Annotated in this window: 99 protein-coding genes and 4 pseudogenes; 46 read left to right on the top strand and 57 right to left on the bottom strand. The window is 69.2% G+C overall.

From position 1 onward, the window contains the following. From ABT137_RS38925 to ABT137_RS38915, 3 genes are all read left to right on the top strand, one after another. On the top strand, positions 1–465 hold a 465-nt coding region (locus ABT137_RS38925), incomplete at its 5' end, for a dioxygenase family protein (protein WP_502984647.1). Positions 466–492: 27 nt separating this feature from the next. Continuing rightward, positions 493–1,218, top strand: a complete 726-nt coding sequence (locus ABT137_RS38920; RefSeq protein ID WP_351716260.1) for an MBL fold metallo-hydrolase — start codon at positions 493–495, stop codon at positions 1,216–1,218. A gap of 829 nt (positions 1,219–2,047) precedes the next feature. Further along, entirely contained in the window at positions 2,048–2,296 is a 249-nt protein-coding gene (locus ABT137_RS38915; RefSeq protein ID WP_351716258.1) for an MDR/zinc-dependent alcohol dehydrogenase-like family protein, read from the top strand. Positions 2,297–2,393: 97 nt separating this feature from the next. On the opposite strand, the gene ABT137_RS38910 is transcribed toward ABT137_RS38915, so the two are convergent. The 11 genes from ABT137_RS38910 to ABT137_RS38860 form a co-directional block, all read right to left on the bottom strand. Next, positions 2,394–2,783 (bottom strand): nuclear transport factor 2 family protein, encoded by a 390-nt coding sequence (locus ABT137_RS38910; RefSeq protein WP_351716256.1) that lies wholly within the window; start codon positions 2,781–2,783, stop codon positions 2,394–2,396. 185 nt (positions 2,784–2,968) lie between these two features. Next, a complete protein-coding gene (locus ABT137_RS38905; RefSeq protein WP_351716254.1) occupies positions 2,969–3,385 on the bottom strand; it encodes a nuclear transport factor 2 family protein in 417 nt (138 codons plus the stop codon). After that, positions 3,385–3,762 carry a nuclear transport factor 2 family protein gene (locus tag ABT137_RS38900; protein WP_351716252.1) on the bottom strand — a complete coding sequence of 126 codons (378 nt, stop codon included), beginning with the start codon at positions 3,760–3,762 and terminating at the stop codon, positions 3,385–3,387. The genes ABT137_RS38905 and ABT137_RS38900 overlap by 1 nt, the downstream gene beginning before the upstream one ends. Next, entirely contained in the window at positions 3,763–4,929 is a 1,167-nt protein-coding gene (locus tag ABT137_RS38895) for a sugar ABC transporter substrate-binding protein (protein WP_351716251.1), read from the bottom strand. Between the two features lie 331 nt (positions 4,930–5,260). Further along, positions 5,261–6,277, bottom strand: coding sequence for an ABC transporter permease (locus tag ABT137_RS38890; RefSeq protein ID WP_351716249.1), 1,017 nt, complete (start codon positions 6,275–6,277; stop codon positions 5,261–5,263). Continuing rightward, on the bottom strand, positions 6,277–7,860 hold the full coding sequence (locus tag ABT137_RS38885; RefSeq protein ID WP_351716247.1) for a sugar ABC transporter ATP-binding protein: 1,584 nt from the start codon (positions 7,858–7,860) through the stop codon (positions 6,277–6,279). The genes ABT137_RS38890 and ABT137_RS38885 overlap by 1 nt, the downstream gene beginning before the upstream one ends. A 909-nt stretch (positions 7,861–8,769) precedes the next feature. Beyond that, complete coding sequence (locus ABT137_RS38880; RefSeq protein ID WP_275768859.1) at positions 8,770–9,978, bottom strand: XdhC family protein; 1,209 nt, start codon at positions 9,976–9,978, stop codon at positions 8,770–8,772. A gap of 97 nt (positions 9,979–10,075) precedes the next feature. Beyond that, on the bottom strand, positions 10,076–12,262 hold the full coding sequence (locus tag ABT137_RS38875; RefSeq protein ID WP_351716245.1) for a xanthine dehydrogenase family protein molybdopterin-binding subunit: 2,187 nt from the start codon (positions 12,260–12,262) through the stop codon (positions 10,076–10,078). Continuing rightward, the gene (locus tag ABT137_RS38870) at positions 12,259–13,239 is read right to left on the bottom strand and encodes an FAD binding domain-containing protein (RefSeq protein WP_351716243.1); all 981 of its coding nucleotides are present in this window, start codon (positions 13,237–13,239) and stop codon (positions 12,259–12,261) included. Before ABT137_RS38870 ends, ABT137_RS38875 begins: the two co-directional genes overlap by 4 nt. Positions 13,240–13,251: 12 nt before the next feature. Next, complete coding sequence (locus ABT137_RS38865; protein ID WP_351716241.1) at positions 13,252–13,893, bottom strand: (2Fe-2S)-binding protein; 642 nt, start codon at positions 13,891–13,893, stop codon at positions 13,252–13,254. A gap of 207 nt (positions 13,894–14,100) precedes the next feature. Then, positions 14,101–15,165 (bottom strand): lipocalin-like domain-containing protein, encoded by a 1,065-nt coding sequence (locus ABT137_RS38860; protein ID WP_351716239.1) that lies wholly within the window; start codon positions 15,163–15,165, stop codon positions 14,101–14,103. A 383-nt stretch (positions 15,166–15,548) separates the two neighbouring features. Between ABT137_RS38860 and ABT137_RS38855 the strand changes: the two genes are divergently transcribed. Continuing rightward, the gene (locus ABT137_RS38855; protein ID WP_351716236.1) at positions 15,549–16,154 is read left to right on the top strand and encodes a TetR/AcrR family transcriptional regulator; all 606 of its coding nucleotides are present in this window, start codon (positions 15,549–15,551) and stop codon (positions 16,152–16,154) included. 280 nt (positions 16,155–16,434) lie between these two features. Here ABT137_RS38855 and ABT137_RS38850 read toward each other — a convergent pair whose 3' ends face one another. The 5 genes from ABT137_RS38850 to ABT137_RS38830 all read right to left on the bottom strand — a co-directional run bounded on the left by ABT137_RS38850 (position 16,435) and on the right by ABT137_RS38830 (position 22,045). Further along, a complete protein-coding gene (locus ABT137_RS38850; protein ID WP_351716234.1) occupies positions 16,435–16,983 on the bottom strand; it encodes a VOC family protein in 549 nt (182 codons plus the stop codon). 64 nt (positions 16,984–17,047) lie between these two features. Next, on the bottom strand, positions 17,048–17,845 hold the full coding sequence (locus ABT137_RS38845) for an SDR family NAD(P)-dependent oxidoreductase (protein ID WP_351716231.1): 798 nt from the start codon (positions 17,843–17,845) through the stop codon (positions 17,048–17,050). After that, a complete protein-coding gene (locus ABT137_RS38840; RefSeq protein WP_351716229.1) occupies positions 17,842–19,536 on the bottom strand; it encodes a thiamine pyrophosphate-binding protein in 1,695 nt (564 codons plus the stop codon). Before ABT137_RS38840 ends, ABT137_RS38845 begins: the two co-directional genes overlap by 4 nt. A 195-nt stretch (positions 19,537–19,731) precedes the next feature. Continuing rightward, positions 19,732–20,835: an NAD(P)-dependent alcohol dehydrogenase gene (locus tag ABT137_RS38835; RefSeq protein WP_351716228.1), complete on the bottom strand. Its 1,104-nt coding sequence runs from the start codon at positions 20,833–20,835 to the stop codon at positions 19,732–19,734. A gap of 13 nt (positions 20,836–20,848) precedes the next feature. Then, complete coding sequence (locus ABT137_RS38830) at positions 20,849–22,045, bottom strand: FAD-dependent monooxygenase (protein WP_351716226.1); 1,197 nt, start codon at positions 22,043–22,045, stop codon at positions 20,849–20,851. 146 nt (positions 22,046–22,191) lie between these two features. Between ABT137_RS38830 and ABT137_RS38825 the strand changes: the two genes are divergently transcribed. Further along, positions 22,192–22,971, top strand: coding sequence for an IclR family transcriptional regulator (locus tag ABT137_RS38825; protein WP_351716225.1), 780 nt, complete (start codon positions 22,192–22,194; stop codon positions 22,969–22,971). 25 nt (positions 22,972–22,996) lie between these two features. Here ABT137_RS38825 and ABT137_RS38820 read toward each other — a convergent pair whose 3' ends face one another. Next, positions 22,997–23,416, bottom strand: a complete 420-nt coding sequence (locus tag ABT137_RS38820; RefSeq protein WP_351716223.1) for a nuclear transport factor 2 family protein — start codon at positions 23,414–23,416, stop codon at positions 22,997–22,999. A 155-nt stretch (positions 23,417–23,571) separates the two neighbouring features. Continuing rightward, a complete protein-coding gene (locus tag ABT137_RS38815) occupies positions 23,572–25,371 on the bottom strand; it encodes an MFS transporter (protein WP_351716221.1) in 1,800 nt (599 codons plus the stop codon). A 248-nt stretch (positions 25,372–25,619) separates the two neighbouring features. Between ABT137_RS38815 and ABT137_RS38810 the strand changes: the two genes are divergently transcribed. Then, positions 25,620–26,366: an SDR family NAD(P)-dependent oxidoreductase gene (locus ABT137_RS38810; RefSeq protein WP_351716219.1), complete on the top strand. Its 747-nt coding sequence runs from the start codon at positions 25,620–25,622 to the stop codon at positions 26,364–26,366. Between the two features lie 213 nt (positions 26,367–26,579). Here ABT137_RS38810 and ABT137_RS38805 read toward each other — a convergent pair. From ABT137_RS38805 to ABT137_RS38795, 3 genes and pseudogenes are all read right to left on the bottom strand, one after another. Further along, positions 26,580–26,976 (bottom strand): annotated as a pseudogene (locus tag ABT137_RS38805) (MEKHLA domain-containing protein). 143 nt (positions 26,977–27,119) lie between these two features. Next, the gene (locus tag ABT137_RS38800) at positions 27,120–27,560 is read right to left on the bottom strand and encodes a DUF6069 family protein (protein ID WP_351716217.1); all 441 of its coding nucleotides are present in this window, start codon (positions 27,558–27,560) and stop codon (positions 27,120–27,122) included. Between the two features lie 49 nt (positions 27,561–27,609). Then, the gene (locus tag ABT137_RS38795; RefSeq protein ID WP_351716215.1) at positions 27,610–28,221 is read right to left on the bottom strand and encodes an NAD(P)-dependent oxidoreductase; all 612 of its coding nucleotides are present in this window, start codon (positions 28,219–28,221) and stop codon (positions 27,610–27,612) included. Positions 28,222–28,368: 147 nt separating this feature from the next. On the opposite strand from ABT137_RS38795, the gene ABT137_RS38790 reads away from it, so the two are divergent. Then, positions 28,369–28,878: a MarR family winged helix-turn-helix transcriptional regulator gene (locus ABT137_RS38790; protein ID WP_351716213.1), complete on the top strand. Its 510-nt coding sequence runs from the start codon at positions 28,369–28,371 to the stop codon at positions 28,876–28,878. 6 nt (positions 28,879–28,884) lie between these two features. Continuing rightward, positions 28,885–29,274: a MarR family winged helix-turn-helix transcriptional regulator gene (locus tag ABT137_RS38785; protein WP_351716269.1), complete on the top strand. Its 390-nt coding sequence runs from the start codon at positions 28,885–28,887 to the stop codon at positions 29,272–29,274. 23 nt (positions 29,275–29,297) lie between these two features. Here ABT137_RS38785 and ABT137_RS38780 read toward each other — a convergent pair whose 3' ends face one another. The 3 genes from ABT137_RS38780 to ABT137_RS38770 form a co-directional block, all read right to left on the bottom strand. After that, positions 29,298–29,567, bottom strand: a complete 270-nt coding sequence (locus ABT137_RS38780; RefSeq protein WP_351716211.1) for an FCD domain-containing protein — start codon at positions 29,565–29,567, stop codon at positions 29,298–29,300. A gap of 249 nt (positions 29,568–29,816) precedes the next feature. Continuing rightward, entirely contained in the window at positions 29,817–31,325 is a 1,509-nt protein-coding gene (locus ABT137_RS38775; RefSeq protein ID WP_384558328.1) for an MFS transporter, read from the bottom strand. A 173-nt stretch (positions 31,326–31,498) separates the two neighbouring features. Beyond that, on the bottom strand, positions 31,499–32,659 hold the full coding sequence (locus ABT137_RS38770; protein ID WP_351716209.1) for an oxygenase MpaB family protein: 1,161 nt from the start codon (positions 32,657–32,659) through the stop codon (positions 31,499–31,501). A gap of 325 nt (positions 32,660–32,984) precedes the next feature. Here ABT137_RS38770 and ABT137_RS38765 point away from each other — a divergent pair, with 325 nt between their 5' ends. Continuing rightward, complete coding sequence (locus ABT137_RS38765) at positions 32,985–33,596, top strand: TetR/AcrR family transcriptional regulator (RefSeq protein WP_351716207.1); 612 nt, start codon at positions 32,985–32,987, stop codon at positions 33,594–33,596. Positions 33,597–34,002: 406 nt separating this feature from the next. Here ABT137_RS38765 and ABT137_RS38760 read toward each other — a convergent pair whose 3' ends face one another. From ABT137_RS38760 to ABT137_RS38750, 3 genes are read right to left on the bottom strand one after another with little or no spacing between them, the layout of a single operon-like run. Next, positions 34,003–34,581, bottom strand: a complete 579-nt coding sequence (locus ABT137_RS38760) for a nuclear transport factor 2-like protein (RefSeq protein WP_351716205.1) — start codon at positions 34,579–34,581, stop codon at positions 34,003–34,005. 42 nt (positions 34,582–34,623) lie between these two features. After that, the gene (locus tag ABT137_RS38755; protein WP_351716203.1) at positions 34,624–36,705 is read right to left on the bottom strand and encodes a thiamine pyrophosphate-binding protein; all 2,082 of its coding nucleotides are present in this window, start codon (positions 36,703–36,705) and stop codon (positions 34,624–34,626) included. Positions 36,706–36,740: 35 nt separating this feature from the next. Further along, on the bottom strand, positions 36,741–38,414 hold the full coding sequence (locus ABT137_RS38750; RefSeq protein ID WP_351716201.1) for an acetate--CoA ligase: 1,674 nt from the start codon (positions 38,412–38,414) through the stop codon (positions 36,741–36,743). A 262-nt stretch (positions 38,415–38,676) separates the two neighbouring features. On the opposite strand from ABT137_RS38750, the gene ABT137_RS38745 reads away from it, so the two are divergent. Further along, positions 38,677–39,621 carry an SDR family NAD(P)-dependent oxidoreductase gene (locus ABT137_RS38745; protein ID WP_351716199.1) on the top strand — a complete coding sequence of 315 codons (945 nt, stop codon included), beginning with the start codon at positions 38,677–38,679 and terminating at the stop codon, positions 39,619–39,621. Between the two features lie 92 nt (positions 39,622–39,713). Here ABT137_RS38745 and ABT137_RS38740 read toward each other — a convergent pair whose 3' ends face one another. Further along, positions 39,714–41,030 (bottom strand): Rieske 2Fe-2S domain-containing protein, encoded by a 1,317-nt coding sequence (locus tag ABT137_RS38740; RefSeq protein ID WP_351716197.1) that lies wholly within the window; start codon positions 41,028–41,030, stop codon positions 39,714–39,716. Between the two features lie 532 nt (positions 41,031–41,562). Continuing rightward, entirely contained in the window at positions 41,563–42,534 is a 972-nt protein-coding gene (locus tag ABT137_RS38735) for an amidohydrolase family protein (protein ID WP_351716195.1), read from the bottom strand. A 250-nt stretch (positions 42,535–42,784) separates the two neighbouring features. Between ABT137_RS38735 and ABT137_RS38730 the strand changes: the two genes are divergently transcribed. After that, positions 42,785–43,552 (top strand): TetR/AcrR family transcriptional regulator, encoded by a 768-nt coding sequence (locus ABT137_RS38730; RefSeq protein WP_351716193.1) that lies wholly within the window; start codon positions 42,785–42,787, stop codon positions 43,550–43,552. A gap of 80 nt (positions 43,553–43,632) precedes the next feature. Here ABT137_RS38730 and ABT137_RS38725 read toward each other — a convergent pair whose 3' ends face one another. Then, positions 43,633–45,714, bottom strand: a complete 2,082-nt coding sequence (locus ABT137_RS38725; protein WP_351716191.1) for a thiamine pyrophosphate-binding protein — start codon at positions 45,712–45,714, stop codon at positions 43,633–43,635. A 558-nt stretch (positions 45,715–46,272) separates the two neighbouring features. On the opposite strand from ABT137_RS38725, the pseudogene ABT137_RS38720 reads away from it, so the two are divergent. From ABT137_RS38720 to ABT137_RS38690, 7 genes and pseudogenes are all read left to right on the top strand, one after another. Beyond that, a pseudogene (locus tag ABT137_RS38720) lies at positions 46,273–47,157 on the top strand (GMC family oxidoreductase); the annotation flags it as partial. Positions 47,158–47,410: 253 nt separating this feature from the next. Continuing rightward, positions 47,411–47,884 (top strand): GMC oxidoreductase, encoded by a 474-nt coding sequence (locus tag ABT137_RS38715; protein ID WP_351716266.1) that lies wholly within the window; start codon positions 47,411–47,413, stop codon positions 47,882–47,884. 47 nt (positions 47,885–47,931) lie between these two features. Continuing rightward, on the top strand, positions 47,932–49,350 hold the full coding sequence (locus ABT137_RS38710) for an FAD-binding oxidoreductase (protein WP_351716265.1): 1,419 nt from the start codon (positions 47,932–47,934) through the stop codon (positions 49,348–49,350). Positions 49,351–49,524: 174 nt separating this feature from the next. Then, the gene (locus ABT137_RS38705) at positions 49,525–50,751 is read left to right on the top strand and encodes an FAD-dependent monooxygenase (protein WP_351716189.1); all 1,227 of its coding nucleotides are present in this window, start codon (positions 49,525–49,527) and stop codon (positions 50,749–50,751) included. A gap of 48 nt (positions 50,752–50,799) precedes the next feature. Further along, a complete protein-coding gene (locus ABT137_RS38700; RefSeq protein ID WP_351716187.1) occupies positions 50,800–51,501 on the top strand; it encodes a TetR/AcrR family transcriptional regulator in 702 nt (233 codons plus the stop codon). Positions 51,502–51,570: 69 nt separating this feature from the next. Next, a complete protein-coding gene (locus ABT137_RS38695; RefSeq protein WP_351716185.1) occupies positions 51,571–51,975 on the top strand; it encodes a nuclear transport factor 2 family protein in 405 nt (134 codons plus the stop codon). Between the two features lie 519 nt (positions 51,976–52,494). Beyond that, on the top strand, positions 52,495–54,954 hold the full coding sequence (locus ABT137_RS38690) for a hypothetical protein (RefSeq protein WP_351716183.1): 2,460 nt from the start codon (positions 52,495–52,497) through the stop codon (positions 54,952–54,954). Between the two features lie 31 nt (positions 54,955–54,985). Here the strand turns inward: ABT137_RS38690 and ABT137_RS38685 are convergent, their stop codons facing one another. The 3 genes from ABT137_RS38685 to ABT137_RS38675 are packed head-to-tail and all read right to left on the bottom strand — an operon-like array spanning position 54,986 to position 59,288. Then, on the bottom strand, positions 54,986–55,810 hold the full coding sequence (locus tag ABT137_RS38685) for a helix-turn-helix transcriptional regulator (protein WP_351716181.1): 825 nt from the start codon (positions 55,808–55,810) through the stop codon (positions 54,986–54,988). Continuing rightward, on the bottom strand, positions 55,768–58,056 hold the full coding sequence (locus ABT137_RS38680; RefSeq protein ID WP_351716178.1) for an ATP-binding protein: 2,289 nt from the start codon (positions 58,054–58,056) through the stop codon (positions 55,768–55,770). Before ABT137_RS38680 ends, ABT137_RS38685 begins: the two co-directional genes overlap by 43 nt. 47 nt (positions 58,057–58,103) lie before the next feature. Next, positions 58,104–59,288 (bottom strand): cytochrome P450, encoded by a 1,185-nt coding sequence (locus tag ABT137_RS38675; protein WP_351716176.1) that lies wholly within the window; start codon positions 59,286–59,288, stop codon positions 58,104–58,106. Positions 59,289–59,570: 282 nt separating this feature from the next. On the opposite strand from ABT137_RS38675, the gene ABT137_RS38670 reads away from it, so the two are divergent. The 3 genes from ABT137_RS38670 to ABT137_RS38660 are packed head-to-tail and all read left to right on the top strand — an operon-like array spanning position 59,571 to position 62,141. Next, positions 59,571–60,491, top strand: a complete 921-nt coding sequence (locus ABT137_RS38670; RefSeq protein ID WP_351716173.1) for a dioxygenase family protein — start codon at positions 59,571–59,573, stop codon at positions 60,489–60,491. A gap of 19 nt (positions 60,492–60,510) precedes the next feature. Beyond that, positions 60,511–61,293, top strand: a complete 783-nt coding sequence (gene hpaH / locus ABT137_RS38665; RefSeq protein ID WP_351716171.1) for a 2-oxo-hept-4-ene-1,7-dioate hydratase — start codon at positions 60,511–60,513, stop codon at positions 61,291–61,293. Further along, on the top strand, positions 61,290–62,141 hold the full coding sequence (locus tag ABT137_RS38660) for an aldolase/citrate lyase family protein (protein WP_351716168.1): 852 nt from the start codon (positions 61,290–61,292) through the stop codon (positions 62,139–62,141). The genes hpaH and ABT137_RS38660 overlap by 4 nt, the downstream gene beginning before the upstream one ends. Before the next feature lie 165 nt (positions 62,142–62,306). Here ABT137_RS38660 and ABT137_RS38655 read toward each other — a convergent pair whose 3' ends face one another. Together ABT137_RS38655 and ABT137_RS38650 are read right to left on the bottom strand one after the other, a co-directional pair. Continuing rightward, positions 62,307–62,828, bottom strand: coding sequence for a hypothetical protein (locus ABT137_RS38655; protein ID WP_351716166.1), 522 nt, complete (start codon positions 62,826–62,828; stop codon positions 62,307–62,309). Positions 62,829–62,895: 67 nt separating this feature from the next. Next, the gene (locus tag ABT137_RS38650; protein ID WP_351716164.1) at positions 62,896–64,284 is read right to left on the bottom strand and encodes an aromatic ring-hydroxylating oxygenase subunit alpha; all 1,389 of its coding nucleotides are present in this window, start codon (positions 64,282–64,284) and stop codon (positions 62,896–62,898) included. Positions 64,285–64,549: 265 nt separating this feature from the next. Here ABT137_RS38650 and ABT137_RS38645 point away from each other — a divergent pair, with 265 nt between their 5' ends. The 8 genes from ABT137_RS38645 to ABT137_RS38610 all read left to right on the top strand — a co-directional run bounded on the left by ABT137_RS38645 (position 64,550) and on the right by ABT137_RS38610 (position 71,043). Further along, positions 64,550–64,741 (top strand): ferredoxin, encoded by a 192-nt coding sequence (locus ABT137_RS38645; RefSeq protein ID WP_351716162.1) that lies wholly within the window; start codon positions 64,550–64,552, stop codon positions 64,739–64,741. Continuing rightward, positions 64,741–65,955 (top strand): NAD(P)/FAD-dependent oxidoreductase, encoded by a 1,215-nt coding sequence (locus ABT137_RS38640; protein WP_351716160.1) that lies wholly within the window; start codon positions 64,741–64,743, stop codon positions 65,953–65,955. The genes ABT137_RS38645 and ABT137_RS38640 overlap by 1 nt, the downstream gene beginning before the upstream one ends. A gap of 21 nt (positions 65,956–65,976) precedes the next feature. Then, positions 65,977–66,510 (top strand): aromatic-ring-hydroxylating dioxygenase subunit beta, encoded by a 534-nt coding sequence (locus ABT137_RS38635; RefSeq protein ID WP_351716158.1) that lies wholly within the window; start codon positions 65,977–65,979, stop codon positions 66,508–66,510. 11 nt (positions 66,511–66,521) lie between these two features. Next, a complete protein-coding gene (locus ABT137_RS38630; RefSeq protein ID WP_351716156.1) occupies positions 66,522–66,758 on the top strand; it encodes a dihydrodiol dehydrogenase in 237 nt (78 codons plus the stop codon). Between the two features lie 65 nt (positions 66,759–66,823). Next, positions 66,824–68,014: an FAD-dependent monooxygenase gene (locus ABT137_RS38625; RefSeq protein ID WP_351716264.1), complete on the top strand. Its 1,191-nt coding sequence runs from the start codon at positions 66,824–66,826 to the stop codon at positions 68,012–68,014. A gap of 89 nt (positions 68,015–68,103) precedes the next feature. Then, positions 68,104–68,910: a Crp/Fnr family transcriptional regulator gene (locus ABT137_RS38620; protein ID WP_351716154.1), complete on the top strand. Its 807-nt coding sequence runs from the start codon at positions 68,104–68,106 to the stop codon at positions 68,908–68,910. Continuing rightward, positions 68,907–70,481: an FAD-binding oxidoreductase gene (locus ABT137_RS38615; protein ID WP_351716152.1), complete on the top strand. Its 1,575-nt coding sequence runs from the start codon at positions 68,907–68,909 to the stop codon at positions 70,479–70,481. Before ABT137_RS38620 ends, ABT137_RS38615 begins: the two co-directional genes overlap by 4 nt. Before the next feature lie 196 nt (positions 70,482–70,677). Then, positions 70,678–71,043, top strand: coding sequence for a nuclear transport factor 2 family protein (locus ABT137_RS38610; protein WP_351716151.1), 366 nt, complete (start codon positions 70,678–70,680; stop codon positions 71,041–71,043). A gap of 97 nt (positions 71,044–71,140) precedes the next feature. Here the strand turns inward: ABT137_RS38610 and ABT137_RS38605 are convergent, their stop codons facing one another. The 9 genes from ABT137_RS38605 to ABT137_RS38565 form a co-directional block, all read right to left on the bottom strand. Further along, positions 71,141–71,542: a nuclear transport factor 2 family protein gene (locus ABT137_RS38605; RefSeq protein ID WP_351716149.1), complete on the bottom strand. Its 402-nt coding sequence runs from the start codon at positions 71,540–71,542 to the stop codon at positions 71,141–71,143. 117 nt (positions 71,543–71,659) lie between these two features. After that, positions 71,660–72,307, bottom strand: coding sequence for a response regulator (locus ABT137_RS38600; RefSeq protein WP_351716147.1), 648 nt, complete (start codon positions 72,305–72,307; stop codon positions 71,660–71,662). Next, positions 72,304–73,518 carry a GAF domain-containing sensor histidine kinase gene (locus ABT137_RS38595; RefSeq protein WP_351716146.1) on the bottom strand — a complete coding sequence of 405 codons (1,215 nt, stop codon included), beginning with the start codon at positions 73,516–73,518 and terminating at the stop codon, positions 72,304–72,306. Before ABT137_RS38595 ends, ABT137_RS38600 begins: the two co-directional genes overlap by 4 nt. Positions 73,519–73,582: 64 nt before the next feature. Next, complete coding sequence (locus ABT137_RS38590; protein ID WP_351716144.1) at positions 73,583–75,397, bottom strand: family 43 glycosylhydrolase; 1,815 nt, start codon at positions 75,395–75,397, stop codon at positions 73,583–73,585. A 75-nt stretch (positions 75,398–75,472) separates the two neighbouring features. Next, complete coding sequence (locus ABT137_RS38585; RefSeq protein WP_351716142.1) at positions 75,473–75,625, bottom strand: hypothetical protein; 153 nt, start codon at positions 75,623–75,625, stop codon at positions 75,473–75,475. A gap of 64 nt (positions 75,626–75,689) precedes the next feature. Beyond that, the gene (locus tag ABT137_RS38580) at positions 75,690–76,505 is read right to left on the bottom strand and encodes an ATP-binding cassette domain-containing protein (protein ID WP_351716141.1); all 816 of its coding nucleotides are present in this window, start codon (positions 76,503–76,505) and stop codon (positions 75,690–75,692) included. Continuing rightward, positions 76,502–78,262 carry an ATP-binding cassette domain-containing protein gene (locus ABT137_RS38575; RefSeq protein WP_351716139.1) on the bottom strand — a complete coding sequence of 587 codons (1,761 nt, stop codon included), beginning with the start codon at positions 78,260–78,262 and terminating at the stop codon, positions 76,502–76,504. The genes ABT137_RS38580 and ABT137_RS38575 overlap by 4 nt, the downstream gene beginning before the upstream one ends. Beyond that, positions 78,259–79,203, bottom strand: a complete 945-nt coding sequence (locus tag ABT137_RS38570) for an ABC transporter permease (protein ID WP_351716137.1) — start codon at positions 79,201–79,203, stop codon at positions 78,259–78,261. The genes ABT137_RS38575 and ABT137_RS38570 overlap by 4 nt, the downstream gene beginning before the upstream one ends. A 10-nt stretch (positions 79,204–79,213) precedes the next feature. After that, positions 79,214–80,806, bottom strand: coding sequence for an ABC transporter substrate-binding protein (locus ABT137_RS38565; protein ID WP_351716135.1), 1,593 nt, complete (start codon positions 80,804–80,806; stop codon positions 79,214–79,216). Between the two features lie 331 nt (positions 80,807–81,137). Here ABT137_RS38565 and ABT137_RS38560 point away from each other — a divergent pair, with 331 nt between their 5' ends. The 4 genes and pseudogenes from ABT137_RS38560 to ABT137_RS38550 all read left to right on the top strand — a co-directional run bounded on the left by ABT137_RS38560 (position 81,138) and on the right by ABT137_RS38550 (position 83,618). Next, positions 81,138–81,755 (top strand): TetR/AcrR family transcriptional regulator, encoded by a 618-nt coding sequence (locus ABT137_RS38560; protein WP_351716133.1) that lies wholly within the window; start codon positions 81,138–81,140, stop codon positions 81,753–81,755. Beyond that, a complete protein-coding gene (locus ABT137_RS38555) occupies positions 81,752–82,549 on the top strand; it encodes a sugar phosphate isomerase/epimerase family protein (protein WP_351716130.1) in 798 nt (265 codons plus the stop codon). Before ABT137_RS38560 ends, ABT137_RS38555 begins: the two co-directional genes overlap by 4 nt. Positions 82,550–82,557: 8 nt before the next feature. Next, positions 82,558–82,851: pseudogene (locus ABT137_RS51120) on the top strand (glycoside hydrolase family 78 protein); the annotation flags it as partial. 140 nt (positions 82,852–82,991) lie between these two features. Next, the gene (locus ABT137_RS38550) at positions 82,992–83,618 is read left to right on the top strand and encodes an alpha/beta hydrolase (protein ID WP_351716128.1); all 627 of its coding nucleotides are present in this window, start codon (positions 82,992–82,994) and stop codon (positions 83,616–83,618) included. A gap of 49 nt (positions 83,619–83,667) precedes the next feature. Here the strand turns inward: ABT137_RS38550 and ABT137_RS38545 are convergent, their stop codons facing one another. The 5 genes from ABT137_RS38545 to ABT137_RS38525 form a co-directional block, all read right to left on the bottom strand. Further along, entirely contained in the window at positions 83,668–86,337 is a 2,670-nt protein-coding gene (locus ABT137_RS38545) for a family 78 glycoside hydrolase catalytic domain (protein ID WP_351716125.1), read from the bottom strand. 63 nt (positions 86,338–86,400) lie between these two features. Beyond that, complete coding sequence (locus ABT137_RS38540) at positions 86,401–87,753, bottom strand: MFS transporter (protein ID WP_351716123.1); 1,353 nt, start codon at positions 87,751–87,753, stop codon at positions 86,401–86,403. A 426-nt stretch (positions 87,754–88,179) separates the two neighbouring features. Continuing rightward, the gene (gene uidA / locus ABT137_RS38535) at positions 88,180–89,991 is read right to left on the bottom strand and encodes a beta-glucuronidase (protein ID WP_351716121.1); all 1,812 of its coding nucleotides are present in this window, start codon (positions 89,989–89,991) and stop codon (positions 88,180–88,182) included. Between the two features lie 53 nt (positions 89,992–90,044). Then, positions 90,045–90,860, bottom strand: coding sequence for an SDR family NAD(P)-dependent oxidoreductase (locus ABT137_RS38530; RefSeq protein ID WP_351716118.1), 816 nt, complete (start codon positions 90,858–90,860; stop codon positions 90,045–90,047). Positions 90,861–90,886: 26 nt separating this feature from the next. Next, positions 90,887–92,089: a glycoside hydrolase family 1 protein gene (locus ABT137_RS38525; protein ID WP_351716116.1), complete on the bottom strand. Its 1,203-nt coding sequence runs from the start codon at positions 92,087–92,089 to the stop codon at positions 90,887–90,889. A 606-nt stretch (positions 92,090–92,695) separates the two neighbouring features. Here ABT137_RS38525 and ABT137_RS38520 point away from each other — a divergent pair. Beyond that, positions 92,696–93,145 carry a VOC family protein gene (locus ABT137_RS38520; protein ID WP_351716114.1) on the top strand — a complete coding sequence of 150 codons (450 nt, stop codon included), beginning with the start codon at positions 92,696–92,698 and terminating at the stop codon, positions 93,143–93,145. Positions 93,146–93,862: 717 nt separating this feature from the next. On the opposite strand, the gene ABT137_RS38515 is transcribed toward ABT137_RS38520, so the two are convergent. Further along, positions 93,863–94,477: a TetR/AcrR family transcriptional regulator gene (locus ABT137_RS38515; RefSeq protein ID WP_351716112.1), complete on the bottom strand. Its 615-nt coding sequence runs from the start codon at positions 94,475–94,477 to the stop codon at positions 93,863–93,865. A gap of 73 nt (positions 94,478–94,550) precedes the next feature. Continuing rightward, positions 94,551–95,126, bottom strand: a complete 576-nt coding sequence (locus ABT137_RS38510; RefSeq protein ID WP_351716111.1) for a TetR/AcrR family transcriptional regulator — start codon at positions 95,124–95,126, stop codon at positions 94,551–94,553. 115 nt (positions 95,127–95,241) lie between these two features. On the opposite strand from ABT137_RS38510, the pseudogene ABT137_RS38505 reads away from it, so the two are divergent. Continuing rightward, a pseudogene (locus ABT137_RS38505) lies at positions 95,242–95,415 on the top strand (hypothetical protein); the annotation flags it as partial. A gap of 257 nt (positions 95,416–95,672) precedes the next feature. Here the strand turns inward: ABT137_RS38505 and ABT137_RS38500 are convergent. After that, complete coding sequence (locus ABT137_RS38500) at positions 95,673–95,819, bottom strand: hypothetical protein (protein WP_351716271.1); 147 nt, start codon at positions 95,817–95,819, stop codon at positions 95,673–95,675. Positions 95,820–95,853: 34 nt separating this feature from the next. On the opposite strand from ABT137_RS38500, the gene ABT137_RS38495 reads away from it, so the two are divergent. The 10 genes from ABT137_RS38495 (at position 95,854) to ABT137_RS38450 (ending at position 107,720) form a co-directional block, all read left to right on the top strand. Continuing rightward, positions 95,854–96,690 (top strand): mycofactocin-coupled SDR family oxidoreductase, encoded by an 837-nt coding sequence (locus ABT137_RS38495; RefSeq protein ID WP_351716109.1) that lies wholly within the window; start codon positions 95,854–95,856, stop codon positions 96,688–96,690. A gap of 25 nt (positions 96,691–96,715) precedes the next feature. Then, the gene (locus ABT137_RS38490) at positions 96,716–97,909 is read left to right on the top strand and encodes a cytochrome P450 (RefSeq protein WP_351716107.1); all 1,194 of its coding nucleotides are present in this window, start codon (positions 96,716–96,718) and stop codon (positions 97,907–97,909) included. After that, positions 97,906–98,145 (top strand): ferredoxin, encoded by a 240-nt coding sequence (locus ABT137_RS38485; RefSeq protein ID WP_351716105.1) that lies wholly within the window; start codon positions 97,906–97,908, stop codon positions 98,143–98,145. The genes ABT137_RS38490 and ABT137_RS38485 overlap by 4 nt, the downstream gene beginning before the upstream one ends. A 124-nt stretch (positions 98,146–98,269) precedes the next feature. Further along, entirely contained in the window at positions 98,270–98,941 is a 672-nt protein-coding gene (locus ABT137_RS38480) for a TetR/AcrR family transcriptional regulator (RefSeq protein ID WP_351716103.1), read from the top strand. 41 nt (positions 98,942–98,982) lie between these two features. Next, the gene (locus ABT137_RS38475) at positions 98,983–99,768 is read left to right on the top strand and encodes an SDR family oxidoreductase (RefSeq protein WP_351716101.1); all 786 of its coding nucleotides are present in this window, start codon (positions 98,983–98,985) and stop codon (positions 99,766–99,768) included. Continuing rightward, positions 99,765–100,541, top strand: coding sequence for an SDR family oxidoreductase (locus ABT137_RS38470; protein WP_351716099.1), 777 nt, complete (start codon positions 99,765–99,767; stop codon positions 100,539–100,541). The genes ABT137_RS38475 and ABT137_RS38470 overlap by 4 nt, the downstream gene beginning before the upstream one ends. Before the next feature lie 8 nt (positions 100,542–100,549). Then, the gene (locus ABT137_RS38465) at positions 100,550–101,386 is read left to right on the top strand and encodes an NAD(P)-dependent oxidoreductase (protein WP_351716097.1); all 837 of its coding nucleotides are present in this window, start codon (positions 100,550–100,552) and stop codon (positions 101,384–101,386) included. Between the two features lie 38 nt (positions 101,387–101,424). Continuing rightward, positions 101,425–102,900, top strand: coding sequence for an aldehyde dehydrogenase family protein (locus ABT137_RS38460; RefSeq protein WP_351716095.1), 1,476 nt, complete (start codon positions 101,425–101,427; stop codon positions 102,898–102,900). A 33-nt stretch (positions 102,901–102,933) separates the two neighbouring features. Continuing rightward, positions 102,934–103,701 (top strand): carboxymuconolactone decarboxylase family protein, encoded by a 768-nt coding sequence (locus tag ABT137_RS38455; RefSeq protein ID WP_351716093.1) that lies wholly within the window; start codon positions 102,934–102,936, stop codon positions 103,699–103,701. A 344-nt stretch (positions 103,702–104,045) separates the two neighbouring features. Further along, positions 104,046–107,720: a family 78 glycoside hydrolase catalytic domain gene (locus ABT137_RS38450; RefSeq protein WP_351716092.1), complete on the top strand. Its 3,675-nt coding sequence runs from the start codon at positions 104,046–104,048 to the stop codon at positions 107,718–107,720. A gap of 284 nt (positions 107,721–108,004) precedes the next feature. On the opposite strand, the gene ABT137_RS38445 is transcribed toward ABT137_RS38450, so the two are convergent. The 4 genes from ABT137_RS38445 to ABT137_RS38430 form a co-directional block, all read right to left on the bottom strand. Further along, positions 108,005–108,157 carry a hypothetical protein gene (locus ABT137_RS38445; protein ID WP_351716090.1) on the bottom strand — a complete coding sequence of 51 codons (153 nt, stop codon included), beginning with the start codon at positions 108,155–108,157 and terminating at the stop codon, positions 108,005–108,007. Positions 108,158–108,570: 413 nt separating this feature from the next. Further along, positions 108,571–110,256 carry an MFS transporter gene (locus ABT137_RS38440; protein ID WP_351716088.1) on the bottom strand — a complete coding sequence of 562 codons (1,686 nt, stop codon included), beginning with the start codon at positions 110,254–110,256 and terminating at the stop codon, positions 108,571–108,573. Between the two features lie 149 nt (positions 110,257–110,405). Beyond that, positions 110,406–110,879 carry a MarR family winged helix-turn-helix transcriptional regulator gene (locus ABT137_RS38435; RefSeq protein ID WP_351716262.1) on the bottom strand — a complete coding sequence of 158 codons (474 nt, stop codon included), beginning with the start codon at positions 110,877–110,879 and terminating at the stop codon, positions 110,406–110,408. Positions 110,880–111,209: 330 nt separating this feature from the next. Next, the gene (locus ABT137_RS38430; RefSeq protein ID WP_351716086.1) at positions 111,210–111,956 is read right to left on the bottom strand and encodes an SDR family NAD(P)-dependent oxidoreductase; all 747 of its coding nucleotides are present in this window, start codon (positions 111,954–111,956) and stop codon (positions 111,210–111,212) included. Between the two features lie 335 nt (positions 111,957–112,291). On the opposite strand from ABT137_RS38430, the gene ABT137_RS38425 reads away from it, so the two are divergent. Further along, positions 112,292–114,001 carry an MFS transporter gene (locus ABT137_RS38425; protein WP_351716084.1) on the top strand — a complete coding sequence of 570 codons (1,710 nt, stop codon included), beginning with the start codon at positions 112,292–112,294 and terminating at the stop codon, positions 113,999–114,001. 97 nt (positions 114,002–114,098) lie between these two features. Here the strand turns inward: ABT137_RS38425 and ABT137_RS38420 are convergent. Further along, a partial coding sequence (locus ABT137_RS38420) for a dioxygenase family protein (protein ID WP_502984646.1) occupies positions 114,099–114,401 on the bottom strand: 303 nt, incomplete at its 5' end.

The raw sequence follows: 114,401 nt of genomic DNA, 5'->3' as shown, positions 1-114,401 counted from the left end.
GACACCGACGGCAATCCGCTCGCCGGTGCACGGATCGAGGTCTGGGAGGCCGACGAGGACGGGCTCTACGACGTGCAGTACGACGCCGGCAAGCGGGCCGGACGGGCGCACCTGTTCTCCGCGGCCGACGGCGGCTACCGCTTCTGGGGCCTCACCCCGACGCCGTATCCCATCCCCAACGACGGCCCCGTCGGCAAAATGCTCGACGCGGTCGGCCGTTCACCGCTGCGCGCCGCCCATCTGCATTTCATGGTGTCCCACGAGGGGGCCCGTACGCTGGTGACCCACATCTTCCCCGAGGGTGACCCGATAGGCCGCAAGGACACCGTCTTCGGTGTGAAGGACTCACTGATCAAGCGGTTCGCACGGCAGCCGGCCGGCACGCCGACACCCGACGGCCGCGTCATCGACGGCGCGTGGAGCCGGGTGCGCTTCGACATCGTGCTCGCCCCCGCGGGCGTATGAGGCACTGGGACAAGGACGACACAGGCCATGGGCGATCGAGCGACGGAGATCCGCGAACTTGCTCCCGATCTCTTCATGATCCGGACGGGCTTCCCGCAGGTCTACCTCTGGCGCGACGGGTCGGAGGTCACGATGATCGACGCAGGGTTTCCCGGGGACGAGCCCGCGCTCGCCGCCGCCTTCGCCGAGCTGGGCTTCCGTACCACGGCCCTCCGGCGGCTCGTGCTCACACATCACCATGAGGACCACGCGGGCGCGGCCGCGGACGTGGCGAGCTGGGGCGATGTCGAAGTGGTCGCGCATCGCGCGGACGCTCCGATCATCCGCGGCGAGCGCCGGCCCCCGCGCCGGACGCTCACCGACGAGGAACGCGCGGTGTTCGAGCGGCTGTCCGCCGGCATCCCACCGGCCCCTCCGTGTCGCGTCGACTCCGAGGTGGAGGCGGGAGACGTCATCGCGATCGGGGGCGGGGCGGCGGTGATCAGCGGAGCAGGGCATACGGAGGGCAGCATCGGCCTCCTGGTGAGGGGGTCCCGTGTCCTGTTCACCGGCGACCTCATCGTCACCCTGTCGGGAGGGCCAACGCTGGGTCATTTCAACGACGACGCAGCCTCGGCCCGCCGCTCCGCCGCGGCGATGGCAGCCCACGACGTCGCGCTTCTGTGCCCCGGACACGGCGATCCGGTGGCGGACCCGCGGGTGCTGAGCGGGTTGGGAGCGGCGCTGGCGTCCTCCGTACCCGGCAAGCTGTAACGTCTCGCGTGGCGCTGCCCCCACAGACACGGTCTGCACCGTGTCCGTGGGGGCAGCTGTCTCGTGTCCAGGGGAGCTGGTCCCGCGGATCGAGGAGGTCGGGTTCGTGGAGCCGCGCGCCGATGAGGTCCTGGTGCGCGTTGTGGCGACAGGGATCCGCCACATCGACATCAACGCGCATGCCGGGCGCTGCATCCCCGTGGTCGTGGAGCGGGTGGGCGCCGACGGGTTCGCGGCTGGCGACCATGTCGTCCTCTTCGGCGACACGTGCGGCAGTCTGCCCCAGATGTCGCACCGGGCGATCCACCTACGGCCGCGAGGGCATGTTGGTCGCGTTCGGCGGCCGACGCGTCGACGCCGCTGAGCCGGTACGGAGGGCGGATCGGCGGTTTGTTCTTCGGGCAGTCCCTGCTCGCCACCTCTGCGGTCGCTACGGCCGGGAGGGCGGTGAAGGTCCCGATGACGTGCCGCTCTGGATACCCGGGCCGTTGGCCTGCGGGATGATCACCGGCGCCGGGTCGGTCATCAAGGCCCTGAGGCTGGGCCCCGGCGACTCCATTGTCGTCCTCGGCTCGGGGCGTCGGCCTCGCCGCGGTCATGGCGGCAGGGTGGCGGGCGTCACGTGTTTCGTGGCCGTCGACGTGGGCCCCGAGCAGCTGTCGTTGGCGCGCGAGCTCGGCGCAACCGGCACCTGTCCGGTCCGAACATCGATGACGAGCTCCGGACGATCGAGCCGCACGGCTTCGGTTCCTCTTTCGTCATCGCCGACCAGCCGTCCTCCTACCGCGCCGCGGTTGCCTGTTTGGACGTCGTGGGCACCTGCGGCTTCGTGGCCGCACCTCACGGCGAATGGACGCCCGACACCGCTCACCTGTTCGCGGGAGGCTGCTATCTCCAGGGCATCATCGGGGGCTCCGCGATCCCGGCGACGCTCATCCCGAAGCTGATCGAGCTCTGGAGACACGGCCGATTCCCCTTCGACAGCCTCGTGCGGACCTGTCCGTTCACCGACATCGCGACGGCCTGGACCGACACCACGTCCGACCGGGTGGTGAAGCCCATGCTGCCCATGCCCTGAGAACGCTCACGGTCGATCCGCGTCGCTGAGGCGGAGATGCCGGCGCCATCCGGTTCCAGCAGGGGCCGGATGGCGCCGGTGCTCAAGTCGGGTGGGGTCACTCGAGTCCGTGGATGACCTTGCCGCCGGGCGGCGGACGGAAGGCATCCCAGTGCTCGACGAGCAGCCCCTCGCGTACGCGGAAGACGTCGATCAGCATCCCGTCCTCGCGGATTGCCTGACGGGCGATGAACTCGCCGTCGGCGATGACGTTCACCTCGATCTCCTTCGCCGGGTCGAGCCGTTCCTCCGGGGGCAGCGAGAGGATGTAGGTGAAGAACTTCCGGAGCCCCTCGCGGCCCTGCTCGATGTTCGGGTTGTGCTGGATGTAGTCCTCGGCCACGTACCGGTCGAGGTGCTCCAGTCCCGCCACGGTGCCGTGGGCGATCTCGAAGAACTCGGCGACGATCTGCTTGTTGCGCTCGAGATCGTGGATCTCGTCAGCCATTCCCATTCCCTTCGCTGGATCAGAATCCCGGAAGAAGCTCGTGTCCTGGCGCAGGTGCCAGGAGTCCCACCGCTCATGGAGCATGCCGTCGCGCACCCCTGTGAAAGAACGCGAAGAACTCGCGGGCGTCCTCGCGACCGTCGAGACGGTCCAGGTTCTTGAATTGCCTTCCGGATGTCGATGTCTCATTCGAGACCGTGGATGATCGTGCCGCCGGGTGGCGGGCGGAATGCGTCCCAGTGCTCCTTGACGAGGCCGTCCTCGAGACGGAACACGTTGATGAGCAATCCGTCCTCGCGGATCTCGTGCCGGACGACGAAGTCGCCCTCCGCGATGAGGTGCACCTCCAGCTCCTTGGAGGGGTCGAGCCGTTCCTCCGGGGGCAGCGAGAGGATGTAGGTGAAGAACTTCCGGAGCCCCTCCAGTCCCTGTTCGATGTTCGGGTTGTGCTGGATGTAGTCGGCCGCCGCGAACTCGCCGAGCCGGTCCAGACCCGCGAGATCGCCGTGGGCGACCGCCAGGAAGTCCTCGACGAGCCGCTTGTTGCGTTCCAGCCGTTCGGCTTCCGATGCCGCCGCCCCACCGGGGCCGACCGCCGCCATCACGAGCCCGCCGGCGAGTCGTAGCCCGGTGCCGAACGCCAGGCGTCCCAGTGCTCCTGGAGCATGCCGTCCCGAACCCGCCAGATGTCGATGTGGAGCCCGTTGACGCGGATCTCGTGACGTACCACGAGATCCCCTTCGCCGATCAGGTGGACTTCGATGGTCCCGGAAGGATCGAGATCCTTCTCGCGTGCGCGATGGAAGCCGGCGAAGTACTCACGGACGCCCTCTCGCCCCTGCCCGGCGTGTGGGTTGTGCTGGATGTAGTCGACCGCCACGAGGTCGTCAAGACGGTCCAGTCGCTTGGCGATCGCCACGTCGTTGACGAACGCCTCGACAACCTGTTTGTTGCGCTCGATGATGTCGTCGTCAGTCATCTACTTCTTGCCCCACAGCTTGAGGAATCCGTCCACGTAGTCGGCCTTGCCGTACCACGAACCGCTCGACCACCCCTTCTGAGTGAGGTCGAGGCCGGTGACGTTGGCGGATGTGAACAGACGCTGGAACGGGAAGTCCAGCACTCCCGCGCGCGGCTGACCGACCATGAGCCGCAGCAGCGAGTCGGACAGGTACCAGGAGAGTGCCGGAAGGCTGAACGCGGCGACCGCGCCGGTCCACTGGGACTTGCCGAGCTGCTGCATCACGGCCAGGGAGCCGCCCACGGTGCCGACCTGGGTGTCCGTGGCGCTACGGCCGGCGGCCTGCGCTCCCGAGACGACGTCGGGGACGTAGTTGTTCGTACCGGCCACGATGTACTTGATGCTGGAGTCCGCCACCAGCGAGGTCGACACCTCGGTGGGGATCTTGTCCTGGTTGACCGTGTTCACGTCGATCACCTTCGACGAGCAGCCGCTGCAGTCGTCCTTCAGCACCTTGACGACGCCGTCGTTGGCCCAGGCCGGCGTGATGTCGTTCGAGGTCGTGCGCATCGCGAGCACATGGGCCGAGCCCTTGGAGTCGACGATGAACTGATCGGTCAGCCAGGAGTGAAGCTTCACGAAGTTGGGGGTTACGTAGCTGACGAGCTTCGGGTCGCCGGGGCCGGAGGACGTCGTCACGCCGTTCACCAGCGGGATACCCGCCTTCGCGACCGCGGCGATCGCGCTCGGGGCGGTGTTCTGGGTGATGCCGACGGTGACGATGCCGATGGCCTTCGCGTTGATCGCCTGCTGGAGGCAGTTGGCGACGCCGTCCGGCGAGCCGCCGGTCGTGCCGCACGCCTCCACGTCGACGCCGAAGCGCGAGAACACGCTCTTGATCTCGTTCGCGACGACCGAGAAGTCCTGCACCTCGAGCGCCGGCACGATGACGTAGACCTTGCCGCCGGTGATCTTCGACGTGTTGATGGCCGGACCCGGCGCGGCGAACGTGTCGATCGGCTGTCTCGCCGCCTTGACCGCCGCCGCGACGGTGGCCGGAACGGATCCCTTCGCGTCTCCCGACGAGCCCGAGTTCGTCTTGCTGCTGCCGCAGCCGACGAGGGTGAGTGCCAGCACCGTGCAGGCCGCGAGAAGTTCGCGCGACCGATTGCGCCCGTTCAGCATGAGATTGCCTCTCTTCATTGAGTGTGTCATCACTTGGCCCTCTCTCGAGAGCGGAGCGCTTCCCGTCCGCGGACGAGGGACATCACGGTCCCGGCCCGGGTGTGTCGCGGCAGAGCGACGGGGAAGACGCCGGACAACGGCATGTCGGCGTTCGCGGCCTCGCTGCCGTTCGGGCAGACGCGTGTCGCGCGTCCCGAACCGCACCGCGTCGTCGAGCAGAGCCGCGACAGAGGTCAGGACGATCGCGATGCCGACAAGGAGCACGCCGACCGGCCCAGGACTCCTGCGCCGCAGGCGGCGGTCAGGAGGGAGGTGCGTTGCAGGAGCCCGTTCAGGCGCGGGCGCGGCGTCGGAGAAGAAGCGACACGGTGATGGCGATGATCAGCGCCGCACCGTAGAAGACGTTCGTCACCCATCCGGACAGCCCGAGCAGCTGCAGCCCGAACATGCCCGTCAGCAGGAAGTAGGCGGCGATGAACATGCCGATCGCGTTGAAGCGCCCGGGGACCACCGCGATCGTTCCGAGGAACACCGCGGCGAGAGCCGGCATCATCTGCACCTGGGCCGTCGCGGTGCTGAACCCGCCGACACCGCACGCGAGGATGATGCCGATGACGCCGCTGAGCAGGGCGGCCATCAGGTAGCCCCCGAAGCGGATGCGGCGGACGGGGATGCCGGCGAGCCTCGCGACGTTCGGGTTGGACCCGACGAACAGCATCGATCGGCCGAGCGGGGTCGCGGTCATGACGTACGCGGTGATGATGACGAGCACGACGCCGTACCAGAACACCGCGGGGAGGCCGAGGAAGCTGCCGAGCGCGACCTGCGCGAGCCCCGGGTCGAGGCCGCTCACGTTCGACTGGTTCGACATCAGCAGCGCGATCCCCAGGGCGACGCTCCCCGTGCCGAGGGTGACGACGATCGAGCTGATCCCGACGATGACCACGAGTACCGCGTTGACGAGGCCGACGAGCAGCGCCGCGGCGAGGGCCACGAGGATCGCCAGCGAGACCGGCCAGCCGTGCAGGACGACAAGGGCCGGGAACGCGGTTCCCGCCAGGCCGTAGATGAAGGCGAACGACAGGTCGAACTCGCCGACGGCGATCGTGGTGATGACCGCGAGGCCGAGGAAGACCACCGGCGTCTGCTGGCCGAGGACCGCGCGCGAGGCGTTTCCGAGGTCGACGCCGTTCGGGAGCAGTACCAGGAAGAGCACCACCATGATGATCCAGAGCAGCACGAGGCTGTACCGCTGGAGCACGTAGGCGGCCGCCCGGGTGAGCGGGATGCCCGTCTTCTGACGTGCGGCGCCCGCAGCGATGGTGGGTTGTGACCGTGTGGTTGCCATCAGACCTCGTTTGCGGGAGTCGGTGCGGGGGCGTGAGCGTGCGCCGCGTCATCGACGGCGAAGATCGCGGCGAGAACGGCGTCCGCGTCGAACGGTCGCGTCATCTCGCGGACGATCCGGCCGTCCTGCAGGATGAGAACCCGGTCGCAGATCGCCGCGAGGTCCTCGACCTCGGCGGAGCAGACCATGACCGCGGATCCGTCGGCGGCGGCCTGCCGGCTCGCCGTGAGGATCGCGTGACGCGCGCCGACGTCGACCGCCTGGGTGGGGTCGTCGAGCACGAGCAGGTCGGGCGTCCCGAGGAGCCACTTGCCGAGCAGCACCTTCTGCTGGTTGCCGCCGGACATCGCGGCGACGGGCATCGTGGGGTTCGGCGGCCGGATGTCGAACCGCTCGATGATGCCCTCGGTCTCGGCGCGCTGCCACTTGAACCCGGTCCACCAGGGCTTTCCCCGGCGGCGCAGGTGCGGGAGGGTCGCGTTCTCCTCGACCGTCAGTTCGAGGGCGATGCCCTTGTCGTGCCGATCGGCGGGGATGAAGGCGATCCCGGCGTCGAGGAGGTCGACGACCCTGGCCCGGGCCAGATCGACGACCCGTTCGCCGAGCCTGACCTGGCCGGCGCCTCGCCGGTCGCCGCCGAGCAGCGGTCCGAGGTCCGACAGCCCGGAGTCGACCGTCCCCGTGAAGCCGACGACCTCGCCGCGGCGGATGGCGGCGCTCACGCCCTCGACCCGTCCGCCGGAGATGCCGACGACCTCGACCGTCTCGGGCCGGGGCGCGGGCGGCAGGCTCTGCATGATGTCGCCGAGCTCCGCGGCGCGCCCGAGGACGAGGCTGGTCAGCTCGGCCTCGTCCAGCCCTGCCGTCGGAACGCCCGTCTCCACGACGCGGCCGTTGCGCAGGACGGTCGCCCGGTCGGCGATCTCGAGAACCTCCTTGAGGTTGTGGCTGACGAACAGCACGGCCGTGCCCTGGCTCTTGAGCAGGCGGATCATGTCGTAGAACGCCGGCAGCGCCTCATGCGGGATGGCGCGCGAGGACTCGTCGAAGACCACGACGCCCGCGCCGGGGGTCCGGTCCTGCAGGGCGCGAGCGACCGCGACCGCGACCCGTTCGCTGGGCAGCAGGGTCGAGACCTTGGCCGACGGGTCGATGTCGGTGCGGAGGTACTTCAGCGTCTCACCGACGGCGACGGCGTCCTCGGAGGTGCGGATCCGGCGGGTGATCGGGTTGACCGCGTGCCGGCCGACCCGCACGTTGTCGCGTACCGAGAGGTCGGGCACGAGACCGAGATCCTGGTGCACGAACGACAGACCCTGTTCGTGCAGCGCCTTCGCTTTGATCGGCGGGCCGATCCGCTCGCCGTCGAGGAGGATCTCGCCGTCCGGATCCGCCGAGTAGACGCCGGAGATCAGCTTGATGAGCGTCGACTTGCCGGAGCCGTTCTGCCCGACGAGGGCGTGCACCTCTCCCGGGGCGATCGTCAGGCTCGCGTTCTCGAGGACCGCGACGCCGGCGAACGTCTTGGTGAGATTGCGGACCTCGAGCCGCGGGACCGGCGGGTTCGCGGATTCATCGGCCATGGCTACCGCCCCTGCCGTGCGACGTCGGTCTCCCCGACGCCGCCGGGGACGGAAAGGCCTGTCTGCGCAAGGCGTACAGCGACAACCGCTGCGGCCGGAGTGCCTGAGCTCAGGGCGGATCTGCCACCCTCTCCCTTTGCCTCACTGGGTGAATCGGTCTGCACCATGGACGACTCCTTGCGCACAAAGCGCTGCTGTCGGAACCGACGTCCGCTGCCGGCCCCGGATGTGGGTGCTTCTGTCGCGGCCATCCCGGCAACACTGCTGCCGAACCGCCCCATGGGCCTTCGCGGAGCTCCTCCGCGTGGCTCTTCAACCAAACCTGATTCAGAACGCTCGACACGGTGACCGGCGGGCAGCGACAAGGTAGGAAGTGACTCCCGTCACGCTCAATGGACATGTTCATTGGACGAACAAGTCACCCATATCGGTAGCTCCGATGTGCACCATCCAGGAGCGACGGACGTTGAACGCTCACTGAGGAGTGATGAGTCATGGCTGGGAAACCGGCGGGCAGGACTGCCGTCGTGACCGGGGCAGTTCCGGTATCGGGCATGAGATCGCCCGCAGGCTCGTGTCGGTATCCAATGAGCACGCGATCCAGGAGTTCGCCGCGCGGGTCCACAGGGGTCTGCTGCAGGTTTGGGTGGCAGGTTCGGTCACACGGCCTGGAGGGCCGGTGTAGTCACGACGGTTTCGAAGGACCTATCGAACTGGCATCCCGTGGCCGTCGAGGGCTCGGCCGCGGCTGACGACGAAGGCCAACCTGGACCATGTCGCCGGTCACGTGGACGACCTGCTGTGAGCCACCGCGCCCTGATCCAGCGAAAAAGAGACGCGGCTTCTAAGGAAGCCTCAATCAATCAGGGTGAGGACGGTGTCCTATGGGTGGCGGAACGGCCAGGCCTCTCAGCGGTTCACCGTCGGCATCGACAGGCACCGGTTGTCTCCGACGGCCTCCGAGTCGATCCGGCGGCCGTCGGCGTGGGCCGTGCGGTGGATGGGGCCGGTGCCTTGCGACAGGGGCAGACCGGTGTGGTGGTTGGCCTGGGCGATGATCTCCGCCGTAATGGACACCGCCGTTTCCTGGGGGGTGCGGGCGCCGAGGTCCAAGCCGATCGGGGAGTTCAGCCGGCCCAGTTGGTCCTCGGGGACGCCGGCCTCCCGCAGCAGGTCGATACGGCGCTCGTGGGTACGTCGGGAGCCCATGGCGCCGATGTAGCCGACGGGGAGCGTCAGCGCCAGGCGCAGCAGCGGGATGTCGAACTTGGCGTCGTGGGTGAGGACGCAGATGGCGGTGCGGGGGTCGACTTCGGTGGCCGCGAGGTAACGATGGGGCCAGTCGGTGACGACCTCGTCGGCGTGCGGGAAGCGGGCGGCGGTGGCGAAGACCGGGCGGGCGTCGCAGACGGTGACCCGGTAGCCGAGGAAACTGCCTGCGTGGCTGAGAGCGGAGGCGTAGTCGATGGCGCCGAAGATCAGCATGCGGGGTCGGGGCGCGTGGACGTGGACCAGGACGGTGAGCTGCCGCGGGCAGGTACCGTCCCCCGAGTTCTCTGCCTCACCCTCGGCGCGGCCCAGTTCGATCCGGGCGGTGCGGCCCGCCCGGAGGAGGGCACGGGCATGCGCCACGACCGCCCGGTCCTCGTTCTCCTCGCCGAGAGCGCCCTCGTGGGCGCCCTCGGCAGGGATATGGAGGATACGGCCGACGAGCTCATCAGGGCCGTCGACGACGTGGGCCACGGCCAGGGGGCGCCCCGCTGCCACGGCACCGAGGGCGGAGGCGAGGTGGGGCTCGACGGCGGGCACCACTCGCTGTACCAGTACGTCGATCTCTCCGCCGCAGGTCAGGCCGACGGCGAAGGCGTCGTCGTCGGAGTAGCCGAATCTCGCGCGGGTGGGTGGCCCGCCGTCCGCAAGGACCTGTTGGCACAGTTCGTAGACCGCCGCCTCGACACAGCCACCGGAGACGCCGCCGACCGCGGCGCCGTCCATGCCGACGGCGAGGGCGGTGCCGAGGGGCAGGGGGGAGCTGCCACTGACGTCGACGACGGTGGCGAGGGCGAAGGGGCGGGCCTCGCGACACCAGCGGTGCAGTGTCTCCGCGATGTTGAGCATGGCGGGCTCTCTGTTCGGTGGGTGGTCGTGGCGGGCCGACGGTACGGCGACGGCCCTGGGGCCCGGGTGACCGGTGGCGTGGCGGCCACCCGGGGGTTCAGAGCAGGACCTCGGGCTTGATCGGCAGCTCGCGGACCCGGCGGCCGGTGGCGTTGAAGACCGCGTTGGCGATGGCGGGCGCCACCCCGACGATGACGATCTCGCCGAGTCCCTTGACACCGATGGGGTCGGCTTCGTAGTCCTCGCCCTGGATGAAGATCGCCTTCATCTCGGGTATGTCGGCGTGGGTCGGCACGAGGTAGTCGGCGAAGTTGGCGTTGACGATCCGGCCGTCGCGGTGGTCGGTAATGGTGTGTTCCAGCAGGGCCTGACCGATGCCGCCGGTCATGGCGCCGATGGCCTGGCTGTCGGCCAGTGTCGGGCTGATGATCCGTGCGGCGTCGTACACGCCGACCATGCGCCGGACCCGTACCAGCCCGAGCCGGGCGTCGACGGCCACCTCGGCGAACGTCGCTGCGTACGCGTACAGCGAGAACCGCTCAGGTCCCGAGGGCCCGGCGTACGACCCGAGCACTTCCAAGTGGGTCCGGCCGTTGCGAGCCAGGAGCCGCTGGTACGTCTCCCCGCGTGCGGGCTCGTCCTTCACATACAGCCGGCCGCCTCGTACGACGATGTCGGCGGCCGCGGCGCCGTACAGCGGTGATTCCTCGTCGTTGACCGCGAGCGTGATCGCCTGCTTGCGCAGTTTGTCGCAGCCGTCCTGGACGGCGGATCCGACACTGGCCATGGTCAGTGAGCCGGCGTGGATGGGGGCCGTGGGCATGCTGGAATCGCCGAGCCTGAAGGTCACCTGGCGCATGGTCAGGCCGAGGGCGTCGGCGGCGACCTGGGTCATGGAGGTGGCCGTGCCGGGGCCCATGTCGCTGGTCGCGGACTGCACCAGGGCGGTGCCGTCGGCGGCGAGCCTGACCGAGGCCTGGGCCGGGCTGCGCAGGGTGTCGTAGACACCGGCGGCCATCCCCATGCCGATGAGCCAGTCGCCGTCACGCGTCGAGCGGGGCTCGGGGCTGCGCCGTTCCCAGCCGAACGCGCGGGCGCCCGCTCGGTAGCACTCGCGCAGGCGGCGGGTGGAGAACGGCAGCCCGCTGGACTCGTCGTCGGCCGGTTCGTTGCGCAGCCGCAGCTCGATGGGGTCCATGCCCAGTTCGTGGGCGAGTTCGTCGATCGCCGACTCGACGGGATAGGCGCCGCTGGAGTAGCCGGGGCCGCGCATGAACCACGGCGTGCTCACGTCCAGCGGAACCAGAGAATATGTCTGGTGGACGTTGGGGGTGCTGTACAGCATCCGGCCGGGGTTGAGGACCTCTTCGGTGTACGTCTCGTAGCGGGAGGTCTCGGCTCGGACCTCGTGCGCCGACGCGGTCAGGCGGCCCCGCCGGTCGCTGCCCAGCCGCAGTCCGTACTCGTACGCGGGCCGGTATCCCACGCCGAAGTACAACTGCCTGCGGGTGAGGACGAGTTTCACGGGGCGTCCGACCTCCCGGGCGGCCATGGCCGCGATGACGGAGTGCACCCAGGTGCGGCCGAGGCTGCCGAAGGAGCCGCCGACGAACGGCGAGAGGACGCGGATGTGGTCCGGCGGGATGCCGAACTCGCCGGCCAGGGTCGACACGGCGCCCTGCACCCACTGGGTCTTCTCCCAGACGGTCAGCCGGTCGCCGTCCCAGCGGGCGACGATGCCTGCCGGTTCGATCGGGTTGTGGTGATTGCGGGCCGTTTGGTACGTCATCTCCAGCCGGACGGCGGAAGAGCCCAGGGCCCCCTCGGCATCACCTCGGGCATAGGTCTGGCCGTCGCCGGCGGGGTCGGCGACGCTCATGTCGGTCGAGGGAGGCTCGGCGTCGTAGGAGACGCCGACCAGGCTCGCGGCGTGCTGTGCCGTCTCCAGCGTGGTCGCCACCACGACCGCGACGGGCTGTCCGAAGAACCGGACCCGGTCGTCCTGGAAGGCGCGCAGCGGCGCACCCGGCGGGTATCCCCCTGCGAGGGGCGGCAGCTTGGGCGCGTTGAGGTGGCTGATCACCTTCAGGACGCCGGCCTGGGCCACGGCGGCGCGGGTGTCGATGCCGGTGATACGGCCCTTGCCGACGCCGCTGTCGACGACGACCGCGTGCACGAACCCGTCGGGGCTGTTGTCGGCGGCGTACTTCGCTCTGCCGGTCACCCTCAGCCGTGCGTCGACCCGGCGCACCTCCGCGCCGACCGCTGCCTGTGGCTGGCTCATCGGGTGCCTCCTACGATGCGCAGCTGGCGTTCGACGGTGCGTTTGAGCAGCTCGGCCTTGAAGCCGTTGTACGTGAGGGGACGGGCCCCGTCGGCCGCGTACTCGGCCGCCTCGGCCCACAGCCCGTCGGAGGGACGCCCGCCGATGAGGCGACGCTCGACGGCGGGCAGCCTCCACGGCACGGTGCCCACACCGCCGGCGGCGACCTTCGCCTCACGGACGACGCCGCCGCGGATGTGCAGCGCGACCGCCGCGGAAGTGAGCGCGAACTCGTAGGACTGCCGGTCACGCACCTTCAGATAGCCCGACTTCAGTGGGCGCGGGTGGGCCGGGATCTCCACGGCGGTGATCAACTCGCCCGGTCGGACGGCCTGTTCGCGGTTCGGGGTGCTGCCCGGCCGGAGCAGGAACTCGGCGAAGGGCACGGTGCGTTCGCCCTCCCGGCCCAGCAGGTGGACGTCGGCGTCCAGGGCGGTGAGAGCGACCGCGAGATCGGAAGGGTGCGTGGCCACGCAACTGTCGGAGGTGCCGAGGATCGCATGGCTGCGGTTGAAGCCGTGCAGCGCGGCGCACCCGGAGCCGGGCTCGCGTTTGTTGCAGACGGCGGTCACGTCACGGAAGTACGTGCACCGGGTGCGCTGCATGATGTTGCCGCCGATGGTGGCCATGTTCCGCAGCTGCGCCGAGGCGCTCAGCTCCAGCGCCTGCGAGACGAGCGGGTAGCCGGACCGCACCTCGGGGTGGGCGGCGGCCTCGGCCATGCGGACCAGGGCGCCGATGCGCAGACCGCCGCGCGCGGTGACGCTGACCTCGCGCAGGGGCAGGCCGCTGATGTCGACCAGGGCTCCGGGGTGTTCGACGGTCTCCCGCATCAGGTCGACGAGCGTGGTGCCGCCGGCGATGTAACGCCCGCCGCGCCCACCGGCGGCGAGGGCCTCCCGCGTGTCCGCGGCCTTGGTGTAGGTGAAGGGATGCATGGGTATCGGACCTCACATCCGGTCGGCGGCCTGCTGGACCGCGCGGACGATCTTGACGTAGCAGCCGCAGCGGCAGAGGTTGCCGCTCATCCACTCCTGGATCTCGTCCTGCGATCCGGTGTGGCCCTCCTGGATGCAGCCGACCCCGGACACGATCTGCCCCGACGTGCAGAAGCCGCACTGGAAGGCGTCCTGGTCGATGAACGCCTGCTGCAGAGGGTGGAGTCGGCCGCCCTTTTCCAGGCCCTCGATCGTGGTGACCTCGGCGCCCTCCAGCCGCACCGCCAGCGTCAGACAGGAGGCGACCCGTCTTCCGTCGGCAAGGACCGTGCAGGCGCCACAGGCACCCGCGTTGCAGCCCTTCTTCGAACCGGTCAGGTCGAGGTGTTCGCGCAGCAGGTCCAGCAGCGAGGTGCGGTTGTCGACCGTGACGGTGTGCCGGACGCCGTTGACCGTCAGGGACACCAGGCTGTTGGGCGGTGCCTCGGTGGCCACCGCTTCATCGGTGGCGAGGGCGGGCGACGCGGTGGCCAGGCCGCCGATCACCACGGCTCCTCCGACGGCGGTGGTGGTGGCGATGAAAGTACGCCGGGTGGGCGCGGATTCGGACTCGGCGGATGAGGTCCCGACCGGGACGGGACGGTCGGTGGACATGTCCACTCTCCCTCGATGGGTGCGTGGGTTGTCAGGGCGTGGGGCGGACTCACCGGGAGGGAGTCGCGCGAAGGGGTTGCACAGGTGAGGGCATCCGGCCGCGCCGCCGGTTGAGTGCTCGCGACGCGGCCGGCCCTCCTGCCCTGGTCCGGCCGAATCCGCCGGGGGGCGTGCGGCAGGCGGGAGGGCCGACCGCCGTTCAGCCGTTCAGCCGCCGGTGACCTCGACGTAGGTGGTGCCGGTGACCGGGCGGTGGTCGTAGCTTCCGGTGACGGCGGCGCTGCCTTCGTAGCGGGGTCCGGTTTCCGGCAGTTCCTGGTTCGCGGTGTGGGAGACGACGTTCAACTTGGCGTCCTCGCCGGGGATGCTGACCTTCCAGCGCGTCGGGTAGGTCTTTCCGGTGGTCGGGCTGGTCCAGAGGGTGGATTCGTCGGGCGTGAGGGTCGCCTCGGCGACGGTCTGGGTGCCGTCGGGCTTGAGGATCGTCGCGAAGTTGTTCTTCTTCTCCAGCTTCGTGTTCCAGACGCTGATCCGGTCGCCGTTGGACAGGCTGAGGTTCATCCAGGTCCACGCGCGGTCGGCGGTGTTGCTGAGGGGCAGGGGGCCCCACTGGCGGTCCAGCCAGGACTGCCCCCGGAGCTTGTCGGTGCGGCCGTTGATCGTCAGCGTGCCGGAGGTGTCGATGGTGGGGAGGGCGTACTCGTAGTTCGGGTACTTGGCGTCGCCGAACATCGGGAAGTACCCGGTCCCCATGTTGTAGAGGACGTTTCCGCGCGGGCGGAGCGTGACGTCGATGGTCCCCTCGGGCACCTTCGCGCGCAGCTTCTGCTCGCTGGTGTCGCCGGTCCAGGTGATGTTGTCCGTGTGGATGTCCACGCCCTGCTTGTCGGACAGACCCGACCCGGCGGGGAGGCGGATCTCCGACTTGGTGTACCAGCCGGTGTCCTGGTCGATGATCGACACGGCCGACGAGCCGAACCCGTTCTTGACGTCGCCGATGTTCACGTAGTGGGCCAGGAATCCGTACCGGTGGCCCCCGGTGGTCACCTGCGCGGTCACGTACCAGGACTGGTTCTGCCGGTCGGTGGTGGCGGCGAGGTCCGCGGCGGGGTCGACGAGAACCGGAAGGTCGGTCTGTGCCAGACCCGAGGTGGTTTTGTGCGTCTCGGTGGAGTCGGCGGCTGTCGCGGTGGCCGGTCCCCCCGAGGCGAGGGTGAGCGAGGCGACGAGCGCGGATGCGATGGCGGCCGCGCCTACGGTGGTCTTGCGCATGATGGCTCCTTGCGCGGATGTCCCGCACGGATGCACAGAGCACCATCATGTACGAAACGGTTTCGTACCATGGATGGGTGCACGTAACCCGTGGGAGGAAAACCCGTGGTGCCGGAAGGGGGGCTGGTGTGTACCCCCTTGCGATAACTGACACCTGTAAGATTAGCTGGCGCTCGGCCGATGTCAACCGCTGATCCGACGAGGCCGCCGCATCTGCCCTCGTGTGAGGCGCTGATCAGGGGCGATGCGCAGATGCACCGATCAGGGTGGCTACGCTGACCCCGACTCGTGGGCACACGCGTACAACCGTCTGAGGAGGACATGTGGGAGGGAAGGCGAGTACCACTCGACGCCCGGGGCGCCCCAGCGGGGATGCCGCTACGGTGCCCGCGGAGCGGGACGTCCTGCTGCGGGGCCTGGAGGCGTTCGCGGAGCTGGGATACGACCGGGCGTCGGCACGGGAGCTGGCGCGCCGACTGGGGGTCAGCCACGTCTTCATCAACGACCGCTACGGGTCGAAGGCGGCCTTCTGGCGTGCGGTGGTGGATGCCGCCCTCGGGGCTCAGCTCACGCGCATGACGCCGCCCCCGCCGGGAAGCGAGGACGAGGCCGTGGTACGGCAGTTCGTCCTGGAGTTCTACCGGATTCACATCGACGAACCGCGGCTGGCCCTGCTGATGGAGGACGCGTTCGCACGGGACACCGAGCGGCTGGACTACCTCTACCAGCGTCACATCGAGCCGACACTGGCTCTCGTCGTGCCCAGTATCGAGCGGCTGATGGCGTCCGGGCGCATCGCACGGGTTCCGATGGACGTCCTGTTCTTCGCCATCACCGCTCCGGTGTCAGGACTGATGCATGAGGCTCTCGCCCGGCGCCTGGGGCGCCCCGAGCATCTGCCGCGGGCAGAACGTCTCGCCAGGGCGGAGGCCCTGGCCGGACTGGTGATGGACGGCCTGTTGGCCCCGGGCGGCGCGAAGCCCCGGTAGGGAAGTGTCGAACCGCCCGCGCTCCATGGCCGCAGGGCGGAGCGAGGCGGTCGTTTGCCGGCGGCCCGTCGCACTGACGCCGACCGAGCGCTGCCGGCCCGCCCGCCGCTGCCCCGGTTCCCGGACAGGTGCCCGGCGCCGACGGTGCTTGTCTCGCCGTAACTGCGGTCGCATGCGCCGGGCTGACTGGTCCCGCGGACAATCCCGGGCAGGCCGTGTCGCACCCCTCGCCCGACACCGCCGTGCCGCCTCCCGACACGGCCGTTCGCCCGCCCCACGGTCAGGCCGGCAGCAACTCCGCGAAGTCGCGCACCGACCGCGATCCGTCCCAGCCGACCGATGCCCGCCAGGCCGATGTGAAGATCTCTCGCGTGATCTCGCTGTCCTGGACGAGCTCGATCATCCCCGGGCCATCCTCACCGCCGTCGAGGAAGAAGACGTCACCGCCCGGGGTCAGATCGTGAAAACGTACCGACGCTCCGCGCGCCTCACGACGTTCGACCTCCTCCCGGACGTCGGGCACGATCTTGGCGACGTGATGGAAGCCGTAGCCATGGCGTTCGTGGGCGTCCTTGTAGATGGAAGGCTCGTCGTCGAGGGTCTGGATCAGCTCGACCATCATGTGCCCGGAGAAGGCGAGGGCGAGGGTGAACTCCGCCTTCCCCGGCTCACCGCGGTAGGTGGAGCCCTCGCCGCCGAGCCTTCCGTTCACGAACCAGGGCCCGACGCCGAGTTCGTCGGTCCACCAGCGCATCCCGGCGGTGAGGTCGGGGACCATGTACGCGACCTGGATGATGGCGTCCGTCGGCTGACCGAAGGGAAACTGCATGGTGGTCGTCCTCACTCGGGTCGGGTCCTGCGGCTCTGCGGGTGATCGACAGCGGCCTTCGCCGCTATGCCGAGGGGCGGAAGAAGCCGGTGAGGCCACCGTCCACGAGAAGGGCCGTCCCCGTGATGTAGCCGGCTTCGGACGAGGCCAGGAAGAGCACGGCGTCGGCGAGTTCCTCCGGCTCTCCCTCTCGGAGCATGGGAGTGCTGAGCCTGAGCCGCTCCCGGAAGGCGTCCGCCCCGCCGGGCGGCAGGCCCGTCGTACGTGCGGAGATATCGGTGTTCATGCCGGCCGGAATGACGATGTTGACCCGGATTCCCTCCGCGATGACCTCGGCGGCGAGGATGCGTGTCAGGTGCTCGAGCGCCGCCTTGCTGGTGCCGTAGGCGGCGGTCCCCGCGCTGGCCCTGCGACCGGCCGCCGAGCCGCAGAAGACGACCGCCGCGCCAGGGGAGAGCAGGGGCTTAAGACTCTGCATCACGAAGAACGAGCCCTTGACGTTGGTGTCGAACACCGAGTCCCAGGTGGCCTCGTCCATGTCGTCGAGGCGCTTGATGCCCGCCTGCCCGGCATTGACGTAGGCGGCGTCGATACGTTCGACCCGTGCGGCGACCTCGGTGAAGGCGGCCTTGATGTCGGCCACGGAGGAGAGGTCCGCGGATACGGCGATCGTGCCGTCGCCGATCAGATCGCTCGCCGTCTTCAGTTGGTCGGGGTCGCGCGCGATGATGACCACGCGGGCGCCCTCGCGGGCGAAGGCCCGTGCGGCTGCCAGTCCCAGTCCCCGGCTGCCGCCGGTGACGAGGCAGGTCTTCCCGCGGAAGCGCTGCCGCCGGTCCTCGACGGGCAGATCGCGACTCATGCGTCGATCTCGATGCCGCCGAACGGCGCTCCGCCGTTCAGGACGCGCTCCTCCGGAGGAATGGGCTCGAGGCTCACGCGCACGTCGATGCACGTCGGGCGGCGGGCCGCGAGGGCCGCCTCGATCGCCGGGCGGAGCTGGTCCAGCTCTGTGACGTCGACGCCGTCCGCACCGAGGGCTCGTGCCACGGCGCTGTAGGAGCCGTTCTGCAGGCGGTTGTTGGTGACGCGGTCCTGTCCGAAGAAGAACTGCTGGGTGTGCAGGGTGGCGCCCCAGGCCTGGTTGTTCAGGACGATCACGATGACCGGGAGTCCCGCGCGGACGAGGGTGTCGAACTCGGCCAGGCTGTAGCCGACGGCGCCGTCGCCGGTGACGAGGATGGTCGCCTTGTCGGGGGTCGCGTACTGCGCTCCGACGGCCACGCCGAAGGTGCTCCCCATCGAGCTGAGGTAGCCGTGCCCGAGGTAGTGGGCCAGCGGCGCGAGCGCGATCGTCTCGGAGAGCCACAGCTCGGTCAGAGCACCGTCGACGACCACGGTGGCCCGGTCGGGGACGCTCTCGGCGATCGTCCGGACAGCGAGGTACGGGTGGATCGCGCCCTCGTGTCCCTCGGTCTCGGCGGCGAGCGCGGACCGCCGGGTGGCCGAGACCTCCCGCAGGGTCTTCAGCCAGTCGTCGCGCCCGGAGGGCACGGGACCGTCGCCCAGGCGCTCGTTCAGCACGCCGACCGTGCCGACCGCGTCGGCCTGGACGCCGAGTTCGACATCCTGCAGACGGCCGAGCTCACGCCCGTCGGGGTCGATCTGGAAGATCCGCGCGCTCTTCGGAAGCAGTCGGCCCGTACCGAACTGGGTGGTCATCCCGAACCGCAGCCCGAGCAGCAGGACCAGGTCGGGTCGCTCGTCCTCGGGGACGGTGGCCAGGGTCTGCACGAGACCGACGTGCTGCTCGGAGCCGACGATCGCCCCGAGGCCCTCCCAGTCGGAGAAGAGGGGCACTCCGGTACGGGCGGCGAACTCGTGCAGCTGCGCCCGTGCCTCTGCGGTGACAAAGGACTTGCCGACCAGCGCGACCGGCCGCCGGGCGGCGCCGAGCGCCTCGACGATGCGGTCGACGGCACCGGCGGGGGAGACACCGGTGCCGTCGACCTCGACGCGGTAGTCCTCGACATCGTCGACGTCGACCGACTGGCGGAGGACGTCCCAGGGAATGTCGAGGAGTACCGGGCCCTTGGGCTCCGACTGTGCGGTGCGGATCGCCTGGGCGACCAGGCGGGGGATCAGCTCGGTGCGGGTGACGCGATGCGCGAACTTGGTCACCGGGGCGGCCATGGCGACCTGGTCGAATCCGGCCTGCTGGTCGTTGACCTGGTCCGTCTCCAGAGGACCGGAGCCCGCGATGTAGAGGACCGGGGTCCGGTCCAGATGGGCGTTGGCGATCGAGGTCAGGACGTTGGTGAAGCCGCCGCCGGCCGTGACGACGGCGACCCCCAGGTTTCCGGTGACCCGCGCGTAGCCCTCGGCCGCGTGGCCGGCGTTCATCTCGTGGCGCACGTCGACGATCCGGAGCTTGGCATCGAGGGCGTCCTGGAGGATGCCGTCGATGTGTGCTCCGGGCAGGCCGAAGGCCACGTTGACTCCGGCTCGCTGCAGCGTTCGCACGACGAGTCCACTACCGGTTGCGGTTGCCATTCGATGGTCCGCCTCTCTGGGCGTATTCAGAGTTTCAACAAAAAGCTGCGTGTGGGGCCGCATCTCGGGCGATCCGTACCGCAGTCTCGGGTGCGGTCTGGGCGAGGACAACGGCTGTGTTCGTTGGACGGTCAATGCCTTGTTCGCCTTGGAAAGATCGACATCGCATTGACGGGACTGTTCGCGGAAGTGATGTCAGGCTTCCGGCATTCTGAGCACGGCCTTGATCACCCGCCCGGAACCGGCCTCCTTCCACGCCTTGGCGAAGTCGTGGAAGGAGAACTCCTCGATCATCCGGTCGAAGGGGAACCGACCCGCCCGCCAGTACTCGACCAGCTGCGGGATCAAGGCGTGGGGGTTGGCCGAGCCGCCGATGATCCCTTGAAGCCTGCGACCGCCGGAGAGGAGGAAACCGGTGTCCGGGACCCACTCGCCCGCGGGTGCCACCACGTAGCCGAGGGTGCCTTCGACGTCCAGGCACGTCGTCGCGGTCGCGTAGACGGACGGCACGTCCGCGGTGACGAACGCGAAGTCGAATCCGTCAGGCTCGATCTGTCGCAGTGCCGCCTCCTCACCGCCGTCACCCCCCAGCACGGTGTCGGTCGCGCCCAGCTCCACGGCGAGCTCGAGTCGGGGGCGGCTGACGTCGACGGCGACGATGCGCCGGGCGCCCGCGAGACGGGCGGCCATGACGGCCGCGAGCCCCACGCCTCCGGTGCCGAACACCGCGATCGACTGACCGGGGCGCAACCTGAACGACTCCAGAACCGAGCCCGCCCCCGTGACGACGCCGCAGCCGAGCGGTCCCATCAGGTGCAGAGGGACGTCCTTCGGGAGGAGGACCGCGCTCCGTGCGGGCGCCACCGCGTACGTCGCGAAGGAGGACTGTCCGAAGAACACGGCCGCAACACGGTCTCCGGCCTGGGTGATCGGCGAGCTGCCGTCGAATCGCGCCCCGCCGAAGGCCGCACGCATCGCCTCCCGGCAGTAGGTGGGCCGCGCGTCGAGACAGCTGGGACACACACCGCAGGAGTTGCCCGAGAGCACCACATGGTCACCGGCTCGCAGGCGCGTCACCCCCGGACCGACCGCCTCCACGACCCCTGCGCCCTCGTGCCCGAGCACTATCGGGTGAGGTACGGGAATCCCATGACCGTTGTGACAATTGATGTCGGTGTGACAGATGCCTGTAGCCACGATGCGCACCAGGACCTCGTCCGGCCTCGGATCCCCGAGGTCGACCTGCTCGAGTTCGGGGACGGCCCGACTCTCGCGTGACACCGCGGCCGTGATCTCCATGTCTACCTCCGCATCACACCGACGCCGATACGGCGGTCTCGGGGTCGTACTCGTAGATCCAGCCGTTCGTCTTGAGCGGGTCGGCCTGCGAGTACTCCAGGTCGCGTGCCCGCTGTTCCGGGCCGTCCGGAAGGTGGTTGATATGGGACCGTCCGTGCGACACCTCCTGCAGGCGGGCCGTACGGCGTCGGCGGAGTTCTTCGTAGCGTCCCAGCGCCGCGCTCGGGTTGTCCGGGTCCGCCGCGAGGCACAGGGCCAGAACAGCACCGTCCTCGATCGCCTGGGCGGCGCCCTGGGCGAAGAACGGGAACATCGGGTGGGCCGCGTCACCCAGCAGGGTCGCGTTTCCACGGTTCCAGCGGTCGAGGGGCTCGCGGTCGAGCAACGCCCAACGCCCTGGCGTGTCGGCTGCCGTGATGAGCTCCACCAGACGCGGATCCCAGCCGGCGAACTCGTCGAGCAGTTCCCTGAGCGTCGCGGTGGCCGTCCATGACTCGACACTGTTGGTCCCGGCCGGTGCGAAGGCGACGAGGTTGATGTACTCCTCGCCGGAAACGGGATAGTGCACGAGGTGGTGGTCGGGGCCGATCCAGAGGGTCTGTGCGCGCCGCCTGGCGAAGTCGGGTGCCTGCTCCGCCGGTACGAGAGCCCGGAAGGCGCAGATGCCCGACTCCCTGGCCTGAGTAGGCCCGACGATGGCGCCGCGCACGCGTGAGTGGACTCCGTCGGCGCCGATGAGGATGTCCGGGCGGACCGTCTCGCCGTCCTCGAAGTGAAGGACCGCGCGGTCGCCTTCGAACTCGACCGAGACGCAGCGCTTGCCGAGATGGATCGAGTGCTCGGGTACCGCCGACCTCAAGGCGTCGAGCAGGTCGGCACGGTGGGCGGCGTAGGTGTGCTCGCCGTACAGACGCATGCACCCCTCCTCCAGGTTCTCCGCCGAGAGAACGGCGCCGTTCTCCCAGCGCCGGAACTCCCAGCCGATCTCCATGCGCACCGCGCGCTTGATGAACCGGTCCAGCACGCCGAGACGTCGTAGCAGGCGGGCGGCGTTGGGTGCGATCACCAGGCCGGCGCCCACCTCGGTGAGCGCGGCCGCCTGCTCGTAGACGTCACTTTCGAAGCCCTGGTCGCGAAGGAACGCCGCGGCGGCGAGGCCCCCGATACCGCCACCGAGGATCGCGATCTTGGGGCCGTCTTCTGTGCTCATGCTCTTTCACTCCCGTGGACCTCGAGCGAGGTGGTAACTGGCTGTATGCAGGGTTCGGTGAAATACGCATTGATAGAACAGGGCTATCCATCCAACGAACATTGAAGGTAGGGTGAGCGGGGTCACGCTCGACAAAGGAGAGGTCCATGCCTCGCGCGAACGAACCCGGGCGCTCGGTGAGCTCCCGGCTGTGGGACCTGCTGTTCGCCTTCGACCCCAACAACACCGAGCTGAGCCTCGCCGACCTGGTGAGACGCACCGGCATGCCGCACGCCACCGCCAGGCGCCTCACGCTCGAACTCGTCGAGGCCGGCGCGCTGGAGCGCACCAGCGACAACCGGTTCGCGATCGGCCTGCCGTTGTGGCGCCTCGGAACCCTCGCACCGCGCGCCGAGACGCTTCGCAGCGCCGCGCAGCCGTTCGTGGAGGACTTGTACACGGCTCTTCGCCAGCACGTGCAGTTGGCGGTCCTCCAGGGCGGCCAGGCCGTGATCATCGAGCGATTGTCGGCGGTTCACGCTGTCGGCCTGACGTCGCAGGTCGGCGGTCTTCTCCCCTTGCATTGCTCCGGTGTCGGCAAGGTGCTGCTGAGCCACAGCAGTCCGGCCTTCATCGATGAAGTGCTGGCGGGAAGGCTGCAACGCTTCACTCCCAAGACGATCGTGGACCCGGCCGAACTCCGTTGCGAACTGGCGTCCTGTCGCTCGACCGGAACGGTGGTCGTCAAGGAAGAGCTGACCGAAGGGGCTGAGTCGGTCGCGACGCGCATCGTCGACGGCAGCGGCAAAGTCGTCGCGGCCCTGTCCGTCGTGGTGGCCGCGGGCTCGATCAAACTGCAGGCGGTGGTTCCCTCGCTGGTCGCGAGCGGACTGGGACTGTCCAGGAGCCTCGGCTGGCGGCCGGGCATTCCCATCCGCGCCTCGTAGCCCGCGGGGCGAGGGAACCGGCACGTCATGCCGACGGCTGGCGCCGGGAGAGCTGCATGTGACCGAGGCGCCATCCCTCGTCGGTCGAGAACCACACCCGAGTCGCCACGGCCTGCACCAGGAAGGGCGGCAGGTCGGGCACGCGCCGGATGCGCATCTTCTGAAAGCACGTCACGATGACACGTCCTTCTCGCTCTTGGCACGTCACCTCGCTGGTCTCGGCCTCGAGGGTGGCCCCCATCGACGCGTTGTAGCGGAGGAAACGTTCGCGGTCGTGGACATTGCCGACCGGGCCGTGAACGATCACGCAGTCGCGGAGCATGAGGTGACGCTGCTCCTCGTCGCCCTTTGTGATCGCGATGAGCCACGCCGCCTCCGCCTGAGCGACCGTGGTCGGCACGCGGACGTCGTCCGTACTGCTCGGTGCCGATTGTGTGGTGGTCATTGGTCCGACTCCTGTCCGAGTAGATCTCTTGAGCGTTTTTCTGTGTACGCCGTGGCCCGTCGCGGCTGTTGCTCAGGAGGAGAAGTCGCGACGGGCGCTCCGGTCGTCCTGGCCGACTTGTCCTCATGTCCCGGCGCCGGTGCGTTCGTCGGGCATCAGCCGTCGAGGGTGTGCGGGTCGTCGTCGAGATGGGTCTCGCCCACACCACCGCGCGCACCCACGAGAGTGAGTGCCGCCGCCACGAGAGCAGCCACGCCACCGAGCACGTATGCGTGGGAGTAACTGTGGCTGAGGGCGTGGAAGGCGACGTCCTTGAGCGGGTTGAAGGGCACGACCTGACCATCGGGCGTGATGACACTGGCCGGCACCGAGTTGGCCCCCAGGGGGCCTGAGGCCACGGCATGAACCGCCGCCTCGAGCTGCGGTCTCTGATCCGCGGGAGCATGGGCCGGAGCGGCCTGGAAAGCCGCATAGGCCTTGCTCAGGGCAGGATTGTCGGCCACGTTGCGGGCGATCTCCTTGGCGGCCTGGCCCAGCGCGACGGCACCTGTGATCGCGGGGCCGAGGGCGAACCCGAGGTCCCGGAACGTGCTCGTGGCACCGCTTGCCATACCGGCGAGGTGGTTGGGCAACGAGTTGACCGCAACCGCGCTCATGGCGGCGAAGGCGAGTCCTGAACCGACGCCGGCGAGGATCAGAGGCCCGACGATGGCGCCCAAAGCCCGGTCGCTCGCCGGAACGCCGGCGAACCACAGCCCGCTGACGCCGATGAGCCCCAGGCCGGTGAAGAGCACCCAGCGGGGGTTGTAGCGCTCCAGCAGCCTGGACGTGAGGGGCAACAGCACCAGGCCGATGCCCCCGAAGAAGAGGTAGGCGACGGAGCTCTTCAGCGGGCTGAACCCCTGGATGGTGGTGAGGCGGATACTGGTGGAGTACATGATCGCGAGGAAGCCGAACATCCCGATCACGGTGACCACCGAGTTCACGGCGAACGCCCGGTTCTTGAAGGCGCTCAGGAGAAGCAGCGGCGCGGCCACGCGACCTTCCGCGAAGACGAACAGCCCGAGGAAGACGGCCGCGAGGATGAACGCGATGACGATCTGCGGGCTCCCCCAGCCGCTCTCGGGGCCCTGGATCACGGCGTACAGCAGAGCGAACAGGCCGAGCGCGGCAGTGATCTGCCCCGGCCAGTCGATGGATCGGCCCTCGGGTGACGCCGAGTTCTGGGCGAGGGCCAGCGACAGGACCACGCTCACCACAGCGATGGCAAGAACACCGACGTAGGCCCAGCGCCAGTTCGCGTTCCCGGCCCATCCGGTGTGGATCTTGGCGGCGACGCCTGCCAGCAGCGGCCCCAGGAAGCCGCCGATCGACAGCGCGGCGGCCCAGATCGCCACGCCGCGCGCGCGGGTGGCGGTGGTGTGCGTGCCGGCCGCCACCATGGCGAGGCTTGTCGGGAAGATGGCCGCGGCCCCGATGCCGTTGAGGACCTGGGCCAGGATCAGTAACGTCACCCGCGTGCCGGTCGACGATCCCTCACCCGGCACCAGGACCGCGAGAGTCGAGCCCACGACGATGAGCGCGGCGCCCCCGACGAGCAGGCGCTTGCGGCCGAACAGGTCACCGAACACACCGAAGCCCAGTTCCAACGCGGCGACGGGAATGAAGAAGGCGTCGACGATCCACGTCAGCTGGGCCGAGGTCGGCGTGAGATCCTGCTGGATCAGCCCGGTGATGAGCGAGGGGACGGAAAGGGCTATCTGCGAGAGGCACACAGCGAGCACCACCGCGGCGAGAGTGCCTGAGCTCAGGGTGTATCTGCCACCCTCTCCCTCTTTCGCACCGGGTGTTTCGATCTGAACCATGGACGACTCCTTGGCGCAAAGCGTTGCTGTCGGAACCGACGTTCGCCGCCGGACCTTGCTGCGGGTGCTTGTCTCTCGGCTCTCGGCCATCCCGGCAGCACCGCTGCCGAACCGGCCCTGGTGCCCTCGCGGAGTTCCTCCGCGTGGCTCTTCGGTCAAACCTGAATCAGGACGCACAGCACGGTGACCAATCAGCGAGTAGCGACAAGGTAGGAAGTGACCCCCGTCACGCTCAATGGACATGTTCATTGGACGGACAAGCCACCTCCCGTCGACGGCGTCGATGCGCACCATCCAGGAGTGAGACCGTTCGAGCGCTGGCCGAGGAGAGATGCGTCATGTCTGGGAGACTGACCGGCAAGATCGCCGTCGTGACCGGAGGCAGTAGGGGGATCGGGCAGGAGATCGCCCGCAGGCTCGCGTCGGAGGGCGCGGACATCGCGGTCGCGGACATCGATCCGGCCGACGAGACGCGGACACTCGTCGCGGAGACCGGACGACGATTCGTCAGCGACAAGGTCGACATCTCCGACGAGGAGGCGATCCGCGGTTTCGCCGCGCGGGTCCGCGATGACCTCGGTCCCGTCGACATCCTGGTGAACAACGCGGCCGTGGTTCTGCTTGCCGACTTCGACCGCGTGACCTACGAGGAGTGGCGTCGCACCTTCGCCGTCAACGTGGACGGCCCCTTCCTGACCTCCAAGGCGTTCCTGCCGCACCTGAAGGAGTCCGGGTCGGGTCGGATCATCAACATCACCTCGGCCAGCTACTGGACCGCGCCGCCGCCCTTCGTCTCCTACATCTCCGCCAAGGGCGCCCTGAACGGATTCACCTCCGTCCTGGCCACCGGCCTCGGCGCCCACAACATCACCGTGAACGGCGTCGCCGCGGGTCTCGTCCGGACGGCCGCCGCCGTGGAGAACACGGACGAGTCCTTCTTCGAGCAGGCGGTGCAAGGGCAGAACATCAAACGGGTGCAGATGCCGTCCGACGTCTCGGGCGTCGTGGCGTTCCTCGCCTCCGACGACGCCGCGTTCATCACCGGGCAGCTCATCGTCACGGACGGGGGCAGCACGCGCCGCTAGGACCTCCGCGACGGGCCGCCGGGACACCCGTCCGCCGAGGTGTTCGTCATCCGGCGAACTGCCCCAGAGCATGGGCGGATCGGGCGCGGCGTGACAGCGAAGTCATCCCGCGCCCGCCGATGCGGTAGAGCTGCCTGAGCGGTCTCTCGAAGAGGGGCGGTCATCGGTCTGCGTTGACCGGATTCCCTGGGCCCATTGACGCGTCGGCCATGATCAGCCGCCTGTCCGGTCCTCCGAGACGTCCGTCCACGACCGGAACACGGCGGCCTGACCGTGGTGTGTGCCGTCGGCGTCCAGCAGGTTCCACATCGTGACGTCTTCTATCCAGAATCTCCGGCCGGACTTGGCGATCCTCAGGCTGCGGTAGCCGGACGCGTACCCGCCAGGTGTATTCGAAGCACCTCTGGGCGGTCGTATTCGCGTAGATGAAGATCGGATCCGCCCTCGTGTCGTGCGCGAGCAGTCCGAACGGTGCGTCCTCGTAGAGCCGGCGGGCCGTCTTGCCGTCGCGCGAGGGCCCGGACGGCCACAACGGGGCGCCGGTCAACCGCTGGTAGCTCGACATGAGAAGCCGCGCGAAGGCGACGTCGTGGTGGGAGACCGCAGTCATCGATGTGGGCCTCTCATCCGTCCCTGCGGGTAAACGGAACCAAGGCATTCGCACGCATGTGCTGAATGCCTTGGCCGGACGCGAACTACTCCGTCGATACGATCATCGCCGCGACCGGGGGTTGTGTATCCCGGGGGGAGGCGTCAGCCCTGGCGGCCGTCCAGGGGGAGGAATCGCCGAAAGGCGGGGATGGCGACAGCCGCGACGACGAAGTGCATGACCATCAGGGCGATGACGGCCCCCCAGCTGGTGCCGGGCTTGCTGTCGGAGGCGCCGACGAGAACGTCCGGGACAAGGCTGACGAGGACGACGACGGGTACGAGGGTGCGCAGCAGACCGGCGGGACGTGCCGAGCGGGCGCGGACGATCGCCCAGACGGCGGCGCCGACCAGGACCCCGAAGACGGTGAGGGGCGCGTAGGCGGTGAGGTGGAGCGGCTGGAAGTCGTCCGAGGCGCCGGCCGCGCGTGCGGACACGGCGACGACGGCGTTGAGCGCGATGGAGACGACTGCGGTCCCGACCAGACCCCCGGCGATGACCAGGCCGTTGGGGCGGGCGGAATGGGTGGCGAGCTGTCCGCTCATGGTGTTCTCCGAATCAGAACAGGGCGATTTGGCGAAGGGGGAAGGAGGTTCAGCCGGCGATGACGACGGAGCGGCGGCTGGTGGAGACGTCCGTGACGGCGGCCAGCATCCAGGCGGCCACATCGGCGCGGCTGACGGTGTCACCCATGCGCAAGGTGGCCGCGGCCGGGAGGGGCTTGGCGCCACCGGTGGAGGGTCCGTTGGTGAGGCGGACTGCGTGGACGATCGTCCAGTCGAGGTTGCTGGCGCGGAGCACGTCCTCGGCCGCGGCCTTGTCCTTGACCATCGCCTTCATCGCCAGGCCGGCCATGGCCTTGGCCGGGCCGCTGAGCCGATCGTGCAGAACGGCGAACGACGAGAGGTACACGAAGCGGCTGACGCCGGTGTTGGCCGCACCGGCGATGACCGCGCGCGTCGCGTCGGTGATGACGGTTCCCCCACCGGCTCCGAGGACGCTGATCACCGCGTCCACGCCCACCATGGCCTGCGTGACATCGCCGGCGTCCGTGGCCTGGCCGGAGACGACGTCGAGTCCGGGCCGGGCGGCGTCCAGTTTCTGGGAGGAGCGGACCAGGGCGCGCACGGTGTGACCGACCGCCAGGGCCTGGTCGACGACCAGGCGGCCGGTGGCGCCGGTGGCGCCGAGAACGAGCAGCTTCACGACGGTCTCCTACGGAGTTCGCTGCTCGGCACAGACCCGGGCAGTCGCTTAAGCATTGAAGTGAAATGTAGCGCGCTATGACTTCAAGCATCAAGTGATCTCGGCCCGACTTTCGCTTCAAGTGTGAAGTGACGGTAGATTGGGGGCGTGACAAAGATCCCGGCCGAAGAGGGCCCCCGATGGCTCGATGAGCAGGAACGACGCGCATGGCTGAGCCTGGCCGGCATCATGCTGCGCCTGGAGAGTGCCCTCGACGCGCAACTGCGGTCGGCAGGGCTGAACTACTTCGACTACGGCGTGCTGGCGGCCCTGTCGGAGTCGCCGGAGCGGACGCTGCGCATGAGCGTGCTCGCCTCCTACGCCGAGGGCTCGCTCTCCCGCCTGTCCCAGGTCGTCGCCCGTCTCGAACGCAAGGGTTACGTACACCGCAGCCCCGACCCCACCGACGGCCGCTACACCCTGGCGGCCCTGACCGAGGAAGGGTACGAGACGGTTCTCGACGTCGCTCCGGGGCATGTCCAGGAGGTCAGACGGCTGGTCTTCGACCCCCTGACCAAGGCCCAGGTGCGCCACCTCACCGACATCGGACAGCGCATCCTGCACGCTATCGACCCCGACCACCCCGGCGGCGACTACGGCTTCATCCCCGGCCGCTGAACACCGCTGGTTCCACGGCTTTGGCCCCACCGGCCCCGCGGCTGGTCGTGGTCCGGGTTCCGCGTCCTGTTCGCGATCTGGCTGTCGGGCCCGGTCGAGGCGAGGAAGGTCGCGGAACTGTCCGGCATGAGCAGGGTGGCCGTGTCGGCACTGGTCAACACCCTGGAGAGGGACGGGCCGGTCAGCAAGGAGCGCGCCGCCTATGACGGGCGCGCGGTCCAACTGGCCCTGACCGAGGCCGGTCTGGAAGCGATCACCACCGCCTTCCGGGCCCACAGCGAACGGGAGCAGGAGTGGGCCGGCTCCCTCGGTCCGGAGGAACAGCGCACCCTGACCGACCTGCTGGGCAAGCTGACCACTCACTCCACCCACTTCGACGCCCGGCACCGGGCCTGAGGGCGGACGCCGGGAGCGAGGGATCAGGCGGTCTCGCGCGCGCCTTCGTGCTCGATGCCCAAGTGCTCGATCGCCGACGTCATGTGCGTGTGCAGGATCTCCCGGGCCGCCGCGGCGTCTCCGCGGACGATCACGTCGGCGATGGGCTCATGGGTCGTCGCGGACGTGGCCGTCTCGCGGCGTTCGCCGGCCGCACTCATGACCACCACTCGCATCGGGCCCTCGAGCTGCCGCCAGGTCCTGAGGAGTACCGAGTTGCCGGACAGCTCGGGGGAGAGAAGCCGAACCGTCACCGACCGGCCCGGGCCCGTCGCCCCGGTGGCCACAGACGCCGGAGCCGTTGTCGTTCGGCGTGCCCACCACGGCCGTAACCCGGCACGCCGTGAACGGCCGCTGCACTGGGCGGGCTCAGCACGGCGAGTCACCCGTTTGTGGGCCCGCAGAGTCCGGCTGACAGCATCCCGCCATCGCCGCGTCGGCGACATGTGCAAGCTGCCCCCGGAGAGCGCCTTGGCCCTGGGAGCAGCTTGTGTGGCCGGGACTCACATGTGGACGACCGGTGCCGCGTCCGGGTCTTGCGCGGGGACGCCTCCGCGGTAGAGGAGGGCACTGATGACCAGGCCCGCGGCGAAGAAGGCGGCGGACCACCAGTAGGCGGTGGAGTAGCCCTCCAGGCCGGCGTGGGCGAGGACCATCGGGTCCTTGGTGTCGCGGCCGTCGAGGTAAGTGGTGACGGCGGTGGTGGAGAGGGTGTTGAGGAGGGCGGTACCGAGGGAACCGCCGACCTGCTGCATGGTGTTGACGGCGGCGGAGGCCACGCCGGAGTCCTCGGCGGCCACGCCGGCGACGGCCAGGCTCATGGCGGGGGGCATCACCAGACCGAGGCCGAGGCCCGCGATGACCAGTGGGGGCAGGACGTCGGTGGTGTAGGTGCTGCTGAGGTCGAGGGTGGTGAGCCAGACCATGCCGGCGGCGGCCAGTCCCATGCCCAGGGGCACGACCGGCTTGGGGCCGATGCGGGGAATGAGGACGGTGGTGGCGAGGGTGGAGGCGAGCATGAGCCCGGCGACCATGGGCAGGAAGGCCAGGCCGGTCTTGACGGGGGTGTAGCCCAGGCTCTGCTGGAGGTAGTAGGTGAGGAAGAGGAAGACACCGAACATGCCGGCGCCGCTGATCAGCACCGAGACGAAGGAAGCGCCACGGTTGCGGTCGAGCAGGACGCGCAGCGGCAGCAGGGGGTGGGTGGAGCGGGTCTGCCACCAGGCGAACGCTGCGAGCAGGATGCCACCGGCCACCAGATAACCCCAGGTCTGTACCGAACTCCAGTCGTGGCTCTCGGCGTTGGAGAAGCCGTAGACAAGGCAGAACAGGCCGCCGCCGACGAGGAGCGCGCCGGGGATGTCGAGGGTGGCGGTCCTGTCGCGGGTGGTGCGCTTGAGCAGGAGCGCTCCGCCGACGAAGGCGACGGCGGCGAAGACGAGGTTGACGTAGAGGGTCCAGCGCCAGTCGAGGTGCTCGGTCAGCAGGCCGCCGAGCAGCAGGCCGATGGCTCCTCCGGCGCCGGCGATGGCGCCGTAGACACCGAAGGCCTTGGCGCGTTCCTTGGCGTCGGTGAAGGTCACGGTGAGCAGGGACAGGGCGGCGGGGGCGAGCAGGGCGCCGAAGACGCCCTGTGCGGCGCGGGCGGTGACCAGCATCTCGAAGCTGGTGGCGGCGCCGCCGAGGGCGGAGGCACCGGCGAAGCCGACCAGGCCGACGAGGAAGGTCATCTTGCGGCCGAACAGGTCGGCTATCCGGCCGCCGAGCAGGAGCAGGCTGCCGAAGGCGAGGGCGTAGGCGGTGACCACCCACTGCCGGTTGCCGTCGGAGAAGCCCAGGTCCTTCTGCGCCGAGGGCAGGGCGATGTTCACGATGGTCGCGTCCAGGACGACCATGAGCTGGGCCACGCCTATGACGGCGAGGATCCACCAGCGGTGACGTGGCGGTGCGTCAGAGGGAGGGAGCATGGACACGGTGGCCGTGTCCGACACGGGGCCTGATGCTTGGGACATGACGAAACTCCTGAAGACAGAGGAAGAGGAAGAGTTGAACGGTGCGGGACGGCTGCGTCGTCGGAGCTCGTCATGTGTTGTGCCGTGGTGGCCGGCAAGGAGGTGAGGCCACGGCGGGGTGAACTCGTCCGGGAGTCGGCCACGATCGGCCGCGCTCGTAGGGGGAAGGCGAATCAGGCCGCCCGGACGCCCGGGCGATCACCTTCCGTGGCTTTGCGGCACGAGCGGGCGCGAGGAAGGAGGGCCGCCTTGAGGTGCGGCCCGGGCTCCGCCAGCGCTCGACGGCGGGCCTCTTGGGCCGAGGCGGGGGAGTAGGTCTGCCAGTAGCGGGCCTGGCGGTTGAGCCGGCTGATCAGCGGGACGAGATCGGCCGCGGACGGGACGACGGGGATACCCAGGTGATCCCCCCACTCCTCTCCGAAGGTCCGCCGGAGCACGCTGTGGATGAGGTGGCGCAGCTGCTCCTCGGACAGCCCGACGCCCGGTGCGTCGGCCATCGCGCGGGCCCCTGCACCGATCATGGCCGAGGTCAGGGTCGTCGAGTTCTCATCGGGCGCGGGCGTCGTGAAGTCCAGCAGATCCAGCAGCCGGCACGCGGCGGCGTGGTCACCGACGTCCTGGTAGAGGCGCTCGTCGAGCCCCAGGAGATGGGCGACGTACGACCAGTACTGGTAGAGGTAGTGCTCCTCTTCCAGGCTCATGCCGATGCCGACGGCATCGAGGGCCCGGAAGGCGGTGAAGGTGAATCCGAGCCAGGTACGGGCCATGTCGAGCTGGCCGATCGGCAGGCCCTCGGCGCCCCGGTCCCAGTCCTCGACGGCGTCGGCCCGCATCCGGGCATGGCGCAACCGGACCTCGACGGTGGCCAGGTAGCCAGGCCGTCCGCGGAACAGCCCTCCCGGCCGGACGGTCTGCCGTACCCATACACCGCTCTCCGCGAGCCGACGCGCAGCCATGTCCGTCGTACTGCCCGTCCGGACCAGCTGTCGTGCGGTGGCAGGAGAGGCATAGGAGTGCGCGAGCGCACTGGTCAGCGAGCAGAGCTGGAACCACATGGGGGGCACGGACAGGCTCGCGACATCGCCGCGATGGAGCATCAAGGGGTCGACCCAGGAAGGAGGCGTTTCCAGTTGACGCAGCAGCGCGGCTACGGCCGTGGGGGGCTCCGCGTCCAGGCTTGCCAGGCCATTCCTGAGGCCCGCGTCGAGAGCACGCCGTGCCTGCGCGCCGTATTGGTCCAGTTCGGCGACGACGGCATCGGCGAGGGGATCCCCGGCGGTGATCAGGGTCACCACGTGGTCGGGGGCCTTTCGGAGCGGGGTGTGCGCGGTCATGTGGCACTCACTTTCGGAGAGCGCTCGGCCTGCTCCGGCATAGGACGGAGCAGGCCGAGCGTGGTGGGGGATCGGTGGTTCCGGTGGTGACTGGTGTGGGTCAGCCCTGCGAGGAATGGCTGACTCGACTGCTTGCCTCACGCCACGAACGTTCTGACGCCTGTCAGATTAGCCGTATTCTGACATGTGTCAAGTAAGGTGGTGGCGAGCCGCCTAAGCTGGTGGCGAGTCCCAGAGGTCCGGGGCGATCGGTGAGGAGACAATGGTGGGAGCCAGAACAGAACCCGCCCGACGGCCGGGGCGCCCGAGCCGGGACACTCGTGCTGTGCCCGACGAGGAGAGCATCCTGCTGCGCGGGCTCGAGGCCTTCGCCGAGCTGGGGTACGACGGCGGTTCCGCACGGGTGCTGGCCGGCCGCCTGGGGGTCAGTCACAACTTCATCAACGACCGGTACGGGTCCAAGGCGGCCTTCTGGCGTGCGGTAGTCGACGCTGCCCTGAGGGTGCAACTGGAGCGCCTGCCGAAGACGGATCCCTCACTCGACGATGCCGAGCAACTGCGCCTGATCATCGCCGGCTTCTACCGGAGCGCGGTGGACACGCCGTTGATCGGACGGGTCCTCGTCGACGAGTTCTCCCGCGACACGGAGCGGCTGGACTACCTCTACGAGCAGTACATCGCTCCGACTCTGCAGCTCATGGTGCCGAGTATCGAACGGCTCGTCGCTGCCGGACGCATGGAGCCCATCCCGATGGACGTCATGTTCTTCGCCGTCATCCCTCCGGTCTCGGGCTTGTTGGAGGGACCTTTGGCGCGACGCCTGGGCAGGCCGGACCCCGTTTCGGCGGAGCAACTCAAGGCCACTGCGGAGCGGTTGGCGAGGCTCGTGGTCAACGGACTGCTCGCGACGGGGGCGGAGGGTGGCCGCGGCGCCTGATCCGGCTTCCCCGTCCCGGTGCGCGCTGGACGGCGACCAGGGCCGCCGGCGTGCCACGCGCGAGCACCCGAGGGCACGCAACTCGGCGCTGGACAGCACGACCTGACCGCCACTGGTGACTACGTCCTCAACGACAACCGCTCGGCGCCCGGCGATCTCCGCGCCTTCGGCCAGGGGGCGCGTTCCATCGAGCGGGCGGGACCGTCGCGTCCCGCGAGGCGCACCAGGGCGCCGGGGGTGCGTGAGCCGGCGGTGGTGCTGGCGGCGCACCGCCGCGGCGTCGCGGAAACCGGATCTCGATGCCATGCAAAAGGGGCCCCCGCAGGCTTCGCCTGCGAAGACCCTTCGCACCGCCGGGACGGCAGGATGTGAACAGGACCCTGCCGCCCCCGTAGCCGGCGAGCGGTCAGGCAACCTTCTCCCAGGTGCCCTGACCGTCGAGGTAGAAGTCCTCTCCGACCATCAGACCGTCGCGGAACGGGATGACGATGGCCTGCCTCGCCGTGAGCACGAACACGTCGTCGGCCGTCCCCCCGTCCGGCAGGGGCACGCCCGCCTCGGCCAGCGCCGCACCAGGCAGCCGAAGACGCACGTACCCGTCCCAGGCGATGGCCTCATCACTGATGAAGAAATGATCGACCTCGACTTCGAGACCGTCCATGTCCAGCGAGCCGTTCGCCATGTTCTCGAGGTAGTTCGCGCGCACCGCGTCCCGGTAGGCGACCGGACCGCCGTTGCGCGCGATCGCGCCGGGGTCGCCGTAGTTGTGGTAGACGCAGTCGTCCACCAGTGTCGCCATGGTCCGCTCGATGTCGTGGTCGCGTACCTCGGCGACCGAGTGCTCGATGAGCAGGTCGATCATCGCGGCATGCTTCGGATTCTCCGTCTCCGCCTTCCGGGCTTCCAAGAAGTCGATGAACCTCGCCATGTCGGGCAGGCGAGCCCCCGGGCTCGTCGACTCCTCTCGCTGTTCCACAGTCGCCATGAGCTCCTCCTTGAGATCGGTCGCGTGATGTCGAGCAGTTCGTCAGTTCGGCCATGAGCCGTCGACGAACAGGTCGGCATGGCCCGCCTTGCGGGTGGTCTTGGGGTCCGGATCGGGCCATCCGGCCATGTGCAGGTGCATCGTGCTCGCGGCCGTCATCACCTCGATGAAGTACGGGCCGTCCGCGGCTATCGCACGACGGATCGCAGCCGCGAGCTCGTCCGCCTTGTCCACCCGCTCGCCCGGCACGCCCATGCCTTGGGCGACCGCGCTGTAGTCGGTCTCGGGAAGGTCGGTCCAGTGCGTGAACGGCACCGAGCCCGGGCCCCCGTGCTCGCGGCCGCGTCGGCCGCCGTACAGGCCACCGTTGTTGAGGACGATGCTCACGACCTTGAGATTGCGCTCGGCGAGCACCGAGAGCTCGCTGCAGTCGTAGTAGAAGCCGGCGTCGCCGCCGACGCTGACGACCAGTCGGTCGGGTGCGGCGAGTTTCGCGCCGATCGCCACCGGGAGGGACGACCCCAGCGCCGCGTAGTGGAAGCCCAGCGGTGCCGCGAAGCCGGAAGGGTACTTCGACTCCCGGTACACCATCCCGGGCACCGGGAAGCCCTCGTCGTTGACGAAGATGGTCCCCGCGGGAACCTCCTCCGAGAGGATCTGGCCGATCGCGGCCGGCATGATCGGGTCGGTGCCGACGAAGGACCTCAGCGTCTCGGCGTAGGAGTCCTTCGCCGCCGCGATCTCCGCTGTCCGCACCTCGTCCGCGCGGTGTCGGCTCTCCGCACCGGAGGCCTGCAGACGGTCGTTGAGCTGGCCGAGGAACGCCTTCGCGTCGGCGACGACGCCCAGCGTCGGCTGGAAGATCCGGCCGAGCTGAGACTCCTCGATGTCGACCTGTACGACCTTCTCCGGCTTGGCGAGGGACCACGACAGGGTGGCCGTCTGGGAGAAGGAGAACCCGACCGCGACCCACAGGTCGGCCTCCTCGGCCACCTTGGTGCCCGTCCCGAAGTACCCCCAGCCGCTCATGTCGCCCGCGTAGAGCGGGTGGTCGTCCGGCAGGACCGCGCGGCCTCCCGCCCCGCTCGACACCACCGGAATGCCGGTCGCGTCGACGAACCGGCGAAGCTCGCCCGTCGCGTCGGCGAGATGTATGCCCGCACCCGCCAGGATCACGGGCCGCTCGGCGGCCTCGATCAACTCCAGCGTCCGCCGTACGCTCGTCTCGCCCGCCGCGGGCGGCTCCGGCAGCGTGAGCTGCTCGGTCCTGACCGTGGTCCTCTGGTACATCGCGCCCTGGGTGAGGTCGAGCACCGCGGGGCCGAACTTGCCGGTGCTCGCCGCGAGCACCGCCTGCCGGACGGCCAGCGGCAGGTCCTCGCCGTCGACGACACGTTTGATGTACTTCGACAGGGGCTTGAGCGCCGGATACAGCTCGGTCGCGTCCTGCAGGATGTCCCGCATGTCCCACGCCGCCGCGCTTTCGATCAGCATGAGAACCAGGGGGGTGGAGTCGAGCTTGGCCGCGTACACGACCGGCGCGGCGTGCAGCGCGCCGACGCACCACGTGAGCGCCGCGGAGGCGGCCCGCCGCTTCACCCGGTTGTAGCCGTAGGACATCCACGCCGCGGACAGCTCGTTGCGCGCGTTGAAGTCCTTCATGCCGTGCGCGGTGATGCTGCGCTCCAGGCTCGTGGACACACCGCCCGTGTAGCCGAAGACGTACTCGACCCCGCACGCGGTGAGCGTCTCCACGACAGCGACCGATCCCTCCCGGAACGGCAACCGGGCGCCCGACCCGACTCGCACGCCCTCCACCGGGGCTCGCTCCTTGAACGGCCCGACGCCCAGCTCGACGTGGCCCAGGAGAATGTCGCCCTCGACCTCCGCCTCGAAACGAAGCGGGGCCGGGTTGCTGCCGACGGCGATGGTCCAGGACAGGCGCCGCCCCTTGATGTCTCCCTCGCTGGTGCTGGCGCCCTCCGGGGTCTCGAACCGCACCGACAGCGAGTCGCCGTCCGGGGTCAGGGTGAGCACACCGCTCTGCGGCGGGAACGCCCCCGGGCGCAGGGTGAGGTCCCACGTCCCACCGATCCGCGTCGCGGCCTCGTCAGCAGTTGTCATCGAATGCTCCTCCACGTGCCTCATGCCGGCGGATTTCAGGTGTGGGTGGTGCCGCGTAGCTGGTCGCGCAGTTCGCCGCGGCGGATCTTGCCTGACACGGTCTTGGGCAGATCACTGACGAAGTGGATCTGGCGTGGGTATTTGTAGGGGGCGGTCAGGCGCTTGACGTGGTCCTGCAGTTCCTCGGCGAGTTGCGGTGAAGGGTCGGCGTCGGGGTGCAGGATCACGAACGCGGTGACGATCTGGGTCCGGTCGGGGTCGTCCTGTCCGACGACCGCGGCTTCGATGACGGCCGGATGTTCGACGAGCGCCGATTCGACCTCGAACGGGCCGATGCGGTACGCCGAGGACGTGATCACATCGTCCTGCCGGCCTTCGAACCAGAAGTAGCCGTCCTCGTCACGGCGCGCCTTGTCGCCGGTGAAGTACCAGCCGTTCGTGAATGCGGCCGCGGTGGCGTCAGGATCGCGCCAGTAGCCGGTGAACAGCCCGGCGGGCCGTTCGGGTTGCACGCGGATGGCGACATTGCCCTCGTCGCCCACAGGCACCGATGCGCCGTCGTCGTCGACCACGTCGACGTCGAACCCGGGAACGGGTTTGCCCATCGACCCGCTGCGTACCGGCAGGCAGCGGAAGTTGGCGAGCACGTTGACCGTCTCGGTCTGGCCGTAGCCGTCGTGGACGACAAGCCCGCGCGTTCCCTCTTCCCAGATACGGATCACCTCGGGATTGAGCGGCTCGCCGGCCGAGACGCAGTGGCGCAGCCGGGACAGGTCGTAGCTCGCGAGATCGGCGACGACCAGCGAGCGGTACAGGGTCGGCGGCGCGCAGAGTGTCGTGACCCCGTGGCGCTCGATCGTGTCGAGGATCAGATCGGGGTCGGACTTGCCCAGGTCCATCTCCAGGACGGTCGCGCCCTGTGCCCACTGCCCGAAGAGCTTGCTCCACGCGGCCTTCGCCCACCCGGTGTCCGACAGGGTCCAGTGCAGATCCCCGGGCCGGAGGTCCTGCCAGTAGCGGGCCGTGACCATGTGGCCGAGACCGAAGCTGGCCTGGGTGTGCGCGACCATCTTGGGGTACGAGACCGTGCCGGACGTGAAGTAGACGAGCATCATGTCGTCGGCGGCGGTCGGGTCCGCCGGGGTCGGCCCGTCCGACGCCCGCGCCAGCAGCCCGTCCATCGTGTGCCAGCCGGCGGACGGCGCGGTCCCGACGACGATGCGGTGTGCGAGCGTCGACAGGCGGTCGGTGAGCTTGTCGACCTTGACCGCCCCGTCAGTGTCCGTGACGACCGCGACGGCTTCCGCCCGGTCGACGCGGTACTCGATGTCACGGGAGGTCAGCTGCGGGGTGCCGGGGACGGGGACGGCGCCGATCCGGATCGCGCCGAGCAGGGCCACGTACCATTCGGCGATCCGGGGGAGCATCACGAAGATCCGCTCGCCCTTGCCGACACCGATCCCGGCGAGGGCGTGTCCCATGCGCCGACTGGCCAGGTTGAGTTCGCGGAAGGTGTACGACACGGCGACCCCGCCGTCGCGGCGCAGTGTCACCAGGGCGAGTTCGTCCGGGCTCTGTTCCGCCCGGCGCTCGAGGATGTCCAGGACGGCGTTGAACCGCTGTGGAACCTCCCAGCGAAACCGGGCCCGCTCGGCGTCGTAGTCCGTCATGTTGGGGACGGCATCCCGTCCCGGACGTTTCACCGGCATACGCTGTCTCTCCTCCCCGCGAGCTGTCCCGCGAGCTCCCGCTGGCTGCGGTGATCCGAGGCTCGCCCGGCGGGTTCATCGGCGTAAACCCCCCAAAGGAAGCGCCCTGTGCCCTACCTTCGGACGCTGGTGACGGCCGTGACGCGGTCCTAGCCTCGCAGCGTGTCCCCCGGCCGATCCGGGCACGATGTGCGCCTGTCGGAGGTCGTCGTGCGTCCGCACCCGGGGGCGGGTCAACCCCGAGGTCACCATGGAGGGCAAATTGAGCGCGGACGAGTTTCGTTTCGATGGACGAGTGGCGATCGTGACTGGCGCGGGCAGCAACCCCGGGCTCGGACGGTCGTACGCGATGCTTCTGGCATCGCGAGGGGCGAAGGTCGTGGTCAACGATCTCGGTGTCGGTCCCGACGGGCGCGGGCAGATCGGTCCCGGTGCCGAGGCGGTGGTCGAGGAGATCCGCAAGGCCGGCGGCGAGGCTGTCGGTGACGGCCACTCGGTGGCCGAGCGTGACGGCGCGCGGGCGATCGTGGACACCGCTCTCGAAACCTGGGGCCGGGTCGACATCCTGATCAACAACGCCGGCATCGCACCCTTCGCGACGTTCGACGAGATCACCGACCAGGACATCGAACGCGTCGTCGGCGTCCACCTCATGGGTCACATATGGATGACCCGTGCCGCCTGGCCGCACATGACCGCGCAGAACTACGGGCGCCTGGTCAACGTCAGTTCGGGCGTGGGGCTTGCCGGGTTGCCCACCCAGTCGATCTACGCCGCCGCCAAGCTCGGCGTCGTGGGGCTGACCCGCTCGCTGGCGGCCGAGGGAGCGAAGCTCGGGATCAGGGCGAACGCCATCTCGCCCTACGCCGACACCGTGGCACTGCAGACCATGCTCACGGCGGAGGCCAGCAAGCAGAACCAGGCGGCGGGGCTGACCCCCGATGTCGTCGCCCCGGTCGCCGCATGGCTCGCCCACGAGGACTGCACGATCACCGGCAGGGTGATCGAATCGTCCGCCGGCTCGTTCAACGAGGCGTTCATCAGCCAGACCACCGCCACACCCCCGAACCCGGACCTGACGCCCGAGGCCGTGGCAGTCGCGATGGAGCGCGCACTCGACCGGACGGGGGCCACTGCCTATCGCGACGGCGGCGACTTCATTTACGACATGATCAAGCCGTACGAGACGACGCCACGGACCGCATGAGGAGACTCCGGCAGGTCAACACTGCTGAGCCCGCACCGGACGAGCTGCCGGTGCGGGCTCTACTGCCGCCATCGGCACAGGGAACATCCTCGTCAGGATGGCGCCAGTGCCTCGCTCCAGCGCTGCCACCAGCGGCGCTGGTTCCTCTCGCCATAGACCGAGGTGCTGGCCTTGCCGGGTCCCATCCAGTCGGGCCTGGTCTGGTAGTCGCTCATTCCGTCCAGGCCCATCTGGAAGTTGAGCTTCATGTCCTGGCGGGCGAAGGCCGAGCGGCCCACCATGGGGCCGCCGCGCCAGACGACGGTGTCGTCCTGCTCGAAGACCCCCGAGGGGCTGAAGCCGAAGACGCTGCCTTCGTACGAGGCCTGGTTGAACTCGGGCGGCGCCGAGTTCCACACCATGGGCCAGTTCCACAGCTCGAACTGCTCGGGCCCTCGCGGCTGCCACTGCCGCAGAGCGGTGAAGCACACCGGCGGTCGGCCCCGTTCGGTCGAGGCGACGGCCCGGATTAACGACAGGTTTGGGAAGATCGTGAAGCCGACCACCCCGTACCGGGACTCCAGGAACTCACGCTGCCCGGCGTTCAGCCGGGCGAGGTCGAAGGTCGCGGCCACCTCGGCCGGGTAGTCCATGACCCAGTGCGGTTCGGGCAGGAGATTCGGCGTGATGATGAGCCCGTGCCCGCCCTCGAGAGCGACATGGAACTGCGTGCTGAGCGACTGCCCGAGGTCGGGGATGAGGCCGATGTCCCCGAGCGAGCTGTGTGCGGATTGGACGTGGTAGGCGTCGCCGACGAAGTTTTCGGCGCCTGATTTCCAGTTGGCGGGCACGATCCAGCGGTGGGGGTCGCCGGCGGCCCGCATGCCTTGTTCGTTGAGGCCGAAGATCACGTCCAGGTACCAGCACATGTCGCCGAGGTAGTCGCGCAGGGGTACGGCGTCCGGGTCCAGGCAGGCGAAGATGAGGCCTTGGTAGCCGTCCACGTGGGGTGCCTTTCGCAGGCCCCAGCGGGTGGTGTCGAGGGTGCGGTATGCCTTGGCGCGGTAGGGGGCGCCGTTCCATTCGCCGGAGTTCTTGTAGATCCAGCCGTGGTAGGGGCAGCGGAAGTGCGAGGTGTTTCCCTTTTCCGCCCGGCATACCGGTGAGGCGCGGTGCACGCGGTTGTTCAGGAGCAGCTGGATCTCGCCCTGTTCGTCGCGGGCCAGGATGAACTGGTCCTCGCCGACGTAGCGCAGTACGTAGTCGCCGGGGCTGGGGATCTCCGAGACGTGTCCGACGAACACCCAGCACTTGGTGAAGATGCGGTCCAGCTCGGCGCGGTGGATGTCGGGGTCGTTGAGCACCCGTGGCGAGAGCATCCCTTGCGCGAGATCCTTCTGGACCTCCGAGAGGAAGTCAGCGGACACCATAAGATCCTCCTCGAGTTCGCCTTCAGCGTCGCCGACGCTAACCCCGCGATCCACCGGCGTGACCCCTCCAAAGGAAGCAACCCGTCCCCGACCTTTGGACGCTGTTCACCATCAGAGCAGGCCATTGCAGTCGCCTTCGACCGACCTCGTAAACGGCACCCAGGAGTTCGTCAGCCGGCAGTCCCCACGCGGGCGGTGGCAGTCCTCCTTCGAAGATCCATGCGTCCGCGGGACACCGGCCGTCGAGCCGGACGGCGATATTCGCGCCGACGCCCGGCTCGCCGAGATCGGCGCCGACGGCATGCGGCTGACCTGCTTCGTCACCAACGCCGAGCACCCCGATCACCGAACCGGAACTGCGCCACCGGCAGCGGGACCGGCTCTGGGAGGCCAAGCGCCTGCGGCTGGTGGAGAGGGTCCGTCAGCAAGCTGACGGACCCTCATGGAAGATCGGGACCAGTTGACCAGGGAGGCGGTAACCGAGCGGAGGAAGGGCCCAGTTGCCGGGTTCACCACTGGTACATTCAGCGGATCACTTGCCCAGCCTGAGCAGCTTTTCGGTGTTGAGATGGGCGATCTTCTCCTTGTCCGGTCGGCTCAAGGGCAGGCGGTCGAGGAACTCACGAGCCGCCGTGTTGCCGCTGAAGGGGTAGTCGACGGAGAACAGGATGCGGTCGGTGCCCAGCGCGTGCAGGGCCGCCGCAAAGGGCGCGTAGTCGAACAGCCCGCTGGTGGTGACGTAGAGGTTGTCGGTGAAGTAGTCGACGACGGGCCTGTCCAGGCCGGCGACCGCGTTGAGTACCGAGTTCGCCCGCCAGATCATCGACGGAAGCGCCTCGCCCATATGCCCGATGATGATCTGCAGGTTCGAGAAGCGGTCGAACACACCGCCCAGGATCAGCCGCAGCACATGCAGTCCGGTATCGATGTGCCAGCCCCAGGCCGCATTGGCCAGGATCTCGCTGACGACAGGGGCGAAGCCCGCGTAGCAGGCCCGGACCACCGGCTCGGGCGGCCGGTTGGGGTGCAGATAGACCGGCACGCCGAGGCTTTGGGCGGCCTCGAACACCGGCCAGAAGAACTCGTCGTCCAGGTAACGGCCGCCGACATGGCCGTTGATCATCGCGCCGACGAAGCCCAGGTCGGTGACAGCCCGGTCGAGTTCCCGCGCGGCGGCCCTGGGGTCGGGCATGGGCAGGATGGCGAAGCCGGCGAACCGGTCGGGGTGGGCGGCGACCGCCTCGGCTAGGGCGTCGTTGGCCACCACGGACAGCCGTACGGCCGTGTCCGCCGGGAGGCTCTCCGGGCCGGGCACGGTGTGGGAGAGCACCTGGACGTCGATGCCCGCGGCGTCCATGTCCGCGAGGCGTCGCTCACCCAGGTCGAGGAGCGGGCCGATGAAGTGGGGGATCGTCTCCTCGTACAGACGGCTGACCGGATGGTCGGCGGACGCTTCCCGCAGTGCCTGGGTAAGGAAGTGCTCCTCCAGAGCGATGATCTTCATGCCGATTCCTTTCGTTGGCGATGGCGCGGTCGGTCTCGCCGCGCGTGGAGCAGGGCAGGGCCCTGTCGGGGGACTGCTCGTCGTTGCCCGGCTCGACTCAGGTTTCACAGCCGGCCCGCGTGCTCCGTTCGAAGGGGGGCACCGTGAGCGAGGGGGAGCCGTCCGTCTCGCGGTTGCTCTGCCCCGGTCGCCGACGTGGTGACGGGAGAACTTGGCAGGTGCAGGTTTTCGCTGCCCTAGAATTCCCTCCGTGGCGACTACCAGTGACACTCGAAGAGTGCCCCCGATACAAGCCGAGAACGTGCCCGGCGAAGGCGCCGTCGGTGAGAGCAATGTCGATCGCCGCGCAGCGCTCATCGCGGCGGCGCTTGAACTGTTCGCCAGAAAGCCGTACGAGGACGTCTCGGTCGACGAGGTCTGTGGGCGGGCCCGAGTCGCGCACGGCCTGTTGTCGTACCACTTCGGAGGGAAGCGCGGCCTCTTTGCGGCCGCCATTCGGCAGGCATGGGAAGAACTCGTCTCCTATGAGAAGCCACGTGACACGGAGCTGACGGCCGTCGAGCGTGTCCACGGCTTTCTGTTCCGGCACTTCGAGTACGCGCGCCGGCACCCCGAGCGATTCGCGATCATGATGAGGACGGGCCACGCGGATGAGAAGGTCCGGGAGGTGCTCCAGGCAGCCCGACTCGACGCGCTGGCCGAGATCTCCGTGTCACTGGGATGCCCGGAAAGCCCGCCGCCGCAGCTGCAGGCGGCGCTCACCGGCTGGAGCGGCTATGTCGACGCCGTCACGGTGACCTACCTCGACAACCTCGACCAGCTCAGCGCCGAAGACGTCACCGACATGTGCGCCCAGGTCCTGGTGGCTTCCGTCCGCAGTGCCTACAAGATGCCGACGGACGCCGCGGCGGAGCTGGACGCGCTGACACGTGTTACGGGCGGGCACTCCTCTGTCGAGCGCCAAGGGCAGCGGAATGGCGCGGCCGCGCCCACCGGCCCTACGGGGCACCCATGTTGAGCAGGACGCACACGACCGCGAGAGTGCGCTCGGCGAGCACCTAGACCTAGAGGTCACCGAGCGCATCGGGCCGTTGCGCGTCAGCTCGGCCACGAGCCCTCCACGGAACGGTCGCCGTGGCCGAATTTGCGGATGGTCTTGGGGTCCGGGTCGGGCCACCCGTTGAGCGAGAGGTGCAGGGTGCTCCCTGACGTCATCACCTCGATGAAGTAGGGGCCGTCCGCTTCGATCGCGCGCCGGATCGCCGGCGCGATGTCGTCCGCCTTCTCGACCCGTTCGCCGGGCACTCCCATGCTCCTGGCGATCGTGGTGTAGTCGGTCTCCTCGGGAAGGTCCGTCCAGTGTGTCAGGGGCAGCGCGTTGACGCCGTGCTCACGGCCGCGCCGGCCGCCGTACAGGCCGCCGTTGTTGAGCAGGATGCACACGACCTTGAGGTTGCGCTCGGCAAGCACGGAGAGGTCGCTGCAGTCGTAGTAGAAGCCGCCGTCGCCGCCGACGCTGACCACCAGCCGGTCGGGCGCGGCGAGCTTGGCGCCGATCGCCACGGGCAGCGTCGACCCCAGCGAGTCGTAGTGAAAGCCCAGCGGGTTGGCGAACCCGGACGGGTACTTGTCCTCCCGGAAGACCATCCCGGGCACCATGAAGCCCTCGTCGTTGACGAGGATGGTGTCCGGCGGGACCTCCTCCGACAGCGCCTGGCCGACGGCGGCGGGCATGATCGGGTCGGCCCCGGTGAAGGAGCGCAGGAGTTCAAGGTAGGACTCCTTGGCCCGGGCGATCTCCGCCAGCGTGGCCGGTTCGCCGCCGTCCGCACGCTGGAGGCCGGATGCCTCCAGCCGGCCGTTGAGCTGGGCCAGGAACTTGCCGGCGTCGGCGACGACGCCGACGGTCGGCTGGAAGATCCGTCCCAGCTGCGACTGCTCGACATCGACGTGGACGACCTTCTCCGGCTTGGCCAGCGACCACGACGCGGTCGCCGTCTGCGAGAACGAGAACCCGACCGCGATCCACAGGTCGGCCTCTTCGGCCAGTCGGGTGCCGGTGCCGAAGTAGCCCCAGCCGGTCATGTCGCCCGCGTACAGGGGATGGTCGTCGGGCAGCACCCCCCGACCGCCCGGACCGCTGGAGACGACCGGGATCCCGGTGGCCTCGACGAACCGGCGCAGTTCGGCCGTCGCGTCGGCCATGTGGATCCCCGCGCCCGCGAGCAGCACCGGCCTGGTGGCCGACTTGATCAGCTCGATCGTCCGCTGCACCGCTTCCTCGTCCGCCGCGGGCGGCGACGGCAGCGTGAGCGGCTCGGTCTTGATCGTGGTCTTCTGGTACATCGCCTCGTGCGTCAGGTCGAGCACCGCCGGGCCGAACTTGCCGGTGCTCGCCGCGAGCACTGCCTGGCGCACGGCCAGCGGCAGGTCCTGGCCGTCGACGATCCGCCTGACGTACTTCGCCAAAGGCTTGAACGCCGAATACAGCTCCGTGCCGTCCTGCAACGCGTCGCGAAGATCCCACACCGCCGAGTTCTCCATCAGCATGTACACCAGGGGTGTGGAGTCGAGCTTGGCCGCGAGCACCACGGGCGCCGCGTGCAGCGAGCCGACACACCACATCAGCGTCGCCGAGGCGGCCCGCCGCTTCACGCGGTTGTAGCCGTACGACATCCATGCCGCCGACAACTCGTTGCGGGCGTTCATGTTCTGCACGCCCTGCCCGACGACGCTCCGCTGCACGGAGGTGGTCATGCCGCCGGAGTAGCCGAAGACGTACTCCACCCCGCACGCGGTCAGTGTCTCGACAAGGGCCTCCGAGCCCTCACGAAACCCCACCCGGGCATCGGAACCGGCGCGCACGCCCTCCATCGACGCGATCATCTTGAACTGGCCGAACTCCGCCTCCGCTCGCCCCTGCAGGACATCCCCGTCGACCTCCGCGCTGAACCGCCACGGAGCCGGCAGATGCCCGAAGGTCCCCGTCCACGAGAGCCGGCTCCCGTCCACCACCCCTTCGCCGGTGCCCGAGCCGTCGGCGCTTTCGATCTTCACCGACAGCGAGTCGCCGTCCCGGGACAACTCCAGCACCGCGCTGTGCGCAGGACTCAGGTCCGGGCGCAACGTGATCTCCCACCTGCCGTCGATCCTGGTTTTGGACTGGTCAACAATCGCCATCGGGTTCTCCTCACACGTGCCTCGGGATCAGTCGCTCTCAAGAAACGGGGTTCTCGGACCGGCCTCTGCCTCGTCCGTGACCGGACCGCATGCGCGGTCGCTCTCTCGACGGGAGGGCTGACATGGATCGACTGAAGACCGCACGGCACTGGGGTCGGTCGGCGACCGCACGCCGCCACTGATGAACGGGGGTGCTCGCGCCACCGCGACCGGAGACTGCGGACCTGTTCCGTGTCCGGTCGGAGGCACGGCCCCGCCGAAGGGGACTGACTGCCAGTCAGTGCGCCACAGAATGCCCCCGCCGACCAGCGGCGTCAAGAGGTATGCATGCCCCGACCCGAGCCTGTGCGGGGGCTGTCGATCGCGGCGAAACCTCTCGGAACGCGGCGGTTGACGCGCGGTCTGACGGGTGTCAGTATTCGGGCAGACTTGACTGCCAGTCAGTCGCCGACGACGGATGCCCGGGAGTCTTCCCGTGAGCCGCCGGCGACCGCGCAGGGACGACTGAGCCGCAATCAGCGCGTCCCGCATGTCTGAACCCGAGAACGGAGCGGACTTGTGGCTGGAACATTTGACGTGATCATCGTGGGTGCGGGATCCACCGGCGGGGCCCTCGCGGCGAGACTCAGTGAGGATCCCGACCTCACCGTGCTCCTGCTGGAAGGCGGCCCGGTCTACTCGACCGCCGAGGAGATGCCCCAGGAGCTGCTGGCCCCCGCCATCGTCGCCGCCGGAGCACCCGGGCACCCGAACAACTGGGCCTACATGGGAGAGGTCCGGCCCGGCCTCCGCATCCCCTATCCGCGCGGCAAGGGGCTGGGAGGCTCCAGCTCGATCAACGGGTGCTACTACATCCGGGGCCTCAAGGACGACTTCGACACCTGGGTCAAGCTCGGCAACGACGAGTGGGCCTTCGACAAGGTTCAGCAGTACTACAAGCGCATGGAGCGTGACCTCGACTTCGACGGGGACGCCCATGGCTCCGACGGGCCGATCCCGGTCATGCGCGAGCCCCTGGACCGGGCCCCGGAGTTCACGTCGGCGTTCGACGACGGCTGTCACGCCCTGGGCTTCGGGGCCGACCCGGACAAGAACGACCCTCGGCCCGAGGGCGGTGTGGGACCCGTTCCGCTGAACATCTTCGAGGGCCGCCGAATCGGCACCGCCCTCGCCTACCTGCTGCCCGCGACGGGCCGGCCGAATCTCACCATCGTGGGCAACGCGGTCGCGCGGCGCGTGCTGACCGAGAAGTCGCGCGCGGTGGGCATCGAGGCCATCGTCGACGGCCGCCCTCAGGTCTTCCGCGGGGACGAGATCGTCATCTCGGCCGGAGCGCTGCGCTCGCCGCACCTGCTGATGGTCTCGGGCATCGGCCCGGCGGAACACCTGCGCGAACACGGCGTCGACGTCGTGCACGACCTGTCCGGCGTCGGCCGGCACATGACGGACCATCCCATGGTGAGCGCCGCGTGGGACTCGCGCCTCGATCTGGTCAAGCAGCCCGAGCGCGGTGCGATGACCTCCGTGCTCCACTGGACCGACGAGGGCTCGGACCTGGAGATCCTGCCGTTCGTCACGAAGAACAGCGACATGCTGGGCATGACGGACGTCTTCGCGCGGCCCGTCCAAGCCGCCAAGGCGATGCGCGGCACCTCGGCGAAGGCCGTCGCACGGCAGGCGCGCGCTGCGACACGCGATGCTGGGGATCGTCGTCGAGAAGCAGGAGAGCCGTGGCGCGGTCACGCTCGTCTCGGGCGACCCCGACCAACTGCCCGACCTGCGATGGAACTTGCTGAGCGAGCCGCAGGACCATGTTCGCTTCCGTGCGGCGATCCGCGTGGCGTTCGAGATCTTCAACTCCGCCGGGCTGCGCGGGATCGGCGCCTCGATCGTCGGGCTGGACGCCAAGACGGTGGGCGACGACAAGAAGCTCGACCAGTGGGCGTTCGACCGCGTCGGCGGCGGCCACCCTTCGGGCACCTGCCGGATGGGACCGGCCTCCGACGACCAGGCCGTCGTGGACCAGCATCTGCGCGTGCACGGAATCGACGGGCTGAGGGTCGCCGACACCTCGATCTTCCCGACGATCACGTCCCGCGGTCCGAACGCGACCGCGATGATGGTCGGCGAATTCCTCGCGGACCTCATGAAGCACGAAGCGGCGCACTGAACCCGGGTCCATCAGGACACAAGAGAACACAGCCGAGAGGAGTTCACATGAGCTCGATCGAGAAAGTCCCCGGGGGAGCGGCTTTTCTGTCCGTGTTCAAGGGCGACGTCATCACGGCCACGTCACCCTCGTACGACACGGCGCGCAGCCTGTGGAACGGGGACATAGACCGCAGGCCGCTGGCGGTCGTCAAGGCCACCGACGACGACGATGTCGTCGCCGCCGTCCGGCTGGCCCGAGAGGCCGAACTGCCGCTGGCCATTCGCGGCGGTGGCCACAGCTACCCCGGCCACTCGATGTGCGACGACGGGATAACGCTGGATCTGTCGAGGATGGGGAACGTCGTCGCGGACCCCACGACGCGGCGCGTGCGCGCTCAGGGAGGTGCTCTCCTCGGCAGCGTTGACACCGCGACCCTCCAGCACGGGCTGGTCATGCCGGCCGGAATCGTGTCCCACACCGGACTGGCCGGCCTGGCTCTCGGCGGCGGGATCGGTTACCTCACGCGGTCGTTCGGCATGACCTGCGACTCCTTCGTCCGCCTGCGCCTGGTCACGGCCGAGGGCGAGATCATCCACGCGAGCGCGGAGGAGAATCCCGACCTCTTCTGGGCCCTTCGCGGCGGCGGCGGCAACTTCGGGGTCGTCACCGAGTTCGAATGCAATACGCAGGTTCTCGGGCCGGTCCAGGGGGGTCCGCTGGTCTACTCGATGGCGGACGCCGTCGACGTGCTGTACAGGTTCGGGCAGCTCATGAAGCAGGCGCCCCGCACGCTGAGCATCACCTGCGCCCTGGGCCTGGACGCCAAGCAGATCCCGCCCGCCACGGAGGCGGCCGCCGGACACCGGCTGCTCGTGGCCAACGTCGTCTACCGCGGGGAGCCCGACGACGAGATCCTGCGCGAGGTGCGCAGTGTGGGCAAGCCCTTGTTCGACGCGGTCGCGATCAATGACTTCCGCGTGATACAGACGGCCTTCGACGAGATCGCGGGGTACGGCGCGGGCTGGTACATGAAGTCCGGACTGACGCGCGAGCTGTCCCAGCCCCTCGTCGAGGGTGTGGTCGAGCACGCCGTGGAGTACCACGACAAGATCTCGTCCGGCGCCGTCCAGCGCGAGGTCTTCGCGGTGCAGTCGCTCGGCGGCGCGGTCCAGGACCTGGACGACGACGCCACCGCGTACAGCGGACGGGCCGCCGAGTGGCACATCGGCGTCGAGGTCGGCTTCACCACCGCCGAGGACCGTGAGCGCATCGTGCCCTGGACCCGCGACACATGGACGAAGACCAAGTCGCTGCTCGACCTGAGCACGTCCTACGTGAACCTGAACTTCGAGCCGGGCGAGAACGCGCTGGCCGACGTGTTCGGAGCCGGCAAGTACGAGCGACTCCGCACGATCAAGACGCAGTACGACCCCACCAACCTGTTCAGCCACAACTTCAACATCAAGCCGCTGCCCACCGGCTGACGCACGGTTCCACCAGAGTCGGGACAGTCCGACAACTCCATCGACCCACAGGACGGCCGAGGCTCCTCGCGCGCCTGGCGTGGCCCCGCCCTCCTGTATGAACCATCTCGTGAGCTGACCAGATGACCAATTTGGTCAGCTCACGCAAACTCCAAGCTCAGGAGGTATGAAGGCATGGAGGTACAGAGCGGCAAGGAACGCCGGGCCCTTGTGGTCGGGCTCGGTATCAGCGGAATCGCGGCCGCCTTGCGGCTGCGGCAGATCGGATGGACGCCGGTCGTCGTCGAGCGGGCCCCCGCCCGGCGCACCGGCGGATACTTCATCGCACTGTTCGGTGGCGGCCGGCACCCGGCACAGCGCCTGGGCATCCTCGACAAACTGAGCAACCGCACCCCTCCGGGGACCGTCCAGTACGAGTTCGACCGCGCCGGGAGCCGTCGGCGTGGTGCCCTCAGTTACGCCGACCTGCCCGGCACTCCCTGGATGACGGTGCGCGGCGATGTCGAGGAGGCCGCCTTCGTGGCGCTGCCCGACGATGTCGAGATCCGCTACTCGACGGTGCCGACCCGTATCGAACAGGATGCCCATGGCGTGGACGTCACGCTGACCGACACCACGGACGACACCTCGGTCACGGAGCGGTTCGATCTGGTGGTCGGTGCGGACGGGCTGCGCTCCACCGTGCGGTCCCTCGTGTTCGGACCACACGAGAAGTACCTGCACCGGATGAACTACATGGCGGTCGCCTACAAGCTTCCCGGCCCGCTCAGCGAACTCCATCCGGACGACGGCGCCACCCTGTTCGAGCCCAACCGGTCGCTGTGGGTCTTCCCCTTCAACGGTGGTCTGCAGACGGTGCTGCTCAACTACCACACCGACGACGTGGACGCAGAGTTCAGCGAGACGCCGGCCCGGCGTGTACGCGCGGCGTTCGGTCCCGAGCCCACCGGCCGCCTGCTGGGCGAGGTGCTCGACGCGCTCGACACCGCCGACGACCTGTTGTTCGACTCGGTCGAGCAGGCACGGATGGACACCTGGTATCGCGGCCGGGTCGTACTCGTGGGCGACTCCGCCTGGTGCGTCAGCCTCTACGCCGGCATGGGCGTCTCGATGGGGATCACCGGGGCGGACCTCCTGGGTACGATGCTGGACCGCAACCCCACAGATGTGCGCCATGCCCTGTCCGCATGGGAACAGACCCTGCGCCCCCATGTGGACGTGTTCCAGCAGAACGGCCTCGACCAGCGCGTGTTCTTCGTGCCCGCCAACAGCAAAGAGCTGGCGATACGCAAGGCCCTCAACGTGGGAATGCGGGCTCCAGGGATCTCACCCCTGCTCAAACGGATGGTGACCGGCAACAAGGCCGGCCTGCTCAAGGACCGCGACCTCTCCCTGGTATGAGACCGGCTCGGCGCCCATGGGCCCACGCGAAACAGCAAGGAAGCGACGATGACAGCACTGGCCGAACACGACTCCGCCACGGCGGCCCGGATTCTCGTCGCGACCAGGAACCTGGTCCTCAAGCGTGGCGTCAAAGGGCTGACCGTTGCCGAGATCGCGGAGAAGGCACACGTCGGCAAGGGCACGGTGTACCTGTACTGGGGCACCAAGCACGACCTTCTGTTCGGGCTGTTCGCCAGGGACTTCCTGACGTTCCTGGAGGGTGAGATAGAAACGCTGCGCGCGGACCCCACCATCTGCCGTCCGCATGTGCTCTTCCCGCAGATCGCCCGCAACGCCGTGAGCTACCCGTTCGTACGCGCGATGCAGACCCGCGACGACGACCTGTTGGGCGTTCTCGCCCAGCATCCGCGCAGCGTGGAACTGCTCGACCTGCTGGGCCCCACAGCGCTGATGTACACGGTCCTGCCGGTGTGGCGAGAGCACCGGCTGGTACGGACCGACTGGTCCCTCGATGAACAGGCCTACGCCCTGCAAGCACTCATGACCGGCTTCCTCGGCGCCGTCACCGGGCCGCAGGCCCCGAGCGTCGTCACCGTCGACGACCCCGACCGGGTCATGGCCGCCACGGTGACGGCCCTGCTCGGCCCCGAGGAAGCCGGCCCGGACGAGACCCGCGCAGCCGCCGAGGAAGGCCTGCGTCTGCTGCGCGAGCGACGAGACGCCGTGCTCGCCCTGATCGCCACCTGACCCGAGAGAACACACAGTCCAGAACCGGAGCGTTTCCGGTTCGAGTTGAGAGACGACGGAGGCACCAACATGACCGAGACGACCGGGGCAATCCCCGTGAAGGACACCGTCATCGACCGCTACATCAGTATCTACGACCGTACGGCCTACGAGCCCGAGGCCCTGAAGGAGCTTGAGTCGATCTTCGCACCGGATGCCACCGTCGAGCTCGCCGACGGCATGCCACCGGCGACCGGTCTGCCCGCGATCATGGCGGTGTACGAGCACCTGGCCAAGGGCATGGCCGACAGCAAGCACTTCTGGACCGTCACGGAGCTCGACGACGGCAGGCTGGAGTGCCACTGGATCCAGGCCGCCCGCGGGACCGACGGCCGCCTCATCGGCCAGAGCGGCATCGAGCAGGCCACCGTGAACGCCGAGGGGCAGATCACCCACCTGGTCAACCGCTTCGTGCCCGTCGTCGGCTGGGTCTGAGAAGAGTTCCGGCTTCTCCGACTCCGAGTGGGCCTGCGTGAACTCCCGTTCCCGACGGCATAGATGCGCATGACTCGTCCGCCGGTGAGCGGAGATTCATGCGGGCCCACGCCCCCGAGCACCCGCCGTCCACCCATGGGGGGTGCCACCCCGCGGGGCGTGGTCGGATGGTGCGGGAACCGGACCGGCCGCTGTGGCCACAAGGTGCGCGTGAACCACCGGATCCTCTCCCGAGCCGCGGTGATCGCCACCGGCATCAGCGGGGACGCGGCCGCGAAATGCCGGGCGTGATGGCCGGTGACAGCGTGACCTATGCATTCCGGAGGGAGTTCCCGCGCTCTCCTTGCGCGAACGCGGCCCGAGCGGGGTCGGGTCGGCGGCGGGTCCGCGGGCGAAGCCGGGACGGCCGTTCGGCACGAGTTGATTCACCCCCCGTTTCCCAACATTCACCCACGTCTGCCGTACCCCGGTGCCCGCAACACGCGGGAGCCTTTCGGCACCCCCGATGAAAGGCAGACGATGCGGAAGAAGTTCAGGCGTCTCAGAGCCCGCCTGGCCCTGTTGGTCTCCGCCGTGGTGATCCTCGGGTCCACTGGCATGGACGGCATCGCGGCCGCCGAACCGACGGCGTCGCAGCGAGGTGCCTTCGACGGCGTCCTCACCGCCGACGCACCGGAAGGCTCGACGATCGGCTGGTCCTCGGCGCTCTCCGCGGACGGGCGCCGGGCGGTCCTGGGCGCACCCACCGCCGACGACCTCGACGGAGCCGTCTACGTCTACGACAGGACACACGCCGGCTGGGCGCAGCCGACGGTCCTCAACGTTCCCGGCACGCGGTACCAGGAGCTCGGGTTCTCGGTGGCCATCTCGGACGACGGCCGGACGATCGTGGCCGGTGCGCCGTTCCAACAGGGCGGCCGGGCCTACGTGTTCGCACTCACGCGGACAGCCGGATGGCAGCTCAGCGCCACCCTCACCGTGCCCGGTCTCACGGTCGACGACTTCGGAGGCTCCGTCTCGATATCCGGTGACGGCACGACCATCGCCATCGCCGACCAGTTCGACGAGGCGAGGCGAGGCTCGGTCTTCGTCTCCGCGAAGGTCGACGGCGGCTGGTCCGACCCCACCCAGATCATCGGCACCGACTACGCGCCCAACGACCTCTTCGGGTCCGCGATCTCCCTCTCGTCCGACGGCTCACGACTCGCGGTAGGCGCCAAGGGCCGGTCCAAGTACGACGGTGCCGTCTACACCTTCGACCGGGACGGTGGCGCATGGTCCCAGACCGCCGAGCTCACCCGCGCCGACGGTGTGCCGGCCGAGCGGTTCGGCAACGGTGTGGCCCTCTCGGGTGACGGGAAAGTGCTGATCGCCAGCGCGCCCTATCACGGTAACGGTCTCGCCTACGCCTACCGTCTCCGCGGCGACGGCTGGACCACGGGCGAGACCCTCCAGCCGACCCAGAAGTCCGACTACCCCAGTGACGCCGTCTCCGTGGCCGCGTCGTACGACGGTTCCGCGCTGATGGTCGGACTCCCGGCCCGCAACACGCTGCAGGGCGCCGCCCAGGTCTTCGAACGGTCGGGAGCGCACTACGCCCCGAAGGCGATGCTGGTGCCTTCGGAGTACGCGGGATGGATGGTGCTCGCCGGAGCCGGCAAGTCCGTCGCGCTGTCCGCCGACGGCCGCACCGCGATGCTGGGCGCGCCCACGGTCTCGTACAACTATCCCGCCGGTGCCGGTTACGTCTACGACCTCGCGCGTCCCTCGGGCTTCCTTGCCCCGGTCGGTACCCGGTCCCCCTCACGGGCCGCGGACTCCCCGCACGAGCCGGGCGCTCGTGGGCCGCTCGACCTCTCGGACACCCGGCACCTGACGAGGTCCGCGACGGCCGGACAGGACCATCCGATCCTGGACCGCTCCCGTCAGGCGGCGTCGGTCTGCGGTGACGCGGCGATGGACGGCACCGCCTGCGGTGTGAAGATCGCCACCGACCAGTCCCTGCAGCCGCTGGTCACCGCCGACTACCAAGACGGTCTCTCCGCGACGCAGTTGCAGACGGCGTATGGGCTCACGGGCCCGTCGAAGGCGACGACCGTCGCGGTCGTGGACGCCTACGCGAATCCGGACGCGGTGGCGTCGCTCAACACCTACCGCAGTCAGTTCGGTCTCGGGCCGGCCGACATCACCCAGGTGAACCAGGACGGCGGCTCCACACTGCCGGAGGCCAACCCCAACTGGGGCGTCGAAGAGATGCTCGACCTCGAGATGGTCTCGGCCGCCTGCCCGGACTGCAAGATCCTCTACGTCGGCGCCGACTCCGCGAGCTTCGACGACCTGGGGACCGCCGTGAACACCGCGGTCCGCCTCGGAGCCAAGGTCGTCTCCAACTCCTACGGCGGCGACGAGTCCGCCGACGCCCTGTACGCACAGGACGCGTACTACACCCACCCCGGTGTCGCGATCACGGTGAGCAGCGGTGACGGGGGCTATGGAATTTCCTACCCGGCGGCCTTCAACACGGTCGTCGCGGTCGGCGGGACCTCACTGACCCTGAACCCCGACGGCACCCGGGCCTCCGAGACCTCGTGGGAGGGCGCCGGAAGCGGCTGCTCGCGGTTCGTCTCCAAGCCGCGCTGGCAGAAGGACTCCACCTGCGCCAACCGCACGGTCGCCGACGTGTCCGCAGTCGCGGACCCGGCCACGGGTGTCGCGGTCTACGACTCCTACGGCCTGCAGGGCTGGTCGGTCGTCGGCGGCACCAGTGTCGCGGCACCCGTCATCGCCGGCGTCTACGGGCGCACCGGTCACACCGGCGGCAATCCGGCGCAGCGCCTGTACTCGGCGCCCAAAGGCTCCCTGTACGACGTGACGGCAGGCAGCAATGGAACCTGCTCGGCCCTCTATCTCTGCGAAGGAGTCAAGGGATACGACGGGGCAACCGGCCTCGGCTCGCCGAACGGCGTCAGCGCGTTCTGACGGCGGTGGGGCCCCGTGCGACCACGGGGCCTCACCCGTCGCTCGAATCCAGGCGGTGGTCGCCGTCCTCCTCAACCAGGTCGGCGGCGGCGCGTGCCAGTTCGGCCCGGGTGGACACCCCGAGTTTCCGCTTGGCGGACTTCACCTGTGAATGGACCGTGTTGAGCGACTTGAACAGCCTGGCCGCGATGGCCGCGTCCGTCTCCCCGGCCGCGACGAGACGGAGCACTTCCCGCTCGCGAGGAGACAGCCGAGTGCCGTACCCGGTTCTTCCGCCACGTCTTCCCGGCGGGCGGGCGTTGACACCGACCGTCCGCAGTACCTCGACGACCCGTTCACCGTCGACGACCGCTCCCAGCCGCGAGTACCCGTTCAGGACGTCGCGAAGCTCCGCGATTCCTGCCCCGTGCCCATCGTCGAGCAGACACCGGGCCGCCGCCTCGAGATCACGCAGCTCATGATGCGGTCGGGGCAACCTCCGCCACGCGGCGGCGGCCCTGTGGTGCAGCTCCCGCGCGCCGGCCAGATCCCCGTCGGCGCGTGCCACCATCGCACGGCAGCTCAGCAGTGCGCCGTCGGTGGCGGCGGAGTGGGTCTCGGCCAGGCCGACCGCCATCGAGTCGACGATGTCGCGAGCAACCGCGTTCCGGCCTGTGAGCAGGAGCGCCTGAACACGTGTCCGCACCAGATCGCCGCCCCACAACCACACCCCCGTGTGCTGGATCAGACGGAACGGCTCATGTGTCAGGGAGAGGGCCTCCTCGGGTTCGCCCCGGGCGATCGCGACCTCGGCCAGCCCCGCACGGGTCTCCATCACGAGCTCCGGGCCCAACTGGCTGGCGGGGTGATCGAGCATGGTGCGCAGGCGACGACCCGCCCCGGCGAAGTCGCCTTCCACGGCCAGGAGTCGCGCCTCCACGATCTCGGCCTCAAGGCGCTCGCCCACCGCTCCACGGCCGGCGGACACGAGCGCCGCCGCACGCTGCCGCAGCCCGTCCCAGGAGCCCTCCAGATAATCGAGGTGCAGACCCATGGCCTCAAGTCCGGTGGACAGACGGAGGTACTCATAGGTGCTTGCCAGGTCGACTGCGGCTGCCAGGGTCGCGCGGGCCGTGCCGTATCTGCCCCACACCAGTGCACAGTGCGCAACGTTGCCCAGGCCGCGGGCCGCGGGCCGCGGGCCACGGTCAGCCGGTCGCGGACCGCTATGTCGTGTGTCGGGATCTTGGCGGCTTCCGGCCAGCCCTCCGCGGATCCGAATCTCAGGAGGACCGTCGCGAGATCAGTGACGAGATGCAACTCGGACGCCGGGTCACGGTTCGCGAGGAGCTGTGATGCCTGACGCAGCCACTCGGCCCGTGTCGCCGATTCCCAGTTCGGCCAGGACAGATGCACCAGACTGATCATCGCCTGCCCCGCGAGCACCGGGTCGTCCGCAAGCAACGGGATCGCCCGCTCGGTCTCCTCGGCGGCCTCGCTCATCCGGTCCGCCATGATCAGGACGCGGGCCAACTGCCAGCGGACGCGCCCCTGGTCCAGCCGCGGCAATGTCCGGTCCTGCGCCACCGACCGAAGGACGTCCACGACGACTCGGTACTCATCGACACTGCGAAAGACCGGAAAGGGAATCTTCGACACGATCCGGGTCAGGTCGGTGGGGCTTTGGGTGACGGCGGTCGCGAGCTCGAGCAGGATGTCGGCCGCCGTGCGGTCGTCGGCGCGGCCCAGGGCGAGGTCGGCGACCTCTTCCGCGTACCGTGCCCAGCCCTCTGTGTCGCCGGACTGCTTCAGGTGCCGTGCCAGTTGGACCACGGGCGGGGCCGGTAGCGCGCCCAACGCCGCCGCCGCACGTGCGTGGAGCCGTGAACGCTCTCCCAGCGGGACCTCTTCGGCCACCGCGTCGAGGACCAGCGCGTGTCTGAAGGAGACCTCACCGTCCGCGAGCAGGCTCAGCAGATGCGAGGCGACGAGTTCGTCGACCGCTGTGCTGGTCGCCTGGTGGTCCAGTCCTGTCACGACGGAGAGCAAGGGGACGGAGGCGGGTTCGGAGAGGACGGCGAGTGCCCACGCCACCAGCCGGGCCGACGGCGCGAGCCGATCCATACGCGAGGTCACCGACTCGCGGAGACTGGCGGGCGGCGCCAGAGCCGCGATGCCGGCGGGACTCCAGTGCTCCTCGCCGGGGCTCTTCCGAGCCTGGTCGTGCAACGTCCGGATCAGGTCTTCGAGCAGGAGCGGAACCCCCTGTGTGCGACGGTGGAGGAGACCAGCGACGCGGGGCGAGGCGACGAGACCCCCCAGCATCGACGCCACGAACCTCTCCGTGCCGGCCAGGTCGAGAGGGCCCAGGCGGATCACCCGTCCGGTGCTGCCGGAGGCTATGCACAGGATCCGCGCGACCAGTTCGCGGGGCGGCCGCTCCTCATTGCGCCAAGTCTCGATCACCCGGACAGGGGTGTCGACCTCGACGGTTGCCAGGTGGAGCAGGAACTCGTGGGTGGTGTCGTCCGCCCAGTGCGCGTCTTCGAGCACCACCGTATGGACACCCATCGCGCGCAACAGATCGTCCAGAGCCCGGAAAAGGCGATGCCGCTCCAGCCCGGCGCTCTCCGTCGGCGGCATCGGTTCGGGCAGGAAGTCGGACCACTCGGGGAACAGCGGCCGCAGAGCCCCGGCCAGGCGCCCGAGCCGCATGCCGTCGGGCGGAGTCGGTGAGAGGGCCTCGATCAGGGTGCCCAGGGGGAACGGTGTGCTGATCGGGGGGCATCGCAGGACCAGCACACCCTCGTGGCCGGGCATCGGGGCCTGAACGGGCTCCTTCACGAAACGGGACTTGCCGATTCCGGCTTCCCCCTCGATGACCACCAACCTCGTCGACGGCCGGATCAGCGCCTCTTCGAGCCACCGTCGCTCGACATGCCGGCCGACGAACGCAGGCGACCGCACACTCTCCACCCGGTCGATACCAACTGCCGGTGGACCTGCTCCCCCTTGCGGCATATCACCTACACCAAGATCGTGGGCGGCGAACGGTTGGTGGACGTCCGTGGCAGCCCTCCGGTGCGTGCATCGGCGGAAGCCTCTCGGCCTCGGACGGAGCACAGGATCAGAGGAAGGCCGCCCCAGCAACCGTTTCTCCGCACAGTACTTCAGGACCAGAACAGTCGAAGCGGCAGGGACTGCAGATGCCTTACGTTGAGGCCGGGCTGGTAGTCGAGCCGCTCCGGTGGGATCGTCAACTCGAAGCGTGGCACCGTGGCCAGCAGCACCTCCAGAGCCGTGCGTGCTTCGAGACGGGCGAGGGCGTGGCCCAGGCATGTGTGCTCTCCCCGGCCGAACGCGAGGTGCGCGTGGGGCGAGACACGGTCCAGGTCGATCTCGTCGGGCCGTTCGGCCAGCTTCGCGTCACGGTTGCCGGCGCCGAAACTCACCAGGAGGCGAGCGCCGGCCGGAATCGGGGTGCCGCCGAGCTCGGTGTCACGGGTCGCGGTCCGGTACAGCCCCTGAACCGGCGATTCCAGGCGCAGCAACTCCTCCAGGAACGTGGCCAGCCGCGACGGGTCCTGCCGCAACTGGTCGGCCAGCAGCGGATCCTCGGCCAGCAGCCGGGCGCCGCTGCTGATGGCATCGGCGGTCGTCACATTGCCGGCGAACAGCAGCTCGAGGACGAACCGGGTGGCGTCCTCCGCGTCGAGCCCGGATGCCGCGATCGTATGGAGAATGGTGGTCTCCTCCTCGACACCTGCCGCCGCCTCCAGTGCCGGCGCCAGAAGCGCGCCGAACTCCTCGCAGGCCCGAATGAAGCCTTGCAGGTCGGGTGAGTAGGTGAGGAAGGCGAGCACCTTCTCCGAGAGCCGCCGCATCTCGGCGGTGTCGGCTTCCGGCACGCCCAGCACCGTGGCGATGACAGCGATGGGCAGCTTGACGGCGAAGTCGGCCACGAAGTCGACCTCGTCGCGCCCGCGCAGCCCCTCGATCAGCTCCGTGGACATCGCCCGGATCTGCGGCTCGAAGGGAGCGATCCGGCGGGACGTGAACGCCCTGGCGGCCAGGCGACGGCGCCCGGTGTGTTCCGGCGGATCACTGGTGATCAGATAGAACCCTGTCCTCGTCGGCTCGTTCCCCTGCTCGATCGGCGGGAGTCCGAGCGCGTCGAGCGAGGAGAACGTCTCGACATCACGCAGCACCGCGTCGATGTCGTCGGCCCGAGTGACCATCAAGGCGTTGGCCTCCTCGACGAAGGCGACACCTCGCTCTCGCAGTCGGTCGTAGAGCGGGTAAGGGCAGTACGAGGCCTCAGGCCCGACGTGGGCCGTACTGTCATGGCTGGACATGGCTTTCTCCCTGTCCGTGCGGCGGCTCGCCGACATTCCGGGCCGGGGCACGAGAACCCGAGGCCCGTGGAAAGTCCTGACCGGCCATCCTGCATGGACTCGGCTTGGGAGAACACAGCAGTGACCGTTGAACGAACAACGTCTGCGGAGCTTCGTACAGGTCGCGGCGCCTCGTTGTTCACTGGATGAACAGTGGCGTTGTGCGGGCCGGACGGCCTTCGGATACTCGCGTGGCAGCGCTTGCCGCGAGTCGGCGGCCGGCCGTCACCAGGGGACACCGACGTGATCATCCAAGACGAAGAGCAGCTCACCGCAGCGGTACTTGCCGAGACGGAGCGGGCCGGCGACCCGCGCGTCAAGGAGCTCGTCCGGGCGCTGGTGCGGCACCTGCACGACTTCGCCCGCGAAGTACGGCTGACCGAGAAGGAGTTCGACACCTCCCTCGACATCGTGACCAGGCTGGGGCGGCTCACCACGTCCAGTCACAACGAGGTCAGGCTGATGGCGGGCTCGCTGGGTCTGTCGACGCTGGTCTCCCTGATGAACAACGGCACCGAGGACGATCCGACCTCGGCGAACCTGCTCGGCCCGTTCTGGCGCCAGGGCAGTCCGAGGATGGACAACGGCGAGTCGATCGTCCGCTCGCCCACCGAGGGACCGCCGTTGTTCTTCTCCGGCCGGATCGTCGACACCGAGGGGAACGCGGTCGCCGGCGCTGAAGTCGACGTCTGGCATGCGTCACCGGCCGGCCTCTACGAGAACCAGGATCCCGAGCAGGCCGAGTGGAATCTCCGCGGGAAGTTCTTCAGCGACGCGGACGGGGTCTTCGCCTTCCGCAGCATCAAGCCTTCCGGTTACCCGATACCCACGGACGGGCCCGTGGGCGATCTCCTGGCCGCGCTGAAGCGCCATCCCTTCCGGCCGGCCCATCTCCATGCGCTGATCTACAAACCGGGTTACAAGACCATCGCCTCCCAGCTCTACAGCCACGACGACCCCATTCTGGAGACCGACGCGCAGTTCGGCGTCGTACAGCGCCTCATCGGTACCTATGAGCGCCACGAGAACGAGCCGGCGCCGGACCCGGACGTGACCGAGCCCTGGTACAGCCTCGAGTTCACCTTCGTCGTCGAGCCGGGTGAGGCATGGCTGCCGACCCCGCCCGTGTCGGCCCAAGCGCGACACAAGCCGGACAGTGCGTGACGCGACCGAGAGGAACTCAGTGATCACCGAAGCAGAACGTCGTGCGGCCGCGGCTGCCCTCATGCAGGCCGACCGCGATCGGCGACCGATCACCCAACTCAGCCACACCTATCCCGATCTCGAGATCGTCGACGCCTATGCCATCCAGCAACTCTGGGCGGCGGAGCGTGTGGCGGCAGGCGCCCGGCTCGTCGGACACAAGATCGGACTGACGTCCCGCGCCATGCAGATGGCCTCGCAGATGACGGAGCCCGACTACGGCTTCCTCACCGACGACATGGTCGTGGGCGACGGCGCCACTCTCGACGCGGACCGCTACACGAAGCCCAGACTGGAGGTCGAGCTCGCGTTCGTGCTCGGCGCGGACCTGCACGGGCCGAACCTACGCGTCCACGACGTCCTACGGGCGACGGAGTACGTCGTCCCCGCCCTCGAGGTCATCGACTACCGCACCGAGGTGCCGCGTTCGATCACCGACACCATCGCGGACAACGCCGCCGCCGCGGCCATGGTCGTCGGCGGTCGCGTCGTACGCCCGATGGACGTCGACATCCGGTGGGTGGCCGCCACGCTGTCGAAGAACGGGGTGATCGAGGAGTCCGGCGTCTCGGCCGCCGTCATGGGACACCCGGCGGCAGGCATCGCCTGGCTCGGAAACAAGCTCGCCGCGGTCGGCCGGCACCTCGAAGCCGGTCAGCTGCTGCTGTCGGGCTCGTTCACCCGACCCGTCTCGGTCGAACCGAACACCGTCATCCACGCCGACTACGGCCCCTTGGGCTCGATCGGGGTGGCGTTCCGGTGACCACGCCCCACCCGCCGACCGGCGCGCCGCAGTCCGCGCCGGGCCAGTGGCCGCTGCCGCCGAACGCGTTCAAGGCGGCGCTTTCCCGGGGAGAGCAGCTGATCGGCATGTGGTGTTCGCTGGCCGATCCGTACCCGGCCGAGATCATCGCCGGCGCCGGCTTCGACTGGCTGCTGCTCGACACCGAGCACTCGCACGCCGATGTCGCGACCGTGCTCTCACAACTCCAGGCGGTCGCCCCATATCCCTGCTCGCCAGTGGTGCGTCCCCCGGTCAACGATCCCGTCGTGATCAAGCGGCTCCTGGACGTAGGTGTGCAGTCGCTGCTGATACCGCAGGTCGAGTCGACCGAGGAAGCGCGCGCCGCGGTCGCCGCCACCCGCTACGCCCCCCTGGGCTTCCGCGGTGTGGCGGCATTGACCAGGGCCACCAGGTTCGGTCGGGTCAAGGACTACGCCGAGCTGGCACACACCGAACTGTGCGTTCTCGTGCAGGTCGAATCGCGGCACGCCATCGAGCAGATCGAGAGAATCGCGTCCGTCGACGGCGTGGAGGGGATCTTCATCGGCCCCAGCGACCTGGCCGCCAGCCTCGGTCACCCCGGAGACCCGAACGCGCCGAGCGTCATCGCGGCGGTGGAGGAGGCAATCGGGCGCGTGCGCGCGGCGGACAGACCGGCCGGCGTACTGACGACCAACCCCACGTTCGCGCGACGGTGTATCGACCTCGGGACCACGTTCACCGCGGTCGGTGTGGACGTGGGCCTGCTGGCACGCGGCGCCGACGCCCTCGCCCGGAGCTTCACACACCAGGCCGCGGCGCCGCCTGCCGCCAACCAGTCCCCCTGAGTGCCGCAGTCACCGAAGCCGTAGTGCCATCCGCCCGTCCCCTTGCCAGAAGGGCGACGCGATCCATGGCTTCCTTGTGCGCCCCCATCATCGGCCTGCACCGGCAGGAGGTCATTCCGACCTCACTGCCGTCCTCCGCCGCCCCGCCCGGCGGCCGGCGAGCGGTCAAACCGCCTTTTCCAAGGTGCCCTGGCCGTCGAGGTAGAAGTCCTCTCCGACCATCAGGCCGTCGCGGAACGGGATGACGACGGCCGCCCTCGACCTGTGCACGAAGACGTCGTCGGCCGTTCCCCCGTCCGGCAGAGGTACGCCCGCCTGGGCCAGTGCCGTACCAGGCAGCCGAAGTCGTGTGTAGCCGTCCCAGGCGATGGCGTCGTCGCTGATGAAGAAATGCTCGACCTCGACTTCGAGGCTGTCCATCGCCAGCATGCCGTTGGCCATGTTCTGGAGGTAGTTCGCGCGCTGTGTGTCCCTGTCGGCGACCCGCCCGCCCTGCTGCTCGATCGCGACGGGGTCGCCGTAGCAGTGGTAGACGCAGTCCTCCACCAGTGTCGCCATCGTCCGGTCGATGTCGTGGTCCCGCACTTCGGCGACCGAGTGCTCGATGAGCAGGTCGATCATCGCGGCATGCTTCGGATTCTCCGTCTCCGCCTTCCGGGCTTCGAGGAAGTCGATGAACCTCGCCATGTCGGGCAGGCGAGCTCCCGGGCTCGTCGATTCCTCTCGCTGTTCAACGGTTGCCATGAACTCCTCCTCAAGATCGGTGTGGTGATACCGCGTCGTTCGCCAGTGCCTCGCTCCAGCGCTGCCACCAGCGCCGCTGGTTCCTCTCGCCGAAGGCCGAGGTGCTGGCCTCGCCGGGCCCCATCCAGTCGGGCCTGGGCTTGTAGTCGCTCATTCCGTCCAGGCCCATCTGGAAGTTGAGCTTCATGTCCTGGCGGGCGAACGCCGAGCGGCCCACCATGGGGCCGCCGCGCCAGACGACGGTGTCGTCCTGCTCGAACACCCCAGAGGGCCCGAAGCTGAAGACGCCGGCGTCGTACGAGGCCTGGTTGAACTCGGGCGGGGCCGAGTTCCACACCATGGGCCAGTTCCACAGCTCGAACTGCTCGGGCCCCCGCGGCTGCCACTGCCGCAGGGAGGTGTTGACCGCCGGAAACCCGCCCACCTCCGTCGCACCAGGGGCCTGGAAGAGCGACAGGTTCGGGAAGATCGTGAAGCCGACCACCCCGTACCCGCTCGCCAGGAAGGCGCGCTGGTCGTCGTCGAGCCGGTCCAGATCGAAGGTCGAGGCCACCTCGGGCGGATAGTTCCCCACCCCGAACGGCTCAGGGAGGGCTTTCGGGATGACGATGAGCCCGTGTCCGCCCTCGAGAGCGACATGGAAGGTCTCGGTCACCGACTTCGAGTTGTCGGGGATGAGACCGATGTCCCCGAGCGAGCTGTGTGCGGACTGTACGTGGTAGGCGTCGCCGACGAAGTTTTCGGCGCCTGACTTCCAGTTGGCGGGCACGATCCAGCGGTGGGGGTCGCCGGCGGCCCGCATGCCTTGTTCGTTGAGGCCGAAGATCACGTCGAGGTACCAGCACATGTCGCCCAGGTACTCGCGCAGGGAGACCGCGTCCGGGTCCAGGCAGGCGAAGATCAGCCCCTGGTAGCTGTCCACGTGGGGTGCCTTTCGCAGGCCCCAGCGGGCGGTGTCGAGGGTGCGGTACGCCTTGGCGCGGTAGGGGGCGCCGTTCCATTCGCCGGAGTTCTTGTAGATCCAGCCGTGGTAGGGGCAGCGGAAGTGCGAGGTGTTTCCCTTTTCCGCCCGGCACACCGGTGAGGCGCGGTGCACGCAGTTGTTCAGGAGCAGCTGGATCTCGCCCTGTTCGTCGCGGGCCAGGATGAACTGGTCCTCGCCGATGTAGCGGAGCACGTAGTCGCCGGGGCTGGGGATCTCCGAGACGTGTCCGACGAACACCCAGCACTTGGTGAAGATGCGGTCCAGCTCGGCACGGTGGATGTCGGGGTCGTTGAGCACCCGTGGCGAGAGCATCCCCTGCGCGAGATCCTTCTGGACCTCCGCGAGGAAGGTCTGCATCGTCCCGTTCAGCGAGCCGTAACCGCCCGTCCCGGCCTGCCGGTCAGCAGACACCATGAGATCCTCCTCGAATTCGGTTGCTCCAAGGCGCTGGTCGAAAAGGGCGCCCGTTCCAGAAGGGCGACCCGTCGAGATTCCAGGCGACAGCGTCGCCGACGCTAACCCCGCGATCCACCGGCGTGACCCCTCCGAAGGAAGCAACCTGTCCCCGACCTTTGGACGCTGTTCACCGTCGGGGCAGCGTCATTACAGTCGGCTCCCATCGACCTCAGCGCTTTGCGGCTGGTGACGGGCGACGTGTCGCCGGCAAGGGACGGGAGACATGAAGGTACTGGTGGACCGCGGGAAGTGTCAGGGCTACGGCAACTGCGTCATCGCCGAGCCGCGTGTGTTCGATCTCGACGACGACGGGTTCGTCCAGCTTCTGGTCGATGAGCCCCCGGAGGATCTGAGGGCCCAGGTCGCGCACGCCGTTCGCGACTGCCCGGCGCGTGCGCTGAGCCTGGGAGGCTGATGATGCACCGACAACGGCGCGTCGTCGTGGCCGGCGCCTCGCTGGCGGGCATCCGAACCGCCGAGACCCTGCGGGATCGCGGGTTCGACGGCGAGGTGGTGCTTGTCGGGGCCGAGAAGCGTCTGCCGTACGACCGCCCGCCGCTGTCGAAGGCCGTGCTCGGCGGTCAGGCCTCGCCGGACGACATCCAGTTGCTGTCCCACGACCGGCTGGCCGCTCTCGACCTCGACCTGCGGCTCGGGCGGCGAGCACGCGCCCTGGATCCGGCCGGAAAGACACTGGAGCTCGACGACGGCGAACCGCTGGCATACGACCAACTGGTGATCGCGACCGGCAGCGCGCCGTGGATGCCGCGCGACTGGGACCTCTTCCAGGGTGTCTACCCGCTGCGCACGGTCGACGACTGCCTCGCGATCCGGGCCGCGCTCCAGGGCTCGCCGCGCGTCGCCGTCGTCGGCGGGGGCTTCCTCGGCTCCGAGGTCGCGTCGACCGCCCGCCAGCTCGGGTGCGACGTGGTGCTCATCCAGCCCCTCGCGGCTCCGATGGCACGCATTCTCGGGTCCGAGATCGCGCTCGCGTGCGCCGAGGTTCCGTTGGCCGCGGGAGTGCGCCTGGTCTGTGGCTCGTCGGCCGAGGGGTTCGACGGAGGTGCGCGCGTGGAGCGCGTACGTCTCAGAGACGGCCGCATGATCGACGCCGATGTCGTGGTCGTGGGGATCGGCGCACGGCCGGTGACCGACTGGCTCGCCGGGTCGGGCGTGAACATCTCTGACGGGGTGCTGTGCGACCACCGTTGCGCCACGTCGGTCGCCGATGTCTACGCGGCGGGTGATGTGGCGCGGTGGTTCAACCCGTTGTTCGAGCAGACCATGAGGGTCGAGCACTGGACCAATGCTTCAGAGCAGGGCGCGTTCGTCGCCCGTGCCCTCCTCGACGGTGGGCGGTCCGGCAGCTACTCACCGGTCCCTTTCGTCTGGTCCGAGCAGTACGGCGTCAAGATCGAGATCGCGGGAGTCCCGCAACCGACCGATCGGATCCGGATCGTCGAGGGAACACTCGCCGAGCAGCGGTTCGTAGCGCTCTACGAGTGCGAAGAGCGGCTGACGGGAGTCGTCGCGCTCAACTCGACACGCAGCATGCTCAAGTTCCGGCGCCTCCTTGCTCAGAGCGGCTCACGCGGCGAGCGGGTCGACGCCCCGTCCATATCTTCCTGACCCCGCGCGAAAGGCGAAGCCATGACGGTAGAACAGACGAGCCCCCCACTGGTCGGTGCGGAGCTGGAGCGGTCCTGCACGCAGTTCCTGTACCGGGAGGCGGAGCTCCTGGACGAGGCCGACTACACAGGCTGGGCCGACACGTGCCTGTCGGAGGAGCTCGAGTACCTGATCCCGATCCGCACGACGCGAGAGCGCGCGGCGGGGATCTCGGAATTCAGCCGAGAAGCGTTCCACATGAAGGACACCTACGCGAGCATGCGCCTGCGGGTCGACCGGCTGCTGACCGAGCACGCGTGGGCGGAGGACCCGCCTTCCCGCACACGCCGTGTCGTGACCAACGTACGTGTGCGCGAGCTGGGACCGGGCGAGGTGGAGGTGAAGAGCTACCTGACGCTTCACCGCTCCCAGTGGGACACGACCGACTACGACCTGCTGGTGGCCGAGCGCCGGGACATCCTGCGCTCGGATGCGGTCGGGTGGCGCCTGCGGCGACGTGAAGTGCTGCTCAACCACACGATCCTCGGCACGGCCAACCTCGGCGTCTTCCTCTAGGCGGGATCGCGTTGTCCGAATACCAGTACAGCGACGACCCGCCGATCCAGATTTCCAACGAGTTCGCCGACATACGCGTCCGCAAGGTCTACACGCGCAACGGCGAACGACTGGAGATCCACGCCCACCGCCGCGGATATCGGATCCTGCTCGACGCCGTCGAGCTCGAAAGCCTGACCTGGCAGACCGCGGAGACGTTCTCCGGCTTCCTGCGCGCCTCGGTCGGGCAGGACGTCGAAGAGGACTGACCGCCGCAGACACTCATCCCGCTATCCCTCACGATCGTCAAAGAATGGAGGCAGTGGTGGCACGTATGGCGGAGGGCGTCGCAGTGATCGGGGCCGGGATCGCGGGGCTCGCGACGGCGACCGGGCTGGCCGATGCCGGGATCCCCGTCCGGGTGTACGAGCAGGCGGAAGCACTCGGCGAGGTCGGCGCGGGCGTGTCGCTCGCTCCCAACTCGCTGCGGGTGCTCGACTCGTTCGGGCTGACGGAGCGTCTGAGCGAGATCGAGTCCCGCGAGCCGCTCAGAATGGCCTTCTACAACCACGAAGGCGTTCGGTCCGAGGATTCGGAGGTCGACGCGCGAGGCGCGAGGCCGATCCACCGGGCCGATCTGATCGACGTGCTGTCCTGGCGGCTGGAACCGGACGCGCTCCGGCTCGGGGCACGGCTGGTCGCGGTGGACGAGACCGACGACGGACTCGTCCTGCGCTTCGCGGACGGGAGCACCGAGACCGCGGCCGCGGTGATCGGGGCGGACGGGATCCACTCCGCCGTGCGTCCCTTCGTCGTGGACTCCCCGGAGCCGGTCTTCTCCGGCATGGTTGCCTACCGGGGCCTCGTGCCCGCCGAACGCCTCCCCGACTGGCCGATCCATGAGGCACAGCTGTTCACGGGGCCGGGGCGGCACTTCATCTGCTTTCCCGTCCGCCGGGCGAAGCTGCTGAACTTCGTCGCCTTCGTCGCCGCGGACGACGAGATGCGCGAGTCCTGGTCCGCGCCCGGCGACCCGGCCGAGCTGGCGAAGGAGTTCGCCGGATGGAACGAGTCGGTACGGGGCCTGATCGACCGGATCGACCGGACCTTCCGGTGGGGGCTGTACGACCGCGAACCACTCCCGACCTGGGTGCGCGGCCGCGTCGCGTTGGCGGGCGACGCCGCCCACGCGATGCTGCCGCACGTGGGGCAGGGCGGCAATCAGTCGATCGAGGACGCGGCCGCGCTGGTGGAAGTGCTGCGCGACCGTCCGCCCGCCGAGGTTGCCTCCGCCTTCCAGGAGTACGACCGTGCCCGCCGCGAGCGGGCCTCCTACATCCAGCGATTCTCCCGCCGCCTGGGGTTGCAGTACGACGGTCGCCATGCGGAGTTCTCCACCACCGACCAGCTGGCCGACAGGGAGGACGTCATGCGCTGGATCTTCAGCCACGACAGCGCTCTGACCGCACGACAGGTCCGCGCCGGCGGGCCCTCGGTATCCCTGCCCGTCGGCGCGGCGATCTGAATGTCGTGCACGACGGAGCGTCGTCCACCGGGAGACGGCGACAAGTCATGTCGGCGACATCCACCCACAACGCGCGGAGCCGATACGCGATGGAGACGGTGCCCACGGGTGTGACCGGAGACGTCCGGCGCGCCTCTTTGCTCGACGAACTCCCTGAGCATGTCGTACGTGACTTCCTCACCAGGGCGCGTTGCGTCACGTTTCCCCCACGCGACACGGTCTTCCAGGCGGGTGACCCGACCCGCGTCCATCTCGTCCTCTCCGGCCGCGTGAAGATCTCACGGCGTGGCGAGCACGGTCGTGAGAACATCCTCGTCATCGCGGGCCCGGGTGAACTGCTGGGCAGCCTCGACCTCTTCGACCGGCGACCGCAGCCGACGACGGCCGTCACGCTCGGCCCGGCGAGGATCGCGGAGCTCTCGACCGAGTCGATGCTCGAATGGCTCGCCGCCCATACAGGGGCGGCGATGCGCTTCATCCACCTCCTCGTCCGGAGGGCGCAGCGCCAGAACGACGCGCTGCACGACGTCTTCGGTCTGGACGTGGGAACCCGGCTCGCGCGCGCGATCCTGCGCGAGGCCCAGCGGTTCGGCCGCCGTACACCGGACGGCATTCGAGTGGATCTCGGGCTCAGCCAGGAAGAGCTCGCACTGCATGTGCGCGCCTCCCGGGAGAGCGTCAATCAGTCGCTCGCGGGCTTCGTCCGGCAGGGATGGGCCCGCCGTGACGGATGCGAGATCGTCATCCTCGACGAGAAGCAGCTCGCCCACCAGGCCAAGCACGAGCTTGACGCGTTCACAGCAGGTCGGTCCACGACCGACGACATCCAAAGGAGAGAGGCAGCCATGCACGATGTATCCGGTGGCCGACCGCGGGTGAGGGAGTCACGGACATGAGCGATCCGATCCCCTTCGAGCTTCCCGACGCCGTGCGAGACGAGTTCGTCGCGGTCGTCGGCCGTGACAACGCGCTCATCACCGACGAGGAACGTGACGAGTACCGCGACCCGTACTGGCCCGCGGAGGACCGGACGTACGACTCCAGTCTTGTCCTGTTCCCGACCTCGACCGAGCAGGTGCAGGACATCGTCCGTGTCGCGAACCGCCACGAGGTCCCGGTGTGGGCGTCGTCGCAGGGCCGCAACAACGGCTATGGCGGTCCCTCGGCGCGGGTGAAAGGCTCCGTGCTCATCAGCTTCCGCAAGATGGACCGCGTCCTTGAGGTCGACACCGAACTCGCCTACGCGGTCGTCGAGCCCGGTGCGCGGTGGTACGACCTCTACGACGTGCTGCATGAGCAGGGCGACGAGCTCCTCGTGTCCGTACCCGACATCGGCTGGGGCTCCGTCATCGGCAACTCGCTCGACAACGGTCAGACGTTCCTGCCTAACGGCTCCGACTTCAACACGTTGAACGGGTTGGAGGTCGTGCTCGCGGACGGGTCGCTCCTGCGCACCGGCTTCGGCGCGCAGGAGGGCAACCCCGCCTGGCACCTCTACAAGCGGGGGCTCGGGCCCGTGGTCGACCCGTTGTTCGCGCAGTCGAACTTCGGCATCGTCACGAAGGCGGGGGTGTGGCTGCAGCGCCGGCCGAAGGCGTACGCGCCGTTGTACCTCTCCGTCCCGCGCTACCACCAGCTCGCGCAGATGGTCGACGTCATACGCGAACTGCGGCTGGACGGAATCCTGCACGGCATCCCCTACATCCTCGACCTGCTGACGGTGGGCGAGGCGCACTTCCCCGAGTTCAAGGGCAAGATCCCGCCGCCGGGCACCCCGGCGATGCGGGAGGAGCAGCTCGACGCGATCGCCGACGAGACCGGGCTCGGCCGGTGGGGCGTGCGCACGGCCCTGTGGGGCGACCCCGACGTGATCGACGTGCACGAGCGTCGGCTCCGCGAGGCGTGGAGCGCGATCGAGGGCGGCGAGGTGCGTCGACTCGCGACGTACACGGCGGAGAACTGGCACGAGATCAAGGACGCCGGGCTCATCGACCGCATCTCCGGCGGCGTGCCCAGCAGCGACATCCTCGACAGCCTTCCCGACTTCGTGGGGCATATCGGGTTCTCGCCCGTCGTGCCGCTGCGCGGTGAGGAGGTCGCGAAGGTCGTCCAGCAGATCAAGGACAAGGTCGTCGAGCGCACGGGCGTCAACTTCTCGGCGCAGGTGTTCGTGACCAACGAGCGCTCCGCGATCGTCGTGTCGGCGATGTTCTTCAACCGGCACGACTCCGGCCACCTACGGGGGACGATCGAGACCGCGAAGGAGTTGCTCGTGCAGCTCGGGCAGCAGGGCTACGCCGAGTACCGGTCGCACCTCGACTTCTCGGACCTCGCGCAGGACCAGCTCGCCTTCGGCGATCACGCCTACCGGCGCTTCGCGGAGACGATCAAGGACGCCGTCGACCCGAAGGGCATCCTGTCCCCGGGCCGGCACGGCATCTGGCCCGCGCGGTACCGCGACCGGTGATATGCACGGCGTGTGCCCGCGCCCACCCTGCTCAGCCTTGCGCCGTTGAAGACGTTCGTTGAATGAACATGGCCGTTGCGGCATGTCCGGCGGGGGCGCAGTCTTCGGCTGTCGAGCTTGTCGCAGGGCTTCGGGATCGTTGCCCACTCATGGAAATGTGCAATGTTGACCGGGTGTCTCACCAGGAGGCCGACGAATGACCGTCCCGACGAGCCGTGAGGTGCTTGAAGGTTTCCTCTCGGCCCTTCAGGCTCATGGCGCGCGCCAGGCTTTCGAGCGGTATGCCGTCGAAGACTATATTCAGCACAACCCCAAAGCCGGGAAAGGCCGGGAAGGCGCCATCGCATATTTGGAAGACGAAGCGGCGAAGGGCGGCCGGGCCACGGTCAAGCGGATCATCAGTGATGGGGAGATGGTTGCCCTTCACTTGCACATGGAATTCGCGGACGGAAGCCCCGATCTGGCGATCGTCGATATATGGCGCGTTGAGAACGGAAAGCTCGTGGAACATTGGGACGTCGCCCAGGAGATCTCGAAGGAAAGCGTCTCCGCAATGTTTTGAGGATTGCTTCGACGTAGTTTTTCGAGGATCGCGTCAGCCGTCAGGCGGAAATCGCCTGACGGCTGACGCATGGGGTGCTATGGAGCGCTATGTGGTGCTAGAGCCCATAGATCGGTGGTGTGTCCGGATTCGCGCGGAACGCGTCCCAGTGCTCCTGCAGCAGGCCGTCTCTCACCCGGAAGAGATCGAAGAGCACTCCGTCGGTGCGGATCTCGTGTCGCAGGACGAGGTCGCGCTCGGCGACCAGATTGACCGTCACCGTCTTCGCGGGATCGAGTCGTTCCGCGGGCGGGAGGGACAGGATGTGAGTGAAGAACTCCCTCAGCCCCTCACGTCCCTGGGCGAGGTTCGGGTTGTGCTGGACGTAGTCCTCGGCGACGAATTCGTCGAGGCGGGTGAGTCCTTCGGCCGGCCCGTAGATGATCTCGAACAAGCCTTCCACGGCGCGTTTGCCGCGCTCCATGTCATGGGCGATCGCCGCCCCCTCATGCGTGTCCATCCTGGGCGACTCCCTGGTCCGTGTGACAGCTACGGGAAGAATCTGCCTCGCGACAGGCCTGCTCATCCAGCCGGTGTTGGAAACGCCACAGGGGCTTCCGGTCGGCCTGCGGAGTGCTCAGACCCTTTCCGTACCGGGGGCTACAAGCCCGAGTTCGTACGCGCGGACCACTGCCTCCAGCCGGGAGGAAGCGTCCAGCTTCTGGAGAAGGTCGGTCACGTATCCCTTCACGGTCGTCTCGGAGAGGCAGAGCTCTTGCGCGACCCTCCGGTTCGAGCAGCCGTGCGCCAGGAGCCCGAGCACCGACTGTTCCCGATCCGTGAGCCGTACCGTTCCTCTGGCCTGGCGCCTGGCGAACTCCGGGGCGAGCTGCCTGGCGATCCGCGGGTCGAGCACGAACTGACCCGCCAGGAGCGCCCGAAGGGCAGCGCCGATATTGACTTCCGAAGTGTCCTTCAACAGGCACCCGTTCGCGCCAGCGGCGACGCACGCACGTAGGACCTCGGCGTCGTCGAAGGCGGTGAACATGACGATGACGACGTTCGGAAGCGACTCGCGCAGTTCACGACACAGTTCCTCCGGCGGCATGGACTCGGGCATCCGCGCGTCCAGAAGGATCATCTCCGGACACTGGTCGTGAGCGTGGGCGAGAGCCGTCGTCGCGTCGTCGGCTTCGAAGATCTCGCATTCCCCGAGGTTGGAGGTGATCACTGCGCGCAGTCCGCGGCGTGCCACCGGGTGGTCGTCGACTACGAGGACTTTCATCGAACCGCCGAATCGTTGTACGGAATGTCGAGTCGCAGTACGGCCGGGCCGGTCGGGACCGCCGTGAGCCGCAGCGAACCTCCCAGTCGCTCCGCTCGCGTGCGCAGTGTGCGGATGCCGGTCCCGGTCCCGGTCGCCGGCGGATTACCGGGCGACTCCAGCGGCCCGTCGACGGCCAGTGCCTCGACCGTGAGCGAGAGTCTTCCCTCGGCACACACGATCTCGACTTCGATGAGACCCGCGTGACTGTGCTTCACGGCGTTGCGCGTTCCTTCGACCGCCGTGTCGATCACCAGCCGGGCGATGTGGTCCGGCACGCGTGTGAAGGTACCGTGCCGCACAACGCGCACGGTGCAACCGGTGATGGTCTCCAACAGGCGGAGCTCACCGTCCAGTTGGACATCGATTGCGAGGTTCTCAGGATCACGGTGGAGTGTGAGGAGTGTCTCGCGCAGCTCTCGGCGTGCCTCGGCCGCCGTCGCCTCGATCTCCTCGATCGCGTCGATGAGGCTGCTCGGATCGCCCTGGGCGCGAGATGCCTGGGCGACCGCGCCGATCGTGAAGAGCCGTTGTGCCACCGAATCGTGGAGCCGGCCGGCGAGACGCTCCCGCTCGCGCAACCGGGCGAGTTCGAGTTCCAGCTCGCGCGCCCGAATCTGCTCGAACCCCACCGACGCGTACGCGCCGAGCTGTTCGAGGACCGCGACCGCACGGTCGCCGAGGACTCCTTCGAGGTGCGCACCGGCATACAGCAGTGCCTCGACACCCGCAGGACCCAGCACAGGGACACAGGCGACCGCCCGCAGCCCCTCGCCCCGCGCCACGATCTCGACGAAGTCGCGACTGATGTGTGCGTCCGACGCGTAGTCCGCGACGATCATAGGGCGTCCCCGCGCCAGGACTTCGCCCCCGAGCCCGGTGTGCGGGCGAACGACGATGCTGCTCCATCGCGGGTCGTGAATACCCTTCGCCGAAGCGATCGGGAATTCCGTGGTGCGGGAACCGATCGCCCCGAAGGCGACGTCAGATCCCAACGCGTCTTGCGCAACGTCAACGGCGGCCCGAATAACAGCCGCCGGTGTGCGCTGCAATGCGATGGCTTTGACTGGCGCGTGACCGTTCATGACGTACCGCTCTTCTACGGCGACAATGCCGAATGACAGCAACGTAACAGTGACAGCAACGTAACACAGCACGTACCGGTTGACCATCGCCAAAAGCGTGCGCTGGTTGATCAGAGGTAGGATTCAGTCCGCACTTTCGGAACTCGCTGTCTCAACGCTGCTTTTCGGCCTCCTGTTCATCCAGTTCGGCGTTGAGCGCCGCGGGCACGGGCTCACCGGAGGTGACGCCGGCTTCGCCGAACGCGTCGACGGCCACCCAGTACTCCGCACCCGCGTTGAGGGAACGCAGGTCCAGGGCCGTGCGTTCGTACACCAGCCAGCTGTGGTAAAGCTTTTGCGGGTGCCGGCCGTAGCGGACGTTGTAGCCGATGGCCCCGGCGGCGGCTTCCCATTCGACTCGGGCGGTGCGGTCGTCCACACGGGCGGCTCTAGCGCGCACTGCAGGTGGAGCCTCGCCTGCGCCCGTCCCGAAGACACGGACACCGCTGACGGCGAAGGTGCCGTCGAACGGCATTCGACCGCCGGTGATCCTGACGAATCGTGTCTCCTGCGGCGCGTCGAGGACGACGAAGGCGTGCGGAGCGTCGGCGCCCGTGCCGCGGGAGTCCCGGACGATGGTCCACTCCCGGCCGTCCTCCGAGATCTCGACCAGGATCTCCGCCGGTTGATGGCTCGGGAAGATGCCCCGCCAGGAATGGCCCACATCCACTCCGTCCGGCGCGTGCGGGGCGGTGTCGGCCAGTTCATGGTCCGCCAGGTTGATCTGCACGGCGTGGACGGTCTTGTTCGCACCGAGGTCGACCGTCAGGGATTCGCCCGGTTCGCTGCCGGCGGCCGCCCACCACGTGCGGACGTTCTCGTCGACGGCGGACGCGGGGTCGTGGCCGGGGGCCGAGGACGAGGCGACGGCATCCGCCCTGTAGGAGAGCAGCATCCAGGCGGGGGGCGTCCACGGGTCGAACGGTCCGTCCGGGACCGTCATCGGGTAGTCGGCGAAGTTCTGGTTGCAGAACAGCACGCCGTCGTCGTCGAAGCCCGCGGGGAAGATTCCGACGCGGCGCTCGAACACGTCGTTGACCGAGATGCGCATGGTGGCCGCGTGCCACCAGTTTCCGTGCCGGTCCTGGAACATGCTGCCGTGTCCCGCTCCGGTGATGAACCCGCCGGGCTTCGACGAGAACGGACTGTCGAGCGAGTAGGTGAAGGGGCCCAGAGGTGCCGAGGCCGTGTAGTACCCGTCGGCATAGGTGTTGAGCTGGGTGCCGGGCGCCGAGTACTGCAGGTAGTAGGTACCGTCGCGTTCGGTCATCCAGGCGCCCTCGATGAAGGGTGCGGTGCCACTGACCTGGGCGACGAGTTTCTCCAACTCGTTCTGCGGCGGTACGACGACGTAGTCCTCGCCCAGCTGCTCCCAGCCATGGGCGAGGACATCGGAGCCGATCAGAGGCGACGGCTCGCCGATCGGGCTGAACGTGTCCGAGAGCCGGACTCCGTAGATCGGTGTCTTGTTGTCACACCCCCAGTAGAGGTACACCGATGTGTCGGTGTCCTGGAACAGGTTCGGGTCCCAGAAGGGGAAGGTGCCCGGCGTGACCTCGACGAAGTCGTCGGACAGGGGGTCGAGGCTTCGGAAGAAGGGGCAGTTGTCCTCCTTGCGGGAGGCGCTGATGTAGAGCGCTCCGTTCACCTCGCGGACGTCCGGCGCGTAGTCGAGGGCCGGCAGCTTGGACGTCGCGCGGTACTCCCACCGTAGAAGGTCCGTCGAGTGCCAGAACCCCGCGGACATCGAGACGAACATGTAGTAACGGCCCCGGTACAGCACGATCGACGGATCCGCTGCCTCCCGGTGCACGCTCCGCCGCGGCTCGCCGAGCTTGATGCCTCTGACCGTGCCGGAGAACTGAATGTCCTGATAGCGGTAGGCGATGTCGAGCGGATTGCAGAAAGTGCGTTCTGAAGCGGTCACTTGGGGTTTCCTGTCAGCAGCTTCTTGAGGTCTTCAGTTCTCGGCGGACGACGGCTTGCGGCCTGCCAGCCCCCGTCAGCGGCGCCGCAGTTCGTGCACCGCGGCTTCGAGCGGGGTGTCCAGTGGCCCGGCACACGGGTGTTCGCCCGCGCCCGTGGCGCTGGTGAACCTCCATAGGCCGTCGAGGTTCACCAGCTCGCGGGTGGCCGTGGAACGGGGCTTCGGCATGTGGACACCTTTCTGAACTCCTTCCGGGCCCTCCGGAACGTGGCGATGCGGTACGGCGATGAGGTCACAGGCGCTGCCGGGACTCGCGCCGCCGGCGCTGTTCGACCGGGTCCGCGACCGGAGCGGCGAGCAACAGCCTCTGGGTGTAAGGGTGTTCTGGCTCGGCGGTGACATCACCCGCTGGTCCGGTCTCGACGATGTCGCCCCGGTGGATGACGCTCACCCGGTGGCTGACGTGCCGGATGACCGCGAGGTCGTGCGAGATGAAGAGGTAGGCGACGCCGGTGCGCCGCTGGATGTCGACGAGGAGATCGAGAACGCGGGCCTGGGTGGTGAGGTCGAGTGCGGAGACGGGCTCGTCGCACACGATGAGCCGTGGGGCGGGTGCCAGGGCGCGGGCGATCGCGACGCGTTGGCGCTGGCCGCCGCTGAACTCCCGCGGCAGCCGCTGCGACGCGTCCTTCGGCAGCCCCACCTGGTCGAGCAGTTCCGCGACCCGGTGCCGGGCCTCACCCGCCGCGGTGCCCTGCACGATCAGCGGTTCGCTGAGGATGTCGCCGATGGTGAGGGCCGGGTTGAGGGAGGAGTACGGGTCCTGGAAGACCACCTGGATGTCGCGGGCCAGGGCGCGGCGTTCCTTGCGGCCGGCGTGGGTGATGTCGTTGCCCTGGAAGCGGACCGTGCCGCCGCTGGGTGGGACGAGGCCCAGCACGGACCGGCCGATGGTCGTCTTGCCGGAGCCCGACTCGCCGACGACGCCCAGGGTCTCGGCCTGCCCCACGGTGAGGGACACGCCGTGGAGAACCTCGTGCGGGCGGGCCCGGAAGCCCCGGCCGGGGTAGGTGACGCACAGGTCGTTCACCTCCAGCAGTGTGGTCATCGGGTCTCCGTTTCGAGCGCGCCCACGGGGGCGGCCGGCGGGTCGGTGCGCAGCGCGGTGTCGTCGAGGATCGAGTCCAGGAGCTTGCGTGTGTACGGGTGCCGGGGCGCGGCGAACAGCTCGTCCGTCGTGCCGGTCTCGACGACCGTGCCGTTCCGCATGACGGCGACTCGGCCGCAGATGTCCGCGACCACACCGAAGTTGTGTGTCACGAGCAGCACCGCCATGTTCAGGTCCTTCTGCAGGTCGCGCAGAAGGTCGAGGATTTCCGCCTGGACGGTGACGTCGAGGGCGGTGGTCGGTTCGTCGGCGATCAGCAGCAGAGGCCGGCTGGCGACTGCGCCCGCGATGAGGACGCGCTGTGCCATGCCGCCGGAGATCTGGTGCGGGTAGGAGCGGAAGGTGCGCTCGGGGTCGGGGATGCCGACCCGGGCGAGGAGTGACATGACCCGGTCGCGGGCCTCATTCCTCGACATGGGTGTCGCCGCGCGTACGCCCTCGACGAGCTGGGAGCCCACCGTGCAGGACGGGTCGAGGTTGGACATGGGTTCCTGGGGCACGTACGCGATGGACGTCCCTCGGACCGCCCGTAGTTCGCGCTCGCTCAGGCCGAGCAGTTCGCGGCCGTCGAGCCGGATCGAACCGCGGGTGACGACCGCCTCCGAGGGCAGTACGCCGAGTGCGGCGAACGCGGTCTGGGTCTTGCCGGAGCCGGACTCGCCGACTAGGCCGAGCGTCTCCCCGGCCGCCACGCTGAGTGTGACGCCGCTGACGACCTCCTTCAGTTCGCCGGTCGGTGTCGGGTAGGCGATCGCCAGGTCGTCGACGGTGAGAAGTGCGGACGCGGCGTCCTCGGTGGCGGGCGGCGGCCGGTACGCGGTGGCCGTGACGATCCGGGACGGCCGCGGACGTCCGCCCTCCAGGGCGTCCCGCAGCGCGTTCCCGAGGAGCACCAGCGAGGCGGTGATGATTCCGAGTGCGAGGCTGGGCCACAGGAACTGCAGCGGCTCCTCGTACAGGTTGGTGAACCCCTCGGAGATCATCGCGCCGAAGCTGGGCACCGTGTTCGAGCCCACGCCCAGGAAGGCCAGGCCCGACTGGACGCCGATGGAGGAACCCGCGAGGAACGCGGTGGCGATGATCACCGGCCCGCGTACCACGGCGAGGACATGCCGCCGCAGGATGCGCCGGTCGGGCAGTCCGGAGACCCGGGCGGCATCCACGTACAGCTCGTTCTTCACGCCCAGGACGAGATTGCGTACGAGCCGGTAGACGCCGGGGGAGAGGAGGACCCCGAAGATCAGCATGGTGGCCTTGTAGTCGCCCTTGGTCACCGGCATCAGCACGATGAGCAGCAGCAGCCCGGGAAAGGTCATGATCAGGCTGAACACCCACTCGGTGACTCCGCGCACCCGCCGCCCGAAGTACCCTCCGATCAGCCCGGACGTGATCCCGATCGCGAGGGCGATGCTCGCGCCGATGAGCGCCGAGACCGTGCTGGTGTTGATGGAGTACAGGAGTCTGGCGTAGATGTCGCGGCCGCTCTTGTCCCCGCCGAGCAGATAGCCGTGGTCGCCGAGGCCGGCGTCGACCGCGTCCAGGTTCGCCTGGTTGGGCCCGTGGTCGGTGAGGACGGGTGCGAGCAGTCCGAGCAGGACGATGACGATGAGCAGGCTCGCGCTGACGACGGCCTGGGGGTCGGCGAAGAGACGCCGTAGGGCCGACCGGCGGCGCGCCTGTGTACTCGGCGTTGTCAACTGACCGTCCTCGCCTTCGGGTTGAGCCAGCCACCCAGCAGATCGACGACGAGGTTGACGACCACGACGAGCAGTACGCCGAAGAGGCTGATGCCCATGATGATCGGCACGTCGCCCTGCAGGGAGGCGTTGAACGCGTACTGACCGAAGCCGGGCAGTGCGAAGATCTGCTCGATGATCAGAGCTCCGCCGAGCATCTGGATGAACTCCAGGGACAGCACCGTCAGGGCCGGTCCCGCGGCGTTGCGCAGGGCGTGCCGCAGCACGATGGAGCGGGTGGGGATGCCCCGGGTGCGCAGGGTGCGGACGTAGTCCTTGCGCAGTTCGCCGATCATGGCGCCGCGGATCTGCGAGGTCAGGCTGGCGACGCCGCCCATCATCAGGGCGGCCACCGGGATGGCGATGGAACTCGCCCACCGCGTCGGGCTCTCGGTGAGGTCCGTGTAGCCGGTGGCCGGGAACAGGTGCAGCTTGATGGCGAGCACGTAGACCAGTGCGATGGCGACGAGCAGACTGGGGACGAGGTAGCCGATCATCGCGGCGCCCTGCGCGAACCGGTCGACACCGCCGCCGCGCGCGGCGGCGGCCACGCCGAGGGCCACGCTGATGACCGAGGTGGCGAGCAGCGCGACCACGACGATCGACAGAGTGACGCCGAGCCGGGCGGTGATCGCGGAGCGGACCGGTTCGCTGGTGAAGTACGAGGCGCCGAGGTCACCACGGACGGCATGGGAGAGCCAGTCGAGGTACTGGGTGAACAGGGGTCGGTTCAGCCCCATCAGGGCCTTCTGGGCGGCGATCTGCTTCGGGGTCGCGCCGCCGCCGAGGATGCTGCTCGCCACGTCGTCGAAGGACGTGCTGAGCAACAGGAAGGTGATCATGGTCACCAGGACCGCGAGCACGAGGCCCGCGGTCAGGCGACGCAGCACGTAGACCGTCATGGGCGGCGGCTCACCCTCGGGACGGTGAGGAGCCGGCCACACCGAACTGCCGGATGGTGGACATCGTCGAGGAGCCGTCGCCGAGGTAGGTGATGCCCTTCTTGGTGGCCCAGTCGCTGCCGAGGTAGAAGACGGGCGCCAGCCACGCGTTCTGGACGCCGAACTCGTTGATCTCCCGGTAGATTCCCGCGGACTTCACCGGGTCGAGTTCCCGGGCGGCCTGGTCCAGCAGCCCGGTCAGCTTCGGATCGGTCGAACGGAACACGTTACGGAAGCCGCCAGGGCTGTAGAAGCTCTTGGTCATGACAGCGTCGGTGTTGAGGCCCTCCACGAGCAGGAACATCGGGTACTTGCCCGACGCGACGGCGGAGGTGGTCTGCTGTGCGGGTACCGGCTCCCAGGTCACCTTGATGCCGATGTCGGCGAGTGCCTGGGTGAAGATCGGCTCGAAGGACTTGGTGAAGACGAGGCTCGGCATGGTGACCGAGAAGCCCTTGGGGTAACCGGCCTCGGCGAGCAGCTTCTTGGCCCCGGCGACGTCGTAGGGGTACGTCTGGTTGAGTGCCTCGTCGTAGGCCTTCCCCTTCGGGTTGAACAACTGGTCGGTGGCCTTGCCCGAGCCGCGCAGCACCTGCGTGACCATCTTCTGCCGGTCGAAGGCCATGTTGACGGCCTTGCGGACGCGCAGGTCGCCCAGCGGCTTCAGCTTGGTGCCGGCGCGGTCGCCGAGCACAAGGAAGGCGCCCGCGGTCGCCTGCACGTGCGTGATCTGGAATCCGGCCGCCTTGAGCGCGGACAGCTGTGAGACGTCGGCGGTGCCGGCGTTGGTCTGGCCCGCCTTGAGGGCGTTGGCCGACGCGGTCGGATCGGTGATCACGCGGATCTTGACCGTCTTGAAGGGGTACGCCTTCTTGTTCCAGTAGTCGTCGCGCCGGTTGAGGACGTACACCGAGCCGTTGACGGTGGCCTTCGTGTCGAGGGTGTACGGGCCCGAGCCGACCGGGTTCAGGGCGGTGGACTTGTTCGCCATCGTCTTCGGGTCGCCTATCACGCCGGGCGCCGTCGACAGCAGGCTGAGCAGCGAGGAATCGGGCTGCTTGAGCCGGATGACGACCGTCGAGGCGTCAGGAGCCTCGACCGAGGCCACGGAAGTCAGCGCCTGCTGGCTCTGCCCCGGTGTCGAGAGGGTGCGCTCCAGGGTGGCCCGCACGGCGTTCGCGTCCACCGGCTCACCCGAGCTGAACTTCATGCCCTGGCGGAGCTTCAGAGTCAGCGCGCGGCCGTCCTTGGAGTACGACCAGCTCTGCGCCGCGCCGGGATGGAGCTCGCCCTTGTTGTCCTGGAGGAGGAGCGTGTCGAAGATCGAGTCCCAGACGTAGGTCTGCTGGCCCTCGATGAGCTGGGCGGGGTCGAACGAGTTGGGCGTGCCGAGGATGGACAGAGCGAGGGTCGTGTCGGAGCCGGAGCTCGACGTGGCGGCCGGGGTGCTGTCGCACGCCGCCGTGGCCGTCGCCAGCAGGGCTGCGGTCACGGCGGCGGCCAGGGCCTGCGAGCGCTGCCGCGGCCGTGGCCTGGGCCGGGAATGCGAGGAGCGGATGCGCATGGGTGGATTCCTTCGTCCTGGAACCTGGTGAGCCGAGGCATCGGTGAGTGCGTCGGTGCGGTCATGCACGGCGGTCGCGGATCCGCCGGTGCGCCCTGTCAAACGAACAGTTACCACGTGGTCGAATTTCAATCGGAAGGTAAGCCTCGGCGGGAGGTGCGGGAAGAGTGGCGGTCGCGTTCGTAATCAGAGCGTTACCTGGCGCGAAATCACCCTGTGCCGCCCCTTGCGCTCGTAGCGGCCACCGCTCAGACTCCGATCAGGTTTTGAAAATCTATGCCTTGGAAGGTTTTCGGATCGTGATCCGGGATTCGGGAAGGGGAAGCGCACAGTGACCCAGGTCAAGGCCCGCGGCCCGTACACCAAGACCCCGGCCAGGCGGGCGGAGATCGTCCGGGCGGCGCGCGAGAGCTTCGCGGAGCACGGGTTCACGAAGGCTTCGCTGCGGGGCATCGCCGAGCGGGCCGGCATCACCCACGCCGGGCTGCTGCACCACTTCCGAGACAAGGACGACCTGCTTGCCGCCGTGCTCGCCGAACGCGACACGGAGGAGAGGCGGTACGCCGAGTCGAAGGTCCCGGACATGGACCACCTGACGCCGTACCTCGGAGGAATGCTGCGCCACCACCAGAGGGCCCCCGAGCTGATGCGCCTGTGGATCGAGCTCACGGCGGCCGCCTCTCGTCCGGAGCATCCGGCGCACGGCTACTTCGTGGAGCGTTACGCCTGGGGACGCGATCAGTTCGCACGGGGCATGCGGGGGAAGGCCGACCGGGGAGAGCTGCACGAGGCGCTCGCGCCCGAACACGCGGCCATCCTGCTCCAAGCCGTGCTCAACGGCCTGCAGTTGCAATGGCTGCTCGACGGGGAGCTCGACATCGTAGGCCCGGTCCAGGCCTTCATGAGGATGACCTTCCCGCAGGCCGCGCGACCGGAGGACGAAGAATGAGACCGGGCACCCTCGCCGTCCAGCTGTACAGCGTGATCGACGCTCTGCAGGCCGACCGCCCCGGCACGCTCGCTCGCCTTGCCGCGCTGGGCTTCCGCCACGTCGAGCCGTTCGCGCTCGGTCTGTGGAACACACCCCCCGACGAACTGGCGGCCTCCGCACGGGCGTTGCGTGCGGAGCTGGACGAGGCCGGCCTCGGTGTCAGCTCCGTGCACATCGCCGTCTCGGCCGACAGCCAGGCATCCGCGATCGAGACCTGCCGCATCCTCGGCACGGACACCGCCTTCGTGCCGATTCCGTGGCTCGTCGACGGCTTCGACGAAAGATCCCTGGAGACCCGCGACGGGATACGCGCCTTCGCCGGCCGTCTCAACGAGGCGGCACGGGAGCTGGCCGGTGCGGGGATCCGGCTCGGCTACCACAACCACCACTTCGAGTGGGCCCGGTTGCCGGGCGGCGCCCATGCCTTCGACGTGCTGTGGGATCTCCTCGACCCCGAGATCCTCGCCGAGGTCGACGTCTACTGGGCCGCCGTGGCCGGCCAGGACCCGGCCGATGTCCTGAAACGTCTCGGAGAACGCGCCGTGACCGTCCACCTCAAGGACGGGCCCGCCGAACGGGACACACCGCAGACTCCCATCGGCACCGGGGACATCGACATCCCGGCCGCGTTGCGCGCGGGAAGCCATCTGCGCTGGCACATCGCGGAGATCGACCAGACGGAAGCCGACCGCTTCGAACTCCTCGCGGCCAACCGGCAAGCCCTGCTGGCGAGCGGCCTGACCGTCCCCTGACCCTCCCCGTGGGGAAGCGGGACCGGTTCAGGCCGTGCCGGCGTAAGGCGTCACTGGGCTTCAGCACGGAACGAGCAGACGGAGAAACGATCCCATGGCATCGCCCACCCTCCCGCGACCTCACCGTCGAGCGGCTCGTCGAGCCGGATGCGGTGTGGACTCCGAGCCCGGCGTTCGGCTGGCATGTCGAGAGCACTGCCGGCCGTCAGACGGCCTACGAGCTGGAGGTCCGCGAAGCCGGCGCCGACGCGGTGGTCGCCGCCACCGGAAAGGTGCTCTCCGGCGCTTCGCATTCGGTCGTCGTCCCGGAACGGAAGTCGCCTTCGCCTCCCGGGGCCGCTACACATGGCGTGTCCGGATCTGGACCGGCGGGGAGGAACCCGGCGAATGGGCCGCATCGCGGTTCGCGACGACGATTCTCGACCCGGCCGACTGGGCCGAGTTGGGCGCGCTCGTCGTCGTACCGGACTACCGGCTTGCACCCGAGCACCCCTGTCCCGCCGCCGTCGACGACTGTTACGCGGCCCTCGAGTGGCTGCTCACCCACGCCGAGGAGCTCGGAATCGACCCGCGCCGGGTCGTCGTCGGGGGCGAGAGCGCGGGCGGCGGACTCGCCGCGGCGGTCGCCCAGCGGGCTCACGACACCGGCATCGATCTGCGCCTCCAGGTGCTGATCGCACCCATGCTGGACGACCGGACCGTCGTCCGCGCGGAGACGGAAGGCCGCGTGAGCGTCGCCTGGACGGTGCCCTCGAACAGGTTCGCGTGGACCAGCTATCTGGGACACGCTCCGGGCGAACACGAGGAGCGCCCTTACGCCGTGCCGGCCCGGCGCACGGACCTCAGTGGACTCGCTCCCGCGTGGATCAGTGTCGGAGAGATCGACCTGTTCCATCAGGAGAGCGTCGACTACGCGCGACGCCTCGGCGAAGCCGGTGTGGAATGCGAGCTGACGACGATCCCCGGCGCCCATCACGCGTTCGAGCTGGTCGCGCCCGAGCATCCCGTCGTCAGGGAATTGCGGCAGGCCAGGGTGGCGGCGATGCGGGAGGCTCTGCGGGACGCCTGATGGCACGCCTTCCGGGGCCGCCATCCTCGGGAAACGCCCGCCGGTCGTCTCAACCCGCCTTCCCCACGCGGCGGGAGGCGCTGAACCTGCCGCAGGGGAGGGGTTCCACCGTGGTGCCGTCGGGGAAGACGACGCGTGCGGTGGTGGCCTGCGGGACGTCGACCGTGACGGTGAGCAGGTCGCCCGTCGTCCGCCACTCGACGGCGATCGTGCCCTGCGGGGACTCGTGTGTGCCCCGAGCCCACGGCACGGACGGATGCGGGACGGGCGCGACCTCGAAGGACTCCCAGGCGACCGACCCCGGCGTCTGCCGCAGGCCCAGAACGTGGGTGTGCAGGAAGCGGGCCACCGCGCCCTTGCTGTAGTGGTTCAGGGATTCGTGCGCGGAGCCGGTGTCGTCGACGCCCTCCCAGTCCTCCCAGATGGTCGTCGCGCCGCGGTCGACCATGTACAACCAGGACGGCGCGGTGCGCTGGAGGAGCAGCTCGTAGGCGACGTCGGGGTGACCGGTATCGGCGAGGACGGGGAGCAGGTCGCCGGTCGCGAGGAAGCCGGTACCGAGATGCGTGCCGGCCGTGCGGATCAGCTCGACCAGGCGCGCGGCGGCGGCCTCGCGCAGTGCACCGGGGACGAGGTCGAGCGACAGGGCGCGCACATAACCGGCCTGGGTGTCGCCGACCGTGCGCCCGGCGGGGGAGAGGAATTCGGTGCGCCACGCGTCACGGACCCGCTCGGCGATGTCGGCGTAGCGGTCCGCGTCCTCGGTACGGTCCAGCACCCGTGCCACACGGGCCAGGGTCGCGGTCGAGCGGTACAGGAAGGCCGTGCCGATCTCCCCCTTGTCAGCCATGAACCAGGCGACGGGATCGTCCTTGACCGGGTCGACACGGCTCCCGTCGGCCGCCCTCACCCGGGGCTCGGTCCACTCACCCCAGTGGAAGGAGCCGTCCCACAAGTATCGCTCGTGCGGCAGCGGTTCGGCCGAGCGCTCGGTCCGGGACCCGTGGCGGGCGGTGCGGGCGGTCATGAGCGCCCACTCCACCCAGCGGACCATCGCCTCCCAGTTCTCCGCCAGCACCTCCCGGTCGCCATACGACTCGTACAGCTCCCACGGGACGGCGACGACGGCGTCTCCCCAGCCGGCCGAGCCGGTCATGAGGGCGAACTGGTCGTCGAGGTGGTGTTTGATACGGCGCCCGTCGGGCGAGAAGTTGGCGATCCGGCCGTCGGGCAGCTGGTCGTCGCGGACGGAGCGCAGCCACTTGCGGCTGAAACCCAGGACGTCGTAGAGGCGTGTCGCGGTGGGGGCGAAGACCTGGTAGTCGCCGGTCCAGGCGAGACGTTCACGGGTCGGACAGTCGGTGGGCACGTCGACGGCGTTGCCGCGGAAGCTCCATTCGGCGATCTCGTGGAGGCGTTTGAGATCCTCATGTCCGCACGTAAAGGTGCCGGTGCGGCGCAGGTCCGAGTGGACGACCCGCATGACGAGGCTCGCCGGGTCGAGCGGGGCGCCGCCGCGGCGGACCCGGACGTACCGGAAACCGTGCACGGTGTGGCGCGGCTCGAACGTCTCGCCACCGCCCGCAGACAGGGCCTCGTCGCGCTGGACGAAGGGGATCGGAGCCTGGCCGGGGCGGATGGCGTCGAGGTGGGCGGTCGTCAGGTCGCCGTCGGGGCCGAGGTGTTCGCCGTGGTCGACGACCGTGCGGGTGCCGGCCGGGCCGAGATCGTCCAGGGCGATCCGGCCGGATGCGTTCTGGCCGAAGTCGGCGATCCATACGCCGTCTTCGAGCTGTACGACGGCCTGTGCGGGGCGTGACTCGATCACGCGCACCGGTGGCGCCGGCGACCAGTTGACAGAGGGCGCCTCCACCTGGTCGACGAGGACCGGCCTGCCGGCCCCGGGCCGCAGCCGGAAGTCGGTGGTCTGGCCTTCCATGAGGTCGGCCCGCGTGATGGCCGACTCCGTGCTCGTCCATGTCCCGTCGGTGCGGACGACCTGCCGTGCGCCGTCCTCGTGGACGATGTGCAGCTCGGCCCGCGCGCCGAGCACCGTGCCCCATTCCGCCGGCCGGCGGAAGGCCCCCACCTGACCCCGGTACCAGCCGTCGGACAGCAGGATCTCGAACCGGTTGCCGCCCGCCTCGACGGCGGCCGTGACGTCGGACGCCTGGGCATAGAGCGTGCGGTCGTAGGAGGTGGATCCTGGCGACAGTTCGGCGGTGCCGGCCCGCGCGCCGTTGACATACGCCTCGTACACTCCGAGGGCCGTCGCGTACAGCCGTGCCGAGCGCACCCCGGACCGCGCCTCGAACCGGGCCGACAGGACGTACGCGGGCCGTCTGCCGTAGCCGGCGTCGCCGGACTGGGCGGGACTGATCCAGCGCGCCCGCCAGTCCGCGTCGAGAAGCCCCGTCTCGAACGCGTGCCACCGTGACCACGGCGAGTCGCCGTCGCCGTTGCTGCCGAGCGCCCGGACGCGCCAGACCACCCGGCGACCGCTGTCCAGCGCCGTCCACGGCCAGCGAAGGAACCGGTGCCCGCCGGCGGTGACGCGCACCACGGGCCGCGCCTCTCCGTCGACGGTGCACTCCACCTCGTACGCCACCGGGCGGGCCGCGTCCGACGGCGGCTTCCACGACAACCGGGGCGTGGGCCCCGACACGGGGAAGTCGTCGCCGCCGCTGTCGATGCCCAGGTCGTACGGTGCGTTGCGCATGCTGTGCCTTCTCGGGACTCGGTGGGACGGGAGGTCTGCCGGGGTGGCGGCCGGGAGGTGGCGCTAACGGACCGATCTGACCTTGAACTTGACGACGAGGCCGCCGACCAGGGCCAGGACCGCGCCGATCAGGTAGAGCTGGGTGTAGTTCTTCTCGCCGCCGTCGCCGACGCCGAAGGTGATGACGAGGGGGGCGATCAGCGGCGCGACGGCGCTGGGGATCTTCTGCGCGAAGGCGACGACGGCGAGATAGCGGCCGGCCTCGGCCCGGTCCGGCAGGACGGCGAACACGATCGCCTGGTCGACGGCGCTGAACACCGCGATGGCGAACTGCATCAGCACCGCGCCGACGACCAGTTGGGGCAGCGAGTGGGCGAACGCCTCGGTGACGGCCCCGGCGACGAACACCGCGGAGCCGATCAGGGTGAACAGCTTGCGCCGGCCGAGCTTGTCGGAGAGGAAGCCGCCCCCGATGGCGCCGCCCGCCGCGGCCACCACGCCGATGGTCCCGATGACCGCCACGATCCCGGCGACCTCCTTGACCGGCAGGTCGAGCCGCTGCGCGTAGAAGAAGGTGCCGAAGGTGGTGTTGAAGTACAGGCCCATGAAGAAGACGAAGCGGCCGAGCCAGTTCCAGCCGAAATCCGGGTACTTGCGCGGGTTGAAGCCGTAGCTGGCAACCACGTTCCGCAGCGTCACGCCGCTGGTGCGCACGAGTGCGCGGGAGTCGCCCTCGGGCTTGAACACCGGGAAAAGGATCACCAGGGCGGCGCCCAGTACGCCCGGGACCAGGAACACCAGGAACGTGCTGGAGGCCACCCCGTACGCGAGACCGATGCCGATCACGGGGGCGATCTGGGTCATGACACTGGTCAGCGCCGAGACCCGGCCGCGCTGCTCCTCGGGCACCCGGTCCGCCTGGACGTTCTGCACGGCCTGTCCGGCCGTGGACCAGCCGATCATGCCGACGACCCACGCCAGGCCCAGCAGGAGGACCGACGGCGCGAGGGCGACCCCGACGAGCGCGACGGTGCCGAGCAGGGCACCTCCGATCATGAAGGGGGTCCGGCGGCCGAGCCGGGAACGGGTCCGGTCGCTCCAGAGGCCGATCAGGGGGCTGAGGACCAGGTAGCCGAACTGCGCGGACCCGGTGACGTACCCGAGCCGCTCCTCGTGCCCGGGTGCGAGATCGGAGATCCGCACCGCGAGCGAGTAGGAGAGGGGGACCATCAGGGCCAGGGAGCCGCCGAAGCTGGCGATCATCAGCCAGAGGAGGTACTCCCTGCCGACCTTCTGCAGCGGCGGTGCCTCGATCTCGGGCTTGGCGGGCGGCTCGGTGGGAGCCCCGGCGGCGTCCTGCGGCGACACAGCCAAAGGGGGAACCACCACGCTGACGTCTCGGTCGTCGTGAGGCATGAGGACTCCTTTGTCACATGATCACAAGGGGCGGCGGCTGTCGGGCGCCAGGAAGGGCCGTCTCCGGAACGGTGGGCGGGGATGCCGACGGCACGGTCGAAGCCGTACCGCCGACCGGTCCCGCGGCGTTACGGCACCGGGGAATCCCGCGTGTGTGAGCGGCCGGGAGCATCGGGGCCGGGATCCCGGTTCAGGAGACGCCGGTGAAGGGCGGCCGGGACCGCGGCGAACGCACAGCGGCGGCTGTGGCCTTGCACCGACGGGTGCCGGGCCGTGAGCGGCTCGGTCGGCGCAGAGCGCCGGTGTGGTTCGGCTGTGTGCCATGGGGCGGCGGGGTCGAGGCATGGGCCGTCTTCTCGGTCGCGCGGCGAAACGGAAGCCCAGTGCTGCGTAACGGAAGCGCGGTGCCGACTGGCACCGCGGGTGTCAGTCGGCCGCGGCCTGGCCGGGCCTGCGGCCGCCCAGGCCGTGCCAGCGCCGGCGCAGGGCGAACGCGGCGGACTTGGGCTTGCGGTCGCGGGTGAACACGCCCTTCTTGTTGCCGTCGACGCGATGGATGCCGGGAGAGGTCTGGAAGTCGGCGAAGTTCCAGACGTGTTCGCCGACGAACTCCGGGATGCGGTCGAAGACCCGGTGGTACATGGCGAGGAAGTCGCTCTGGTACTCCTCGCTCCACGGGGCGTCCCAGACGGAGTGCAGGCCGGGTTGGGTGTCGGCGCCGTACTCGGACATCATGACCGGCTTGCCGAAGCGCTGGACCCACCCGCGCAGGTCTTGTTCCAGATACCCCTCGGCGGTCGGGAGGTCGCCGGTGAAGAGGTACCAGCCGTAGTAGCGGTTGATGCTGAGTACGTCGAACAGGTCGCCGATCTGGTCGTTCTGCGGCGTCGCGAACATGACGGCGGCGTAGGTGAGGGGCCGGGTCGGGTCGAGCTTGCGGGCCAGTTCGACCAGTGGCTCGAAGTAGTCGCGTGCGCCGTCCTCGTTGGAGGCCGGCTCGTTGGCGAGGCACCACATCACCACGCTCGGGTGGTTCCTGTCCCGTTCGATGAGCTCTCGCAGGTGCTGGGCGTGGACGTCCCGCGTGGTCCCGCCGAAGTTCTCCGGCGCGAAGGTGGGGGTCGGCGGAATGCCGGTGAGCCCGCCCTGGACGCCCAGGTTGAGGCCGACGGCGGCGGTCTCGTCGATGACGACGATGCCGTGGCGGTCGGCGTAGTCCAGGACTTCTTCGGCGTAGGGGTAGTGGGAGGTGCGGAAGGAGTTGGCGCCGGTCCACTCCATCAGCTGGAAGTCGTGGACGAGGTAGGCGTCGTCGTGGCCCTTGCCGCGGACCGGGGTGTCCTCGTGCTTGCCGAAGCCGGTGAAGTAGAACGGCTCGCCGTTGATGAGGAAGTCAGTGCCGCGCACCTCGACCGTGCGGACGCCGAAGGGCTGGGTGTAGCTGTCCACGGTCTCGCCGTCGACGGCCAGTTCCACGACGAGGTCGTAGAGATAGGCCGCGCCCGGCTGCCAGAGCGTGACGTCCTCGATGCGCAGGACGCCCTCGGGGCCGTGGCCCTCCGCGACGGTCCGGCCGGACTCGTCCACCGCACGCACCCGCACGGTGACCGTGTCGGCGTGCTCGCCGACGGTCTCCACGCGGTACTCGACGGTGCCGGCCGTGCCGTCCCGTCCGGTGACGACGGTGACGTCCTCGGCGAAGGTCGTCGGCGTGCTGTACAGGCGGACCGGGCGCGCGATGCCCGCGTAGTTGTAGAAGTCGTGCAGATACGACTGCCGTTCGTGTCCGTCGGGGCCGGTCGTGACGGTGCCCGGCGGGATCGTCACGTTCGTCAGCCGGTTGTCGACGCCGACCGTCAGCCGGAACTGGGCGCCGGGCTCGACGATGCCGGTCAGGTCCGCCTCGAACGGTGTGTAGCCGCCGGTGTGCTCGGCCACGAGCCGTTCGTCCACGTAGACCTGCGCGGTGTGGGTGACGGACCCGAAGCGCAGGACCACGCGTTCGCCGGTCCAGCCGCGCGGCACGCGCACGTCGCGCTGGTACCAGACGACTCCGACGTGGTCGCGGATCTCCGGGTCCACGAACAGGTCGTTGTAGCTGGCGGGCACGGGGACTTCGAGCGGTGGGGCGAGCTGTGACGCCCAGGGGGCGGCGCCGGCGCGGGTGCCGAGAGCGAACCGCCACAGGCCGTCGAGGCCGACGATGTCGCGGGTGGGGGTGGTGCGGGGCGAGAGCATGGGGTTCCTACCGGTTGCTCGGTGTGGTCGGGGTGGTGTCGGGGCAGCGCGCGTCACATCGTTTCGCCGGCGTCTGCGAGCAGGGTGCTGCCTGTCATGAAGGCCGAGAGGTCGCTGGCGCAGAACAGCACCACCCGGGCGATGTCGTCGGGCACGCCGAGCCGACCGAGCGGGCCCGGCTGCATCACGGACATGAACGAGTCGGCGTCCACTCCGGCCGCGGCGGCCGCCGCCATGTTCCCCTCGGTCGGTACGAACGTCGGTGCGACGCCCAGTACGCGGATGCCGAACGAGGCGAACTCCAGGGCGAGTTGCCGCGTGAGGCCGCGTGCCGCGTGCTTGGAGCCGACGTAGGCGGCGAGCCCGGGGGCCGTCCCGCGGAACCCGGCCGTGGAGACGACGTTGACGATGACGCCCCCGCTGCCGGCCTCGCTCATCCGGCGCGCGGCCTCCCGGGAGCCGAGGAATACGCCGCGGGTGTTGACCGCGAACACCTCGTCGAAGGCTTTGGCGGACATCTCCAGCGCGGGCACGCTGGGGAAGATCCCGGCGTTGTTCACCCAGATGTCGATGCCGCCGAGCTCCCGGACCGCGAGGTCGGCGGCGGCCACGACGCTGTCGGGGTCGGTGACGTCCAGATGGGCGGCCAGGGCGCGGCCGGGGCCTTGGGCGCCGAGCTCCTCGGCGACGGCGGTGGCGAGCTCGTCCTGGATGTCCGCGACGAGCACATCGGCTCCCGCCTCGGCCAGCCGCTCGGCGACGGCCCGGCCGAGCCCCTGGCCCGCGCCGGTCACGACGGCGCGCCGCCCGGCCAGCGAGACGAGTTCGGCCAGGGACTCGGACGAGACGTCGGGTACGGATATCTGCACGGTGTGTCCCTCCGGTGGAAGTGCGGTCAGATCCGGCCGCGGCGGGCGGTCTCGCCCAGCCAGTAGAGAGAGGGCTTGGGGCGGCGCTCGAACGTCTCGCGGTCGACCTCGACCAGGCCGAACGTCGGCGCCCAGTGACCCCACTCGTAGTTGTCGAGCAGGCTCCAGTGCAGATAGCCGCGTACGTCCACCCCGTCGGCGATCGCCTTGCCGAGGTGCTCAAGGGCTTCGCCCGTGTAGGCGATGCGGCGGGTGTCGTTACCGGTGGCGATGCCGTTCTCGGTGACCAGGATCGGCAGGCCCCCGGTGAACTCGGCGGTGTGCCGTACCGCGATGCCCAGGGCGTCGGGCCGGTAGGCGGTCCCCACGAGCGTGTTGTCCGGGTGCGGCGGGTAGGGCTCGATGCCGTCCGGGCCGACCCACTGGCTGGAGTACGACTGCACGCCCACGAAGTCGTCGCCGCGCGACCCCTCCAGGTAGAGGTCCTCCCAGACGTGTTCCAGCTCGCGCTTCTTCTCCTCCGCTCCGGGGCGGGCCACGAAGGCGCGGTTGGCGACCGTCCAGCCGACCTTGGCGCCGGTGCGGTCGCGCAGCACTTCCCGCGCGGCGTGGTGCGCTTCGACGAGTCGCGCGCCGATGAGCACGTCGGGAGCGGGCAACGGCGGGCGTGGGCCCTCGGTGTCGAGGGTGGGACTCTGCCACTCCCCGTCGGCCTGCGGGTTCTGGAAGGCCCGCGCCATGCCGACCATGATGGCCAGCATGTTCGGCTCGTTCATGGTGACGACCCACTCGACGCCTTCGAGGATCGGCGCGACCGTCTCGACGTAGGTCCGGAACCGGTCCACCGCGCGGTCGCCGAGCCAGCCGCCCTCCTCGGCGAACCAGAGCGGGCTGGTGAAGTGGTGCAGGGTCACGACCGGGGTCAGGCCGAGCTCGAAGGCCGTTTCGATCATGCGCCGGTAGTGGGCGAGTTCGGCGCGCGAGACCAGGCCGGGGAGCGGCTCGATCCGTGCCCACTCGATACCGAAGCGGTAGGCGCCCAGCCCGGCGTCCGCGAGCAGCTTCATGTCCTCGCGGTACCGGTGGTAGCTGTCGCAGGCGTCGCCGCTGCGCTCCATGCCCGGGATGCGCCCCTCGTTCGCCCAGAAGTCGCTGTTGAGGTTGTTGCCCTCGATCTGGTGCGGTGCCGTGGATGCGCCCCAGAGGAAACCGGGAGCGAGTTCGGTCATCGTCGAATGCCTTCCTGAGTGCCGATGGTGACCGCCCCGGCGATGCGCGGCCCGCCGGGGCGGTCTGGCCTGCCTGAGTGGCCGGGAGCGCGAGTGCTGGACGTGGATCGGGACGCTGGCTGCGTCCGGACACCAACTGTTACCATGTGGTTGGTTTTCGCTGGAACGTAAACCGGGATCGAGGGGCGGGGAAGATGGCGGGGTGATTTCGTAACCTGAGCGTTACATTCGGGCGGGCCCTCTCGGTGTCCGAGTGCGTCGACAGACTGGGATTAGAACCAGACTCCCGGATATTGAAAGTCAGTTCGCATCATGCGAGAGTTTCGCTCTCCTGAGAGAGATTGAAACTTTCAGGATTGCACGGTGGTGGCGGCGTCGGTGCGCCGTACGGCGGCAACCAGCGCACCTTTCCGGCTGCGCATGAAGTCCCGTCGCGTTCACGCACACCGACTGCCCGCTCGCCGTCGAACACAGATCGCGCCACACTCGCCCGAGAGATGGAGAGGCTCCTTGATGCGTCGACGAGCGATTCTGCTTGCTGTGCCGCTGATACTGGCGGTCGGGTGCGGTGCGCCCGCCGGGACCAGAGCGGCGACGGACTCACACGTGACCACCGGGAATGCGGTCGCCGCGCGGCTCGCCGGCTCGCCGGCCACTGCTGTGTCGACGAGCCGCTTGGATTCGGACAGTTCGGCTGCGCCGACCGGAACTATCATCATGGTCAAGCTCTACGTGGGCACCCTTGATGCCGGCGAAGCGTTCTACGGCCGGGTGTTCGGCGCGAAATTCGCCGTCGCCCAGGGAGAAACCGCGCATATCGTGGTGTTTCCGAACGGAGGGCCTGGGCTGGTTCTCCTGAAGAGGGGCCCTCACGACTGGAAGAAGAAGGGGAGCTTCATCATCCAGGTCCCGGACCTGGACATCGCGAAGGCGCGGGCGGTCGCGAACGGCGCCACGGTCCAGGGCGAGTTCGAAGGCGGCCCGGACGGGCAGTCCCGATCCGTCGATGTCCTCGATCCATGGGGCAACCAGGTCGAGATTCTGCAGACGGGCTGACTCCGATGCCGGGGCGTGCGGCAGCACCGGCCAAGCCGTCGATGACGGCGAACCGGCTCTTGCCGCTACGCTCCGTGAGAAGTCGCCCGGCGCCAGGCGATCCGTGCCGAGTACGGGGAGGTGGCGTTCCGCCGGACAGTGCAGTCCGGGGCGATCACCACCGAGATCCGCGGAGCCGCGAATGCGGAGTTGACGCGGTTGCGCCCTCCCGCAGCATCATGGCGATCCCGCGCTCGGCCGGATTCACGACCGTGGCCCTCGGCTCGGGTCTCGTGTCGGGGCGGGACCGCAGAGGCAGGGAGACGTCCGCCCCCGCGCCTGTCTCAGGGGCGGGCCACTCCTCAAGTGCCGGGTCGGGGTGACTCGGTGGTGCGGAAACGCCGCCGCGGCGCGCGGATGCGGTGGCGGTCGGCGCTGGCGTCGGCGAGGGACCTGGCCTCCGCCAGGAGGCGGCCACGTGTGAGGTGCGCGGACCGGCTGGATTGAGGCGGCGGCTCGGCCTTCGCGCTCTCTAGCGGGATGAGTTGGCTCATCTCGGGCCGGGGGTCGGACCTCACGTGCGCGGTGGGCCTCGCCACCGGCACCTGCCCCGGAAGGGCGACCTGGGCCCCGGTGCGGGACCACGCCCTTCCCGTGGAACGGCATGGCGTCCCTGACCGCCCCGGGTCGGCAGCGTGACCGCCGTGGACACCGAACGCGGCCGTGCGCCGTCACTGTTCAGCCGACGCCCTCGGCGTCGTCCCGCTCGAACAGCAGCCGTACGAAGTCGGTGACCGGCCCCACGATGTCGAGGTCCTGATCGAGGATCCACTGCAACTGGAGCCCGTTGAGTACCGCCTGGAAGAGGACTGCGGCGTTCTCGGGGCCGACGCCTTCCCGGAGCCTGGCGCGAGCCTTCTCGTCGGGGAATCCGTCGACGAACTGCGCGCGGCTGCGTTCGTAGCGGTCGACGAAGTAGGTGTGCGCGGGATGATCCGGTCGGGAGGCCGCCGCCGCGAGCTCGATCCACAGGCGCATCAGCTCGGGGGCCCTCTGGTGGTGGCGGATCAGTGCGGCGAGATAGGGCCCGAGCTGGTCGGGGCTGTCGACATCGTCCAGGCCCTGCTGCCACTCCTCTGAGTCGCGGTCGGCGAGCACCTCGGCGAGGAGTTCGTCCTTGTTGCGGAAGTGGTGCAGGAGCCCGGCGTGGGTGATGCCGGCCCGCTCGGCGATGTCGCGCAGGGAGGCCTTGGCGTAACCGCGCTCGGCGAAGCTGTCGCGCGCCGCCCGTACGATCTCCTCCCGGCGGGCCGGTGTCTTGGCGTACGGTCCCCGCGCCTTTGCCTGCCCCACAGTGGCGCTCCCTCTCCTCGGCGACCTAAAAACTTACCATACGGTCGGAATTTGATTGGCCGGTCGCACGCCTTCAGGCATCCGCGACGGCCCCTTCGTGGTGCTGGAGAAACTGTTCCACGAACGCGAGGGCTTCAGCGTGTCGGGCGGTCATCCCCATGGTGTTCTCCATCATGATGATCCGGCCCAGCGCGTTCGTCAGCATGAGCAGCACGGCCGGGGACACCTCGGGCGGCAGCTCCGTGCCCGTCTCCGTGAGTCGGCGCGTGAGGGCCTCCAGTTGTGCCTCGCGGTAGCGTTCGGCGAAGGCGGCGAGTTCGGCGCGAATCGCCTTGCGGTGATTGGCCAGCGCGGCGAACTCCGTGGTCAGCGCGTTGCCAGGGTGGCTGGCGATCTGCCACAGAGTGCGCAGCGGCTGCGGGCCGTCCAGCAGCCGGACCACCCGCTCCATTTCATGGTCACCCCTTCGTCGGAGTATGGCGAGGAAGAGGTCGTCGAGCGTGCGGAAGTAGTAAAGGACCAGTGCCGGCGCCACCTCGGCCTCGCGCGCCACCCGGCGAATGCCCACGGAGGCGTAGCCCTCCTCGAGCATCAGTCGCTCGGCGACGTCGAGCAGGAGCTGGCGGGTCTTGGAGTTCTCGGTGCCCATGCGGCGAGGCGCAGTCATGCCGCTCATTGTCCTTGACGGCCCGGGACCGCGCTGTTAAACAGTTGTTCAGCGCTCGTGTTGAACACTCGTTTAGCGTGAACGGAGGGCCAGGCGCATGGCTCGCTGTACGGGCACCCGCTCCCTGCGCGTCGAGGACTCGCGGCTGCTGACCGGCACCGGCACGTACATCGACGACGCCGTACGCCGCGGCAGGCTGCACGCCTGCTTCGTGCGCAGTGCGGTCGCGTGGGCTCGGACCGCTGGGACCGACGGGTCGGAGGCGCTCCAGCTGGATGGCGCACTTGCAGTGTTAGTCGCCCACGACCTCAAACCGGGTGTGCGTGAGCAGTGGTACGCGCTCGACGGGCGCTATGACCCGGACACGCCTCGCCGCCCCTCGCCGGGGGTGAGGTGCGGTCCGTCGGCAACCCGGTGGCGATGGTCGTCGCTGTCGACCGCTCCGGACGCCGGACGTCCGACGGGCGACTTGGCGCCCTTCTTCGACGGTGCCCCGCGCGTGGTGAGCGCGACCGCCCACCGGCAGGCTCACAGCCCCGTGCCGATGGAGACGCGCGGGATCGGCGCCGAATGGTCCGCGCACTCCTCGCCCCGGCCGTCACCGCACTCGCCGTGCCGTTCCTCCCCGCACTCCTCCTGCGCGCCGACCGGTGACTCGGCTCGGTGCTCCGTCATCACATCCTGATCCGCCCCTGGAAACGAGGTAGTCATGCCCGGACGAGTCGAAGGCAAGGTCGCTTTCATCACCGGTGCCGCCCGCGGGCAGGGCCGCAGCCACGCCGTACGGCTGGCGGAGGAAGGCGCCGACATCATCGCCGTGGATGTGTGCAAGCAGCTCGACGGCGTCACGTTCTCGATGTCGACCCCCGAAGATCTGGAGGAGACCGTCAACCAGGTACAGAAACTGGGCCGGCGCATCCACGCCGTGCAGGCGGACGTGCGCGACCACGACGCGCTCAAGGCGGCCGTGGACGACGGTGTCGCCGAGTTCGGCCGCCTGGACATCGTGGTGGCCAACGCGGGCCTGGGCAGCGACGGGGCCACGCTCGACGCCATGGCGGAGCAGACCTGGCGCGACATGATCGACGTCAACCTGACCGGCGTCTGGCTGTCCACCAAGGTCTCCACCCCGCACATCGTCGCGGGCGGCAGGGGCGGCTCGGTCGTCCTGACCAGCTCGGTGGGCGGCCTGAAGGCATACCCGAACATCGGCCACTACATCGCCGCCAAGCACGGTGTGGTGGGGCTGATGCGCACGCTGGCCATTGAGCTGGGGGCCGAGAACATCCGGGTCAACTCGCTGCACACTACCCAGGTGAGCACGCCGATGGTGATGCACGAGGCCACCTACCGGATGTTCCGCCCGGACCTGGAGAACCCCACCGTCGACGACTTCGCGGCGGTCTCCCGGGGCATGCACATCCTCCCCACCCCGTGGGTGGAGCCCTTGGACGTCAGCAACGCCGTTGTCTTCCTCGCCTCGGACGAGTCCCGTTTCATCACCGGCGTGACCCTGCCGATCGACGCCGGTGCTCTCCTCAAGTGAGCTTCACATCAAGGGAGTTGCGCCCGTGACCGCTGCAGATACGATCTACTGGGACCCCTACGACCCCGCCCTCGCCCGCGACCCCTACCCCCTCTACGCCCGGCTGCGCGAGGAAGCGCCGCTCTACTACAACGACCGGCACGACTTCTACGCCGTCAGCCGCCACACCGACGTCCAGCACGGGCTCGCGGACTGGCAGACCTACTCCTCCGCCCGCGGCGACATCCTGGAGATCATCCAGGCGGACATCGAACTTCCGCCCGGCACCCTCATCTTTGAGGACCCGCCCGCCCACGACATCCATCGCCGCCTGCTGGCCCGCGTGTTCACGCCGCGCCGCATCGCCACCCTGGAGCCCCGCGTACGGGCCTTCTGCCGCCGCGCACTCGAACCGGTCACCGGCGCCGAGCGGTTCGACCTCGTCGAGGCCGTCGGCGCCGAGATGCCGATGCGGGTGATCGGCATGCTCCTGGGCATCCCCGAGGCGGACCAGCCCGCCATCCGCGACAAGACCGACGACACGCTGGGCACCGAGGGCGGCGGAAAGATCAACCACGAGGACATCCTCAGCACGGACGCCTTCAAGGACTACATCGAGTGGCGCAAGCGGCACCCCTCCGACGACCTGATGACCGAGCTGATGACCGCCGAGTTCGAGGACGAGCACGGAGCCACCCGCACGCTCACCGACGAGGAGGTCCTGACCTACTGTTCCGTGGTCGCCGGTGCTGGCAACGAGACGACGGGCCGCCTCATCGGCTGGTTCGGCGCACTGATGGCCCGCTACCCCGAAGCACGCCGGGAGTTGGCCGCCGACCCGTCCCTCATCCCCAACGCCATCGAGGAGATCCTGCGCTTCGAGCCGACCGGACCGTTCACCGGACGGTACGTCACCAAGGACGTGGAGCTGTACGACCGCACGGTGCCGGCCGGCAGCGCCATCCTCTTCATCCAGGCCGCCGCCAACCGCGACCCCCGCCGCTTCGACGACCCCGACCGCTTCGACATCCACCGCGTCACCCAGCACATGAGCTTCGGCGTCGGCGCCCACTACTGCCTGGGCGCGGCCCTGGCCCGGCTGGAGGGCCGGATCGCGGCGGAGGAGATCCTCAAGCGGTTCCCCGGCTGGGACGTCGACTGGGACCACGCCGAGCTGGCGCAGACCTCGACCGTGCGCGGCTGGAAGACCCTGCCGCTGGTCATCGAAGGAGCCCGATGACGACCGAGCGGTGGAACGTCACCGTCGACACACGGATGTGCGTCCGCACCGGGCTGTGCGCCGCCTCCGCGCCCGAGCACTTCGAACTCGACGAGAACGGCCAGGGGCATGCGAGGTCGGCCACCCTTCCCGCGTCCGAAGAGGTGCTGGAGGTGGCCGAGTCGTGCCCGATCGAGGCCATCGGTATCAGGGACGCGGACACCGGTGAGCCGGTCTTCCCGCCGCCGGGTTCCTGAACATTTCTCCAACTGACTGACTGCTAAGGCAGTTGACTTCACGCCAGGACAAAACTAGATTCCTGTCATGCGGAAATGAAGTTCTCGAAACTGCATAACGCTGCTCTTCAAGGAGTCTGGTGTCGTGGTTCAACCGTCCGTGAAGGAACAGATCGTCCTGGCCGCCGAGCGGCTCTTCGCCGAGCACGGCCTCGACGGGGTGTCTCTGCGTCAGATCAGCGCGGCGGCCGGGAACGGCAACAACACGGCGGTGCAGTACCACTTCGGAACGAAGGAGCACCTTGTCCAGGAGATCTTCGAGTACCGGCTGCCGGAGCTGAACGAACGACGCGGGCTGCTGGTCGCGCGTCGGCGCCCGGACGATCTCAGGACATGGGTGGAGTGCCACCTCCTGCCCGTCCTGGAACAGGGCGAACAGGAGGGCAGTCACTACCTCAGCTTCGTCGCGATGCTCCAGCAGCACGGTCGTCGGGACGTCTTCGAACGCCTTTCAGTCGAACTGAGCCAGCCCACCACCGACTTCGTCGAGCGGATCGGCACCCTGCTGCCGCACCTTCCCGAGCCGTTGCGCGGCCACCGCATCTCGCAGGCCCTGGCCTTCGGCGTACATGCCGCCTCCGAACGTGAACGCACCCGGGCCCGCGGCGGGCACGTGCTGTCCTTCGCCGTCCATGTCGGGGACCTGCTGGACGGCCTGGTCGGCTTCCTCCAGGCCCCCGTGTCCTCGACGACCTCGTCCGTGCTCGGCGAGACCGAGACCGGAGCGAGTGAACCGGTCCTGCCGCTTCATCCCTGAACAGCCGCCCTCCCACCCGCGAGCGGAGGAACGACGTCGCGATGAGTATTGATCTGCGCAACGCCGTGGCGGTGGTCACCGGCGCCGGCAGCGGGATCGGCCGTGCCGCCGCCCACGCCTTCGCCCGGCGCGGCGCGCGTGTCGTGGTCACCGACCTCGTCGGCGCGCGGGCGCACACCGTGGCCGGTGAACTCGGCGCCCGGGGTATCGCCGCAGAGTGCGACGTGACCAGCCTGGACGACCTGCAAGCGGTGCGGAAGCTGGCCCTCGACCGCTTCGGCCGCATCGACCTGGTCATGAACAACGTCGGCATCCTGGCCGTCGGCCCTGTCGAGGACATCCCCCTTGACGCGTGGCAACGCGTCGTCGACGTCAACCTGTTGGGCGTCGTACGCAGCAACCTTGTGTTCCTGCCCCACCTGTTGGAGCAGGGATCGGGCCACGTCGTCAACACCGCTTCCACGGCGGGTCTGTTGCCCTACGGATTCGACCGCCTGCCCTACACCGCGACCAAGCACGCGGTGGTCGGCCTGTCCGAGGCGCTCGCGCTCTACCTGCGCCCACGCGGCATCGGCGTCTCCTGCCTGTGCCCGGCCGGCGTCGCCACCAACATCGTCGAGCAGATCAGCTTCTACGGGGAACCGGCACCGCCACGAGGCCCCGACTTCCCGGTCCTGGACGCAGATTCGGTCGGCGAACTCGTCGCCGAGGGCGTCACCCACGACCACTTCCTCATCCTCACCGCACCGCAGGCCGCCGACGAACTGCGCGAGCACGGTGCCGATGTCGACGCCTACCTGTCCCGTCTGACGAAGGATGCCCCATGAGCAGCACACTCGACCGGCTCCGCCTGGACGGCAAGGTCGCCGTCGTCACCGGGGGCGCCGGCGCCATCGGCCAGGTCTACGGCCGCGCACTCGCCGAGGCCGGCGCCTCCGTCGTCCTCGCGGACCTCAACGGCGAAGGCGCCGAGCAGGCCGCCAAGACCCTGGCCGCCGACGGACTGCGCACGCTCGGCGTACAGGTCGACATCACCGACCGCGACTCCGCAGCAGACCTGGCAGCGAAGACCACCGACGCCTTCGGTGGCATCGACATCCTGGTGAACAACGCGGCCCTCATGGCCGAGATCCCCCAGGTCGACATCCTGGACCTGCCCACGGACTGGTTCGACCGCGTCATGCGTGTCAACGTCCTCGGCGCCGTCATCTGTGCGGGCGCGGTGAAGGCCTCGATGGTCGAGCGGGGCGGCGGACGCATCATCAACCAGGTCTCCGCAGGTGCTTTCATGGGCGGGGGTATCTACGGCGTCAGCAAACTGGCCCTGGTCAACGTCACCGTCGGCCTCGCCCGCTCTCTCGGCCCGCTCGGCATCAACGTCAACGCCATCGCCCCCGGCCTGGTCGAGAACGAACCGGGCATGCGCAGCCTGCCCGCCGACCACCCCGTACGCGCCGCTCTCACGGCCGCCATCCCGGGCAAGAAGTCCGCGCCCGCCGAAGACCTGCTCGGCACGCTGCTGCTGCTCGCCTCCCCGGCCGGCGAATGGATCAACGGCCAGGCCATCAGCGTCGACGGCGGCTGGGTCACCCGGCTGTGACCGGCACCGTGACATCCACGACACGGGTCGGCTTCATCGGACTGGGCAGCCAGGGCGCACCGATGGCCCGCCGTATCGCCGAGGCGTTGTTCCCCCTGACGCTGTGGGCGCGCCGCAGCACGTCGACGGACGCGTTCGCCGATACGGCCGCCACGGTGGCGGCAACACCGGCCGAGCTGGGGTCGGCGAGCGACATCGTGTGCCTGTGCGTCGTGGCGGACGCGGACGTCGAGGACGTCCTCCTGCGACCCGACGGCGTACTGACCGGCATGGCTCCCGGCGGGGTCGTCGTCCTCCACTCCACCATCCATCCCGACACCTGCCGACGCGTCGCCGACGAGGCCGCCCAGCGGGAGATCGCCGTGGTGGACGCTCCGGTCAGCGGCGGAGGCGGAGCAGCCGCGGAACGCAGGCTCCTGGTCATGGCCGGCGGACGGGAGGCGGACGTCGCCCGCTGCCGCCCGGTGTTCGACACCTTCGCCGACCCGGTGATCCACCTCGGACCGCTGGGCAGCGGCCAACTCTCCAAGCTCCTCAACAACTTCGTGTTCACCGCCCAGGTCGGCCTGGCGCTGGACACCTTCTCCCTCGCCGACGGGCTCGGCATGGACCGCACCGCGGTCGCAGAGGTGCTCGCGCACGGCACCGGCGGCAGCCGCGCCGCGGCCATCCTCGCCGCCTCCGGCTTCAACACGAACGGACTGCGCCGGGCCCTGCCGCTGCTGCGCAAGGACATCGGTCTCCTGCTCGACGTCGCCGACACGGCCCGGGCTCCCCGGCCCCGGACGCTCGCGGACCTCACCACGCACACCCTTGCGACGCTGGGCCGGAGTCCGGCGCCCTGACCACCGCCCCACCCGGACGACCCCAAGGCGGCACCGACATGACCACGTCCCTGTCCCACGACCTCGGCACGACCGGCCCTCTCGTCGACGGCACCTGGCTCGACACCACGTCCGTCGGCCGACAGGACCACATCAACCCCGCGACCGCCCGCGCCAACGGCACCGTCCTGCTCGCCGGACCGCAGGAGGTCGACGCGGCCGTCGCGGCGGCGAAGAACGCCTTCCCCGAGTGGCGGGCGATGTCCCCGGACCAGCGCCGCCGCATCCTCCAGCGCGTCGAGGAGCTGATGCTGGAGCGCGTGCCCGAACTCGGCCGGCTGAACACCCTCGAACTCGGCGTCCCCTTCCGTACTTCGGCGGGGCTGGCCCACCTGTCCGCCGGCTGGTTCGGCTACTACGCCGGCTGGGCCGACAAGCTGGAGGGCGCCACCATCCCGCCCAGCCCGCGCATGGTGCCGGGCCTCGACTACACCGTCCCCGAGCCGTACGGCGTCATCGGGATCATCCTGACCTGGAACGGCCCGATCATGTCGGCCGGCATGAAGGTCGCCCCCGCGCTCGCAGCCGGTAACTGCGTCGTCGTCAAGTCCCCCGACCTGGCCCCCTTCACCGTGGCCCGGTTCGCCGAGATCGCCCTGGAGGCCGGGCTTCCCCCGGGCGTGCTGCACGTCCTGCCCGGCGGCCCGGAGGCCGGCGAGCGACTGGTCCGCCACCCCGACGTCGCGAAGATCTCCTTCACCGGCGGCATCCCGACCGCGAAGAAGATCCTCGACGCGGCCCGCCACACCCTCAAGCCCGTCCTGCTCGAACTCGGCGGCAAGACAGCCGACATCGTCTTCCCCGACGCCGACCTCGACGCGGCCGTCGCCGAGACGGTCCGCTCCTGCTACCAACTCTCCGGCCAGGGCTGCAACCTCACCACCCGCATGCTGGTCCACCGCGAGACGTACGACAGGGTGGTCACCGCCACCGCCGCGGCGGCCACCGCCCTGCGCGTCGGAGACCCCTTCGACCAGACGACCGCCCTCGGCCCGGTCGTCGGCAAGGCGGCCCACGAACGCATCCTCGGCATGATCGAACGCGCCGCCAAGGACAGCCGTGTCATCGCCGGCGGCCACGCCACCGACCCGTCCACGCTGCCCCCGGACAACCGCGACGGCTACTTCATCGACCCGACGGTCCTCGCCGACGTCGACCCGCACAGCGAGGCCGGCCAGCACGAGGTCTTCGGCCCCGTGCTGGCCCTGATCCCCTTCACGACCGAGGACGAGGCGGTCGAACTGGCCAACTCCACGCCCTACGGCCTCGGCACCGCCGTACACACGCAGGACGTGTCCCGCGTCCAGCGCATCGTCCCGCACCTCGAGTCGGGCACCGTGCTCGTCAACGGTGCCTCGGGCCAGCCGCCCGGCGCCCCGTTCGGGGGCTACAAGCAGAGCGGCTACGGGCGTGAAGGCGGCAAAGAGGGCCTCTACGAGTTCCTCCAGACCAAAAACGTCTTCATCCGCGCGTAAGCAGGCGCCCCAACCCCCGCACCAGGAGGCCTCATGGAAGACACCCAGGCGGTCCACACCCTGGCAGAGGTCCTGCCCGCCCACGAACCACCCTCGACTGCCACCCCGTTCGGCCGCGCCGCACGGGACTTCCTCTACGGCGAGGTCTGGTCACGCCCCGGCCTGAGCCGCCGCGACCGCCGCTGGGTCACCCTCACGTGCGTGGCAGCCGCCGACTCCCCGCAGCCCATCGAGGACCACGTCCACGCGGCGCTTGTGAGCGGCGACATCGGCCTGGAGGCCATGCTGGAGTTCGTCCTGCACTTCGCGGTGTACTGCGGCTGGCCCAAGGCGTCCCACGTGGAGGGGGCCATCGCCCGGCAGTGGGACCGCATCCACCGCGAACGCGGTGAACAGACCCCGCACTGGCCGCAGTTGAGCAACGACACCCTCGGCCCCGCCACCTGGGACGAACGGCTCGAACGCGGCGTGAAGGAGTTCATCGACGTCAACCTCACGCCCGCACCGCCCACGAACTCGCCGTACCGGCACGCCGGCATTCTCAACTTCGTGTTCGGGCACGTCTGGCAGCGCCCCGGGCTGAACCGGCGCGAGCGCCGGATCATCACCGTCGCCAGCGTCGCCCTCGACGACTCGCCCGTCCCACTGCAGACGCACGTCCGGGCTGCGCTCCACTCCGGCGACCTCACCAAAGAGGAGATGGACGAGATCGTGCTGCAGTTCGCCGCGTACTACGGCTTCGCCAAGGGGGAGGCCCTCGCGGACGCGGTGGAAACGGCGTGGGCGTCCAAGGCCGACTGACCGGCGTCCTGCGGCACGACGAGGTCCGGGCTCGCCCGGAACCTGCGCGGCCACGAGCGGAACACGGCCCCTCCCGGGGGTGGCCCACTTCACCCTGTTTCGGCGAGGCCGAGGCTCTGACCGGCTTCCGCGCCTGGCGGGAGGCCTTGGCCGGGTGCGCCCACCCACGGGGTCGTGATGAGTCGTCGCTTCAGACCATTGCGTTTCGGCCACGCCTGTCCATAAGCTTTCCACGTGGAAGGTATTGAAACGTTTCAATACCTTGCGGGGGAGGGACACCCCTGTTCCAGCGCGGTGCGCTTACGAAGGGAATCTGAGCCGTGGCCGAGGAGAACAGAAGTGCGTTGAGCCGCCGACACATGCTCGGCATCATGACGGCCGCGGCCGCGGCGGCCGGGGCCGCGCTCCCGCTCGCCGCCGCGCCGAACGCGGTGGCGGCGAGCGCGACGGCAGCGGGCGGGCGCGGTTCCGCACCGGCGGACCTGCAGGTCAACTCGCGGGTCGCGCCCCTGGGCACGGAGACCGCACCGACGTTCAGCTGGGTGCCTCCGGTGGCCAGGCAGACGGCGTACGAGATCCAGGTCGGCACCGGGCCGGGCAAGGCCGACATCTGGCACAGCGGCAAGATGGCGGGCTCGAACAGCACCGAGGTGGCTTACGGGGGCGGTCCGCTGCACTCGGAGCGGGCGTACTCCTGGCGGGTGCGGACCTGGGACGAGAAGGGCGCACCCGGCCCTTGGAGCGAGCCGGCGACGTGGGAGACCGGCCTGCTGAAGGGCGAGAAGGACTGGTCGGGCGCGCGGTGGATCGGCGGCCGAGTGGCGCAGGACCACGACTGGAAGGATCTGACCGCGACCGTCGTCTTCCGCGGCGGCCCCGACGCCGCCGGCGGGCTTGCCCTGCTGCTGCGCGCCGAACCCATCGGCAAGACCTGGGGCGAGGGCCTCAACTGGACAGTCCGGCAAAGCGGTGAGGACATGCAGCTGGTCATGAGGACCAGCCACTACGCCGGCAACACCTGGGTGGACGACGGCACCTCCGAGCCCGACTGGGGGGTCAACTACTACGACCCGCAGAGCGAGACCAACCCCACCGCCGCCGGCACGCGCAGTGTTCCGGTCGGCACGGTCACCCTCCCCGCATCCACCGGGCTGACCAAGGACACCTGGGCCACCCGCGACCACACCGTGCAGGTCGCCGTCCAGGGGCTCACCGCGACCACCACCGTCAACGGCGTCGAGGTCGACAGCCGCACGCTCGCCGGCGACCAGATCCGCCGCCACGGCAGCTTCGGCTTCGCCGGCGGCACCTCCGCCACCATCCGCAGCGTCGAGGTGACCGGCACCGGCGCCCGCGACTTCTCCGCCGACCTGACCATGGGCGCCAACCCGTTCGAGAACGGCATCGCCACCCTCGCCGGTCTCACCTTCCCACCCAAGAACCCCTACATCCCGTCCAAGAACAGCATGCTGCCCATCGCCAACCCGGCCCCGGTACTGCGCCGCGCGTTCACCCTGCCCCGCGGGCGCCGCATCGCCAAGGCCCGGCTGCACCTGAGCGCCGCGGGCAACGTCAGCTTCACCGTCAACGGCGCCCCGCTCACCGTCGACGGCAGGCGGGCGAACGCGGGCCGGACCAGCGTGCCCCGGCTGCTCACCGACCAGAGCACCTACGACCGCACGGTCCTGTACGACACCTTCGATGTCACCACGCTGCTGGAGGCCGGCCGGGAGAACGTCGTCGCCGCCGAGCTCGGACGCGGCTGGTACGGCGTGACCACGCCCCAGGAGTGGTACTGGCAGCTAGCCCCTTACGCCGGCCAGCCGCGCCTGCGCGCGAAGCTCGTCGTGACGTACACCGACGGCTCGGCCACCACGCTCGTCACGGACCGGGACTGGCTGGCCGCCGACGGGCCCACGACCTTCGACTCCGTCTACTCGGGCGAGAAGTACGACGCCCGCCGAGCCGACGAGCTGGGCGACTGGCGCTCCGTCGGCTACCGCACCGGCCGAGCCTGGCGCCCAGCGGCCGCCCTCATTCCGCCGGGCAGTTGCGTGAGTCCTTCGCCGAAGTACCACGGCGCGCTGCCCGCCACGACGATTCCCGACGGTTTCAGACCTGCCGTCATGAGGGCGCACGAGGCGGAACCGGTGCTGGTCAGCCAGACGCTGCAACCGGTCTCCCTCACCGAGACGGCGCCCGGCTCGAAGACCTGGATCCTTGACTACGGCCAGATCCTGACGGGCCTCGTCCGCCTCACGCTGACCGACGTGCGCTCCGACAAGGAGGGCCTCACGCTGCGGATCCGCGGTGGCAACCGCATCGCCGGCGGCGACGGCACGGCCGCCTCCCCGCTCTCCGTGGAGGAGGAGAACTTCCAGCACGACGCCAACCTCCAGACGCACTACTACACCCTCGGCAAGCGGCCGACGCAGACCTGGGAGCAGCAGTTCAGCCACTTCGGCTTCCGCTACCTGGAAGTGATGAACCTGGAGGCGGTCCTCGGGCGAGCCCCCGACCTGAAGCGGGACGCGGACATGCTCACTGTCGGTGTCGCCCGCTCCGGCTTCGCCCGCACCGGCACCTTCGCCACGGACAACGCCCTGATCAACCGTCTCCAGCGCAACCTGGAGTGGGCCGAGCAGAACAACCTGGTGCAGAAGCCCACCGACACCCCGTCCCGCGAGAAGAACGGCTGGACCGGCGACGCCATGGCCAGCTCCGAGTCCGAATCACTCACTTGGGACGTCAACGCCGTACTCACCACCTACCTGCGGCACTTCCCCGACACCCAGATCTCCACCGGCCAGCTGCCCATGTTCGTCCCCATCGCCAAGGGCGGATACGGCTACGACCACACCCCCGGCTGGAACGCCGCGTGGAAGGCGGTGCCCGCCTGGGACTCGGCGTACTTCGTCATCCCGAGGGAACTGCACACGTACTACGGCAACAGCAGCCTGTTCGCCGAGCTCTACGACCACCAGGACACGCTCCTGATGTACTACGAGACGCTGTTCACCGCCGAGAACGACTACAAGTTCGAGGCCTCGCTCGGCGCCTACTCCGGTGCGGAGAGCCCCGGCAGCAACGCCGTCATCAGCCTCGCCTTCTACATCCACTTCTGCGACTACATGGACGAGGTGGGACGCGGTCTCGGCCGTACAGAACGCGCCGCCCACTACGCGAATCTGGCGCGCACCCTGCGCAAGGCGTTCATCGCAAACTACTGGGACGCTGCACAGGCCCACTTCACCCAGGGCAGCATCTCCAGCGAGAACGCCCTGGCCATCGCGTTCGACCTGGTGCCCGGCTCGGACCTGGACCCCGACGACCCGCGTCGCCTGGCTGGCACGAAGACGCTCGCGGAGAACAAGAAGGCCCTCGCGAAGCTGCTCGCCGACCGGATCGTGGCAGCCGACCAGCACATCCAGAACGACATGTACGGCTCGCGCTACGAGTTCAACATCCTCAGCGAGTACGGCTACACGGACATCGCTCTGAAGGCCGTCACCCAGACCGGCCTGCCCGGCTACGTCTACCAGATCGCCAAGGGTGCCACCTCGCTGTGGGAACAGTGGACCGACCGGCTCTCGGTCGACCACCACTACCGCTCCAACGTGGCCACCTGGTTCTACCAGAGCCTGGCCGGCATCAGACCGACCTCAACTGCCTACGAGACGCTGCGCATCCGCCCGTACATCCCCGCAGCCGCGGTCAACAGCAGGGTCCCGACCGGCACCGAAAACACCGACCTGTCGCCCGCGACCCTTGACCATGTCAGCGCCTCGATCGACACCGTGCGCGGCAAGGTGTCCTCGGAGTGGCGGCGGCGTGGGGACGGCAGGATCGACCTCGCGGTGACGGTCCCGTACAACACCGAGGCCGAGATCTGGGTCCCCACCCAGAACCAGCCCGTCACCGCACCCCGGGGCGCCGCCTTCGTCCGCGACGACACCTCCGGAGGCGCGGCCTACAAGGTCTACGGGGCCCGGGCGGGCTCATACCGCTTCAACGCCTGACCGGTCGAGCAGGTGAACCACTGCACCGTGCCGTGGTGGCGGACCCGGCACGGTGCAGTGAGGTCGGTGGGCGCCGTGCTCAGGAGATCAGGACGATCTCGCCTCGGGCGCGCCGCTGCTGCAGTGCCGCGAAGGCGTCGGTGACGCGATAGAGGGGAGAGGGGATATGTCGCGGCGATCGTGATCTCGACGGCACCCGGGGCGACTGGGTCGATCAGCTCCACCAGGTCCCGCGTGCGGTCACGTTGTGGCGGCCGTCGGTCGTGCCTGATCCCCACAGACGGTCACACGGCCGACCGGCGCAACTGCGCGGCCGCGCGCTCCAAGTCCGCGGCGGAATCGCCGACCTTGGTCACGGGGGTTCCGCTGCCGAAGTCGATGAAGGAGTTGCCGTCCGCATCGACGATCACCCCGCCACCGGCCGCCTCCACGAACACGGGCAGGACGGCGCCGACGCCGGCCAGGCACCACCTTCCGCTGACGGGTCAGCGGTTCACGGGAGTGCGGGCCGGGGATCTCGCTGACGACACGCTGGACCCGCTCGAGGTCGGGACCGTCGACCGGCTGGGAAACGCCGGACATGAAACGTGCTCCGGATATGGAGGGTTGGGGCCGCCGAGCCAAGCGGGTTCGGGGCTCGTCCAGTGCCGCACCGCGAGCCGCCGAGCCCGCCCGTCCGACTACGGAGGACGCGGACCTGCTTGACGGTCTGCCCTATCTGGCACTCAACCTTGTGAACGCTCCTGAGCAGCTGCTCAGGCAGTTGTTCGAGGTCCTTCAGCTGATGGTCCGGCTGCACTACGACTCGGAGGAGGTGACGATCCGTATCACGCTGCCTGCCGATCTGTTGTCAGACGTCGCCACGACCGCTGACAGGGATGCTGGTGGAGGACCGGACGTCGGTCGCGGCTGGGACGGCGGCCGGGCTCGGTACCTTCGCCTCATGCTCGGTGTGCTCGTGGGTCTCGTCCTCCCGGCCTCGGAGGCCCAACGCCGCGAGGGCGGCGCCCACGAGGGCGAGGATGCCGGTGACTAGGACGGCGGTGTGGACGCCGTTCATGAAGGCGGTGTGGCTGCCCTCCACCACGGCCGCCCTGAGCTGTGCGGGCATCGCGTCGGAGACCGGGGCGACGCCCATCGCGACCGCGTCCTTCGCCTCCTCGAAGCGGGCGGCCGCCGAGTGGGGCACGCCGGCGTCGGTCAGTGAGTCCGTGAGCGTGGAGCCGACGCGGCTGCTGATGAGGGAGACGAGCACCGAAGTGCCGAGCGCGCCGCCGACCTGGAGCGAGGTGGCCTGCAGGCCACCCGCGATGCCGCCGTCCTTGACGGGGGCGTTGCCGACGATCGCGTCGGAGGACGCGGCCATCACGATGCCGACGCCGAGACCGAGCGCGACGAACGGCGGCCACATGGTGGCGTACGAGGAGTCGGCGCTCCACGAGAGCATCGTGAACGCGGCGCCGGCCTGGAGCACCATCCCCAGCGGCATGGTCAGGCGCGGGCCGAACTTCCCTGTGAGCTTCGCGCCGAGCGGCGAGGCCACCATGGAGGCGAGGCTGAGCGGCAGGGTGCGCACACCGGACTCGACGGGCGTGAAGCCGTGCACGTTCTGGAGGTACAGCATCACGAAGAAGATCGCGCCGAGCAGGACGAAGAAGTTCAGCGCGGTGACGAACACACCTATGGTCAGGGCCGGGTTGCGGAACAGCCGCATGGGCAGGAGAGGGTGCGCGACGCGGGTCTCGTACCAGCCGAAGAGGACCAGGACGACGACACCGCCGACGATCGCCCCGAGCGTGCCGGCCGAAGTCCAGCCCCACGTCTCGCCCTTGACGACGCCGAAGACGACGGCGATCAGGCCGAGCGCGAGCAGTACGACGCCGGGCACGTCGAACTTCTCGCTCGACGCCGCCTCGTTCCTGGACTGCGGCAGCACCACGAGACCGAAGACCAGGGCGATCACGCCGATGGGGGCGTTGATGTAGAAGACGGACTCCCAGTTGACATGCTGGACGAGCAGTCCGCCGACGATCGGGCCGAGCGCGGTGGCGACGGACGAGATCATCGCCCAGATACCGACCGCCATGCCGAACTTCTTCGGCGGGAACACCGCACGCAGCAACGCCAGCGTGTTGGGCATGAGCATCGCACCGAAGAGACCCTGCACGGCGCGGAAGGCGATGACGCCCTCGACCGAGCCGGCGAGGCCGATCGCGACGGACGCGACGGTGAATCCGACGACGCCGACGAGGTAGACCGTGCGGCGCCCGAAGCGGTCGCCGAGCTTGCCGCCGAGGATGAGGGCAGCGGCGAGGGCGAGCAGGTAGGAGTTGGTGACCCACTGCAGTTCGGCGGTGGTGGCGCTCAGGTCGCGGGCGATCTCGGCGTTGGCGATCGAGACGACGGAGCCGTCGAGGCCGACCATGAACAGGCCGAGCCCGACCGCGATCAGCGTCAGCCAGGGGTTGGCGCGCAGATCGCGGGGGTGGGGGTCGGACACGGGAGTGGACGCTGTGGAAACAGCGGTGACAGACATGTGTGAGCTGTCCTCGTGACGTGTGGCGCGCGGCTGGGGCGCGTGGACATGTGGGGGCGAGCTGCGTGTGGGCTGTGCAGGGGGCAGCACACCGAGCCCTGCCACAGCAGCGGCAAGGGCAATAGACGTACGGGAGCCGGACCGAACGGTCAGGCGGCGGAGTCGTCGCGCAGGCGCCGGGTGAGAGCCTCAAGAGCGCCGAGCGCCGAGCCGAGGGCGTCGCGGTCGCCGTCCGTGAGAGTCCGCAGCGCGGCCGCGAGCTGTCGCGCCGCGACGTCCTCGGCCTGGCGGATGCGTTGACGCGCCACGGCGGTGACACGCAGGTGCGCGACGCGCTTGTCGGTGTCGTCCTGGTGCCGTTCCAGCAGGCCCGCGTCGGTGAGGCGGGTGACCAGGGCGCTGACGTTGTTCGGCATCATCCGCAGCGCGCCGGCGGCCTTGTGGACGGTCGCGCCGTCGTGCTCGGCGACGTACTGGAGCAGGGCCAACTGCCGCTCGGGGAGCTTGGGGTAGGGCAGTCGCCGGTCGATGCTCTGTTTGATGTACCGGTTCAGCGCGGGCAGGCACGCCACGAGGCCTGCGGCCACTTGGTCGACGCCCTGGCTCGGTCGAGCCTCACTGATTCCGGTCACGATTCCAAGTTACCTATGACAAGAAACCTATGTCAAAATACTAATTCCCCCCTGACGGTCGGCCTGCCTCCTGGCGCCCACCTGATCATCCGTGCGTCCCCGTACCGTGCGTGAGCCGGTGCTTTCCCGGAGGATGGTCGGTGCAGCGGCACGTTTACCCAGGTCAGGGATCAAAGCCCGGCTGGCGTCCTGCCGGCGCTCCGGGGCCTCGTCGGTCGGTGCTTTCACCAACCGGGCCAGCCGCGTAAGAGTCCGCGATCGAGTGATCCCATCGCTCTACTGTGCGGATCCGGCGAGAGGGCGCCCACTCCGAAGAGCCCTTCAGCGGCGCGTGCTTCCGCCGTCTGCGACGACGATCTGCCCCGTGATGAACGCGGCGTCGTCGGAGGCGAGAAACGCCACGACGCCCGAGACGTCGGCCGGCATCTGCACACGCTTGATGTTCTGCATCCGCACGGTCTGCTCGAAGAAGAACTCGCTCGTCTTCTCCGCGGCCGTGGCCGTCCGGACCAGGCTCGTTGCGACGCCGTTGACGGTGATGTGGTGAGCGGCGAGGTTGGCGGCCAGGACAGAGGTGAATCCGTTCAGCGCGCCCTTGGCGGAGACATAGGAGAGAAACGGAGGCGGCGGAGTCCAGTAGCTCGAGGACGTGATGTTGATGATCCGTCCCGACCCGGACTCCTTCAGGTCGGGCAGGAACGCCCTGGAGGCCAGGAAGGGGCCGTCCACGTTGACGGCGAAGGTGCGACGCCATTCGTCGGAGGTCACGTGGTCGATATCGGCCAGCAGAACGACAGCCGCGTTGTTCACCAGGATGTCGGCCGCGCCGAGCTCACGTCGGACCCGGGCGGCGAACCCGTGGATGGCGTCCTCGTCCGAGACGTCGACCTTGTCGCTGAAGAATCGCGGACCGGTTTCCGCGACGAGGTCCCGCGTCTCGTCGGCCGGATCGATGTCCGCGACCGCGATGTCCGCTCCCTCCGCCGCGAGTCTGCGGGCGATCTCCTGCCCGCTGCCCGTACTGCCTCCGGTCACGACGGCGGTCCTGCCCGTCAGCCTCCCAGTCATGAGTCACTGCTCCTTCCGGGCGGCAGCGGCAAGGTCGTCCTCCAGGGATGATGCGCGTCGAGACCGAGGATCGGCGGCGGCTTGTTCGTCTAATGAACATGACCGTTGAGGGTGACTGGGGTCACTCCTAGCTTGACGCTGCTCAGCCGGTCGGCCAGCGCGCCGAGCGTCCTGAATCAGGTCCGGTGGAAGGGCGGCGGCGCGGAGGCGCTCCGCAAGGCCCAGGGGCGGCACGGCAGCGGTGTTGCCGGGATGACCGCGACAAAAACACCCACAGCAGGGTCCGGCAGCGGACGCCGGTTCCGACAGCAGCGCATTGCGCCAAGGAGTCGTCCATGGTTCAGATCGATTCGCCCAAGGCGGCAGAGGGAGAGGGCGGCAGATACACCCTGACCTCGGGCACCCTGGTCGCGGTGGTTCTCGCTGTCTGCCTCGCGCAGATGGCCCTCGCCGTCCCTTCACTCATCAACGGGCTGATCCAGCAGGATCTCGCGCCGTCCTCGGCCCAGCTGACGTGGATCACCGACGCCTTCATGCTTCCCGTGGCCGCGCTGGAGCTGGGCTTCGGCGTGTTCGGTGACCTGTTCGGCCGTAAGCGTCTGCTCGTGGGGGGCGCCGCGCTCATCGCGCTCGGCTCGACCCTCGCGGTCCTGGTGCCGGGTTCGGCATACTCGACCGACACTCGGGTGACGTTGCTGATATTTGCCCAACTCCTCAGTGGCATCGGGGCCGCGGCCATCTTCCCGACGAGCCTCGCCATGGTGGCGGCCGGCACGCACACCACTGCCACCCGCGCGCGTGGCGTGGCGATCTGGGCCGCCGCGCTGTCGATCGGGGGTTTCCTCGGGCCGCTGCTGGCAGGCCTGTCCACCAAGATTCACAGCGGCTGGGCCGGGAACGCGAACTGGCGCTGGGCCTACGTCGGTGTCCTCGTCATCGCCGCGGTGAGCGCGTTGCTGTCGCTGGCGATCGCCCGCAACTCCTCCTCGCCCGAGGGCCGATCCCTGGACTGGCCGGGGCAGATCACCTCGGCGCTTGGCCTGTTCGCTCTGCTGTACGCCGTGATCCAGGGCTCCGAGAGCGGCTGGGGGAGCCCGCAGATCGTCATCGCGTTCGTCGCCGCGGCCGTGCTCCTCGGGCTGTTCGTCTTCGTGGAGAACCGGGCGGACGCGCCGCTCCTTCTCCTGAGCGCGTTCAAGAACCGGGCGTTCGCCGTGAACTCGGTGGTCACCGTGATCGGGATGTTCGGCTTCCTCGCGATCATGTACTCCACCAGTATCCGCCTCACCATCATCCAGGGAATCAGCCCGCTGAAGGCCTCCATCGCCTACCTCTTCTTCGGTGGCATCGGGCTCGTGCAACTGCCCCTCACCTCCAAGCTGTTGGAGCGGTACAACCCCCGGTGGGTTCTCTTCACCGGCCTGATCCTCGTCGGCGCCAGCGGGCTGTGGTTCGCCGGCGTTCCGACGAGCGATCGGGCACTTGGCGCCATCGTCGGGCCTCTGATCCTCGCCGGCGTCGGTTCGGCACTCGCCTTCGCCGCCATCAGCGCGGTCGCGGTCAACACGTTGCCCAACCACCTCGCCGGCATGGCAAGCGGTGCCACGAGCACGTTCCGGGACCTCGGGTTCGCGCTCGGCCCCGCGATCATGGGTGCTGTCGCGCTGAGCCAGGCTGCCAAGGAGATCGCCCGCAACCTGGCCGACAATCCTGGCCTGAGCAAGGCTTATGCGGCTTTCCAGGCCGCTCCGGCCCATGCTCCCGCGGATCAGAAGCCGCAGCTGGAGGCGGCTGTGCACGCCGTGGGATCGGGCCCGCTCGGCGCCAACTCGGTGCCGGCCAGCATCACCTCGCCGGACGGTCAGGTCATACCCTTCAACCCACTCAAGGACGTCGCCTTCCACGCCCTCAGCAGCAGTTACTCACTGGCGTTCGTGCTCGGTGGCGTGGCTGCTCTCGTGGCGGCGGCACTCACTCTCGTGGGCGGGCACGGCGGCGTGGACCAGGCTCATCTCGACGACGACCCGCACACCCTCGACGGCTGACCGCATGACGAACGCGCCGGGGCCGGGACACGGGTAGCAGGTCGGCCAGGCCAACCGGCCGCCCGCCGCGACTCCACCTCCTCCTCAGGAGCGGCAGTCACGGCGGGCCACGGCGTACAAGACACAACGATCGACAGACGCACTCGGACAGGAGTCGAACAATGACCACCGCATACTGAGAGCGGCCGACCGCGTCGAGCATTTTGCCGACGGGGCCGTCGTTGGGGATGGGATACGGCGTTGGGGTGAGGCCCCAGAAGCGGTAGCCGCCGTCGGCCGCGGAGAACAGGTGTGCCCGTCCGGCTCGCTTGCCGGCGTCGTACTGCACGTCGTAGAGCCCGTCCTCGTCGGCCTCCCAGACCTCGATCCGTGCACCGGCGAGCGGATTGCCGTCGGTGTC

It is taken from the genome of Streptomyces sp. NPDC001980 (assembly GCF_040296885.1).
Lineage (GTDB): Bacteria > Actinomycetota > Actinomycetes > Streptomycetales > Streptomycetaceae > Streptomyces.
The sequence above is the reverse complement of the archived record's forward strand: the minus strand, read 5'-3'. Positions and strand labels throughout refer to the sequence as shown.

What these genes read in the sequence shown, in the direction of transcription:
- ABT137_RS38920 (WP_351716260.1), top strand. Translation starts at nt 493, where the DNA reads ATGGGCGATCGAGCGACGGAGATCCGCGAACTTGCTCCCGATCTCTTC.
- ABT137_RS38910 (WP_351716256.1), bottom strand. Translation starts at nt 2,783, where the DNA reads ATGGCTGACGAGATCCACGATCTCGAGCGCAACAAGCAGATCGTCGCC.
- ABT137_RS38905 (WP_351716254.1), bottom strand. Translation starts at nt 3,385, where the DNA reads ATGGCGGCGGTCGGCCCCGGTGGGGCGGCGGCATCGGAAGCCGAACGG.
- ABT137_RS38900 (WP_351716252.1), bottom strand. Translation starts at nt 3,762, where the DNA reads ATGACTGACGACGACATCATCGAGCGCAACAAACAGGTTGTCGAGGCG.
- ABT137_RS38895 (WP_351716251.1), bottom strand. Translation starts at nt 4,929, where the DNA reads ATGCTGAACGGGCGCAATCGGTCGCGCGAACTTCTCGCGGCCTGCACG.
- ABT137_RS38890 (WP_351716249.1), bottom strand. Translation starts at nt 6,277, where the DNA reads ATGGCAACCACACGGTCACAACCCACCATCGCTGCGGGCGCCGCACGT.
- ABT137_RS38885 (WP_351716247.1), bottom strand. Translation starts at nt 7,860, where the DNA reads ATGGCCGATGAATCCGCGAACCCGCCGGTCCCGCGGCTCGAGGTCCGC.
- ABT137_RS38880 (WP_275768859.1), bottom strand. Translation starts at nt 9,978, where the DNA reads ATGCTCAACATCGCGGAGACACTGCACCGCTGGTGTCGCGAGGCCCGC.
- ABT137_RS38875 (WP_351716245.1), bottom strand. Translation starts at nt 12,262, where the DNA reads ATGAGCCAGCCACAGGCAGCGGTCGGCGCGGAGGTGCGCCGGGTCGAC.
- ABT137_RS38870 (WP_351716243.1), bottom strand. Translation starts at nt 13,239, where the DNA reads ATGCATCCCTTCACCTACACCAAGGCCGCGGACACGCGGGAGGCCCTC.
- ABT137_RS38865 (WP_351716241.1), bottom strand. Translation starts at nt 13,893, where the DNA reads ATGTCCACCGACCGTCCCGTCCCGGTCGGGACCTCATCCGCCGAGTCC.
- ABT137_RS38860 (WP_351716239.1), bottom strand. Translation starts at nt 15,165, where the DNA reads ATGCGCAAGACCACCGTAGGCGCGGCCGCCATCGCATCCGCGCTCGTC.
- ABT137_RS38850 (WP_351716234.1), bottom strand. Translation starts at nt 16,983, where the DNA reads ATGCAGTTTCCCTTCGGTCAGCCGACGGACGCCATCATCCAGGTCGCG.
- ABT137_RS38845 (WP_351716231.1), bottom strand. Translation starts at nt 17,845, where the DNA reads ATGAGTCGCGATCTGCCCGTCGAGGACCGGCGGCAGCGCTTCCGCGGG.
- ABT137_RS38840 (WP_351716229.1), bottom strand. Translation starts at nt 19,536, where the DNA reads ATGGCAACCGCAACCGGTAGTGGACTCGTCGTGCGAACGCTGCAGCGA.
- ABT137_RS38835 (WP_351716228.1), bottom strand. Translation starts at nt 20,835, where the DNA reads ATGGAGATCACGGCCGCGGTGTCACGCGAGAGTCGGGCCGTCCCCGAA.
- ABT137_RS38830 (WP_351716226.1), bottom strand. Translation starts at nt 22,045, where the DNA reads ATGAGCACAGAAGACGGCCCCAAGATCGCGATCCTCGGTGGCGGTATC.
- ABT137_RS38825 (WP_351716225.1), top strand. Translation starts at nt 22,192, where the DNA reads ATGCCTCGCGCGAACGAACCCGGGCGCTCGGTGAGCTCCCGGCTGTGG.
- ABT137_RS38820 (WP_351716223.1), bottom strand. Translation starts at nt 23,416, where the DNA reads ATGACCACCACACAATCGGCACCGAGCAGTACGGACGACGTCCGCGTG.
- ABT137_RS38815 (WP_351716221.1), bottom strand. Translation starts at nt 25,371, where the DNA reads ATGGCCGAGAGCCGAGAGACAAGCACCCGCAGCAAGGTCCGGCGGCGA.
- ABT137_RS38810 (WP_351716219.1), top strand. Translation starts at nt 25,620, where the DNA reads ATGTCTGGGAGACTGACCGGCAAGATCGCCGTCGTGACCGGAGGCAGT.
- ABT137_RS38800 (WP_351716217.1), bottom strand. Translation starts at nt 27,560, where the DNA reads ATGAGCGGACAGCTCGCCACCCATTCCGCCCGCCCCAACGGCCTGGTC.
- ABT137_RS38775 (WP_384558328.1), bottom strand. Translation starts at nt 31,325, where the DNA reads ATGTCCCAAGCATCAGGCCCCGTGTCGGACACGGCCACCGTGTCCATG.
- ABT137_RS38770 (WP_351716209.1), bottom strand. Translation starts at nt 32,659, where the DNA reads ATGACCGCGCACACCCCGCTCCGAAAGGCCCCCGACCACGTGGTGACC.
- ABT137_RS38760 (WP_351716205.1), bottom strand. Translation starts at nt 34,581, where the DNA reads ATGGCGACTGTGGAACAGCGAGAGGAGTCGACGAGCCCGGGGGCTCGC.
- ABT137_RS38755 (WP_351716203.1), bottom strand. Translation starts at nt 36,705, where the DNA reads ATGACAACTGCTGACGAGGCCGCGACGCGGATCGGTGGGACGTGGGAC.
- ABT137_RS38750 (WP_351716201.1), bottom strand. Translation starts at nt 38,414, where the DNA reads ATGCCGGTGAAACGTCCGGGACGGGATGCCGTCCCCAACATGACGGAC.
- ABT137_RS38740 (WP_351716197.1), bottom strand. Translation starts at nt 41,030, where the DNA reads ATGGTGTCCGCTGACTTCCTCTCGGAGGTCCAGAAGGATCTCGCGCAA.
- ABT137_RS38735 (WP_351716195.1), bottom strand. Translation starts at nt 42,534, where the DNA reads ATGAAGATCATCGCTCTGGAGGAGCACTTCCTTACCCAGGCACTGCGG.
- ABT137_RS38725 (WP_351716191.1), bottom strand. Translation starts at nt 45,714, where the DNA reads ATGGCGATTGTTGACCAGTCCAAAACCAGGATCGACGGCAGGTGGGAG.
- ABT137_RS38715 (WP_351716266.1), top strand. Translation starts at nt 47,411, where the DNA reads ATGCTGGGGATCGTCGTCGAGAAGCAGGAGAGCCGTGGCGCGGTCACG.
- ABT137_RS38710 (WP_351716265.1), top strand. Translation starts at nt 47,932, where the DNA reads ATGAGCTCGATCGAGAAAGTCCCCGGGGGAGCGGCTTTTCTGTCCGTG.
- ABT137_RS38705 (WP_351716189.1), top strand. Translation starts at nt 49,525, where the DNA reads ATGGAGGTACAGAGCGGCAAGGAACGCCGGGCCCTTGTGGTCGGGCTC.
- ABT137_RS38700 (WP_351716187.1), top strand. Translation starts at nt 50,800, where the DNA reads ATGACAGCACTGGCCGAACACGACTCCGCCACGGCGGCCCGGATTCTC.
- ABT137_RS38695 (WP_351716185.1), top strand. Translation starts at nt 51,571, where the DNA reads ATGACCGAGACGACCGGGGCAATCCCCGTGAAGGACACCGTCATCGAC.
- ABT137_RS38690 (WP_351716183.1), top strand. Translation starts at nt 52,495, where the DNA reads ATGCGGAAGAAGTTCAGGCGTCTCAGAGCCCGCCTGGCCCTGTTGGTC.
- ABT137_RS38685 (WP_351716181.1), bottom strand. Translation starts at nt 55,810, where the DNA reads ATGCTCGATCACCCCGCCAGCCAGTTGGGCCCGGAGCTCGTGATGGAG.
- ABT137_RS38675 (WP_351716176.1), bottom strand. Translation starts at nt 59,288, where the DNA reads ATGTCCAGCCATGACAGTACGGCCCACGTCGGGCCTGAGGCCTCGTAC.
- ABT137_RS38655 (WP_351716166.1), bottom strand. Translation starts at nt 62,828, where the DNA reads ATGGCGAGGTTCATCGACTTCCTCGAAGCCCGGAAGGCGGAGACGGAG.
- ABT137_RS38650 (WP_351716164.1), bottom strand. Translation starts at nt 64,284, where the DNA reads ATGGTGTCTGCTGACCGGCAGGCCGGGACGGGCGGTTACGGCTCGCTG.
- ABT137_RS38645 (WP_351716162.1), top strand. Translation starts at nt 64,550, where the DNA reads ATGAAGGTACTGGTGGACCGCGGGAAGTGTCAGGGCTACGGCAACTGC.
- ABT137_RS38640 (WP_351716160.1), top strand. Translation starts at nt 64,741, where the DNA reads ATGATGCACCGACAACGGCGCGTCGTCGTGGCCGGCGCCTCGCTGGCG.
- ABT137_RS38635 (WP_351716158.1), top strand. Translation starts at nt 65,977, where the DNA reads ATGACGGTAGAACAGACGAGCCCCCCACTGGTCGGTGCGGAGCTGGAG.
- ABT137_RS38625 (WP_351716264.1), top strand. Translation starts at nt 66,824, where the DNA reads ATGGCGGAGGGCGTCGCAGTGATCGGGGCCGGGATCGCGGGGCTCGCG.
- ABT137_RS38620 (WP_351716154.1), top strand. Translation starts at nt 68,104, where the DNA reads ATGGAGACGGTGCCCACGGGTGTGACCGGAGACGTCCGGCGCGCCTCT.
- ABT137_RS38615 (WP_351716152.1), top strand. Translation starts at nt 68,907, where the DNA reads ATGAGCGATCCGATCCCCTTCGAGCTTCCCGACGCCGTGCGAGACGAG.
- ABT137_RS38610 (WP_351716151.1), top strand. Translation starts at nt 70,678, where the DNA reads ATGACCGTCCCGACGAGCCGTGAGGTGCTTGAAGGTTTCCTCTCGGCC.
- ABT137_RS38605 (WP_351716149.1), bottom strand. Translation starts at nt 71,542, where the DNA reads ATGGACACGCATGAGGGGGCGGCGATCGCCCATGACATGGAGCGCGGC.
- ABT137_RS38600 (WP_351716147.1), bottom strand. Translation starts at nt 72,307, where the DNA reads ATGAAAGTCCTCGTAGTCGACGACCACCCGGTGGCACGCCGCGGACTG.
- ABT137_RS38595 (WP_351716146.1), bottom strand. Translation starts at nt 73,518, where the DNA reads ATGGTCAACCGGTACGTGCTGTGTTACGTTGCTGTCACTGTTACGTTG.
- ABT137_RS38585 (WP_351716142.1), bottom strand. Translation starts at nt 75,625, where the DNA reads ATGCCGAAGCCCCGTTCCACGGCCACCCGCGAGCTGGTGAACCTCGAC.
- ABT137_RS38580 (WP_351716141.1), bottom strand. Translation starts at nt 76,505, where the DNA reads ATGACCACACTGCTGGAGGTGAACGACCTGTGCGTCACCTACCCCGGC.
- ABT137_RS38570 (WP_351716137.1), bottom strand. Translation starts at nt 79,203, where the DNA reads ATGACGGTCTACGTGCTGCGTCGCCTGACCGCGGGCCTCGTGCTCGCG.
- ABT137_RS38565 (WP_351716135.1), bottom strand. Translation starts at nt 80,806, where the DNA reads ATGCGCATCCGCTCCTCGCATTCCCGGCCCAGGCCACGGCCGCGGCAG.
- ABT137_RS38555 (WP_351716130.1), top strand. Translation starts at nt 81,752, where the DNA reads ATGAGACCGGGCACCCTCGCCGTCCAGCTGTACAGCGTGATCGACGCT.
- ABT137_RS38545 (WP_351716125.1), bottom strand. Translation starts at nt 86,337, where the DNA reads ATGCGCAACGCACCGTACGACCTGGGCATCGACAGCGGCGGCGACGAC.
- ABT137_RS38540 (WP_351716123.1), bottom strand. Translation starts at nt 87,753, where the DNA reads ATGCCTCACGACGACCGAGACGTCAGCGTGGTGGTTCCCCCTTTGGCT.
- uidA (WP_351716121.1), bottom strand. Translation starts at nt 89,991, where the DNA reads ATGCTCTCGCCCCGCACCACCCCCACCCGCGACATCGTCGGCCTCGAC.
- ABT137_RS38525 (WP_351716116.1), bottom strand. Translation starts at nt 92,089, where the DNA reads ATGACCGAACTCGCTCCCGGTTTCCTCTGGGGCGCATCCACGGCACCG.
- ABT137_RS38510 (WP_351716111.1), bottom strand. Translation starts at nt 95,126, where the DNA reads ATGGGCACCGAGAACTCCAAGACCCGCCAGCTCCTGCTCGACGTCGCC.
- ABT137_RS38500 (WP_351716271.1), bottom strand. Translation starts at nt 95,819, where the DNA reads ATGACGGAGCACCGAGCCGAGTCACCGGTCGGCGCGCAGGAGGAGTGC.
- ABT137_RS38495 (WP_351716109.1), top strand. Translation starts at nt 95,854, where the DNA reads ATGCCCGGACGAGTCGAAGGCAAGGTCGCTTTCATCACCGGTGCCGCC.
- ABT137_RS38485 (WP_351716105.1), top strand. Translation starts at nt 97,906, where the DNA reads ATGACGACCGAGCGGTGGAACGTCACCGTCGACACACGGATGTGCGTC.
- ABT137_RS38475 (WP_351716101.1), top strand. Translation starts at nt 98,983, where the DNA reads ATGAGTATTGATCTGCGCAACGCCGTGGCGGTGGTCACCGGCGCCGGC.
- ABT137_RS38470 (WP_351716099.1), top strand. Translation starts at nt 99,765, where the DNA reads ATGAGCAGCACACTCGACCGGCTCCGCCTGGACGGCAAGGTCGCCGTC.
- ABT137_RS38460 (WP_351716095.1), top strand. Translation starts at nt 101,425, where the DNA reads ATGACCACGTCCCTGTCCCACGACCTCGGCACGACCGGCCCTCTCGTC.
- ABT137_RS38455 (WP_351716093.1), top strand. Translation starts at nt 102,934, where the DNA reads ATGGAAGACACCCAGGCGGTCCACACCCTGGCAGAGGTCCTGCCCGCC.
- ABT137_RS38440 (WP_351716088.1), bottom strand. Translation starts at nt 110,256, where the DNA reads ATGTCTGTCACCGCTGTTTCCACAGCGTCCACTCCCGTGTCCGACCCC.
- ABT137_RS38430 (WP_351716086.1), bottom strand. Translation starts at nt 111,956, where the DNA reads ATGACTGGGAGGCTGACGGGCAGGACCGCCGTCGTGACCGGAGGCAGT.
- ABT137_RS38425 (WP_351716084.1), top strand. Translation starts at nt 112,292, where the DNA reads ATGGTTCAGATCGATTCGCCCAAGGCGGCAGAGGGAGAGGGCGGCAGA.